Source organism: Erwinia sp. HDF1-3R, assembly GCF_039621855.1.
GTDB lineage: Bacteria > Pseudomonadota > Gammaproteobacteria > Enterobacterales > Enterobacteriaceae > Erwinia.
This window is the reverse complement of record NZ_CP155071.1, coordinates 57,672-171,821: the sequence shown is the minus strand read 5'-3', so window position 1 is coordinate 171,821 and position 114,150 is coordinate 57,672. Positions and strand designations below refer to the sequence as shown.

Sequence of the window (114,150 nt, the reverse complement as noted above, 5' to 3'; positions counted from 1 at the left end):
TTGTTCCGGATTATTAAAGAGCATAATACTTCGCAGCACACCATTGCCGGTACGCTCTGAAGTATTGTCAGAAAACTGCATGGTGGAGCTAAGCGGGATCGAACCGCTGACCTCCTGCGTGCAAGGCAGGCGCTCTCCCAGCTGAGCTATAGCCCCATACAGTTACTGCAGAGACCTTCCACTACCACTCAACGTGAGTTCACCTGTCGCTGTGAGGCGGCAAATGTTAATTTTTGCTCATGCAGGGCATGCGGATGGGAAGTTTACCTGAGGTAAACGACCGCGCGCATAACGCAGCATGAGTGAAAATTTGGTAGGCCTGAGTGGACTTGAACCACCGACCTCACCCTTATCAGGGGTGCGCTCTAACCACCTGAGCTACAAGCCTGTAGAGGTTTTTCTGCTCGTTACTTTTTCATCAGACAATCTGTTGTGGACACTACGCGGGAAGGTATCTTCAGGTAAGGAGGTGATCCAACCGCAGGTTCCCCTACGGTTACCTTGTTACGACTTCACCCCAGTCATGAATCACAAAGTGGTAAGCGCCCTCCCGAAGGTTAAGCTACCTACTTCTTTTGCAACCCACTCCCATGGTGTGACGGGCGGTGTGTACAAGGCCCGGGAACGTATTCACCGTGGCATTCTGATCCACGATTACTAGCGATTCCGACTTCACGGAGTCGAGTTGCAGACTCCGATCCGGACTACGACGCACTTTGTGAGGTCCGCTTGCTCTCGCGAGGTCGCTTCTCTTTGTATGCGCCATTGTAGCACGTGTGTAGCCCTGCTCGTAAGGGCCATGATGACTTGACGTCATCCCCACCTTCCTCCGGTTTATCACCGGCAGTCTCCTTTGAGTTCCCGACCGAATCGCTGGCAACAAAGGATAAGGGTTGCGCTCGTTGCGGGACTTAACCCAACATTTCACAACACGAGCTGACGACAGCCATGCAGCACCTGTCTCACGGTTCCCGAAGGCACTAAGGCATCTCTGCCAAATTCCGTGGATGTCAAGAGCAGGTAAGGTTCTTCGCGTTGCATCGAATTAAACCACATGCTCCACCGCTTGTGCGGGCCCCCGTCAATTCATTTGAGTTTTAACCTTGCGGCCGTACTCCCCAGGCGGTCGACTTAACGCGTTAGCTCCGGAAGCCACTCCTCAAGGGAACAACCTCCAAGTCGACATCGTTTACGGCGTGGACTACCAGGGTATCTAATCCTGTTTGCTCCCCACGCTTTCGCACCTGAGCGTCAGTCTTTGTCCAGGGGGCCGCCTTCGCCACCGGTATTCCTCCAGATCTCTACGCATTTCACCGCTACACCTGGAATTCTACCCCCCTCTACAAGACTCTAGCCTGCCAGTTTCGAATGCAGTTCCCGGGTTGAGCCCGGGGATTTCACATCCGACTTGACAGACCGCCTGCGTGCGCTTTACGCCCAGTAATTCCGATTAACGCTTGCACCCTCCGTATTACCGCGGCTGCTGGCACGGAGTTAGCCGGTGCTTCTTCTGCGGGTAACGTCAATGAGCGAGGTTATTAACCTCACCCCCTTCCTCCCCGCTGAAAGTACTTTACAACCCGAAGGCCTTCTTCATACACGCGGCATGGCTGCATCAGGCTTGCGCCCATTGTGCAATATTCCCCACTGCTGCCTCCCGTAGGAGTCTGGACCGTGTCTCAGTTCCAGTGTGGCTGGTCATCCTCTCAGACCAGCTAGGGATCGTCGCCTTGGTGAGCCATTACCTCACCAACAAGCTAATCCCATCTGGGCACATCCGATGGTGTGAGGCCCGAAGGTCCCCCACTTTGGTCCGTAGACGTTATGCGGTATTAGCTACCGTTTCCAGTAGTTATCCCCCTCCATCGGGCAGTTTCCCAGACATTACTCACCCGTCCGCCACTCGTCACCCAGAGAGCAAGCTCTCCTGTGCTACCGTTCGACTTGCATGTGTTAGGCCTGCCGCCAGCGTTCAATCTGAGCCATGATCAAACTCTTCAATTTAAAAGTTCGATTTGCTTCAACAAGTGAAGCGATGCTCAAGTGTAAAACGTCATAATGAATTTCATTATGTGTTCACTCTTAAGACTTGATATTTTTTGCGCCTTGCGGCGCTGATATCAATCCTGCGAGTGCCCACACAGATTGTCTGATAAATTGTTAAAGAGCAGTGCCACATAATCTCGTGTGGCGCGGGGTGCAGATATTACGCTTTCCCGCTGAAGAGTCAAGGAATTTCTCACTTTTCTCTTCCTGACCCGGTGACCGTTAAGCCGTTGTTCCGTGTCAGTGGAGGCGCATTATAGGGAGTTCCTGACGGGTGACAAGCCCTAAATGCAAAAAAGATTCTAACCGGCTGTTTTTTACCCATAATCCTCATTGAGAGAGAGTTTTTCGAGCTTTTCAAAGCCATATCGCTTTAAAACGGGCAATAACTGTACAGCACGGTCGGTAATTTCCAGACAAAAAGCAATATTGTCATCGGCAGACTTCGCCGCTGGCGATTCGTTTTCTAATAGCCAGGCCGTTCTGCGGGCAATGGCAGCACCGGAATTCACTAACCGGGTACCCTCGGGAAGAACCTGTTGCAGCTCTTCATTAAGCAAAGGAAAGTGCGTGCAGCCCAGTACGACCGTATCCGGCGGCTCTTTCATTCTCAGCCAGGGTTGCAGGATGCGCCGCACGTCATCCAGCGCTACAGGGTGACCGTGAAGTTTAGCTTCCGCCAGTTCAACCAGTTCGGCCGAGCCCAGCATCTCCGTTTTACACTCACTGGCGAAGCGCTCAACCAGTTCGTGTGTATAAGGGCGCTTAACGGTGCCGCGCGTAGCCAACAGGCCAACAACCCCGTTACGGGTGAGGCGAGCAGCAGGTTTGATAGCAGGAACAACGCCGACGACGGGGAACGCAAAGCGCTCGCGCAGGGCGGGCAGCGTGACGGTACTGGCTGAGTTACAGGCGATAACGGCCAGCGCGAGGGGATAACGTTTGGTGACTGCGCTAACGATTTCAACCACCCGCTCCACAATAAACGCCTCTGATTTTTCACCGTAGGGAAAAGCGACGTTATCGAAGACATATATATAGTGCAGATCCGGCAGCAGCTGTCGGATCTCATCGTAGACTGAAAGCCCCCCAACGCCGGAGTCAAAAACCAGCACGCTGGGACGCGGGTCAGAAGGTGTAGCTACCGCTGAGGTAATACTCTCTTCCCGGGGTTTGATAGCCATAGACTGTCTCGTAATCTTTATCAAACAGGTTGGCTATTCTACCACGAACGGTTAGCTGAGAGGTGACAGGATACGACGCAGCAAGATCCCACAGGCTGACGCCACCCAGCTTAACGGTACGGGGTGTGGTTGAAGCGTTATAGTCTTTGTCATAACGCTCTCCCAGATACTGATAGCTTACCGACCAGCCCACGTCATACAGTGTATAGTCCAGCTGATACTTCACCTGCTGCTTAGCACGGCGAGCAAGGATTTCATTCGTCGTACCGTTACGGGGGTCCACATAGTCGTAAGAGACGGAGTGACTGACCGGGCCGGTATCGAAAGAGGCCGTTGCCTCAATACCTTTGATCTTCGCCTTATTAATATTGTAATAGCGGAAAGTAGCTGGATCGCTGTCGATAAGACTGTCGATATCATTACGGTAGCCCGACAACCGCCAGTTCACCGGGCCGGCAAGGCCTTCAAAGCCCCCTTCCCACTGCTTACTTTCTTCCGGATTAAGATCGCGATTGCCGTAAATAGCGCTATAAACCTGACTCAGATTAGGCGCTTTGAAGGCTGTTCCGTATGAAGCGAAAACGCTGTAGCCCTCAATAAATTCCCATGAGGCGCTGCTCTGCCAGGTGTTATGCCAGCCAAACGTGTTGTTATCATCACCACGCACTGCCCCCTCCAGCGTCACGCTTCCCAGCTTCTGCTGAGTCGTGGCGTAAATACCGGTATTACGCTGCTGCTCTCCTTTACTCACGTAATTGGTATTCGGCTGTGAAATTTGCTGTTGCCAGTCCACGCCTGCGCTGACGGTGCCATTGCCCAGGGCCAGCGTATTGCCCCATTGCAGATTGTACTGCTCAACGTCATCCAGCGTCGCGGGATCAGCGTAACGGCCACGACGCGGATCGTAGTTATAGTCTTTCGTGTGGCCGTAGCTGGCGATAAGCTGGGTGGCGTAGCCGTCACGGTTGAAGCGCAGGCCGGTGTCCCAGGTCTGGTTATAAAGCTGGCGCGTATCGACCCGCGCACCCGGTACGCTATAGCTCAGGCTCCCGTCATAGGCCGTACGGTTATCAAAGCCATAGCCCCGAATAAACCCGCTGATTTCATCATCAAACTGATGCTCCACTGAGCCATACAGCGTTTTACTCATGAAGCCGTCGCGATCTTTCTGTGCCGGATCGCCGTAGATATCAGGATAGCCCGCGACAACGTCGTAGCCTTTGGTATAGGTATAGTTGCCGGCCAGGGTGATACGGGTGGCGCTGTCCAGCATCTGCTGGACAGACGCGTCGTAAGACTGATAGCCGTTAGAACCGATACCTTCGGTCAGCGAAGTCCCAGGCCTGTCGCGCAGGGTGATGATATTCACCACGCCGCCAATAGCATCGGAACCGTACACGGCCGATCGTGCGCCGCGGACGTATTCGATACGCTGTACCAGCGAAAGGGGAATTTGGCTGAGGTCGGAAGAACCGCTAATGCCCGCCTGATTCAGGCGAATACCGTCGATCAGCACCAGCACATGTCGGGATTCTGTGCCGCGAATAAACAGCGAACTTTGCTGGCCTAACCCCCCGCTTTGCGCAATATCCACCCCGGGTAAACGACGCATCACGTCAGCCACACTCTTCGCCTGCCAGCGATCAATCTCTTCTCGCGTGACGACAGAGGTCGGGGCTAAAACCGAAGATATGGGCTGGGCAAAGCGGCTCGCGGTGGTCACCAGCGTGCCCCCAGCCCCCTCTGCCACGCTATCCTGCGCCCAGAGATAAATCGCCGTGGCAACAACGGCCAACGGTATTGGCATTTTCTTTGTCATTAATGAAAAGAGATCCAAAAAATCATGAAGGTTGCCGCGTAAAATCCATCCCTTACGCGCGAGGATCGTTTGGCTATGGACCAGAATGCGCATCTTATGTTCAAAACTAGTCGAGATCCATGACTCACAAGCCTGAATTAGCAGCATGGCGCGCAATGCTGGACATTGAGTGGCGAATCCCTACAATCGCCGGGCAATAAAGCTCCATTAACTCAGGAAATACCATGACGCCCGAAAAGCTGCCGACAGAACACTATGATGCCCAACTTGAAGAGAAGGTCAGCCGTCTGAAGACGCTGATGACGCCTTTCACCGCTATGGATGTCGAAGTTTTTCGTTCGCCGGTCAGCCATTACAGGATGCGCGCGGAATTTCGTATCTGGCACGAGGGGGATGACCTTTATCACATCATTTTCGATCAGCAGACGCGCCAGCGCATTCGCGTAGATAGCTTTCCCGCCGCCAGCCAGATAATCAACGATCTGATGCCCAGGCTGATTGAAGCGCTGCGCGATAACAAAGTACTGCGCTATAAGCTGTTCCAGCTTGATTATCTGTCGACAATGAGCAACCAGATTGTCGTGTCGATGCTTTATCATCGTAAGCTAACCGACGAATGGCAGCAGGCCGCCGCTGAACTGCGTGACAGCCTGCGGTCAGAAGGCTTCGATCTGCAGCTGATAGGCCGTGCCACCCGAACAAAAATCTGTCTGGATCGTGATTTCGTCGATGAGTGTCTGCCGGTGGCCGGAAAGGATATTGTCTATCGGCAGGTTGAAAATAGCTTTACCCAGCCGAATGCCGCGATGAATATTCAGATGCTGGAATGGGCGCTGGAAGTCACAAAGAATGCCCGGGGTGATTTGCTGGAGCTGTATTGTGGTAACGGCAACTTTTCGCTGGCGCTGGCGCGTAACTTCAGGCGCGTGCTGGCAACAGAAATTGCAAAACCCTCCGTCGCTTCAGCACAGTACAACATTGCCGTGAACCAGATTGAAAACGTGCAGATTATACGCATGTCGGCTGAGGAATTTACCCAGGCCATGAAGGGTACGCGTGAATTCCGTCGGCTGGAGGGAATAGATCTGACGGGCTACGAATGCGAGACGATTTTTGTCGATCCCCCTCGCAGCGGCTTAGATGAGGATACGGTGAAAATGGTGCAGGCTTATCCACACATCCTCTATATTTCCTGCAATCCACAGACGCTTTGCGAAAATCTGGCCGTGCTGTCGAAAACGCATGAGGTGACGCGTCTGGCGCTGTTCGATCAGTTCCCCTACACCCACCATATGGAGTGTGGCGTACTGCTAACCGCGCGAAAAAATAACGCATCTGTAGAACGATAAGCGAAAGCCAGGCGTAATCTCATTGAGAGAGCGGCATTTATAATCTTTACGCCTGGTTCAAAAAATTATTTTTTCGTAAGGCCTCCACAAAAAAGATGGAAAGCCGGAAAGAGTGATAGTGTCGTCAGTCTTATATTACGTTTTACGTTGACTGCCCTTCTTTAAAATATATTCATTTTCCTCAAATAACCTGTAGCGGAGAAAGTATATAGGGTGAGACACCGTCCACAATGAGTAAAATCGCCACACTGCGCAGCAGAACGACATTACCATACCACCAGACTTTACCCTTATAAAAGTTGAGAAAGAGGAAAGCAGCACAGAACATGGCCGCGTAGTAGGGTAGCTGATTCAGGCAGTCTAAAAGGAAGATTCCCAGATAAACATAGCCCCGGGTGGGGATAGTATACTCCTCAAGAACGGTATAATATGAGATATAACCCTGGACTAACTAACTGACTATATGCCTCATCAAAAAACCAGCTGTATAAAAACATTATCGTTTCTCCAAGGGCGGAGGCGACAAGCAGGAATATCGTCAGGATACAGATAATACGTAACCCTGGGGTAAGCCGGGTAAAAGGAACTTCATCCTCATCCATCATTATTTTGCTCTCCATGCAAAATTAAGCTGTCAGACCTTTATTTCAGCGACATTGACTTTAGATTATAATGACCTGTAAAGTCCCGCACCGGATAAACAGCAAATAAATATCCGACAAACAGAAAGATATTATCTCTCTAACGATTTCGTTTGAGTCTTAACACAAGCCAGAATACCAGCGCAACCATCAGAACGGTTGGAATGAAGTTTGAACCAATAGCAGGATATTCTGCGCGAACGATAGCGCTGTAAAGCAGAATACCTAACAGAAAAAAACCGGCGGCAAGCGGTGGCATTCCGTCCGGCATGGATCGGTTCAAATAGCGATGGTGCAGGCACCAGGCGGACAGCCCCAGCGTAATAAGCGGGAAAATTGAGAACGGCACCAGGGAACTGAATAACACCGAAAACGTTCCGTTGATCGCAAGACCGCTGAGAAATGCCAGCAACAGCGTGCCTCTGTCCCGACCTGTAGGTAAACTCATATCACTCTCCTTAACCATGAGATTCAAGCGTCACCGCCAGCTTCTCCTGTTCACGTCGATACCAGTAATAAGCGCCCTTCGAAATCATTCGCAGCTGAAGCACCAGCCTCTCTTCAAGCTGACGGCGTTGTTCAATATCAATATCCAACGCCTCGGCTCCGGCGTTAAAGACTATAATCACCATTGCCTCGGCCTGCGCCTCGGTGAAACTGCGCGGCATACGGTTCTCGAGTTCGAGGTAGTCCGCCAGTTCGGCAATAAAATGCTGGATCTCGCGCGCAACAGCCGCGCGGAAGGCCGACGATGTGCCTGACCGTTCCCGTAAAAGCAGACGGAAAGCATTGGGATTATTACCGATGAATTCCATAAAGGTAGAGACGGACGTGCGGATCACGCTGCCGCCCTTGGCGATACGCTGACGCGCCTGACGCATTAGCTGGCGCAGCATCAGTCCACTCTCGTCGACCATGGTTAAGCCAAGCTCATCAACGTCACGAAAGTGACGATAGAATGAGGTAGGAGCAATACCCGCTTCCCGGGCAACCTCCCGCAGGCTGAGGCTGGCAAAGCTTCGCTCGGCGCTGAGCTGGCTAAATGCCGCCTCAATCAGCGAACGACGTGTTCGTTCTTTTTGCTGTGCTCTGACGCCCATATCTATGCCTGTTTTACCTGCCAGGCTGGCACTATAACAAAAATTTCAGCGTACAGTTGCATCAACTTTGTTATCGCCTGTTAACTCAACGCTTTGTCAAATGATGGCAAAATTAGCGGTTAGAATTGGGAAGTGGCCGTCAGGATGTTAGAATATCGTTGAAAAATTGTATAAAAATATAGGACGTATCAGTATGCAACAGTCTTATGATTATGATGCCATCGTTATTGGTTCAGGTCCCGGCGGCGAGGGTGCCGCGATGGGCCTGGTCAAACAGGGCGCAAAGATCGCAGTCATTGAGCGTTATCACAATATTGGCGGCGGCTGCACGCACTGGGGAACGATCCCCTCCAAGGCCCTGCGCCACGCCGTTAGCCGCATCATTGAGTTCAATCAAAACCCGCTTTACAGCGATCATACCCGCCTGCTTCGCTCTTCTTTTGCCGATATCCTGAATCACACAGAAAACGTGATAAGTCAGCAAACGCGTATGCGTCAGGGATTCTATGAGCGAAACCGCTGTGAGCTGTACCAGGGTGATGCACGCTTTCTTGATGCCAATACGATTGAAATTCAGACCCACGACGGTACGGTCGAACGCCTTACCGCAGAGAAATTTGTTATTGCCTGTGGCTCGCGACCTTATCACCCGGTCGACGTCGACTTTACCCATCCGCGCATTTACGACAGCGACTCTATCCTCAATCTGCACCATGAGCCGGGCCACGTCATTATTTATGGTGCCGGAGTCATAGGGTGTGAATACGCTTCAATCTTCCGTGGGTTGAACGTGAAGGTCGATCTGATCAATACCCGCGATCATCTGCTGGCCTTTCTCGATCAGGAGATTTCTGACTCGCTCTCTTATCACTTCTGGAACAATGGCGTGGTGATTCGCCACAACGAGGAGTTTGAGAAGATTGAGGGGACCAGCGATGGCGTGATTATGCACCTGAAGTCGGGCAAGAAAGTGAAGGCCGATTGCCTGCTGTACGCTAATGGCCGTACGGGTAACACCGATTCACTCTCCCTGGAAAATGTAGGCCTGGAAGCGGATGGGCGGGGCCTGCTAAAGGTCAACAGCATGTATCAGACCGCACAGCCGCATATTTACGCGGTGGGCGATGTCATTGGGTATCCAAGCCTCGCCTCAGCAGCCTACGATCAGGGACGTATTGCCGCACAGGCGCTGATTAAGGGTGAGGCCAACGCGCATCTGATTGAGGATATCCCAACGGGAATTTATACCATTCCTGAAATCAGCTCCGTGGGGAAAACCGAGCAGCAGCTCACGGCGCTGAAGGTGCCTTACGAGGTGGGTCGTGCGCAGTTTAAGCATCTGGCTCGCGCGCAAATTGTGGGGATGAACGTCGGGAGTTTGAAGATTCTCTTCCACCGCGAAACTAAAGAGATCCTTGGGATCCACTGCTTTGGTGAACGCGCGGCCGAGATTATTCATATCGGCCAGGCCATTATGGAGCAGAAGAACGGTGGCAACACGATAGAGTACTTCGTGAATACCACCTTTAACTACCCCACCATGGCTGAGGCATATCGCGTGGCGGCGTTAAACGGCCTAAACCGCCTGTTTTAACGCGCTGCCCAGGTAGCCCTGCATATGCGTACGGATCTCCTCTGCCAGCTGCTCATAGCGGCTGCGCAGCGGTGAACCCGGCCGATACACCAGCGCAATGGTGCGCTGCGGCTCCGGTTTGTAACAGGGCAGATAGCAGACGCCATCGCGCACGCGTTCTTTCGGCACGGCCAGTGCGGGCAGTAGCGTTATGCCGCTTCCTGCCGCGACCATGTTGCGCAGCGTTTCGAGGCTGGTCGCGCGAAAATGCGTATCTTCATCCGCCCCGGCCTGGAAACAAAAGCCCATTGCCTGGTCACGCAGGCAGTGCCCGTCTTCCAGCATCAGCAGCTTTTCACCCGCCAGATCGGACATTGGCACGCGATCGCGGTCATGCCACGGGTGGTCCTGGTAAATAGCCAGCTTCATGGGTTCATCGAACAGGGGCACTTCGATAAAGGCTTCAGACTCTTTCACCAGCGCCAGAATGGCACAATCCAGTTTACCGCTGTCGAGCTGCGCCAGCAGCTGCTGCGTCTGCGCTTCATGCAGATACATTTCAAGTTTAGGGAACGTTTTGTGCAGCGTAGGGATGATCTGCGGCAGCAGATAAGGGCCTACAGTTGGGATCAGTCCAATGTGCAGCGGCCCGGACATGGCATCGCCCTGCTGGCTTGCCATCTCCTTTAGCACCTTAACTTCCCGCAGTACGGTACGTGCCTGGTCCACCAGCAGCAATCCAGACTGAGTGAACAGGACTTTACGGCTGGTTCGCTCCAGAAGCATTACACCCAGCTCGTCCTCAAGCTTGCGGATTTGACCGCTGAGGGTGGGCTGACTCACGTGGCATGCATCCGCAGCACGACGAAAATGGCGGTGTTCCGCCAGCGCTACAAGGTATTCAAGATCGCGAATATTCATCTTATCCTCCGGGCCACGATAGTCCGTGGCGATAGATAGAATAGCAATCAACGATTATCCCTATCAAGCCTTAAAAGTAATAATGTCGCCCGTTCGAGATTTGAATCAATTTTACCCCCATTGATGAGGTAGTTTATGTTCGCAAGTCAGGAAGGTAAGTCAGTCCCACAGGTCACTTTCCACACACGCCAGGGCGACCAATGGGTCGACGTCACGACTGACGAGCTGTTTAAAGATAAAACTGTCATCGTGTTTTCACTGCCGGGTGCCTTTACCCCGACGTGCTCGTCAAGCCACTTGCCACGCTATAACGAGCTGTCAGACGTATTCAAAAAGCACGGCGTCGACAATATTCTGTGCGTTTCAGTCAACGACACCTTCGTGATGAATGCCTGGAAAGTCGATCAGCACGCAGAAAACATCACTTTTATTCCAGACGGTAACGGTGAGTTTACCCGCGGTATGGACCAGCTGGTTGAGAAAGCCGACCTGGGTTTCGGTCCTCGCTCATGGCGTTACTCAATGCTGGTGCGCAATGGCGTCGTTGAAAAAATGTTTATTGAGCCGAACAAGCCGGGCGACCCGTTCGAAGTGTCAGATGCGGACACCATGCTGCGTTATCTGGCACCGGAATTCAAAGTGCAGGAATCGGTATCGCTGTTCACCAAGCCAGGCTGCTCATTCTGCGCAAAAGCGAAGCAGATGCTGCTGGACCGCGGTATTCAGTATGAAGAAATCGTGCTGGGCCAGGATGCCACCACGGTCAGCCTGCGCGCGATGACCGGTCGGGCCACGGTGCCACAGGTCTTTATCGGTGGACGCCACATTGGTGGCAGCGACGATTTAGAAAAGTATATGCTGGGTCATTGATTCTGATCTAAGCCAATAAGCCTTAAATCGTACCGGCAGAAGCCGCGGTATCTTTACCGCGGCTCCCATAATTGAGCAGGTAGCCCCTTCGATATCGGCGATGGTGGCGCTCCCAGGCACGTCAGACATTTCACTTAACGTTAATGCACGTCGATCTTATCCCTTTTTAAATTCCCGGATTATGGGAAGGCGGAATCATTGCATTACGCCAGTATGCCGTCACCGGCTACAGAAAATAAGACGCCAGGCCGCTACCGCAGCCGATTTTTCGCATCAGTGATGGCGAGCGAAACCTGATGAGGTGAAACGCCCCCCTTCGCATTACGTTTATCAAGACAGGATTGCAGCGACAAAATCGGGTAAACATCCGCTGCAATGACGCTGCTGAATGCCTGGAGATCAGAAAGCGGCAGTGCCTCCAGCGCCACGCCCTGCGTGATGGCGACCACCACTACCTCGCCGACAATATGGTGCGCCTCGCGGAAAGGGACACCTTTTGCCACCAGGTAGTCCGCCAGTTCGGTGGCGTTGGCATAGCCCTGCTCGGCCGCTTCCTGACAGCGTGGACGCTTCACCTGAATGCCATCCAGCACCAGCGCGGCCATATGCAGGCAGTCTGACCAGGTATCCAGCGCGTCGAACAGCCCCTCTTTATCTTCCTGCATATCCTTGTTATAGGCCAGCGGCAACCCTTTCAGCGTCATGGTCATCGCCGTCAGCGCACCCTGCACGCGGCCACACTTACCCCGTATCAGCTCGAGTGCATCCGGGTTTTTCTTCTGCGGCATCAGGGAAGAGCCGGACGTCACTTTGTCTGACAGCTCAACAAAGCCGGACTCACCGGTATTGAAGAAGATGAGATCTTCAGCAAAGCGCGACAGGTGAACCATGCCGATGGAAGCGTCAGAGAGCAGTTCCAGCACGTGATCGCGGTCAGATACCGTATCCAGGCTGTTACGCGTGGCGGAGGCAAAGCCTAACCAACCGGCCAGCTGTTCACGGTCGATTTCGTAGGCCGTGCCCGCCAGCGCGCCACAGCCCAGCGGGCTGACGTCCAGACGCTTCAGGGTGTCCTGCAGGCGGCTCTCGTCACGCGCCAGCATCTCGACGTAGGCCAGACACCAGTGGGCAAAGGTGACGGGCTGCGCACGCTGAAGATGCGTGTAGCCGGGCATTACCGCGTCCTGATTAGCCTCAGCGGTGGTGAGCAGGGCCTGCTGGAGCTGTCGGGTCGCCATCAGCAGCTCATTCACCTGAGCTTTGCACCACAGCTTGAGATCGGTGGCAACCTGATCGTTGCGGCTGCGGCCCGTATGCAGTTTTTTACCCAGCGCCCCCACTTTGTCAATCAGGCGGCTTTCCACGTAGCTGTGAATATCTTCCGCATCACTTTCCAGGATCTGCTGCGGGTTAGCCCGCACCTCTTCCAGCAGCACGGTCAGTGCACTCTCCAGCTGCTGCTGCTCTTCCGACGTCAGAACATTGACCGTTACCAGCGCTTTGGACCAGGCAATGGATCCCACAATGTCCTGTTCTGCCAGACGATAGTCAAAGCGCAGCGAGTCGTTAAACAGCTTAAAGCGTTGATCCGCTGCCTGTGTAAACCGTCCACCCCAAAGTGCCATGTCAGTGCTCCCTTTAATTCGTTAAGTCGTTGTCACTGATGCCGGTAGGGGGAACGGACTTTATCCGTCCCCAATGCCTGTGCGTACCGGCAATCCGAATACCTATTTTTTTTCGTTCAGCGCGCGAATACGTGAAGAAAGTGAGAACAGCCGGATAAACCCACCCGCGTGACGATGGTCGTAGACCTCATCTTCGCCGAAGGTAGCAAACTCTTCAGAGTAGAGGCTATTGGCGGATTTCTTCTGAATCGCCGTCACCTGCCCCTTGTACAGCTGCAGGACTACTTCGCCATTTACCTCTTCCGCCAGTGCCTCAGCGGAGGCCTGGATAGACTTACGCAGCGGCGCAAACCAGCGGCCATCGTAAACCACGTAGGACATCTCAAGCCCCAGCTGCTCGCGCCACTTAAAGCTATCGCGATCTAATACCAGTTGCTCAACGGCGCGAAGCGCATTCACCATAATGGTGCCACCGGGCGTTTCATAGCAGCCGCGCGACTTAATGCCGACCAGACGGTTTTCTACGATATCAATACGGCCTACACCATGCTTAGCACCCAGCACGTTCAGCTTTTCCAGACACTTGTACGGGCTGAGTGCCTCGCCGTTAACCGCAACCACGCGCCCTTTCTCAACGGAAACGGTGACCTGCTCGGGCTGGTCCGGCGCTTCCAGCGGGTCGACTGTCCATACCCAGCAATCTTTATTTGGCGCGTTCCACGGGCTTTCCAATACGCCACCTTCGGTAGAGATGTGCCAGGCGTTCTCGTCACGGCTGTAGATCTTTTCCAGCGAGGCCGTGGTCGGAATGTTGCGCTCCTTCAGATAGTCCAGCAGCGCTTCACGGGAACGCAGGTTCCACTCGCGCCATGGCGCAACGACGGCAAGCTGGGGAGCCAGCGCGGTGTAGGTGGTTTCAAAGCGCACCTGGTCGTTGCCTTTACCGGTTGCGCCGTGACACAGCGCATCCGCACCCACTTTCAGCGCCAGCTCAACCTGGGCTTTGGCGATGATAGGTCTGGCCATTGAGGTGCCTAGCAGATAGGTACCTTCATACAGGGCGCCGGTCTGCAACACGGGGTAAACGTAGTCGCTGATAAAGGCTTCGCGCAGGTCAACCACGTGGCACTCAGAGGCACCCGACTGGATAGCCTTCTGCTCAACGCCTTCCAGATCGCCACGCTCCTGGCCGATATCCGCAACAAAGGCCACGACTTCACAGCCGCCATAGTTCTCTTTCAGCCATGGAATAATGGCAGAGGTATCCAGACCACCGGAGTAAGCCAGAACGATTTTTTTTATGCTCTTATCTTGCATTGTCTTTTCCTTGAACATTCTGTTAAGCGAGGATCCGGGTGCCAATTGACACGCCGTTAAAGAGGTTTTGCAGCTGTTCTGCATGACGCCAGCTGGCAATATCCACCGGACGCCCCAGCGTGCGGGCGGCATCCAGCGCGGCATTTACTTTGACGACCATGCCGTCGGTGATGATCCCCTGGGCGATCAGCGCTTCGGCCTTCGCCGCCGTCATCTCTTCAATACGCTGGCCTTTGCCGTCAAGAATACCGCTCACGTCAGACAGCAGGATCAGGTCCGCTCCCAGGGTCGCGGCCAGAGCCGTTGCCGCCTGGTCAGCGTTAACGTTCATTAGCTCACCCTGCTGGGTAATGCCGATGGAGCTGATAACCGGCAGATAACCCGCGGTCAGCAGCGTTGTAATGAGCTTAGGCGAACCGGGCGCCGCCTGCCCCACGTGGCCCAGCTGCGGGTCGAACTGTTCAACCTCCACGATACCGCCGTCGGCCAGGCAGAGGCCAACGGCGTCAATACCGTGTTTCTTCGACCAGGCCAGCAGGGTTTTATTTGCGGTGCCGGCCAGCGCACCGGTAATGATGTCGATCTGATCGGCAGGCGTGACGCGCAGCCCGTTTTTCTTTTGCACCGGCAGAGAGAGCTTTTTCATCAGCTCATCCACCAGACAGCCGCCACCGTGCACGATAAGCAACGGACGCTGATGCGATTCACGCCAGCTCACCAGCGCAGAGAAGAGTTTTTCCAGCGCTTCTTCACTGTCCAGCAGTACGCCACCGAGTTTGATAATAAGAGGATTCGTCATTTCGCTACTCGCTGATTAAATAAGTGACTCTGTTTCCGGGAAACCGAAACGAATATTCAGGCACTGCACCGCCTGGGAAGAGGCGCCTTTGAGCAGGTTATCCTCTGCCGCTACCACGATCAGATGCTCACCCTGCACGGCAAAACCGATATCACAGAACGGCAGCCCGGCGACCCCTTTAATAGACGGTACGCCTTTATCGTACAGCCGTACCAGCGGCTTATCGTGGTAGGCGTTATGAAACGCCTCAGCCACATCCTCAGCGCTGATGCCCGCTTTCAGACGGCAGGTAATGGTCGCCAGAATGCCGCGTGGGAAATTGCCCAGATGCGGGGTGAAGATCACCGGGATCCCAAGATGGGCGGTGATTTCAGGGTGATGACGATGATTGAACAGGCCATAGGGCTGCAGGCTGACTTCGCAGAAGCTGGTACTGACGGACGCTTTACGCCCGGCACCGCTGACGCCGCTGGTGGCATTGATCACTGGCCACTGGGCGTCGTTGAGCAGACCGGCTTCCACCAGCGGCTTCAACGCCAGCTGCGCCGCCGTCGGGTAGCAGCCCGGTACGGCGATCAGCTGGGCCTCTTTAATGCTGTTATGCTGCCACTCTGCCAGCCCATAGACGGCTTTATCCAGCCACGTCTGCTGCTGATGGGCAAAGCCGTAATAACGGCTGTAAAAGCTCTGATCGTTGACGCGGAAGGCACCCGAGAGATCGAACACCACGCAGCCCGCCGCCAGAAAGGCTGGCGCAAGGTCGTGGCTGACTTCATGGGCGGTGGCAAGAAAAACCACGTCGACCTTATCAGCAAACTCCTCTGGCCGGCTCATCGGCTGTAGCGGCAAATCGACGATGCCTTTCAGCTGTGGATGAAGCTCAGAAAGCAATTTTCCTGCGTCGGGGCTTTGCGCTGAAACCGCTAAAGCGGTTATGTTCACCTGGGGGTGACGGTTCAGATACGTCACCAGCTCAACGCCAGCATAGCCACTGGCACCCACAATCAACGTATTCAACATCAGACTGACACCTTTTCCTGGTCAGAAAATTCCGGGCTGCAGCGGCCTTCCACTGTATTCCCAGGCGATCGGCGCAGGACAGGGAAGATTAATCGGTTTCCATCCGCACGCCATTAATGTATTTTTATTCACTAATACTGCATGAATATTGATACTATCCTAACGCAAGGACTGTCAACAGTGAAGACAAAATTACCGCCTTTTATCGAGCTTTACCGCGAGTTGATTGCCACCCCCTCCATCAGCGCAACCGATATCGCCATCGATCAGAGTAATGAAACTTTAATCAGTTTGCTCGCGGGCTGGTTCCGGGATCTGGGCTTCAGCGTGGAGGTCCAGCCCGTTCCCGGTACGCGTCACAAATTCAATATGCTGGCAAAAACCGGCAGCGGCGCGGGCGGCCTGCTGTTAGCGGGCCATACCGACACCGTTCCCTTTGACGATGGCCGCTGGACCCGCGATCCCTTCACCCTGACCGAACACGACAATAAGCTGTACGGACTGGGAACCGCCGATATGAAAGGCTTCTTTGCTTTCATTTTAGATGCGCTGCGCGACATTGATCTCAACACGCTGGAAAAACCGCTCTATATCCTGGCGACGGCGGATGAAGAAACCACCATGGCTGGCGCGAAATACTTCTCGGAAACCACCGCGATCCGCCCTGACTGCGCAATTATCGGCGAGCCAACCTCGCTGAAGCCGGTGCGCGCCCACAAGGGCCATCTCTCCCAGGCGATTCGCATTCAGGGACAGTCAGGCCACTCGAGCGATCCCGCACGCGGCGTCAATGCGATTGAACTGATGCATGAGTCCATTACCCACCTGATGGGCCTGCGTAAGACGCTCAAGGCGCGCTACCATCATGACGGTTTCGCTATCCCCTATCCGACCATGAACTTTGGCCATATCAACGGCGGCGATGCGGCAAACCGTATCTGCGCCTGCTGCGAACTGCATATGGATATCCGCCCGCTGCCTGGCCTGTCGCTGAAGGAGCTTGACGGACTGCTCAATGAAGCCCTGGCACCCGTGAGCGAGCGCTGGCCTGGTCGGGTAACGGTAAGTGAACTGCACCCTCCTATTCCGGGATACGAATGCCCACGCGAGCATCAGCTGGTTCAGGTGGTGGAAAAACTGCTGGGGACGGAAACGGAAGTGGTCAACTACTGTACAGAAGCGCCGTTTATTCAGGAAATATGCCCGACGCTGGTTCTGGGGCCTGGCTCTATCAATCAGGCACATCAGCCGGATGAATATATTGATACCGCCTTTATCAAGCCAACCCGGGAGCTGATTGCTCAGGTAGTGCAGCATTTCTGCCATCCGCAATAAAACCCATAAATTCCTGTTATTTAGCCATCACAGGACATTTTTAAGTCAATTGACGAATGGCAGCGAACGTGGCTAGATAAACATCAACGTTATGCCGGCAACGGTGAAAGATAATGACAAAAACCAGAAGGGCGTCAGGGGTGATATGAACGAACAATATTCCGCAATGCGAAGTAATGTCAGTATGCTCGGCAAACTGCTCGGCGATACCATTAAGGATGCGCTGGGCGAAAACATCCTTGAACGGGTGGAAACTATCCGTAAGCTCTCAAAGTCATCACGTGCGGGCAATGATGCCCACCGCCAGGAGCTGCTTTCCACGCTGCAAAACCTCTCTAATGATGAATTGCTGCCCGTCGCCCGCGCCTTCAGTCAGTTTTTGAATTTAACCAACGTTGCCGAGCAATATCACACCATCTCCCCGCAGGGCGAAGGGGCTAATCACCCGGAGATGCTGGCAAAGGTCTTCGATCGCCTCAAACAGCAGCCCGACCTGACCGATGCCGCCATTCGTGAAGCCATAGAATCCCTGTCGCTGGAGCTGGTGCTTACCGCACATCCAACGGAAATTACCCGCCGCACCCTGATTCATAAGCTGGTGGAGGTCAACAGCTGTCTGAAACAGCTGGATCATAACGATTTATCCGATTATGACCGCGCACAGATTATGCGTCGTCTGCGCCAGCTGGTCGCGCAGGCCTGGCATACCGATGAGATCCGAAAATATCGTCCCTCCCCGGTGGATGAGGCGAAATGGGGCTTCGCGGTGGTCGAGAACAGCCTGTGGGAGGGCGTTCCCCACTTCCTGCGCGAGCTGAACGAACAGGTGGAAGCCTCCTTCGGCGTCAGGCTACCGGTGGACTTCGTTCCGGTGCAGTTTACCTCATGGATGGGCGGCGACCGCGACGGTAACCCTAACGTCACCGCAGATATTACCCGCCACGTGTTGCTACTCAGCCGCTGGAAAGCCACCGACCTGTTCCTGCGCGATATCGCAGTGCTGGTTTCTGAGCTGTCGATGTCCGAGTGCTCGCCGGAGGTCCGTACCCTGTGCGGCAATCCTGAGGCGCTTGAACCCTATCGCGAAATCATGAAAAAGCTGCGCGGCCAGCTGATGAGCACCCAGGAGTGGCTGGAACGGCGTCTGAAGGGTGAAGAGCCGCCGCGCCCTGCCGACCTGCTGATCGCCAACGAGCAGCTATGGGACCCGCTTTATACCTGCTATCAATCGCTCCAGGCATGCGGTATGGGTATTATCGCCAATGGACAGCTGCTGGATACGCTACGCCGCGTGAAATGTTTCGGCGTGCCGCTGGTGCGTATCGATATCCGTCAGGAAAGCACCCGCCACACCGAAGCGATTGCGGAAATCACCCGTTATCTGGGCCTGGGGGATTATGAAAGCTGGTCTGAGGCTGACAAGCAGGCCTTTTTGATCCGCGAGCTCAACTCCAAACGCCCGCTGCTGCCGCGTAACTGGGCGCCTGGCGACGAGACCCGCGAAGTGCTGGATACCTGCCGCGTCGCCGCCGAAGCGCCGAAAGGCTCTATTGCCGCCTACGTGATTTCGATGGCGAAAACGCCGTCTGACGTGCTGGCCGTCCATCTGCTGCTGAAAGAAGCGGGCATCCCGTTTGCAATGCCGGTAGCACCGCTGTTTGAAACGCTCGATGACCTGAATAATGCCAACGACGTGATGAGCCAGCTACTCAGCATCGACTGGTATCGCGGCTTTATTCAGGGCAGGCAGATGGTGATGATCGGTTACTCTGACTCGGCGAAAGATGCCGGTGTCATGGCGGCAAGCTGGGCGCAGTATCAGGCGCAGGATGCGCTGATCAAAACCTGTGAAAAAGCCGGTATTGCCCTGACGCTGTTCCACGGACGCGGCGGCACCATTGGCCGCGGCGGCGCTCCGGCTCACGCTGCGCTGCTCTCCCAGCCCCCTGGCAGCCTGAAAGGCGGCCTGCGCGTAACGGAACAGGGCGAAATGATTCGCTTTAAATACGGCCTGCCGGAAGTCACCATTAGCAGCCTTTCTCTCTATACCGGTGCCATTCTGGAGGCTAACCTGATGCCGCCGCCGGAGCCGGAGCCCAAATGGCGCGATATTATGGACCAGCTCTCCGCCGACTCCTGTTCCATGTATCGGGGCTATGTACGTCAAAATGAGGACTTCGTCCCCTACTTCCGCCAGGCTACCCCTGAGCAGGAACTGGGCAAGCTGCCGCTGGGCTCCCGTCCGGCGAAGCGCCGTCCTACCGGCGGCGTCGAATCACTCCGCGCGATCCCATGGATTTTTGCCTGGACGCAGAACCGCCTGATGCTGCCCGCCTGGCTGGGCGCAGGTGCTGCGTTACAGAAAGCGATGGAGGCCGGTAATCAGGATCAGCTGGAAGCGATGTGCCGCGACTGGCCGTTCTTCTCGACCCGGCTGGGAATGCTGGAGATGGTATTTTCTAAGGCTGACCTGTGGCTGGCGGAGTATTACGATCAGCGTCTGGTCACCGCATCGCTCTGGCCATTGGGTAAACAGCTGCGCGAACAGCTTGATGCCGATATTAAAACCATTCTCACCATTGCCAACGACGCGCACCTGATGGCCGACCAGCCGTGGATTGCTGAGTCGATTGCGCTGCGTAACGTCTATACCGATCCGCTTAATGTGCTACAGGCCGAGCTACTTCATCGTTCACGTCAGCAGGAAGAACTCGGTCAGGAACCGGATGCGCGCGTCGAGCAGGCGCTGATGGTGACCATTGCCGGCGTTGCGGCGGGAATGCGCAATACCGGTTAAAGCTTCAGACCGCTGCCAGCGCCGGGCGAACCCCGAGCGTATGGCAGATGGCGTAGCTCATTTCCGCACGATTCAGCGTGTAGAAATGGAAGTCTTTCACCCCTTCGTGGCTGAGGATTTTAACCATATCCATAGCCACGTTGGCACCGACCATTTTGCGCGTTTCGGGATCGTCATCCAGCCCTTCAAACATGCGGGTCATCCAGCCCGGCACGCGCACGTTGGTCATGGCCGCAAAACGCTGTAGCTGCTTAAAGTTCGAGACCGGCAGGATGCCCGGCACAATCTCCACGTCTATACCGGCTGCGGCGCAGCGATCGCGAAAGCGCAGATAGCTTTCCACATCAAAGAAAAACTGCGTGATGGCACTATTCGCACCGGCCTCTATTTTGCGCTTCAGGTTAATCAGATCCGCCTGCGCGCTTTTCGCTTCCGGGTGCACCTCCGGATAGGCCGCAACAGAAATATCGAAATCCCCCACCTCCCTGAGGAGCCCGACCAGATCGGCGCCGTACATTTCCGGCTTGCCGCCGCCGGGCGGAAGGTCGCCGCGCAGAGCGACGATATGACGAATGCCGTTATTCCAGTAATCCTCGGCGATGGCGCGCAGGTCGGCACGGCTTGCATCAACGCAGGTGAGATGCGGCGCGGCCTCCAGCCCGGTGCGGTCCTTAATCCCTTTGATAATGCTATGGGTACGGTCACGTTCACCGGAGTTTGCGCCGTAGGTCACGGACACAAACTTAGGTTTCAGGCTGCTCAGGCGATCGATTGAGCTCCACAACGTCTCTTCCATTTCACTGGTGCGCGGCGGGAAAAACTCAAAAGAGACGTTAATTTTCCCGTTTATCTCGGCCAGACTCTGGTTCAGCGCCTCGCGCTGATTGGCGTGGAAAAAGCTCATGGCTTACCTCTTCGATCGCTGCTGATGAATGAATCGCCCGGTTGAACATCCATACGTTTAGACGTCCAGACATTCAAATTGAATCAAACTGGCTATTTCGTCAACAGATAAAGGGATTTTGGCCGTGACAAATTCTCACCAAAATTGAGGAAAATTCACGTTGCGGAAAAAAGGCAGGAGCGCGTAAGGAGACGGCTGAAGGGACAGGAAAAACGGCGCTGAGCAAACAGAAATAAAACGGCTGAACAGGCCCGAGCCAGGTCGTAAACAGGCCCGAGCCAGGCTATAAAACAGGCCCGAGCCAGACCGTAAAACAGCCTGGATCCAGGTCGTAAACAGGCCCGAGCCAGGCTATAAAACAGGCCAGAGCCAGACAAAATGTCTGGCTCTGGACGTTTACAGCAGCTGCGCCAGCCTGTTGATATCGGACTGAATCGCACCGGCGGTCACGTCGCGTCCTGCACCCGGACCACGGATCACCAGCGGATTATCGCGATACCAGCGGCTTTCAATGGCGAAGACGTTATCGCAGGGCAGCAGCGAGGCGAGAGGATGATCGTCCCTGACGGCTTCCACGCCCACGCGGGCTTTACCGTTCGCGTCAAAGCGCGCCACATAGCGTAGCACCAGCCCCAGTTCCTGGGCAGCTTCAAGTCGCTGCTTCATCTGGTCGTTCAGCGCCTCGCCATTCTCAAAGAAATGGTCAACGGATTCATCCTCACAGCTTTTTGGCACCAGTGATTCGACGCGCACCTGATCGGGTTCGATGTCATATCCCGCTTCACGCGCCAGAATAACCAGCTTGCGCCTGACGTCCTGGCCTGACAGATCAACCCGGGGGTCGGGTTCGGTCAGCCCCTGCTGCCAGGCCTGATCGACCAGATCGGTAAAGGGCACCGTACCGTCATACTGCAGAAAAAGCCATGAGAGCGTGCCGGAGAAAATACCGCTGATGGAGAGAATGCTGTCGCCGCTCTCACGCAGGTCGCGCACGGTATGGTTAACGGGCAGGCCCGCGCCGACCGTGGCGTTGTACAGCCAGTGGCGGCCAGTTTTAGCAAACGCATCGCGTATCTGACGATAGCGGTCGCTGCTTGAGGCTCCGGCGACCTTATTGGCGCTGATAACGTGAAAGCCGTGGCTGGCAAAGTCCAGATACTGTTCGGCAAGCGGCTCGCTGGCGGTGACGTCCAGCACAACCAGATCGTCATACGGATGAGCGCGCATCCACAAAAACAGCGACTCCTCATCCTGCTCGACCGCTTCATCTTCGAAAAAGGCCAGCGCGCGGCGGGCATCCAGTCCGTCATAATTCAGCAGGCTACGGCGGCTATCTACCACACCGGCCAGCACAAACTCGAAGCCCGTGCGGGCCGACAGCGTCTCCTGCTCACGGCCAAACAGCTCCAGCCAGCGGGAGCCGATATTACCCTTGCCAAACAGCATCAGACCCACCTGCTTTTCAGCGCGGAAAAGCGACTGATGCAGACCGCGGATCAGATTTTCGGTGGGGCCGACGCGCAAGACCGCAACCAGGCTGATCCCCTCTTCCGACTGCCAGATAAACTCAACGGGCTGGTCCTTCAGCTCCTGCCAGAAGCGGTGGCTGTGCAGCGGATTACGACAAACGCCAGCCCCGACCAGCGCAACCAGCGCCATCCCCTCACGCAGCTGCAGGCGTCCCGGTATCGCGGCATCCTGTAAAAGTGCCAGGGCGCTGCTCACCACTTCAGACGTGTAGCAAAGCTGTATAAGATTGCGATCGGGATGAATACCCGTTGCCAGGGGACGAAGCTGCGCGCGTTTCAGCAGGTGATCGATCTCTTTATACTGCGAGGCAAAATCATGCTGTGGCGGGATCTGGAACTCAATCAGACACACGTCATCATGGCTGGTCACAATACGTGCGCCCGTACCTGAGGCCAGCACCCGCTCAATCCGCGTGGACCCCTGCTCTGGCTGATAGCTACAGCGCAATTGAAGGTCAATATCGCTGGCGGAAACGGGTTGCAGCGTGCGGGTATGCAGAACGGGTGCCGCCAGGCGCGCCAGTTCACTGGCTTCATCAAGCCGCAGCAGCGGCAGCAGGCAGGCATCCTTCACCTTACGCGGGTCAGCACTGTACACCCCGGCTACGTCGCTCCAGATGGTCACGCGTGAAACCCCAGCCAGTGCGCCGATTTGGGTCGCGGAATAGTCGCTGCCGTTACGGCCAAGCAGTACGGTTTCGCCTGCATCGTTGCGACTGATAAACCCGGTAATCACCAGCCTTTGATGCGGGTGCTGCGCCAGAAGCTGCTGCAATAGCGGCCATGATTTTCCCTCATCAACCTGCGGCTGAGCCGCGCGTTCGGCGCGAAGAAAATCACGGGCATCCAGCCAGTCGGCGTCAATATCGCGCTGGTTGAGAACGGCAGCCATCAAACGGGCAGACCAGATTTCACCGTGCCCGACGACTTCGGCATAAATCGCCTCGGTAATTTTTCCGTCAAGCAGCCCGGCAAGTTTTTCAAGATCGTGAATAAAATTGTTCAACAGCGGCTCGGCCTGCTCGGGAGGGAGCAACCCGTTTATCAGCTCACTCTGATAGCGACGCAGGGCCTGCTGTACCTGATGAGCAGAAAGTCGGTCGGTATGACTCAGCTTAAGCCAGCTGATTAGCTGATTGGTTGTACTGCCCGCGGCAGATACCACCATTACATCCCCGGCAGAGCCGTATTCAGCCATTATCCCGGCCACTCGCTGATAACACCTGGCGTCGGCGAGACTGCTGCCACCAAATTTGTGCAACTGGCGCGTGCCGGCTGCCACTGCTGACTGACTCATGCTTACCTCTTGGCCGCTATCTGGAAGGCATTATCCAAATCGGCGATTAAATCTTCGTGGTCTTCAATACCGACTGACACGCGGAGTAGCGTCTCAGAAATACCTGCTGCCGCACGAGCCTCAGCGGACATTCCTGCATGGGTCATGGTAGCGGTGTGGGAAATAAGGCTTTCCACGCCGCCCAGCGACTCTGCCAGGGTAAAGAGTTCTAGCGCTTTAAGGAAAGTACGCAGGGTATTCTCGTCGCCATCCAGCTCAAAACTTAACATAGCGCCAAAGCCTTTTTGCTGTTTTACCGCAATCTGATGGCCTGCGTTTTCCGGCAGTGATGGATGATACAACTTTTTAACCAGCGGTTGTTGTTTCAGATAGTCAATGATGGCCTGCGCATTACGCTGCGCCGCCGCCATGCGCGGTGCCAGCGTGCGTAACCCACGCAGCAGCAGATAGCTGTCAAAAGCCGCGCCGGTGACGCCAATATTGTTGGCCCACCAGGCCAGTTCAGTCACCAGGGCCGGATCTTTGGCAATCACCACGCCCGCGACAACATCGGAGTGGCCGTTTAAATATTTGGTACACGAGTGAAGGACCAGATCGGCGCCCAGCGCCAGCGGGTTTTGCAGTGCGGGGCTGAGGAAGGTGTTATCAACCACGCTGACGGCACCCGCCTCACGCGCCGCTTTTGCAATAGCGGCGATATCGACCACGCGCAGCAGCGGGTTGCTGGGGCTTTCTATCAGTACCAGCTTAGGTTTCTCTGCCAGAGCAGCCTCTAGCGCCACCTCGTCGTTCTGATCGACAAACTTCACGCGCCAGGCACCACGCTTACTCAGGCTGTCAAAAAGCCTGTAGCTGCCGCCGTAACAGTCGTGGGGGGCAATCAGCAGGTCGCCGGGTTTCAGGAAAACGGTACAAACCAGAAAAATGGCAGACATGCCGGTGTTAGTCATCACCGCCCCGGCTCCACCCTCCAGTTCGGCCAGCGCACGCTGAACCACGTCCCGCGTGGGATTACCGCGACGCGAATAGTCGTGGGCTCTTGGCTGATTGAAATCCGTAAAGTTATAGGTGCTGGAAAGATGGATGGGGGGGACAACGCAGCCATATTGCTCATCATCATTCAAACCGCTACGCACTGCGATGGTTGCCTGTTTACGCGTCATGGTGCATAAATTCCTGAAAGGAGAATAAGTAGAGTGCCTAGCATAACAGCGCATATTTAGACGTCAATACATCTGGACATCTAAATGTCTTTGCGTATAGATTGAGCAAAACGCCAATACCCGTTAAGATTATGTCGTTATAGCCTGCATAAAAATTGCTTTGTAGCAGTGTGGTGGGCACCAACTTCGGGCATAATTAGCCGAATTTCGGCACTTTCAAAAAATTTTAATGATGACTAAGGTACCCCATGGCTGAATGGAACGGCGAATATATCAGCCCTTACGCTGAACACGGTAAAAAGAGCGAGCAGGTAAAAAAAATAACGGTCTCAATACCGTTAAAAGTTCTGAAAATTCTGACCGATGAACGTACCCGCCGCCAGGTCAACAACTTGCGTCATGCCACTAACAGCGAGTTGCTGTGTGAAGCTTTCTTACATGCTTTCACCGGCCAGCCTTTACCGGATGATGTTGATCTTCGTAAGGAACGCAGTGATGAGATCCCGGAAGACGCGAAAGCGATCATGCGGGAAATGGGCGTTGATCCAGACACCTGGGAATACTAACCCAGCATTTACGCTCCCCTGCGACGCGGGCAGATCCTTTGTAAGAGGGATTTGCCTGCTCTTCTGATAACCCAGCCCGCTTACCTGTCCGCCGGATATCTCCTTAAAACACGTTCTTTTTTCCTCTGTCCTTAGGGTATCTGGGTCTTGGACGAACTTGTCGGTCAGAGTCGCGTTTAGCCACACCTGCAAGTTCACATCCGACTCAGAAGGATCGCGGATAATTCGGCACCTGCACCGCAGGTTATCTCTGCATTAAGTTATAATTGTAAAGCCGCGATGGCAAAATTAGTCGCTTCCACATTAATATTCAAGCCTGAAGGCATCTATTTTTGTCTTTATATGTACGACTCACCCATATTTCATCCTCATTATAAAATAGCCAAATATCACCTTAAGATGTAGATTAAATCTTAATTTCATTTAATATCATTTATGATTACGTTGATATTCACTTCAGCTTAACTCATAAATATATGGATCAATGTGATGAATGCATTTATATCAAAAACTTGTAGTTAATCACACGCGCAACCCTTTCTATAATTATAGAACACGCCCTGATAACGTAAAACCTCCCTCTCGGGGGGACCCAACCACTCTGTCTGAAAAAACCAAAACTTTTACTATTGCCTTAAGTTTTCGAAAAAAATAAGATCATGTTTAATAATGGATTGTTAGTTAGAAAAAATAATGGAACTTATGCTTTCTCTTCTACGTTATATTCATCTTTCATCCCTCTTTTTTATAATATCAGTGGGATCTGCGTCAGCAGATACTGGAATTTATCAGCAAGCAGGCATTGAAAAACAAATCAGTGATAAATCGATCAACCCAATAGAACAGGATAAAGCCAGGAGAGATGCCGTTGTACCTGAAACAAAATCGGCCCGTTCGGAAAAACAGAACCTCATCAGGGAGGTGATTACGTTCCCGACAGAGGAAAACTGTTTTAATATCAGTGTAATAAAGCTTACACAGGACGATAAAAGACTTAACATTGGCGAAGTTTCGTGGATAACACAGCAGGCCAAAGGGAAATGTCTCGGCATTGAGGGCGTTCGATTATTAGCGCGAACGCTGCAAAATGAAATCATTCGTATGGGGTATATCACTACCCGTATTAACCTTCCAGAACAGGACATTAATGAAGGAAAACTTCACTTCGAGATCCTCGCAGGAAAAGTGGGTGATATAAAGCTGGAAAAGGGAGGGGCGAACTTTATTAATCTCACAAGCACCCTGCCTTTTAGCACAGGATACATCCTCAGCCTGAGAGAACTGGAGCAGGGAAGCGCAAACCTACAGCGCGTCCCGGGTTCATCTGTAAAAATCAAACTGCTGCCTGGCGAGAATAAAGGCGAGAGCGATCTCTTTATTCAGCGGCTACAGGACAAATACTGGCAGATCGGCGCATGGGTGAATGATGCCGGCAGCGCAACCAGCGGCCGCTATCAGGGAGGGGCGACGCTCTACCTGAACAATATTACGTCATTAAGCGACATGCTCTATTTCTCTTATGGCCGCGATATTGATTTTAGTCATAAGGTTGAGGGGAATAATAATCGTTCGGTAGGCTATTCGGTGCCATGGGGTTTTTGGTGGCTGGACTTATATGCCAGCCAGAGCAGCTATCAGCAGCACGTGCAGGGGGACTGGGCTAGCTGGAGGTTAAATAACAAAAACCATTATCTCAGCGCGCAGCTGAACTACCTTATCTCCCAAACGGTTAGTCAAAAATATACCTTTGGACTGCAAATCTTCAATATGGGGGCACGCTACGCTTTTAATGAAATAGAACTGGAAAGCATGAATAAAAAAAATTCTGGCTGGAAAGCGATTTTAGAGAATCAGTACAAATTTAATAATACTGCGATCAACACCCGCCTGAGCTACCAGCATAAAATGCCCTGGTTCGGCAGTAGCAACACCCCGGACAGGCAGATTGATCTGATCGACAAGCAGGGAAGAATCGTAGGAATAGACCTTCAGTCATCGACCAACTTTATCCTCCAGGGGCATTACTTTAACTATTCCCCCCATTTTAATCTACAGCTCACACCAGACAGACTCTCAACGTTAGATCGCTTCGCTATAGGTAATCGCTGGACCGTACGCGGTTTTGATGGCGAGTTAAACCTACAGCAAAATCAGGGCTGGTACTGGCGCAACGATCTCAGCTGGATAATACCAGGCAGGGCTTTCCAGCCTTATGCAGGTTTAGACATTGGGCAGGGTATTGGCGGAGGAGAGCGTGCCAACTACTCAGGGAAAATGCTTGCCGGCGGCGTCGTTGGACTGCGTGGATGGCTATGGAATACCGGCTTCGATCTTTTTGCCGGTGTACCTCTGGCGCGTCCGGATGGCTTCCATACGGATTCACTCATGCTCGGCTTTTCACTGCAATGGAGGTATTAAATCACGCCCATATTAACAACAGTAAAATACGAAAACTATAGCGCGACTTATTAATATATCAGCACTCTTAATTAACGGACTAATAAAATGAAAAACTATAAATTTAAAACGATTTTTCTGGCCACCTCTCTCGCTCTCTTCGCACAATCAGTATGCGCAGACCCGGCCAGTTACGTACACACCAGCGGGGCTACCGTTGTGGACATCAACAATGCTGACAGCAATGGGCTTTCTCACAATATGTGGAAAGATTTCAATGTGAGCAATAAAGGCATGATTCTGAATAATAGTATGGTCGATCTGGTTCGGGAAAAGGGTAACATTGCTAAAAATGGTAACCTTACCTCATCAGCCAAAGTGATACTGAACGAAGTCATTTCAAAGAAATCGAGTGCCCTGAACGGATTTATTGAAGTGGGTGGTCTTAAAGCAGATGTGATTATTTCCAACCCTAACGGTATTATCTGCTCAGGCTGTAGCTTTATCAACACTAACCGCACCACGCTTACTACAGGCATCCCGGTGATGGACAGGGAGGGTGCATTATCCAGTTTTAAAGTCACCAAAGGTAATATCACCATTAACAAATCCATGACTGCAGATTATACGACATTACTCGCTGACTCGTTGAAAATTAATGGTAAAATAAAATCCAACTCCGTCCTCGCTATGGCAGGGAATTACATCTATAGTTCCGCCAACGGAAATCTGGAAGTCATGACTAAAGCGGCCTCAACAGGCATAGATGTAAGTGCGCTGGGCGGGATTACCGCAGGAACGATCTTCCTGGCCTCTACCAATACGGGCGCAGGCGTTAACAATAAGGGAACGTTGAATGCACAGGCACTCCAAATCAACAGCAATGGTAAAATTACCAACGCTGGCACAATAGAATCGGCTTCCGTCGCTATATTCAACAGCTCAGGCGATTTCACTAATGATGCACAAGGTAAGATAATTAGTCATGGGGATATAGCAGTAGCCTCAAGGACCGATATTACTAATCAGGGTTCCATAAGTTCGCAGTCTGGGACCATTGATATGAAAGCAGGTTCTTCATCGAGTGACAACTCACTGAGCGGGCTCATATCTAACCTCTTCACCTCATCTGGCAATATTACTAACAGCGGTACACTAAAAAGCGGGAAAAATATTCAGCTCTCGTCTACAAAGAATGTGAAGCTGAAAAAGGGAACGCTTGATGCGGGTAACCTTGTGTATATTGCGAGTGATAAAGTTAATAATGCGACCGCTATTAAGGGGACGCAAATAAATGTTATTTCAAACGCTTTTGAAAATACAGGCACAATGCAGGCTTCCGCAAAAATGGGCATTATCGGGCAGAACAGTATTGCTAATTATGGAACCCTTAAGGCTGACACGCTGGCGTTGAGCACCAGTGGATCGCTGGTGAATAACAAGTGTTCCCTGATCCCGTTCACCGGAAAAGGTACGCTTGCTGCAACTAATCTGATCATCAGGGCACCGAAGCTCACCAGTATTAATCAAATTGGTGGCAACATTCCTTCAGCAAACATCTCGTTTAATGCCCCGGCGACCACTGCCAGAAAGTAAGTCTTAACCAAAAAAAACACCCTGTCAGCAAACCGCCTGACAGGGTGTTAATGAGCGTTTAAAAAGCCTGGCGTTGCCAGGCTTTTTGTCGCATCCGAAACGGAAACCGTTTCGTTCAGATAGCTTATTTGCTACCAGGGATGCTGAAACGCTTGTTGAAGCGGTCAACACGACCACCGCTGGCAACGTCACGCTGCTTACCGGTGTAGAACGGGTGGCATTTACCACACACGTCCAGGTTCAGGTCGTGACCCACGGTTGAGCGGGTTTTGATTTCGTTACCGCAAGAGCATTTAGCAGTAACTTCAGCGTAATTTGGGTGAATACCTTTTTTCATGGGAAACCTCAGTTAAGGCCGTGTCGCTCTCCCGTGCCAGGATTACCCTGCACCGGCACCACACGAAGATTAAAAATTCAGGTGTTATGATACCAAAATGCCGTATCACGGCGGCGGACTATACAGAAATTAACCACCCGCTGCAATCGGATCCGCACATTTCGGAACACACAGTGTACACTATCCCGCTGATAATTTCATCCGGATGAATTCATGCCCGTTGTTCAGGTCGCGCTTCCCGTTCCCCTTGCCCGCAACTTTGATTACCTGTTGCCTTCACACCTGCCTGCGGCAGTGGTTGGCGGTCGCGTCAGCGTCCCCTTCGGCAAGCGGAAAGCCGTGGGCGTGGTGGTAGGGCTGAGCGAAACCAGCGATTTTCCTCTGGATCAGCTCAAAGCGGTCAACGAGGTGCTGGACGACGTTTCACTTTACCCGCCTTCGCTGTGGCATATCCTCCTGTGGGCGGCGGATTACTATCATTATCCGCTCGGTGAAGTGCTGTTTCATGCGATGCCCGTTTTGCTGCGTCAGGGGAAAATGGCCGCCGAGGCTCCGCTTTTCCAGTGGGTCATTAGCGAAACCGGCCGCGCAACGCCTCCGGAAGCGTTGAAACGCGCACCGAAGCAGCAGCAGGCCCTTTCCGCCCTGCGACAGCGAAGTCTTTACCGCCATGAAATCAGTCAGCATGACATTACCGATGCCACGCTACAGGCGCTGCGGGCAAAAGGTCTCTGCGATTTGCAATCGCTAACCCGCAAGCGGGAAGACTGGCGCAGCAGTTACGCGGTGATTGGTGAGCGGTTACGCCTTAATACCGAACAGGCTACGGCAGTGGGCGCTATACGTGGCGAAGATGACCATTTCGTTGCCTGGCTGCTGGCCGGGATCACCGGCTCGGGTAAAACTGAAGTCTACCTGAGCGTACTGGAAAACATCCTGGCAAGCGGTGCCCAGGCGCTGGTGCTGGTACCTGAAATTGGCCTGACGCCGCAAACGATCGCCCGCTTCCGCGAGCGCTTTAACGCGCCGGTGGACGTTCTCCACTCCGGCTTGAATGACAGTGAGCGGCTGGCGGTATGGCTGCGCGCCCGCAGCGGTGAGACGGCAATCGTGATCGGCACCCGATCTGCCCTGTTCACCCCGTTTGCCCGCCTCGGCGTTATCATCATTGATGAAGAGCACGACAGCTCCTACAAGCAGCAGGAAGGCTGGCGCTACCAGGCGCGCGATATGGCTGTCTTTCGCGCCCGACAGGAAGATATTCCCGTGGTGATGGGTTCCGCCACGCCGGCGCTGGAAACGCTACATAATGTGCAAATGGGCAAATATCGCCAGCTCAATCTCAGCAAGCGCGCGGGAAATGCCAGACAGGCGACGCAGCAGCTGTTGGACCTGAAAGGGGTCAGGCTGGAGGGTGGCCTGTCGCCGATGCTGATTAAGAAAATAGGTCAGCATCTCAGTGCCGATAACCAGGTGCTGCTGTTCCTGAACCGGCGGGGATTCTCACCTGCCATGCTCTGCCATGAATGCGGCTGGATTGCTGAATGTCAGCGCTGCGACCGCTACTACACGCTACATCAGCATCATCATCAGCTCCGCTGCCACCACTGTGACAGCCAGCGCCCCGTGCCTAATCAGTGTCCACAGTGCGGTTCAACGCAGTTGGTTCCCGTGGGGCTGGGTACAGAGCAGCTTGAGCATAACCTCACCGCTCGTTTTCCCGGCGTGCCGTTGTCCCGTATCGATCGCGACACCACCAGCCGCAAAGGCGCACTGGAACAGCACCTCGCCGACGTTCATCGCGGCGGCGCCCGTATTCTGGTCGGCACACAGATGCTGGCGAAAGGCCACCACTTCCCCGACGTCACGCTGGTTTCGCTGCTGGACGTGGATGGGGCACTGTTCTCAGCAGATTTTCGCTCTGCCGAGCGTTTCGCGCAGCTTTACACCCAGGTGGCCGGACGCGCCGGGCGCGCGGGCAAGCAGGGAGAGGTCGTTTTACAGACTCACCACCCCGAGCACCCTTTACTGCAAACGCTTCTGCATGAGGGCTACGATGCCTTTGCGCTTCGCGCCCTGACTGAACGCAAAACCGTCTTCCTGCCGCCGTTTACCAGCCATGCGCTGTTTCGGTCAGACGATCATGATAACCAGCAGTCCGCGCTATTTTTACAGCAGCTACGTAATCTTCTGGAAGCCAGTCCGTTAAAAGATGAGGCGTTCTGGGTGATGGGTCCGGTACCGGCGCTGCAACCCAAACGTGGCGGGCGCTATCGCTGGCAGCTTCTGCTGCAACACCCTTCCAGGGGGCTCCTGCAGCGGTTGATAAAGAGCACGCTCCCCCTGATCGGCACGCTACCCCAGGCGCGTAAAGTCAAATGGACGCTGGATATTGATCCAACGGAAGGTTGAAATACAGGCTGCTTTTCGTCTGCTTTGCGAGCAGGCTCGAAAAAAGCCATACAAGTCACATTTTTTATGCAAATTAAGTAACGACGCCCGCTAACATCTGTTAGAAATGTGGCAAGGGTCAGAGGGACTCATTAATATACCTTACAGGTCGGTGCGACCCGCGACAGGCCGACTCGGGCAAGGAGAATAGCGTTGGAACACACGAAAGAGGCAGCGGGGGCGACGATGAAGGATGTCGCTGAAAAAGCTGGCGTATCCACGGCGACGGTTTCGCGCGCCCTGATGAACCCTGAAAAAGTCTCTGCCGCCACGCGCCTGAAGGTTGAAGAGGCGGTGGTCGCCACGGGCTACTCCCCTCATACTATGGCCCGCAGCAGTAAGCGCAGTGAATCCCACACCATTCTGGTTATCGTGCCGGATATCTGTGACCCCTTTTTCAGCGAAATCATTCGCGGCGTGGAAGTGGTGGCAGCCGCCCAGGGCTATCTGGTGCTGATCGGCGACTGTGCGCATCAAAGCCAACAGGAGAAATCCTTTCTTAACCTGATGCTAACCCGTCAGATTGACGGGATGGTGCTGCTGGGTTCCCAGCTTCCCTTTGATATCAGCGTGGAGGAACAGCCTAACCTGCCGCCGATGGTGATGGCCAACGAGTTTGCGCCCGCGCGGGAACTGCCTACCGTACACATTGATAACCTGACGGCCGCCTTTGAAGCGGTCAGCCATCTGCTGAAGCTGGGGCACAGCCGCATTGCCTGTATCACCGGGCCTCAGGATATGCCGCTGTGCCAGTATCGGTTACAGGGCTATATTCAGGCGCTAAAGCGTAACGACATTGCTGTTGATCCCCACTATATTGTTCCGGGTGATTTCACCTTCGATGCAGGCAGCCGGGCAATGAAATATTTGATGGCACTGCCCAGGCGCCCTGACGCGATATTTTGCCACAGCGACATTATGGCGCTGGGTGCCATGTCCGAGGCAAAAATCATGGGGCTGCGCGTGCCTCAGGAGATCTCGCTAATTGGTTTTGATGATATCGAACTGTCCCGCTACAGCGACCCACAGCTCACAACGGTCGCACAGCCGCGCTTTAACATTGGCCGTGAAGCCATGAATCTGCTTCTTGCCCAGCTAAAGGGTAAGCCCGTTAACAGCGGCTCCAGGCTGCTGGATTTTGAGTTAAAAATACGGGGTAGTACCGCTCCCTCGTTAAGGGAGAAAGAATAATCTGGAAAAAACACATTATCCGCCTTTAATCAGCGATCGGCGGGCTCAAAACAGTATCGACGCTGGTCAAACTTGCGGCCCTTAAGTAACATGACGGGCTGATAGCCGGGCGCACCTGCAACGACTTCGCCCGACCACACCTTTTATTGAAAATTAGTGGAACGATAGTGGCACAAAAAGATTATGTAGGCCGCGGGCGTTCGACAGGGACGCGTCGCAAGAAGACCAACAGCCGTAACAGCCGTAGTAGTAAAAAGCGTAGTGGTGGTTCAGGCGTATCGAAGATAATGGTCGGACTTGCCGTCGCGGTACTGGTGACTTTTGCTGGCGGGCTCTGGTTTATCGCCCATCATAAAAAAGATGAAACGCCCATTATTCCCGACCGTAAAGCCGTGGGTAATGGCCTGCCGCCCAAGCCCGAGGAGCGCTGGCGCTATATCAAGGAGCTGGAGAATCGCCAGATGAGCGTTCCCACGCCTACCGAGCCTACCGCAGGAGGCGAAGTCCACTCTCAGACTCAGCTAACCGATGAGCAGCGTCAGCTACTGGAGCAGATGCAGGCCGATATGCGCCAGCAGCCCACGCAGCTGAATGAAGTACCATGGAATGAACAGACGCCTGCACAGCGCCAGCAAACGCTACAGCGGCAGCAGACGCAGTTGCAGCAGCAGTCGCGAATGCAGCAGGAGCAGCAAATTCAGCAGCAGCAGGCTCGCGCACAGCAGCAGATAAGAACGCAGCAGTCGCAGATCCAACAGCAGCAACAGATCCGCGCCCAGCAGCAGCAAAATCAGCAGCAGCCTCACACTCAGCAGCAGGTTCAGCAGCAGCAGACGCATATGTTACCGCAGTCTGCCCCGCATCATACCCAGCCCGCCGCGCCAGTAAGCCACGAGCCGACCCATCAGGCCCCGGTTCAGACGGCGCAGCAGCCAAAGGCAGAAACTAAGCCGAAAGAGGTTGAGAAAGCGAAAACTCAGCGCTGGATGGTACAGTGCGGATCGTTTAAAGGCAGCGATCAGGCCGAGTCTATCCGCGCGCAGCTCGCTTTTGAAGGTTTCGAGAGTCGCATTACCACCGGCGGCGGTTGGAATCGCGTGGTTATTGGCCCTTATAACAGCCGTTCAGGTGCTGACAGTACGCTGAAAAGCCTCCGCAGTTCAGGCCATACAAATTGTATCCCTCTCGCTCTGGGGGGTTGAAAGCGCTTAAAGCCACCCCATATCTGATTGCATCAATGCCCCGCAGTTGAGCTGCGGGGTGATCTTTTACTGCAACAAGGGGTCTGCCCGTGACAACAATTGTAAGTGTACGACGCAACGGCCAGGTAGTGATTGGCGGTGATGGCCAGGCTACTCTCGGCAACACCGTTATGAAAGGCAACGTCAAAAAAGTGCGCCGTCTTTATAATGATAAAGTCATTGCCGGTTTTGCTGGCGGTACCGCAGACGCCTTTACCCTGTTTGAACTCTTTGAACGCAAACTTGAACTGCATCAGGGTCATCTGGTGAAGGCGGCCGTGGAACTGGCCAAAGACTGGCGTACCGACAGAATGCTGCGCAAGCTGGAAGCGCTTCTGGCCGTGGCTGACGAGAATGCCTCGCTGATTATTACGGGTAACGGCGACGTCATTCAGCCCGAAAACGATTTGATTGCGATTGGTTCCGGCGGTCCTTATGCGCAGGCGGCGGCTCGCGCCCTGTTGGAAAACACCGACATCGGTGCGCGCGATATCGTTGAAAAAGCGCTGGGTATTGCAGGGGATATCTGCATCTATACCAACCACAATCACACCATCGAAGAATTAGCGTCTAAAGCGTAAGGACCCCCAACTATGTCTGAAATGACCCCACGCGAAATCGTCAGCGAACTGAACAGATTTATCATTGGCCAGGACGACGCTAAACGCGCTGTTGCCATCGCCCTGCGTAATCGCTGGCGCCGTATGCAGCTTAACGAAGAGCTGCGTCATGAAGTCACGCCCAAAAATATCCTGATGATTGGCCCGACTGGCGTCGGGAAAACGGAAATTGCCCGTCGTCTTGCTAAGCTGGCTAATGCGCCTTTCATCAAGGTCGAAGCGACCAAATTCACCGAAGTGGGCTATGTGGGTAAAGAGGTTGACTCGATTATCCGCGATCTGACCGATTCTGCGATCAAGATGGTGCGATCTCAGTCGATTGAGAAAAATCGCTATCGCGCGGAGGAGATGGCGGAAGAGCGCATCCTCGACGTGCTGATCCCCCCGGCGAAGAATAACTGGGGGCAGTCTGAATCGGCCGCTGAACCCTCTGCCGCACGCCAGTCTTTCCGTAAAAAACTGCGCGAAGGCGAGCTTGACGACAAAGAAATAGAAATTGATCTGGCGGCCTCTTCGGCGGGCGTGGAAATTATGGCCCCTCCAGGCATGGAGGAGATGACCAGCCAGCTACAGTCGATGTTCCAGAATATCGGCGGTCAGAAGCAGAAGCCGCGTAAGCTGAAAATCAAAGACGCCATGAAGCTGCTGGTGGAAGAAGAAGCCGCGAAGCTGGTCAATCCGGAAGAGCTGAAGCAGGAAGCGATTGACGCCGTTGAGCAGCATGGCATCGTATTTATTGATGAGATCGACAAGGTCTGTAAGCGCGGAGAAAGCTCCGGCCCGGACGTCTCACGCGAAGGGGTTCAGCGCGATCTGCTGCCGCTGGTCGAAGGCTGTACCGTCTCGACGAAGCACGGCATGGTGAAAACCGATCATATCCTCTTTATCGCGTCGGGTGCTTTCCAGGTAGCCAGCCCGTCGGATCTGATCCCTGAACTACAGGGCCGTCTGCCGATTCGCGTTGAGCTACAGGCGCTGACCACCCACGATTTTGAGCGGATCCTCACCGAGCCGAGCGCCTCCGTGACGGTGCAATATAAGGCACTGATGAATACTGAAGGTGTGGATATTCACTTCACCGATGACGGGATCAGCCGTATTGCTGCCGCGGCCTGGCAGGTTAACGAAACCGCCGAAAACATCGGCGCACGCCGTCTGCATACCGTGCTGGAACGTCTGATGGAGGATATCTCCTTTGAGGCAAGCGACCTTAACGGACAATCCTTTACCATTGATGCCGACTACGTTGGCAAGCACCTGGATGAGCTGGTGGCCGATGAAGATCTCAGCCGCTTTATTCTCTGAGAAGGGTTGATAGCAAACAGAGGGAGGCTCCGGCCTCCTTTTTTTATGGCTGGTACTGGCCGATACACCAGGGAAAAGCGCAGAAATAAGGGCAAGACAGGCGATATCCTTGATAAGGATTAAGTCCCGCGCGGCTGGCTGACGGTAAACTGAACACACTAACGACTCGTACCGTTCTGCCCAGCAGAGGTTTCCTCCTATGACGGAAAATATTCATCCGGCTCCTGGCTACAATCACGCGCATGCATGGCTGGAGAGCCTGCGTTTACGAACGTTACCGCTGGCGTGCGCCTCGATCATCACCGGTTCAGCCCTGGCATGGTGGCACGGGCAGTTTAATCTGTTGATTGCCTGCCTTGCCCTCCTCACCACCGCGCTGCTACAGATACTCTCTAATCTGGCGAACGACTATGGCGATGCCGTGAAGGGCAGCGACACGCCAGAGCGCATTGGGCCGCTGCGCGGTATGCAAAAAGGTGTGATAACCCCACGGCAGATGCGCAGGGCGCTGGCGATAACGGTGGGTATGACCATTATTGCAGGGGTCGCGCTGGTCGTGACATCCTGCCAGTCGGTGAGCGATATTCTGGGGTTTATCGTGCTGGGTGCGCTCGCCATCGTCGCGGCTATTGCCTATACGGTGGGTAAAAAACCCTATGGCTATCTGGGGCTTGGCGATGCTTCCGTGCTGATTTTCTTCGGCTGGCTGGGCGTTATCGGCAGCTATTACCTACAGGCACACAGCTTTCACAGCGTACTGTTTCTGCCCGCTACGGCCTGTGGCCTGCTGGCGGTCGCGGTGCTTAACGTCAATAATATGCGCGATATCGACACTGACCGTCAGCAGGGAAAATTTACCCTTGCGGTACGGCTGGGCGCCATTAACGCTCGCCGCTATCATGCCGTTCTGCTGGCTGGTGCCCTGCTGTGCTTCGCGCTGTTCAATATTATTTCCGCGCCCGGTGCGGCCGCATGGCTCTTTCTGCTCGCCGCACCGCTACTGTTCAGGCAGGCGCGGGCAATTATGACCCAGACGTCGGCCCTCGCCATGAGGCCTCAGCTTGAAAAAACGGTGAAAATGTCCCTGTTGATCAACGTGCTTTTCTCGCTGGGCCTGGCACTGAATTAACTGCGATGTGCCTGACCTGGCGCAATTTTTATCCACTGATGATTTTGCCAATGGCGGTGAGAAAGCGATATACTTACGCTCCCTGTGGCAAACAGACGAAACCCTTATGAAATATGATACTTCTGAACTCTGCGACATCTATCATGAAGATGTGAACGTCGTTGAACCGCTTTTCTCCAACTTCGGGGGTCGCTCCTCGTTTGGCGGGCAAATCATCACGGTAAAATGTTTCGAAGACAACGGGCTACTCTATGATTTGCTCGAGGAAAATGGCCGGGGTCGCGTATTGCTGGTAGACGGTGGCGGCTCGGTGCGCCGTGCCCTGGTAGACGCCGCGCTGGCGCGCCTGGCCCTACAGAATGAATGGGAAGGCATCGTGGTCTACGGTTCAGTTCGTCAGGTAGATGACCTTGAAGAGCTGGATATCGGCATTCAGGCTATTGCCGCCATCCCGGTAGGTGCGGCTGGCGAAGGTATCGGTGAAAGCGACATCCGCGTCAATTTCGGTGGTGTCACCTTCTTCTCGGGCGATCATCTTTATGCCGACAACACCGGTATCATCCTCTCCGAAGACCCGCTCGATATCGAGTGACCCTTTCGGGTTCTGACATACCCCGGACAGCAAAAAGGGTGCCTGTGGCACCCTTCTCTTTTTCAGGCCGTAACCTCAGACTTCTTCCATTTTGCCAAGCAGGGCGCGCAGACGCTCCTGCCAGACCAGCTGCTCTTCCTTAAGGTGCTGATTTTCCCGTACCAGCGAGTCGCTGTTGCCAGCTGCCTGCTGAACCTGCTGATTCAGGTTGTTATTCTGATCTTTTAACTCTTCAATTTCCATTTGCAGCAGGGTGATAGTATCAATCGCCTGCTGTACTTTCGCTTCCAGTTTCTCGAACACTTCAAATGACATTGTAAATGACCTCTCCTAATCGCAGGGCGTTGAAGTTGCCAGCCGCAGCTCATATGGTTAAGCCAGAATTCCCGCGGATAACAACGTTGTTCTGATTGTAAGTAGACAGGTCCGTCAAGTCCAGCAGCGAACCCGCGCAGGGCGAAGTATGTAACAATTTTCAGTCTATACCTGGCGTTAACAACATAAGCGACGTTTAAAGTAAGACGCTCGTTAACAAATTGCGAAAAAAAAACAGAATATCGCTATTGCAATAGTGCGCAGGGAAAGCAGGAACACGCGAAAACGCTCATTTTTTTGACCTGGAGCACAAGTTTTGATTTCGCTATTTCTCGTTTATGCGCGTTAACGATAAATTTACATCAGCCCTACATTAGATTTGGGTGCCTCAGGGAATGAGCAAAATAGAGCTGTACAACATTTAACCTCGCCTTCAGGAAATACCATTATGAGTCATTCAACAAGCACGCTCAAAGGACAGTGCATCGCAGAATTTCTTGGTGTGGCCACCATTATTTTCTTTGGTGCAGGCTGTGTCGCCGCCATGAAGCTTGCCGGTGCCAGTTTCGGCCAGTGGGAAATCAGTATCATCTGGGGTATCGCCGTTGCCATGGCGGTCTACCTGAGCGCCGCGATCTCCGGTGCGCACCTTAATCCGGCGGTCACTATCGCCCTCTGTCTGTTTGCCAACTTTGACCGTCGTAAGGTTGCACCCTACATTCTTGCGCAAATCGCTGGCGCCTTTTGCTCAGCGGCGCTGGTCTACGGCCTTTATTACAACCTGTTCCTGGACTTCGAGCAAACGCACCATATGGTGCGCGGCACGGTTGCCAGCCTCGACCTCGCAGGCATCTTTTCCACCTATCCAAACCCGCATATCAGCGTTGGCCAGGCTTTCCTTGTTGAAGCCGTGATTACCGCCGTGATGATGGCGCTGATTATGGCGCTGACCGACGATGGCAACGGCCTGCCTCGCGGCCCGATGGCGCCTTTACTGATTGGTCTGCTGATTGCGGTGATAGGCGGTGCGATGGGCCCACTGACCGGCTTCGCCCTGAACCCGGCTCGTGATTTCGGACCTAAACTCTTTGCCTGGCTGGCCGGCTGGGGTAACGTTGCCTTTACCGGCGGCCGCGATATTCCCTACTTCCTTGTGCCGATTTTCGGTCCGATTGTGGGTGCCATTATCGGTGCATTTGGCTATCGCTCGTTGATCGCCTGTAACCTGCCTGGGAAGGCGGTGGAAAAAAAACAAGATAAGCCGATAGCGCGTGCTGAGCAGCGTAAAGCGTAAGTTGTTAACCCTTTACACATCAGGAATGAATTATGACCACTGATAAAAAATATATTGTCGCCCTCGACCAGGGGACCACCAGCTCCCGCGCCGTTATTCTCGATCACGATGCCAATATTGTGGCGGTATCCCAGCGCGAGTTTCAGCAGATATACCCCAAACCGGGCTGGGTTGAACACGACCCGATGGATATCTGGGCGTCACAAAGCTCAACGCTGGTTGAAGTGCTGGCTCATGCCGATATTCGCTCCGATGAAATTGCCGCTATCGGCATCACTAACCAGCGTGAAACGGCTATTGTCTGGGATAAAGAGACCGGCAAGCCAATTTACAATGCTATTGTCTGGCAGGATCCCCGCACCGCGGACTATTGTGCAAAGCTAAAAAGAGAGGGGCTGGAAGAGTACATCCAGCACACCACCGGTCTGGTGATTAACCCCTACTTCTCGGGAACCAAGGTTAAGTGGATCCTCGATCACGTAGAGGGTTCGCGTGAGCGGGCGAAGCGCGGCGAGCTGCTGTTTGGTAACGTCGATGCCTGGCTGGTATGGAAAATGACGCAGGGACGGGTGCATATCACCGACTACACTAACGCTTCACGTACCATGATGTTCGATATTCACAAGCTGGAATGGGACCAGCGCATGCTGGACATCCTGGATATCCCCCGTGAAATGCTGCCTGAGGTGAAATCATCCTCGGAGGTTTATGGCCAGACCAATATCGGTGGTAAAGGCGGGACGCGTATTCCTATCGCCGGTATCGCCGGTGACCAGCAGGCCGCGCTCTACGGTCAGCTTTGCGTACAGCCGGGAATGGCTAAAAACACCTATGGCACCGGCTGCTTTATGCTGATGAATACCGGTACCGAAGCGGTTACCTCCACCCATGGCCTGCTGACGACCATCGCCTGCGGTCCACGTGGCGAGGTGAACTACGCGCTCGAAGGGGCCGTGTTTATCGGCGGTGCCTCCATTCAGTGGCTGCGCGATGAGATGAAACTCATTGGCGACGCAACCGACTCGGAATACTTTGCCACTAAGGTAAAAGACAGCAACGGCGTCTATATGGTGCCGGCCTTTACCGGTTTAGGCGCGCCCTACTGGGACCCCTATGCCCGCGGCGCGATTTTCGGCCTGACCCGTGGGGCGAATGCCAACCACATTATTCGCGCCACGCTGGAATCTATCGCTTACCAGACGCGTGACGTACTGGAAGCGATGCAGCAGGATGCCAACACTCGCCTGCAGTCCCTGCGGGTGGACGGCGGTGCCGTGGCGAACAACTTCCTGATGCAGTTCCAGTCCGATATCCTTGGCGCACGCGTTGAGCGGCCTGAAGTGCGGGAAGTCACCGCGCTGGGATCGGCCTATCTGGCTGGGCTGGCGGTCGGCTTCTGGAAGGATCTGGACGAGGTTCGCGCCAAGTCGGTTATTGAGCGCGAGTTCCGCCCCGGTATTGAAACCTCCGAGCGTAACTATCGCTACGCAGGCTGGAAAAAAGCCGTTGCCCGCGCCCAGGCGTGGGAAGACCAGGACGATTCATAACCCCCAGCCCGCCTCTGCTGCCCGCGATGACTGCAATCGCGGGTATTTCCCGCCTTTCCCCCGCCTGTGATAAACTTTTCGCCTCTTTTTCTTCCCGGGGCAAATCATGAAACGAGAACTCGCCATAGAATTTTCACGCGTAACCGAAGCAGCCGCGCTGGCAGGCTATAAATGGCTGGGACGCGGTGACAAAAATGCGGCCGATGGCGCAGCAGTTCATGCGATGCGTATCATGCTCAATAAGGTGAACATTGCGGGTGAAATCGTGATTGGCGAGGGGGAGATTGATGAAGCCCCGATGCTTTATATCGGCGAGAAGGTGGGCACCGGTCACGGTGATGCCGTCGATATCGCCGTCGATCCTATCGAAGGCACCCGCATGACGGCAATGGGCCAGGCCAATGCGCTGGCAGTGCTGGCCGTCGGGGATAAAGGCACCTTCCTTAACGCGCCCGATATGTATATGGAAAAGCTGATCGTCGGGCCGGGTGCAAAAGGCGTAATAGACCTTAACGCGCCGCTGGCAGAGAACCTTAATCGTGTAGCGCAGGCGCTGGGTAAACCGCTCAGCGCGCTGACCGTGACGATTCTGGCTAAGCCACGCCACGACGCGGTGGTTGCCTCTCTGCAAGAGCTTGGGGTTCGCGTATTCTCCATTCCCGACGGCGATGTTGCCGCGTCCATTCTTACCTGCCTGCCCGATAGCGAAGTTGACGTGCTGTACGGTATCGGCGGCGCACCGGAAGGCGTCGTATCCGCTGCGGTGATCCGCGCGATGGATGGGGACATGCAGGCGCGGCTACTGGCCCGCCACACCGTCAAGGGTGACACGCCGGAAAACCGTCGGATAGGTGAGCAGGAACTGGCGCGCTGTCGCGATATGGGCATTGAGGCTGGCAGGGTGCTACAGCTGGCTGAGATGGCGCGTAATGATAACGTGATCTTCTCCGCAACCGGTATCACCAGCGGTGACCTGCTGAAAGGCATTACCCGTCAGGGGAATATGGCAACCAGCGAAACGCTGCTGGTGCGCGGCAAATCCCGTACCATCCGGCGCATCCAGTCGATTCACTATCTGGATCGAAAAGATGAGAGCCTGCATCCGTACATCCTTTAGCCCCCTCGCCGCTTGCCAGGGGCGGACATCTGCCCGCCCCTGAACCATCATTGCGCTACGGCCTGACCTTCTGGCCTCCTGGAGAGCGGGAGCCAGCACAGCAGGATCAGCAGCGCCATGGCGAACATCAGCATGCCCAGGCTAAACTGGCCGTTCTGCGGCAGCAGGGCTGACAGCCACGCGGTCAGTCCCGACCCCAGATTCTGTAATCCTCCCAGTAGCGCACCTGCCGTCCCGGCCATATAGGGCCAGGGCTCCATGGCTCCGGTTGTCGCCAGCGGAAAGAGCATACCCGCACCAAAGAAAAACAGCGCGGCGGGCACCACCAGCGTCCAGATAGTCATAATGCCGAACCAGGCGGGGATCCACATCATCGCACCGGCAAGCAGACAGCTGTTAACCGCCCACCACATCAGCTGGGTAAAGGGGCGGTTGTCACGGCCTGCAAACCATGCGCCAAAAAATGCCGCGGGCAAAGGCACAATGAACAGCAGGCTGACCATCAGCGTATTCAGCCCTAGCACCCCGCCCATCAGTACGCCACAGCTGGCCTCGAACACGGCTATCCCACCCAGCGCGCCCATAAGCATGATCAGATAGCGGATAAAGGTGCCGTCAGCCAGCAAGGGACGATAGCGTGAAAAGAGCCTGCGCGTTTCAACCGGCAGCGGGCGCGTTTCCGGTAGCCAGCGCAGCATCGCGAAGCCCACAGCGATACAAAGCAGCAGCAGAAACGCAAAACAGGCATGCCAGCCCAGCCAGTGAGTCAGTACTGCTCCAATCACGGGCGCGACCAGCGGACTGACCAGAATGCCCATATTCAGCAGGCTGTTAGCATAACGTAGCGCACTGCCGGCGTAGAGATCGCGCGGCATCGTTCTGGCCATCACGCCCGCCACGCCGGTCCCCATTCCCTGAATGGCGCTGCCTGCTATCAGCATTGTCAGGTTTGCTGCCGTCAGCGCCACCAGCGTGCCCATAATAAAGATGCACAGACCTGCCAGAATCACCGGACGGCGACCAATTTTGTCAGAAAGCGGCCCGTACAGTAGCTGCGATCCGCCATAGGTCATCAGATAGCCCGCCATGACGCGCTGCACCGCGCCGTCACGCACATTAAACGCCTCCGCAATGTTGACCATCGCGGGGACATAAATTGTTTGTGCCATCTGACCGACGGCAACCAGCGCAATCAGCATGATCAGCAGCTGTCTGTTTTCAATTTTTTTCATTTTAGTCAGGACGATTATCGGAATAACCCAGTGTAAAAAGGGTATTCATCAGGATTAAGAAGGTATTGGCGTGGAAAATATCAGGATTTCATAATAAAGCGAGCGGAGTGGCGCAAATGGCTGGACGGCGGCTGTCAGTGAATCCGCGCGGAAGTGTAAAATAAACTGTACGTTATTACCCTTTGCGCCCCCTCTCGATTTGTCGATATGAGCTTTGCCAGCCGTTGCCACTGGAAAAATGGCCGCTCAGTAGCGAAGATATTGGCTAAAGGGCTAATGTGCCCCACACCGACTAAGGAGCTGTTTTATGGCCGAATGGGTAAACGCCAGTATCGAAAAGGTGACTGACTGGACAGATAGCTTATTCAGTATCACCGTGACCGCCCCCATCGACCCCTTTATCGCCGGTCAGTTTGCCAAACTGGCGCTGGAAATTGACGGCGAACGCGTTCAGCGCGCCTATTCCTTTGTGAATGCACCCAGCGATAAAAACCTGGAGTTTTATCTGGTAACGGTGCCTGAGGGCAAACTCAGTCCTCGTCTGCACGCGCTTGAGCCGGGTCAGGAGGTGATGATCACCAAAGAGTCAGCGGGTTTCTTTGTGGTGGATGAGATCCCGCCCTGCGAGACGCTGTGGATGCTGGCGACGGGAACCGCCCTTGGCCCCTATCTGTCAATATTGCAGGAAGGCCAGGGCCTGGAACGATTTAAAAATATCGTCCTGGTTCATGCCGTGCGCTATGCGCAGGACCTGAGCTATCTCCCGCTGATGCAGCAGCTTCAGCAACGCTACAGCGGCCAGCTACAGATACAGACCGTGGTCAGCCGCGAAGCGGTAGCGGGTTCGCTTACGGGTCGCGTACCGGCGCTGATTAATAACGGCGAGCTTGAGGCCGCCGTCGGCATTCAGATGGATGCTGAAAGTAGCCATATTATGCTGTGCGGTAACCCGCAAATGGTACGTGACACTCAGCAGCTGCTGAAAGATAGCCGGGATATGCGCAAGCATCTGAAGCGCAAGCCTGGCCATATTACCAGCGAACACTACTGGTAATTGGCCGTACGGCGTCCTCTGTAGTTAACCGGCAGCGCCGCTTTTCCGAAGCGGTTTGCGCCAGCGCTGCCGCGAAAGCCCCCCAGCTCCAGCGTCATGGTCACCAGGATCAGCGTCGGAATAAAGCGGCTCAGCACCCACTGCCCGCTGGCGGGCAGTGATTCCCAGTTTCCGGCCAGCAGCATCCAGGCCAGGATCAGCAACAGTCCCCAGTATCCCGGCTTATTGCGGTCATGCAGACGCTTAACCACCACCGCGCTGGTCGGCCACAGCAGGCATACCAGACAAAAGGCAGCGGTTTGCGAACTTAACCAGTTCCGGGCCGTCAGGGTAAACAGTAGCACCATCATCGCCAGCCAGAGCGCCAGCCAGATCCAGAAGTCCCGCCTTCCCAGCCTTCCCCGCCAGGAGAAACACCACGCTTGTAAGGTCATTTTTAATCCCCTGGAACAGCGTCAGGCTTTGACTTTGCCGACCATTGTCCGTTCTAATCTTGTCTGAATGAAAGGTTCAGGATGGACAACATGAATAAAGCGCTCATCACGAGCATTACACTTCTCGTTACGCTGGCGGCGCCTCCGCTTTGGGCTGATCCTGTGCCACAGGATCGTACCGAGCATATGCCGACTGCTCCCTATCTTATGGCGGGGGCGCCAACATTTGATTTTACTATCGGCCAGTTTCGGGAAAAGTATAATGCGATTAATCCAGCATTAACGATCCCGGAGTATCGGGCAATCGACAATCGCGGGGACAAAAGTAATTTGACCCGTGCCGCCAGCAAGATCAATGAAAATCTCTATAGCTCTACCGCCATTGAACAGGGCACTGGTAAGGTCAAAACCCTGCAAATTACCTGGCTGCCGGTGCCTGGCCCTGATGAGAAGGCGGCACGTGATAAAGCCCGCGCTTATATGGCCGCCCTGGCGCGCTTTTTTGAGCCCACGCTGACCGAAGCGCTGAGCCTGAAACGTCTGGATGACCTGCTAAACAGGGGTAAAGGATCGCGCTACTTTGAACAGAGCGAAGGGGCATTACGCTATGTCATTGCGGATAACGGTGATAAGGGGCTGACCTTTGCTATCGAGCCAATAAAACTGGCCATGACCCCCAACTGACGCGGGCAAAGATGACGAAAAGCAAAGCCTTTCATAGTTTTCATCTCTATACTGTCTGGCAGACAACGCTGCTCCGGCAGGGTAATTTAACGTATTTCGCGACGCGGAGGATATGATGCGACATCCATTAGTTATGGGTAACTGGAAACTGAACGGCAGCAAAACAGTGGTTAAAGAGCTGATTGCAGGCCTGCGAAACGAGCTGAGCAGCGTTGACGGTTGCGGTGTCGCTATCGCCCCGCCGGTGATGTATCTGGATCAGGCTAAACACGCCCTTTCTGGCAGCCAGATTGTGCTCGGCGCGCAGAACGTGGACGTTAACCTTTCCGGTGCTTTCACGGGTGAAGTCTCCGCGGACATGCTGAAAGACGTCGGTGCACAGTACATTATCATCGGTCACTCTGAGCGTCGTACCTACCATAAAGAGAGCGATGAGCTTATCGCGAAGAAGTTCGCCTTACTGAAAGCGGCAGGTCTGATCCCGGTATTGTGTATCGGCGAAACCGAAGCCGAAAATGAAGCAGGCAAAACCGAAGAAGTGTGCGCACGTCAGATTGACGCGGTGTTAAAAACCCAGGGTGCTGAAGCGTTCAACGGCGTGGTCATTGCCTACGAGCCAGTCTGGGCCATCGGTACGGGCAAATCTGCTACGCCTGCGCAGGCTCAGGCAGTACACAAATTTATCCGCGATCATATCGCGAAAGAAAACCATGCTGTAGCGGCCCAGGTCATCCTCCAGTACGGCGGCTCCGTAAATGATAAAAATGCGGCCGAGCTGTTTGCCCAGCCGGATATTGACGGCGCGCTGGTTGGCGGCGCATCGCTGAAGGCAGATGCCTTTGCGGCCATTGTGAAAGCAGCGGCAGCGGCGAAAAACGCCTGATAAACGTCCCCTGCTCCGGCCACGGAGCAGGGTGCCTGATTTTCTGACCCCCGGTTTTGTCTCACTGTTCAGCCTTTTTTCATGCTTTAGCCGCACATCCCTCTTCTGATCCCCAGGGTTACCCTGGTTTCCCGATGCGTTATCCGCACTCCCCTGGGCGCCTGCTGGCGGTCCACAAGGCCCACACTCTCAACGCCCATAAATGTTACTAATTTTGTTTGAATTTTCATTATCACTTTTAATCTTTAAACAATTTTTTAATTCCCTCGTAACAATGGTATATTTCCAGAGCATTAACTGCTTGTTAAATAATCCATTTTATTCATGTGGGTTTTATAAGACGTCCCCCCGGATCCAGCCAGATGACCAGACTGAACCGGGAAACAGCCCTGTATTACCTGCATAACATGTTGAAAATTCAGCATATGGAGATGTCGCATCATGCGGAAATCAGCACAACGCCAGTCCATTTGTCACACTGCCCCAGGCAAGTCAAATGCGACCTCTGATGAGAAAAATAGGGGCGACGTCGATGTATTAATGATTGGCGGCGGCATTATGAGCGCGACGCTGGGCACCTACCTCCAGCAGCTTGAGCCAAACTGGCGCATCGGCATGGTCGAGCGCCTGGATGACGTCGCGGAAGAGAGTTCAAATGGCTGGAATAATGCGGGCACGGGACATGCTGCGCTGGCTGAGATGAACTACACCCCGATGAACAGCGACGGTACGGTGGCTATCGGGAAGGCGGTCGAGATCAACGAGGCATTTCAGATCTCCCGACAGTTCTGGGCTTATCAGGTTCAGCAGGGCGTGCTGAGTCATCCCCGCAGCTTTATCACCAGCGTGCCTCATATGAGCTTCGTTTGGGGGGAGGAACACGTTAACTTTCTGAAAAAACGCTATGCCGCGCTGCAGAAAAATACGCTGTTTCGCGATATGGAATACTCGGAAAACCCTGAGCAGATCAAGAGATGGATCCCGTTGATTATGGAAGGGCGTGATGCGCATCAGCGCGTTGCCGCGACCCGCAGCGAGATGGGGACCGACGTTAACTTCGGTGAAATCACGCGCCAGCTGATTGCCTCGCTAAAGAAAAGCGCCGGATTTAGCCTGCAAAATCATCATGAGGTGCGTGATATCAAGCGTGACCGGGACGGAATGTGGCGTGTTACCCTGTCCGATCTGAAAAACAGCGGGCGTAAACAAACCCTTCGCGCCAGGTACATCTTTATCGGTGCGGGCGGGGCGGCGCTGACGCTGCTACAGGCCTCCGGCATTCCGGAAGCGAAAGATTATGCGGGCTTTCCGGTGGGCGGTGAATTCCTCGTCACCGATAATCAGGAGGTGGTGAACCGCCACCTGGCCAAAGTTTATGGTAAAGCCGAGGTGGGTGCGCCGCCGATGTCCGTGCCGCATCTGGATACCCGGACGCTGGACGGTAAACAGGTTCTGCTATTTGGCCCCTTTGCCTCATTTTCTACGCGGTATCTGAAGCAGGGTTCGCTGTGGGATATGTTTGGTTCAATGACCTCATCGAACGTTTTACCGATGGCGCAGGTTGGGCTGAATAACTTCAATCTGGTGAAATACCTGGTAGGCCAGGTGATGCTGACCGATGACGATCGGCACCGGGCGCTACAGGCCTATTTACCGCAGGCGAAAAAAGAGGACTGGCGTCGCGTAAAAGCGGGGCAGCGCGTGCAAATTATCAAAAAAGAGGCGGGTAAAGGCGGCGTACTTAAACTGGGTACCGAGGTGGTGACTTCGCAGGATGGCACGATTTCTGCCCTGCTGGGTGCATCGCCGGGCGCTTCAACGGCGGCGCATATTATGCTGGAGCTGATGAAAAAGGTCTTCGCAGAAAAGATGGCTACCCCGGCATGGCAGTCGACGCTGAAAACGATGATCCCGTCCCTCGGGCAGAGCCTGAACGGTAACGTCGCTGCAACGGAGAAGGTGCTGGCAGAAACCAGCCGGCTTCTTCAGCTGGCCTATACGCCACCCGTGGCGGCCAACGATGAAGCGCAGCAGGCCGGCTCGACGGCAATGGGTAAGTAATTCCCCGAAACGCCCGGTGGCAACATGTGCCCGCCGGGCAGCATAATCCCCCTCTTATCTGCCACACCCGACCTGTTTATGTCGTTACGCTCCCGTCCCCGCGCCCTTTCTCTGCATGCCCGACTCAGGCGTCTATGCTTTGATCTGATGCGCTAATGAGGAGGACATTAATGGATACGCCTTTACACCCGCCAGTCTCAGACCCTGATTTAACGCTTTTGGATCGCTACTGGCGCGCCGCTAACTACCTGTCGGTCGGGCAGATCTATCTGCTGGACAACCCGCTGTTGCGGCAGCCCCTGGAGGCAGGTCATATTAAGTCTCGCCTGCTGGGCCACTGGGGAACCACCCCCGGCCTGAATTTCATTTACGCTCACCTGAACCGAATTATCCGCCAGCGGGATACCGATCTGCTCTACATCTGCGGCCCGGGACACGGTGGCCCCGGCATGGTAGCGAACACCTGGCTGGAGGGGAGCTACAGCGAAATTTACCCTGATATCAGCCAGGATGCTGAAGGTATGCGTAAGCTATTCCGGCAGTTTTCGTTCCCCGGCGGCATTCCCAGCCATGCTGCGCCTGAAACGCCGGGATCGATTCATGAAGGGGGCGAACTGGGTTATTCACTGGTTCATGCTTTTGGTGCCGCCTTCGACAATCCCAATCTGATTGTCCCCTGCGTTATCGGCGACGGCGAGGCGGAAACCGGGCCGCTGGCCGCCAGCTGGCACGGCACGAAATTTCTTAATCCCGTACGTGACGGGGCTGTATTACCCATTCTGCATCTCAACGGATATAAAATCGCCAACCCCACAATTCTGGGCCGCACCGACGACGGCGATTTGGAGCAGCTTTTCAACGGTTACGGATATGAACCTCTGTTTGTGGTCGGCGATGATCCCCAGCTGATGCATCGTCAGATGGCCGACGTGTTGGATAAAGCCTTCGACCGCATTCAGCAGATTCAGCAGGCGGCACGCCGCGGTGAAGCACAGAAGCGCGTCCCCCGCTGGCCGATGATTATTTTGCGCAGCCCAAAAGGCTGGACCGGGCCAAAAACCGTGGACGGCAAAAAAGTAGAGGGGTTCTGGCGTGCGCACCAGGTGCCGGTGGCAGAATGTCGGGAAAATGAGGCGCACCGGGAGATCCTCCAGCAGTGGATGGCAGGCTATCATCCTGATGAGCTGTTCGACGACGCGGGCCGGTTGATGCCGGAGTTGCAGGCGCTGGCACCAACCGGGGATAAACGTATGGGTTCCACCCCTTATGCCAACGGTGGACGACTGCGCAACCTGTTGGAGGTGCCTGATATCCGTCAGTATGCGGTGGAGGTTAACAGGCCGGGCGAGACGCTGGCGCAGTCAACGGCGGTGCTGGCCAGCTACCTGAGCGAGATTTTTACCCGCAACCCGGAAAATTTCCGCCTGTTTGGCCCGGATGAAACGGCCTCTAACCGACTGGGTAAGGTGTTTGACGTGACGAATCGCAGCTGGATGGAGGCGATCCTTCCCTGGGACGAACAGCTGGCGCAGGATGGACGGGTCATGGAAATCCTCAGTGAACACCAGTGTCAGGGCTGGCTTGAAGGCTATTTGCTGACGGGCAGGCACGGCCTGTTTAACTGCTACGAAGCCTTTATTCACATTATCGACTCAATGTTTAACCAGCATGCGAAATGGCTAAAAGTTTCCCGTAAGCTGCCCTGGCGCAAACCGATCTCCTCGCTCAACTATCTGCTCTCATCCCACGTCTGGCGTCAGGACCACAATGGCTACAGCCATCAGGATCCGGGCTTTATGGACCATGTTGCCAATAAGAAGGCCGATATCGCCCGCATCTATCTGCCGCCGGATGCCAATACGCTGCTGTGGGTGGGGGATCACTGTCTGCGCACCTGGGACAGGATCAATGTGATCGTTGCCGGAAAGCAGCCTGAGCCTCAGTGGCTGACCATGGATGAGGCCATCAGACACTGTGAAAAAGGCATGGGTATCTGGCACTGGGCCGGTAATGAAACGGCGGAGGATCCTGCCGACGTCGTGATGGCCTGCGCAGGTGACGTTCCCACCCTCGAAACGCTTGCCGCCGTAGATTTGCTGCGCCAGTACCTTCCCGGCCTGCGCGTCAGAGTGGTGAATGTCGTGGATCTGCTGGCGATGCAGACGAAAGAGCAGCATCCGCACGGGCTGGATGAGCAGGAGTGGGAGACTATCTTCACCGCAGATAAGCCGGTGATTTTCGCCTTCCACGGTTATCCGGCGCTGATCCACCGCCTGACCTGGCAACGAAATAATCATCGTAATATTCATGTTCACGGCTTTAACGAGGAAGGCACCACCACCACGCCTTTCGATATGACGGTGTTAAACGAGCTGGATCGCTATCATCTGGCGCAAAACGCCATTCTGCGCGTGCCAGGATTGCAGGAAGAAGCGGGGAGCGTACTGGATGCGCTACAGGAAAAACTCGCGGCACACCATGCCTGGGTAAGGGAGTATGGCGAGGATATCCCGGAGGTGCACAACTGGAAGTGGCCTTCGCACGAAGATAAGGGCGGCGCGCCCGATTAATAACAGGGGCGGCGAATGTGCCGCCCCTGCTGATGCTCAGGGATGAATGACTTCGGTCAGCATCCACAGCGTGGTGATCACCAGCGACAGCCCCATAATGGTATTGAATAACCGCAGCTTCCACGCCACCTGTAAGTGTTTCCCCAGCCTGTCGCCCAGCGCGGCCCACACCAGAATACAGGGCAGATTCAGCGCCATAAACCCAATCATCACCGCCAGTATGCCGCTGTTGGCGGTATACATCAGGGCGACGTTCGTCGCCATCAGCCAGGCTTTGGGGTTGACCGCCTGAAAAAGCGCGCCGCCCAGTAGCGTCATCGGACGGGCCTTTTCGTGCAGTTCAGGAACCCCTGCGCGAAATATCTTCCATGACAGCCAGAACAGGTAAGCACACCCCATCAGCGTCAGTGGCATTCTGACAGTTCCCATCCACTGAAGGAGTCCCTCCAGCAGCAGCCCGGTGATCACCGTCTGGATTGCGCATCCGACCATAATGCCCAGCATCATCGGCAGGGTACGTCGTATGCCAAAATTGACGCCGGAGGTGGCGAGCAGAAGGTTATTAGGGCCTGGGGTAATCGACATCACGGTAACATAGCTGAAAAAGGAGGGATCGAGCATAGTGGCTATCCGACAGATGAATGAGATGACCATAATAAAAGCGGCACGCTAATGGTAACAGACTCACAATTACACTATTGTAATGAGTACAATCTGCAAATTATCCCATCTGTACCCCCTTAAGGGAGCGTTAACTGTGTCCATTATTGATATGCAGGAAAGTACGCTGTATCAGCAGCTGGCGCAGACGCTGGCGGAAGCGATCCACGTTGGCACCTATCCCCCTGGCAGCCGTCTGCCCGCTATTCGCCGCTGTGCCAGCAATCACCAGCTCAGCGTGAATACCGTATTGGCTGCCTACCGGATTCTGGAGGATCGCGGACTTATCGAAGCGCGTCCTCAGTCAGGCTATTACGTCCGTAGCGTACTACCGTCAGTAAAATCCTCGGGTGACCGCCAGGCACAGGTGCGCTCTCCCAGCAGTGAGAAACTGGATCTGATTGATGCCGTTTTTGCCGCGCAGAACCACCCGGACTACACCAACATCTCGCTCGCCTGCCCGCAAAACAGCGATTTTTTTCCTACGGCAAAAATCAGCCGCATCATGGCCTCGCTGCTACGTCGCGAACCGTCGCTGATTGGGCGCTACGCGCTGCCGCCCGGAAGCGAGCGCCTGAGGCGCGAAGTGGCACGCCGATCGATGGATCTGGGTATCCGCCTTACCCTGGAAGATATCACGCTGACGCATGGCTGCATGGAAGCCCTCCAGCTGGCATTACGAACGGTCACTCAGCCCGGCGACTGCGTGGGCATTGAAACCCCCACCTATTTTTATCTCTTTCCCCTGCTGGCCAGCCTGGGTCTGAGGGTCATCGAGATCCCCACTGACCCCCAGTTCGGCCTGTCGCTGGATGCACTGGAGCTGCTACTCCAGGAGCGGCGCATTCAGGCTATCGTCGCCATGCCGACCGTGCAAAACCCGCTGGGATGCAGCATGAAACTGGAGGAGAAAAAGCGTCTGGCGGAGATGGTCAACCGCTATCAGGTGCCGCTGATTGAGGACGGCCTTTACGGCGAACTGCAATTCTGCTGGCCGCTATCACCCGCGGTAAAAGCCTTCGATCGGGAGGGGTGGGTTCTCTACTGCACCAGCTTCACTAAAACGGTTGCACCCGATTTCCACGTTGGATGGATTGCCGCAGGACGCTTTACCGGAAAGCTGGCCCGGCTGAAATCGGTCTCTTCCCTGACGGAATCGCGCCTGCTTTCAGAAACGCTGGGCCATTTTCTGGAATCAGGTGGCTACGACCACCATCTGCGCACGCTGCGCCGCCGCTATGCCGCACAGCTTGATGAGGCTCGGAGCATCATCGCCCGGCACTTTCCCCAGGGAACGCGGGCAACGCTGCCCAGCGGCGGCTTTGTCTTCTGGGTTGAGCTGCCGGATAACGTCGATAGCGTGCAGCTGTTTCACCGGCTTCTACAGGAGAAAATATGCCTGACCCCCGGCGCGCTCTATACCCTTAGCGATCGCTGCAACAGTGCGCTGCGTCTCTCCTGCTGTTACCCATTTGATGAGCGCTACACCTATGCGTTGAAGCGGACCGGCGCGCTGGCCTGTGAAATGAGCGGCATTGCCCCACCGTAGCCGGCCTTACGCTAAGGCGTGCCGTTACGTCCCCATTTGGCATAGCCTTTTCGCTGAGTCAGCCGCCCATAATCCCCCTCCTGAATCGCCAGGATCGGACCATCAGGATTCTTCTTTCTGTATGCCGGGCCTGACGCCCAGCGTAATAAAATCTCATTTGACTGACCGGAGGACGAAAGATGGCATCCCAATTTACTGTTTTTAGATGGGTATTCCCCTGTTGTGCAGGCTAAGGGCATTATGATGGCAGTCTTGATTTTCTGAGGAGCCTGCCATGGACGATAAGTCCCTCTATGCCCATATCCTTAATCTGTCAGCCGCGTGACAGGTAAAATCTTTTTCTCTTGATTGAAAAATCTGGCTCAGTGACGTTGATTGTCGGCATTGCTGAGCACACTCCACTTACCTGTCCAACCTGTGGTAAACCTTGCCCCGTACATGATCACCAACGTCGTAAATGGCGTCACCTTGATGCGTGCTCTGAGAGATCATCAACTGGATGATATAAAAACGCTGTCGATGGACATGAATATGGCCTGTATCAGTGCAGCCCGCATCCATCAAAACCGCTCGGACGCCGGACTGAGAGGTTAAAGTTGCCCACCTGGTGACAAAGCGCCTTTACGGCATCCTGAATGCAATGAAAAACCGGGTATCGAATGGTAATGCGGAGTTCCTGAACAGTAAAATAGGGCTGCTCAGGATAAAGGCGCGCGGATATCGAAACAGAGAACGCTTCGAGGTGGCTGAAATGTTTCATTACGGCAGGCTAAATATGGCATTATGATATATGGATATTTTACTACATTACTGGGAAATAAGGCATGCCACAATTATTTGATTTCACAGTGGGATCTTGATAAGGATTTTTTGTTATACCCAGCTCTCTTAAAAGAGAACGCGCAAATACTAACTCTTTTGCTGATATTCTGGTATTTGCCTTGCTTCTGTTAGCAGGACGGATATCTTTCTGGCTGGAATGAGAAACATCATAATCGCCGATTCTTTGCTGCTTAACGCTAGTATATGTGTCTTTACATTCTCTGGGTATTGGGGGCTGGAAAGACAAGAAGAAAGTCCAGAACATGCTGGCATAATATTTTACCTTTTCAATCAAATCAGGTTGAGGTTGGGAGTATTGTTTTAAATCAAAATTCGGCTATCAAGGCAACACCTTATAGCATCCTGGCATATTAAGAACTATAAAAAAACGCTTTATCCTAAGCCACCATGATCGAAGAAGACCCTTTTATATTCAGTATAAATCAAAGGAACTATCTGGTCAGTACACCTGATGCCCTGAGTGTAGGCCACCGGATACCACAAAAAGGATGAAAAATGTCAATAATTCCTGCCTATTACAAAGATGGTGTACCTTACGATGCCTCTGGAAAAGTCATCACCACGGGTCCCGAAAATCACCCTGCTGAACCCCTCGTCACCGACCTCGGCGACGGCAAGTTCCAGTTCAAATCACAAACAAAAGCCTGCTATCTGAAGAACCTTAACGCACTCGGTTGGACATGGGTGATGGACAGGGGCGACGAGTATGGCGTGGCAATATGTTTTTGCACAAAGGCCGAGCAGAAAGTGGCCGTGACTTTGCTGACGGGGCAGCTTCCGGCGCCTGCCTACACGCAGGAGCAGGCTGATACCGCTGCGCTGATGCTGAGTGCTCCGGGGGCGATGCTGCTGAGCAGCGGGCAGTGGAGTATGCTTCTTTCGGTGGCCGGAGAGGGCGTGATGACGCTTGCCGGAGAGATTGGCGGCATGCTGACCTCAGCAGTCAGCCGCGCTGTAGCATTGCTGACCGCCAGTAGCCTGGGGCCGATGGCAGCTGCCGCTTCAGTTTTACTGTTCTCATCCCAGGCAGGAAAAGGCAGCGACCGTGTTCCGGGACGGGACACGGAAGCAATGTTTGCGCTAAATGCCAGGCTACTGGCCGGTCAGAGAAAAATCAATCCAGGCTCAGCGAGTATCAATCTGCCGGTACGGGGCGCGCTGATTGAACGCAACGGTGAAATGGTACTGGAGCTGCTGAAAACCGGGGATAATGTACCCGCCGCGGTGCCGGTGCTAAATGCGGTGCGCGATGCGGTGAGCGGGCTGGATATCATCAGACTTCCGGCAATGCCGGGCACACCGCCGCGAACTATCCTGATAAATCCTGTTCCGGAATCCGCAAAACCTTCGGATACGGGCAATTGGGGGCCGGTTCCGAACACACCGGTGCACACTGGCACGGATGTGAAACCGGTGGGTAATATCACCCTGTCACCGCCTGTAGGAAATACGCAGCATCTGCAGGACTTTATTTATTGGCGGCCAGATGCGTCCGGTACGGGCGTCGTGCCCATTTATGTCGTAATAAGCGGCCCCCGCGACAGGCCGGGTCGGGTCAGTGGGAAAGGTGAAAATGTCGGCACAGATTGGCTGAATAAAGCCGGGCAGGGGCCTGGCGCACCAATCCCAGGCCAGATAGCGGAGAGATTGCTGGGGCGAGAATTCAGCAGCTTTGATGCGTTCCGTAAGGCCTTCTGGCTGGAAGTAGGGAAAGATCCTGAGTTAAGTAAACAGTTCAAGGCAGGTAACTTGGGTAATATCCGGGCTGGCAAAGCACCCGCACCTAAAGAGAGTGAACAAAAGGGGCGGCGTGTTAAATATGAGTTACACCATGTAAAACCGATTAAAGATAATGGTGAGATATATAATATTGACAATATTCGTGTAACGACTCCGAAGTGTCATATTGAGAACCATAAAGGGAGTAAATAAGATGGAAAAGAAAACGTTATCTGACTACACCGAAGCCGAGTTTTTGGCTTTTGTGGAAAAAATAATTAACGTCCAGAATACGACAGAAGGAGAAGATATAAACAATATCCTGGAGTTTAAGCGGTTAAGCGAGCACCCTTCGGGATCTGACCTAATCTATTACCCTGATGATAGCAGGGAAGATAGTCCCGAAGGTATCGTAAAAGAGGTGAAGGAATGGCGTGCAGCTAACGGCAAACCGGGATTTAAACCAGGCTGACTCCGCCAGGGTTTCAAAAGTGCAGCCCTCACGTTAAGGCGTGCCGTTACGTCCCCATTTGGCATAGCCTTTTCGCTGAGTACTGAAGCTGCTGAAAACCGGGGATAATGTACCCGCCGCGGTGCCGGTGCTAAATGCGGTGCGCGATGCGGTGAGCGGGCTGGATATCATCAGACTTCCGGCAATGCCGGGCACACCGCCGCGAACTATCCTGATAAATCCTGTTCCGGAATCCGCAAAACCTTCGGATACGGGCAATTGGGGGCCGGTTCCGAACACACCGGTGCACACTGGCACGGATGTGAAACCGGTGGGTAATATCACCCTGTCACCGCCTGTAGGAAATACGCAGCATCTGCAGGACTTTATTTATTGGCGGCCAGATGCGTCCGGTACGGGCGTCGTGCCCATTTATGTCGTAATAAGTAGCCCCCGCGACAGGCCAGGCCGGGTCAGTGGGAAAGGTGAAAATGTCGGCACAGATTGGCTGAATAAAGCCGGGCAGGGGCCTGGCGCACCAATCCCAGGCCAGATAGCGGAGAGATTGCTGGGGCGAGAATTCAGCAGCTTTGATGCGTTCCGTAAGGCCTTCTGGCTGGAAGTAGGGAAAGATCCTGAGTTAAGTAAACAGTTTAATAAACAGAACCAGGTGAATATAAAAAGTAGTAAGTCTCCATTTGTAAAAAAATAGAGAGTGTGGGAGCAAGGAAACGGTTCGAGTTACATCATGTACAAAGCATTAAAGATAATGGAGCCGTGTACTTCATTGATAATATTCGCGTAACAACACCCAAACGCCATATAGAAATTCATAAAGGAGAAAAGTGAGATGCAAAAAAAAACGATTTCTGATTATACCGAAGCTGAATTTCAGGCATTTGTCCAAAAAATTTGCCGGGCAGAAGGAGCGACAGAAAAGGAAGATGATAAATTAGTCGCTGAATTTGAAAAACTATCTGAACACCCTTCGGGATCTGACCTAATCTATTACCCTGATGATAGCAGGGAAGATAGTCCCGAAGGTATCGTAAAAGAGGTGAAGGAATGGCGTGCAGCTAACGGCAAACCGGGATTTAAACCAGGCTGACTCCGCCAGGGTTTCAAAAGTGCAGCCCTCACGTTAAGGCGTGCCGTTACGTCCCCATTTGGCATAGCCTTTTCGCTGAGTCAGCCGCTCATAATAGGCCCTAACGGCGGGCAGTTCTGGGTGGTCTAACGGGGTTTCATACCAGCGGTTAACGGATAGCCCAACCGGTATGTCGGCCAGTGAAAATGCGCTGCCGGCCACCCAGGCCTGGGTACGTTCCAGCTGCTGATTCAGGATCCCCATGGTATGCGACCAGCCCTTACAGGCGGCGGCAAGCAAGCGCGCATCCTGATGTGCCGGAGAGTGACGAACCAGCGACATAAACGCGTATCGCCAGGCGGTATTGAGTTCGGTGGCCTGCCAGTCGATCCACTGGTCGACTGGCGCCCGCGCGCGGGGATCCTGCGGATAGATCCAGTCACCGCCCCGGCTGTTAGCCAGGTAGCGAATTATGGCGTTGGACTCCCACATAATGAAATCCCCGTCCTGAATCACCGGGATCAGCCCATTAGGATTCATCTTTCTGAATGCCGGGTCCTGAAGCGACTTAAAACCGTCGCCCCACTCCTCGCGATTAAAAGCGATATCCAGCTCATCGCAAACCCACAGCACCTTTCTGACGTTAATCGATGAGGCGCGCCCCAGTATTTTCAACATAGTGTGATACTCCCAGGTTATGACTTCCCAAAGAACTTCTACTATGGCGCAAACCGGGGCATTTAACCAAATCAGGTCGTAAGGTGACTTTGCTGTATCAGAGAAACATGCCGCCGGAAGCTTCAATACGCTGTCCGTTGATCCAGCCACTTTCGTCGCTCAGAATTTGTGCTATTGCATTGCCAATATCATCCGGCAGTCCTACCCTGCCCAGAGCCGTCTGTGCCGCGATAAAGGCGTTAACCTCAGGATTATCACGTACCCTGCCGCCGCCGAAATCCGTTTCAATCGCCCCGGGGGCCAGGATATTCACAGTAATGCCGCGTGCGCCCAGCTCTTTCGCCTGATAGCGGGTCAGGACCTCCATGGCACCTTTAACTGCCGCGTAGGCGCTGGAACCTGGCTGACTGAAACGGGCCAGGCCGCTGGAGATATTCAAAATACGTCCGCCGTCCGTAATAAGCGGCAGTAGCTTCTGCGTGAGAAAAAATGGGCCTTTGAAATGGACGTTAACCATCTCATCGAACTGCGCTTCGCTGGTTTCAACAAAGGCTACATGCAGGCCCGTTCCGGCGTTGTTGATTAAATAATCAAAGGTTTCGCGCTGCCACACCTCGCTGAGTTTATTTTGTACACTCTCTGCGAAGTCGTCGAAGCGACTGCTGTCGGCCACATCCAGCTGGATAGCCGCTGCACGCCCACCCAGCGCGGTGATTTCATCCACCACCCGCTGTGCGTCCTGTTCACCGCTCCGCCAGGTCAGGATGATATCAACACCCTTTTTAGCGAGTTTTAAGGCAGAATTTCTACCTAATCCCCGGCTTCCGCCGGTAATCAGTGCGATTTTAGCGTTCATTTTCTTCTCCGGTTCATTTGTCATGGACATTTGCAGGATATTATGTAAATCCTGAACTATAAATAATCTCAAATGCGCTTTACTGTTTCACAGAAAATAACAATCGGCATATCCTATGGACAAAATTCACACAATGCGGGCTTTTGTCAGAGTAGCAGAGCTTCGCAGCTTTACCCGCGCCGCAGAGAGTCTGGGCGTACCGAAAGGCAGCCTTTCACGACAGCTACAGGCGCTGGAGAATACCCTTGGCACCCGTCTTCTGCACCGCACCACGCGGCGGGTGCAGCTGACTCAGGATGGCCTGGTCTACTTCGATCGCTGTCAGGAGGTTCTGGCCACGCTGGAAGAGATGGATGGGCTATTTCAGAACGATCCCGCGACCCTGAGCGGTCGCCTGCGAGTGGATATGCCCGTCAACCTGGCCAGCGACTATGTTCTGCCCCGGCTCCCGGAATTTCTTCAGCAGTATCCCGCCATTGAGCTGGAACTGAGCAGCAATGATCGTCGGGTTGACGTGATTCGCGAGGGGTTTGACTGTGTGGTGCGCGTCGGCTCGCTGGAAGACTCCGGACTGATCGCCCGCCCGCTGGGCGCGCTGACCCTGATCAACTGCGCCAGCCCCGACTACCTGGCGCGATTTGGTACGCCGCAGACGCTGGAAGAACTATCCCAACATGCCATGGTGCATTACGGCCAGCAGTTGGGCACGCAGATCCCAGGCTTTGAGTTTTTTGACGGCGAAAGCAGCCGGTTTATCAAAACGGGCGGGGCGCTGACGGTCAACAGCACGGTAACCTACCGTGCCGCCTGCCTGAACGGACTGGGCATTATCCAGGCACCCGAATGCGCCATGCGGTCAGCGGTGAAAGCGAAGAAGCTGGTAGAAATTCTGCCGTATTACCGCGCAAAGCCGATGCCGATTTCGCTGCTGTATCCGCATCGACGTCACCTGGCGCGTCGGGTGCACGTCTTTATGGAGTGGCTGACGCGGACAATGAAAAACTACGTTAGCTGATCGACCGTCTATAATTTCATACAGATAACTCACTTTTAAGGGCTACAGAAGAACATTTCATGAAGGAAAATCACTCATCAGAGCGTCAGCATGACGAAGAAAAGCCGCTGATCAACATCAAAACCGGCAACGCGACCGTTGATCACTCCATTACGCGCGTGTCGCGCTTTGTCAGCTGGTTTCAGGCCATTCCAGCCGTCGCACACTTCTTAAGAGCCGGGGAACGCTTTAACGACCGATTGGGCAGCCAGTTTGGCGCGGCAATCACCTACTTTTCGTTCCTTTCCCTGATCCCTATTTTGATGGTCTCTTTTGCCGCCATCGGATTCGTGCTCGCGTCCAACCAGGATCTGCTTACCCAGCTTATTAATAAAATTGTGAGTAATATCAGCGACGCCACCCTGGCATCGACCCTGCAAAATACGGTTAACACCGCCGTCCAGCAGCGCACTACCGTCGGCCTGACGGGATTACTGATCGCCCTCTATTCCGGGATTAGCTGGATGGGGAACCTGCGTGAAGCGATTCTGGCCCAGTCGAGAGACGTCTGGGAGCGTAACAAACAGGATAAAGAGAAAATCTGGTTCAAATACACGCGTGACTTTATCTCCCTGATGGGTCTGGTGGTCGCGCTGATTATCACCCTGTCCCTCACCTCCATTGCCGGTTCGGCACAGGAAGCCATCGTGCATGCGCTGGGACTGGATGGGATCGACTGGCTTCGTCCGGCCATGACGCTGATAGCGCTTTCCATTTCAATCATGGCTAACTATCTGCTCTTTTTGTGGATTTTCTGGATTTTGCCCCGCCATAAACCACGCAAAAAGGCGCTGTTTCGCGGTACGCTTTTAGCCGCGATAGGTTTTGAAGTGATTAAATTTATTATGACCCTGACGCTGCCTAAGCTGGCGTCCTCCCCGTCAGGTGCCGCCTTTGGTTCCGTTCTGGGGCTGATGGCGTTTTTCTACTTCTTTGCCCGACTGACGCTGTTCTGCGCGGCGTGGATAGCCACGGCGAAGTATAAGGATGATGAGCCGGTCGGGACGAAACCGGTTAAGCCGTAATGAACCTGCGCTGGGGGTGCTTGTAGCCCCAGCGTTGAGCCTGTAGTGACTGACAACCGATTTCAGGATTACGACTTAACAGCGCCCCGGGGATGCAGTATCTGGCAGCTGTGATCCTGTAGCTCCTCGGCAGAGGCCCGATTCAATACCAGCAGATTACGCTTAACCACCAGCAACGCGCGACGCCCATCCGATAGCGCCGCCACGGCGATGCTGTATTTACCCATTTCTTCCCGTGCACCCGGCAGGTCGGCCGCAAGGCGAATAAAGGGGCTGGTTCTCTTGAATTCGTCCCGCGTGACGGTACGTACCTGATAATCATGCCCCACCAGCTGTAGCGACTGCCAGCGGGGAGTCAGCGTGGCATCCAGCGCGTTCAGCTTCTGTCGGATATCCGGCCTCAGACAGGAAATATGAATGTGAAGCTGATTTTGCGTTCTGCCCGTGGGGGAATTAATGCTGAGCGCGATAGCGCTGTCATCGACGTGTGCGCCGTAGCGCTCGTCCATAAAGTGGCGGGAGTGCCAGGCTTCAGCAAAAAAATTGGGGGTCGCGGGGTTGAGCAGCTCAGGACTTTCGATACCGGCGATTTTTTTGGTTGGAAGAAGTAAAAATTGCAGCGGGCCATTGCGATCTTTTAGTACCACAAAGCCATTATGTACATCCACCTGTCGGCAGGGTGTGGGATCGTTATTTTCCAGCTCTCCGGGCACGCATTTCTGGCTGACAATTGCCCAAAGCACGGCAGAATTATGCTTATATTTAAATGCAATAGAGGCGAAACCAGCCGTCGCAACTACCCCTGCTACTACAACGCCTGTCAGGAGTCGCTTTCGCCCCTTCATGATCTAAACCTCTGATTATCGCCTGTTCATAATGTAAACGAACAGGCGACAAAGATCATGTTAAATAATTCACCTACTTAACTATTTTTCTTTCAACGCTTCATAGCTTGATCGTAAGTGCCGCCATCGGCGAAGTGAGTCTTCTGAGCAGCCGCCCAGCCGCCGAATTTTGCATCGTCAATGGTGAAGAGTTTCACCGGTGCGAACTTATCAGCATACTTTTTCGCCACGGCGGGATCGCGTGGACGATAGTAATTTTGCGCAGCGATTTCCTGACCTTCAGGCGAATAGAGGTATTTCAGATAATCTTCGGCGACCTTACGGGTGCCGCGCTCGTCCACCACTTTATCAACGACGGAAACCGTGGGTTCTGCAAGAATAGACTCGCCGGGGGTCACGATTTCAAACTGGTCTTTGCCCAGTTTATTCACGGCCAGGTAAGCTTCGTTTTCCCACGCGATCAGCACGTCACCAATGCCGCGTTCAACGAAAGTATTGGTGGCACCGCGCGCACCGGAATCCTGCACCTCAACGTTTTTAAACAGTGCTCTGATGTAGTCCTGGGCTTTTGCCTTGTCACCGTTGTTATGATCTAACGCCCAGCCCCAGGCCGCCAGATAGTTCCAGCGCGCCCCGCCGGACGTTTTAGGGTTAGGGGTAATCACCGAGACGCCAGGTTTGGTTAAATCCTGCCAGTCGTGGATTTTCTTAGGATTGCCTTTGCGCACCAGGAAAACGATGGTGGAGGTATAGGGAGCGGAGTTATCGGGCAGGCGCTTGATCCAGTTTTTATCAATACGGCCACGATCGGCGATGGCATCCACATCGGAAGCCAGCGCCAGGGTCACGACGTCGGCACGAATACCATTAATCACAGAGGTCGCCTGCTTGCCTGAGCCGCCGTGCGACTGACGGATCACCACGTTGTCGCCGGTTTCCTGCTTATAGTGCGCGCTAAAGGCTTTATTATACTGTTCGTATAATTCACGCGTTGGATCATAGGAAACGTTCAGCAGCTGGATATCTTTCGCCAGCACGCTGGTCGAGGCCAGCAGCAGGGTAAACCCAATACTCCACTTATTCATTCTATGCTCTCCCAAAGGTTTTATCGCAGAGAGCGTGACACAAAGCACAGGTTGAATTAAAGAATTAAAATGAAGCCTTAATAACTGGATGGAATATGGCTCTGCATAAAAAAGGCGCTGTCGATCAGCGCCTTGATTTATCTCAGTAAAGTTTTTTCGCCGTTTCCAGCCAGTCGCCCTTGAAGGGACGCTTCATATTTTCAATCGCATCAATAATATCGTGATGGACCATCTTCTCATTCTGAATACCGACGCAGCGTCCACCGTAGCCCTGTAACAGCAGTTCGATAGAGTAAGCGCCCATGCGCGAAGCGAGAATACGGTCATAGGCGACCGGCGCACCACCACGCTGAATATGTCCCAGCACCGTTGAGCGTGTTTCACGCTTCGTTTCAGACTCGATGTATTTCGCCAGTTCGTCGATATCGCAGATATGCTCGGTGATCGCCACAATGGCATGCTTTTTCCCTTTAGCGATACCGGCTTTAATCTCTTCTACCAGCTCTTCACGCGTATAGGGAATTTCCGGCAGCACGATAAACTCGCAGCCGCCGGCAATGGCCGCCGCCAGGGTCAGGTCGCCACAGTAGCGGCCCATCACTTCGACAATAGAGATACGCTGGTGAGACGATGAGGTATCGCGCAGGCGGTCAATCGCCTCCACCACCGTTTCGAGCGCGGTGAAGTAGCCGATGGTATAGTCGGTGCCCGCCACATCGTTATCAATGGTGCCCGGCAAGCCAATGCAGGGGAATCCCATTTCGGTCAGACGCTTAGCCCCCATATAAGAGCCATCGCCCCCGATAACCACCAGCGCGTCAATCCCGCGTTTTTTCATATTTTCGATAGCGACAGTCCGCACGGACTCTTCACGGAACTCAGGGAAACGCGCTGAGCCAAGAAAGGTGCCGCCGCGGTTAATCATGTCGGATACGCTGTAGCGGTCCAGATTGACCATACGATCTTCATACAAGCCCAGGTAGCCATCATAAATCCCCGCTACTTCCAGTCCTTCACTCAGGGCAGCGCGCACAACGCCCCGGATGGCCGCGTTCATACCCGGCGCATCTCCGCCACTTGTCAGTACACCGATTTTTTTGATCATGACAACCTCTGAACTTGTTAATGCAAATTTTTAAACTCTTAACGCCGGGATGACTCGACGAACGCGGGCGTATCTGCCAACTGATAATCGCCATAGTATATCAAAGCCTGTGAGCTGAATTGATTCAGGTCAGTCATCGTCCCGCTAATTTTTTTGAGCGGCGTCACGTTTTGGCGGTTAAGAGGGCTAAGTAATTTATTTAACACAAGAATCATCGTTCACTGCTGCTTCTGTCTGATGAAGGCACTGCCGAACAGGGATCCTGATGAATAATGACGTCAGAACCCGGGAATTTTTTTAACAGCGCCTGTTCAACCTGATCGGCGACCCGGTGTGCCTCATATAACGGCAGATTGTCGTCCATCTCAAGATGGAGCTGTATAAAACGGGTCGGCCCCGACTGTCGGGTACGAATATCATGCGCCCCACTCACCCCGGGCCAGCGGGAGGCAATATCAACAATCGCCTGGCGATCCTCATCGGGCAGTGCACGGTCAAGCAACGCCTGGACCGCTTCATAGCCCATCCGTAATGCACTATAAAGGATCCACACGCCTATCCCGAGGGCAAAAAGCGCATCGGCGCGCTTAAAACCATACCAGCTCAGGCCCAGCGCCAGCAGAATGGCACCGTTCATTACCACATCAGACTGGTAGTGAAGCATATCGGCACGAATCGCCAGGCTGCGGGTTCGCCGCACAACCCATCGCTGGAACGTAACCAGCACCAGCGTAGACACCAGTGCAACCAGCGTCACCACGATCCCTACCAGCGGGGCGCGCATGTCGTTTGGCGAAGCAAGATGTTGTAAACCCGTCAGAAAAAGAAACAGCGCGGATCCTGAGATAAACATACTTTGCGCCAGCGCGGCCAGTGACTCTGCTTTGCCATGTCCAAACGTGTGTTCAGCATCAGCAGGTTGTAGGGAGTAGCGGACAACGAAGAGGTTAGTAAGCGAGGCGGCAATATCCACCAGCGAGTCGACCAGGGCAGCCAGCAGGCTTACCGATCCGGTGTACCACCAGGCAAAAATCTTCACCAACAGCAGAATCGAAGCCAGTGAAGTTGCCGCCAGCGCAGCAGAGTTTACCAGCCGGGCGTAGTGATGTTCCATGCCTTACTCCGTTCAGGTTAGTGGCGTAAGTATACTGGATCCTGAGCAAAAAAAAGCCCCGCCAGTAATAGCGGGGCTGAGATCGGCCGGTTAATTGCGCGTTTCCGGGCGTTACGGGATGCCGTTAATTCTCCCTGATGCCAGGCTTTCGGCGGAGTTTCCTTTGGCGTCGACGGCATGCATATCAGCCCCTTTTTCACGCAGCGCCTGGAGCAGTGACTGTCGCTGAAACAGCGAAGCATACATTGCCGCGGTCTGACCGGCATTGTTACGCATATCGGGCTGGCAATGGGCGTCGATCAAACGGCGCGCCACCTTTAGTTCACCCTTAAAGATGGCCCCCATCAGCGCACTGTTGCCGCGCCGATCGCGCTGGCAGGGGTCGGCACCGCCATCAATCAACATTTTTACCGTATCATCATGGCCGTGATAGGCCGCAAGGATAATGGCGGTGTACCCTTTTTCATCGGCCGCATTGAGATTGTATTTCGCCTCAACGAGCGTTTTGATCAGGGTGTTATCTCCGCGTCGTGCCGCATCCCAAAGATAATTATTCAGCTCTGCTCTTACCTGACGATCATCGGTTTGCGTCGTTGCCGCTTTAGCCGTCACGGACAGCAGCAAAAATGCTATCAGCCATAGCTGGACGCTTAATGCTTTCATTTCGCGATCTCCTTCAGGGCTTCTCCTGCCCGGGCAGGTTTAACCGGGCAGGGGAAAAGACGCTGTCAGTCAGATAATTTATCCGCCAGCTTCTGCACCGTGGCTAAATCACCTTTAGCGACCGTTGTCAGACGGGTACCGTACTCTTTGTCTGCCTTGTAGAAATAGGAAAGCATGATGTTTTTGCTCTCCGTATCGGTGATCGCCAGCGCGCTGCCCAGGCTGGCGATCAGGTCGTCCCGATCTTTTTTGCTGTAAGAGCGGTAGAGATCGCCGGTCTGCTTAAAGTTCTGCTCGCGCTGGATCTTAGTCTGCTGCGTGGTGCCTTCCACCGGCAGCTGACTGTAGCGCGCAGAGGAGAGTTCCTCACGCGGGTAAAGTCGGCTGGGCTGGTAATTAACGCCCTTATCCTGAGTGTGGCCGGCGTTAAGGCTGCCATCCTGACTGCCGTTATTCACCGGCGTCCGGGCCTGGTTGATGGGCAGGCTAAAACCGTTCGCGCCGATGCGGTACATCTGCGTGTCGGCATAGGCAAAGAGTCTGCCCTGCAACAGTTTATCCTCTGACGCTTCGATACCTGGCACCAGGTTGGACGGCGCCATCGCTACCTGCTCCGTTTGCTGGAAGACGTTATCGGGGTTTTTGTTCAACACCAGTTGACCAATTTTACGTTCGGGCACGTCAGGCCAGATCTTGGTGGCGTCGAGAGGATCGAAGTCAAACTTCTTCAGATCCTCAGGCTTCAGCACCTGGATATAGAGATCCCACCTGGGAAAATCACCGCGATTAATGGCTGATACCAGATCGTGTGTCAGGTGGCTGTAATCTTTACCCTGTACCGCCTCAACCTGTTTCGGGTCGAGATTTTTGATGCCCTGTAGCGTTTTCCAGTGGAATTTAACGTAGTGGATTTCACCCTTCGCATTCACGAATTTGTAGGCATGAACGCTGTTCCCGTCCATGTTGCGGAAAGAGGCTGGCGTTCCTTCATTGGAATAGAGCTCCGTTAGCGTACGGGTTGCTTCGGGAACGTGGGAGAAGAAATCAAAACGACGTGAATCATCATCAAGGTTGGTGCGTGGATCGGGCTTGAACGCATGGACCATATCGGGGAATTTAATCGCATCGCGTATAAAGAACGTCGGGAAGTTGTTGCCAACCAGGTCCCAGTTCCCCTCTTTGGTATAAAACTTAGTGGCGAAGCCATGCGGGTCGCGCAGCGTTTCGGGCGAATGGTTGCCGTGAACCACACTGGAAAAACGGACAAACACCGGAGTCTGTTCACCTTTAGTAAATACCGCAGCCGTGGTCAGGTCAGAAATATCTGCCGTTGCGCTAAATTCACCAAAGGCCCCGGTTCCCCGGGCATGGACGACACGTTCAGGAATACGCTCGCGGTCGAAACGCTGTAATTTTTGCAGCAGCTGAACGTCCTGTAATAATACCGGCCCGGATGCTCCCGCGGTTTGTGAATTTTGATTGTCACCTACTGGCGCACCGTTATCCCGCGTCAGAGTCTCTGCCATCGCGGCGGAGCTTACCAGCAGCGAAGAAATCACCACGCAGAGTGCCTTACGCTGGCTACAAAAACCTGAATTACTCTTTCGTCTCATCATCTCTTCCTCATCATATTGTCGCTAACCCGCAAAGTTACCGTGGGAAATGACTTTAACCTTCATAGCGTTGAATGATGAGGGTCGCACCGCTATTGAATTAATAGGCTGGGGCTTATAACTCAAATTAGTACCACTCAAAAAGACAGTCAGGTCGCGCTTTAACGCAGTTAGAAGCCTGTTACATGATGTGAAAATTCATTACCAATATGCGATCTCGATCACACTTACGCGGTTTTCAGCATTATGGAAGAGAAAATGGGGATGACAGGCGGTTTTATCGCCAGGGTATTACCGGTTGGTAATGAAGGGTGATGTTCTTCCCGCTGGGCGGTGGATCATCATTATGAAAAAGTTGTCTACGCTCTTGATATTCAGCGCTTCTTACAGCCTTACGCATTGACCGCATCAACCAGTGCCCACGTGTAACCTGCAAACCCGGACTTTTCAGCCAGCGCCCCCACCGTAGACACAGCCGGAATGTCCTGCCCCAGCTCGACCAATAATTCAATATGGCCTGTGATGGCCTCTTTTGCTTTTGCTATCGCTTCGTCCAGGGTATCGCCTGCGGAAAAACAGCCTGGTAAATCAGGCACTGTCACGCCATAAGCGTGCTGGTCGTCGCCTGGCTCGATCGCAATTGGATAAAACATATTTAAGCCTCTTCGAGAAAGCGGGGTTAAATGCCCGCCTGTTTTCTGATTCTTTTACCGTACCAACCGGTAAATCTTTTTTAGGATGAGGTATCGTCACCAACCCCGGCTTTGAACTCAAGCAGCTCCACGTAAGAATATTTTTACGCTCAAAGGGCTCTCAACTGTTCGATATCATTAGAGTTTTTATTGAATTAAAAGGAATGGATAAAAAAAACCCCCTCATCATGAGGGGGAAGACAGGGATGGTGTCTATGGCAAGGAAAACAGGGGTACTATGATACTGGTTACTGCGTTTGATGCGGGTTACTACGTTACTGATTACTCTTACTACGGGTACTGATACTGATACTGACGATAAAGCTTACTACGGGTAAAACTCACTCTGGGGAAGGTACAACGCATGCACCCAGGGTGTTACTCACTTCATTTACTGCTTACAGCATGCAACGATGAAGATGGCTGCATGTCCGTTAGCTGGCGCATTTGGTTCATACGCTGCTGATGTTTCTGGTTTAAAACGCCCTGCTGGCCTGGGGTTAACAGGTGATACATCTGGTTGCGCACTCTCGCCATATCAACCTGCCGCGCGACTTCCGCCTGCGCAATACTGTCCAGCTTTGCCTTATAGGCCGTTTCATCAAATTTTTCTGCAATAATCAGTTCGTGCAGCTGCTCTAAATCGTTAATACTTATGGGAGAACGTTCGTGACGCGCCTGCTGCATTAAATCCCGCATCTGCTGGCGTTGCTGCTCTGTAAGATTGATGCCATCAAACATGTGAGTCTGCGGAACTTGCGTCATACTACGTGGCGCCGCGTCTTCCTGATGCATCCCGTCAGTCGTCGTCACATCTGCAGCCCACGCGGCGGAGAAGCTGAGTATCAGCGCCGGAACCGCAACGACGGCGGTAACATTGCGCATCGTTAACTCCCAGATTGGTTTGCCTGTCTCGATTCGATAAAATTCAGTCTACGGGGCCAGCTGCAAACATGCGTCAGAGGTTGTAAAACTAAGTAAAGTCATGGAATGACTGCATTCGTTCACGGTATTTTGCCTGCGGAGGGCAATAAAAATGAATAAGATCCTGTTAGTTGACGATGACCGCGAATTGACTTCGCTGCTGAAAGAATTACTTGAGATGGAAGGGTTCGAGGTGGTGGTCGCCGGTGATGGCGAACAGGCACTGGCCCTGTTGGATAACTCTATCGATCTGCTTTTGCTTGATGTGATGATGCCACGGAAAAACGGCATTGATACCCTTAAAGAGCTGCGCCAGCAGCACCAGACGCCGGTCATTATGCTAACCGCACGCGGTAGCGAGCTTGACCGCGTTCTGGGGCTGGAACTTGGCGCGGATGACTATCTTCCTAAGCCCTTTAACGATCGGGAACTGGTGGCCCGTATACGTGCAATCCTGCGCCGTTCCGTCTGGAGCGAACAGCAACAGCAGCACGACAGCAGCTCCCCGACGCTGGAAGTTGACCACCTGCGCCTGAATCCAGGCCGCCAGGAGGCCCGCTTCGACAGCGAGGCGCTCGACCTGACCGGAACAGAGTTCACCCTGCTCTATTTACTGGCACAGCATCTGGGGCAGGTGGTTTCCCGTGAGCACCTGAGCCAGGAGGTTTTGGGTAAACGCCTCACCCCGTTTGACCGCGCGATTGATATGCATATCTCTAACCTGCGCAGGAAGCTGCCGGACCGCAAAGATGGTCACCCCTGGTTCAAAACCCTGCGTGGCCGCGGTTATCTGATGGTTTCCGCGACATGATCTCAAGCCTGACTACCCGTATCTTCGCCATTTTCTGGCTGACGCTGGCGCTGGTGTTGATGCTGGTATTAATGGTGCCCAAGCTTGATACCCGTCAGATGACCCCGCTGCTCGACAGTGAGCAGCGGCAGGGAACCATGATTGAGCAGCACGTCGAGGCGGAGCTGATGCAGGATCCCCCTAACGATCTGATGTGGTGGAGAAGGCTGTTTCGCGCGACGGACAAGTGGGCACCGCCCGGACAGCGGCTGCTGCTGGTTACCAGCGAAGGGCGGGTGATCGGCGCGCAGCATAACGAAATGCAGGTTATCCGTAATTTTATCGGCCAGTCCGATAATGCAAACCGTCCGCAGAAGAAAAAATATGGTCGGGTGGAGATGGTTGGTCCCTTCACCGTCCGCGACGGTGAGGATAGCTACCAGCTCTACCTGATCCGTCCCGCTGGCAGCTCACAGCTGGACTTTATCAACCTGCTGTTTGACCGTCCCCTGCTGCTGTTGATGGTGACGATGTTAATCAGCACACCGCTACTGCTCTGGCTGGCCTGGAGCCTGGCGAAACCCGCACGTAAGCTGAAACATGCGGCCGATGATGTCGCCGCCGGTAATCTGCGTCAACGCCCTGAGCTGGAGGCGGGCCCGCAGGAGTTCCTGGCGGCCGGTGCCAGTTTTAACCAGATGGTCAGCGCGCTGGAAAGGATGATGACCGGGCAGCAGCGTCTGCTGTCGGATATTTCGCATGAGCTTAGGACGCCGCTTACCCGTTTACAGCTGGGTACTGCGCTGATGCGCCGTCGGCAGGGAGAGAGCAAAGAGCTACAGCGTATTGAAATGGAAGCCCAGCGACTGGACGGCATGATCAACGATCTGCTGGTGTTATCCCGTACTCAGCATAAAAATGCGCTGGTCAGCGAGGCGATGAAGGCTAACCATCTTTGGGCTGGCGTACTGGATGATGCCAAATTTGAAGCCGAACAGATGGGGAAAACGCTTGAGGTACCTTATCCCCCGGGTCCCTGGCCTCTGTATGGCAATCCGAACGCACTGGAAAGCGCTCTGGAGAATATTGTACGTAACGCGCTGCGCTACTCTCACTCCAAAATCTGTGTGGGTTTTTCCGTTGATAAACAGGGAATTACCGTTAACGTGGACGATGATGGCCCGGGCGTTAGCGAGGGCGACCGCGAGCAGATTTTCAGGCCCTTCTACCGTACTGACGAGGCGCGCGACAGGGAGTCAGGCGGAACGGGACTGGGGCTGGCGATTGTTGACACGGCTATCCAGCAGCATCGTGGTTGGGTTAAGGCCGATGACAGCCCGTTAGGCGGCCTGCGCCTTACCCTCTGGCTGCCGCTTTATAGCAGCAAAACCTGATCGTCCCGGAATAATTTGCTATGCTTCGGCCCTCGTTTAATGGGGCCGAAGCCGATGCTGAATATCGTTTTATTTGAACCTGAGATCCCGCCCAATACGGGCAATATTATCCGGCTTTGTGCTAACACCGGCTTCCGCCTGCATCTGATTGAACCTCTGGGCTTCGCCTGGGATGACAAGCGTTTACGTCGCGCTGGTCTGGACTACCATGAATTCACCGCAGTGAAACGTCACGGCAGCTATGCGGCTTTTCTGGCCGCTGAAGCTCCCGCGCGCCTGTTTGCACTGACCACCAAAGGTACTCCAGCGCACAGTGCGGTCAGCTATCAGGCGGGCGACTATCTGCTTTTCGGCCCCGAAACGCGCGGCCTGCCCGCTGATATCCTCGATGCGCTACCGGCCCAGCAAAAGATCCGTATCCCTATGCAGCCCGACAGCCGCAGCATGAACCTTTCAAACGCTGTATCGGTAGTCGTGTATGAGGCCTGGCGGCAGCTGGACTACTGCGGTGCCGTGATTAAAGCATAGGGGATGGGGGATGGGCGCATGAACTATGCAGTGCCCTGATGCAGGGAATGCCGTCAGCAACTTCAAAATCGGGCACCTGCTGCGTCAGATGCCGTCACTAACTTCAAGACCGGCTACCTGCTGCATCAGATGCCGTCGCCGAATTCAAAGCCCGGCACCATACCGTTGAAGTGCTGATCCATCTCCATCGACGGCTTGTCACTGCTGGGTTTACCCACGATACGCGCAGGCACGCCAGCGGCTGTGGTGTGGGGGGGCACAGGCTGCAGGACGACCGAACCGGCACCGATTTTGGCTCCGCGCCCCACTTCGATATTACCAAGAATTTTTGCACCCGCCCCTATCATCACCCCTTCACGGATTTTGGGATGACGATCGCCGCTGGTTTTACCCGTCCCGCCTAGCGTAACGGACTGCAGAATCGACACATCATCTTCGATTACCGCCGTCTCCCCGACAACAATGCCCGTTGCATGGTCCAGCATGATACCGCGCCCTATTTTCGCCGCAGGATGGATATCTACAGCGAAAGAAACGGAGACCTCATTTTGCAGGTAAATGGCCAGTGCCCGCCGCCCCTGATTCCATAACCAGTGTCCGATACGGTAGGCCTGGAGAGCATGGAAGCCTTTGAGGTAAAGCAGCGGCGTGGAGTATTTATCAATCGCCGGATCGCGCTGGCGCACCGCCCGTATATCGCAGGCAGCGGACTGAATCATCGAGGGATCCTGCTTGTAGCCTTCCTGCACGATTTCACGGATGGCCATCGCAGGCATAATCGGATTTGCCAGCTTGTTAGCCAGCATATAGCTCAGCGCACTGCCGAGATCGTCGTGCTTTAGCAGCGTAGCGTGATAAAAGCTGGCCAGCATTGGTTCGCATTCGGCCAGCGCCCGCGCTTCTGCTCTGATAAAGTCCCACACCTGTTCAGGTTCTGCGCTCGGCATTGCTCTCTCCCCATCGAATATAACGTCCGGCAGGACGTTAATGCGCTGAGCTTCCCTTTTCAGCTGGACTGTTCTCATCCTTCCTTGTTCGCCCTAGCAGACTTAATGCTGCCTCGCGCGCACTCTTTTCACAATACAGTACCTGATAAATTTGCTCAGTTATTGGCATTTCCACGCCACAGCGCGCGGCCAGCGCCTTTACTTCTTTTGTATTTCGGAATCCTTCTACCACCTGACCGATGGTATTTTGCGCTGTCTCCACATCACCACCCTGCCCGAGCATCATGCCAAAGCGACGGTTACGTGACTGATTATCGGTGCAGGTGAGAACTAAATCGCCCAGCCCGGCCATGCCCATAAAGGTGGTGGGATCGGCGCCCAGCGCCGTTCCCAGGCGGGTCATTTCGGCCAGTCCACGCGTAATCAGCGCCGTACGCGCATTCGCACCAAAGCCAATGCCGTCTGAGATCCCCGCACCGATGGCAATCACGTTTTTCACCGCCCCACCAAGCTGAACCCCGATAAAATCCGGGTTGTTATAGACGCGAAAGCTTTTACCACAGTGCAGCAGGCGTTGCAGATCGTCAGCAAATTCCGCCTCCGTTGCCGCTAGCGCAATGGCCGTGGGCAAGCCAGCTGCCAGCTCTTTAGCGAAGGTTGGCCCGGAAATGACCGCCAGAGGTACCTCGTCACCCACTATTTCCCGTGCGACATCCTGTAGCAGCCTGCCGGTCTCTTTTTCGAGACCTTTGGTCGCCCAGACAATGCGGGAATCTGTGCGAAGGTGGGGTTTGATTTGCTTAAGGACATCGCCAAATACGTGGCTTGGGACCACCACCAGCAGATCGCGGCTGGCCGCAATCGCTGCGGCTAAATCACTTTCAAGGCTGAGGGTGTCGGGAAAAGGGACGTCAGGCAGGAAGGCCGCATTGCAGCGATCGGCCTGAAGCTGTGCCTGATGCGCGGCGTTATGGCCCCACATCACTACCGGGTGGCCATTACGGGCCAGGGTAATGGCTAAAGCGGTGCCGTACGAACCGGCACCGATAACGCTCATAGAAGCATTTGCTTGAGGCATTATGCGTCCTGCTGAGGAGCGGCACCTTCATTTGACTGCTGCAGGTAGTTCATAAACAGCGCATCAAAGTTGACCGGTGCAAGGTTAAGCTGCGGGAACGTACCGCGGGAAACCAGGCTGGTGATGCATTCGCGCGCATACGGGAATAGAATGTTAGGGCAGTAGGCGCCAAGGCAGTGAGCCATCTGGTTACCATCAATACCGGAGATAGAGAAAATACCCGCCTGCTGCACTTCACACAGAAACGCCGACTCTTCACCCACAGTTGCCGTCACGGTAACGCGCAGCACGACTTCGTAAACGTCGTCAGCCAGCTGGCTGGAAGCGGTATCCAGGTCCAGCTTTACGTCTGGCTCCCACTCTTTCTGGAAAACCTGTGGCGCGTTTGGCGCTTCAAAAGAAATATCCTTGGTATAAATACGCTGGATCTGGAATGACATCTCGGTGTTGTTTTGTTCTGACATGGTACGTGATCCTATGGGTTAATAATCCGTTATTGCGCCACTCGCCCGTCTTACTTTATCAGCGGGTCGAGGCCGTGGCGGCCATCGAGCGCAAACAGGTCGTCGCAGCCGCCGATGTGCTGCGCATCAATGAAAATCTGTGGAACGGTGGTACGACCGCTACGTTTGATCATCTCTTCGCGCTTATCGGCATCCCCATCAATGGCAATTTCCTGATAATTCACGCCCTTCTGGCTTAACAGCGCTTTAGCGCGATGGCAGAAAGGACAGGTTGCTTTGGTGTAGATCTCTACGTTCGCCATACCACTCTCCAAATATTATTTACCGCGAACCAGCGGCAGGTTTTCACCACTCCAGCCGGAAACGCCATCTTTCAATACGAAAACCCGTTCAAAACCCGCTGCATTGAGCTGAGAAGCCGGCTCGGCCGCAGTGGTGCCATTGGCACAGACGACAATAATCGGCTGCGCTTTATGTTTTTCCAGTTCGCCAAAGCTGCCTTTTTTGATATCGGCCGCCAGGATGTTAATTGCGTTAGAAATATGGCCTTTACGGTAGTCATCGCGAGAACGGACATCAATGACAACGGCTTCTTCTTTATTGATTAATCGGGTTGCTTCACCACGGCTAACTGTTTTTACCTTGGAGAACATGCCCTTAACGGTGGTCACGATCACCAAAACCAGCAGGACAACCCACGCCAGACTCAGAATGGTATGGCTGCCTGCGAACTGCATAATATCTTGCATGAGGGGTAACAACTCCCGAAAGGGTTAATAAGCGAAAACAAGGCTTCTGAGTATACCTGCCAGTGCTGCCATGTACAGACGTGAAGCCCTCAGAGTTACGTTTTCTGGACCAGATCCTCAAAATAATTTACCTCAGCTGCAAATCCCTGACGCGGCTTTTGCCCGATGCAATCTTAGGCGGTTAAAAGTCAGCCAGTTCCCTCCCCCCTTCCCCGGAGGAACGTGCCTTATCGCGCGCTATCCTTCACTCCGCTGTTACCGTCAGAAACGCAAATCCCGCCACAGATAGCTGGTAAGCTGCTGTTCATCGTGGAATAATCCTCCTCCTATGAGGGAAAAAGCGACAGTTTCAGTTCAACGAACCCAGGTTAACGGATCGGCCACAGGCGTTCTGCTACGATCTCGCGTGTTCACCCTGTCAGCCTGCGTGCTCTGCGCTGGCTTTTTTCTGCTGCCCGCTCCCGGCAGGGCAGCGGATGATAACAAATCGCAACTTTCCAGCCTGCAGCAGGACATCGCTAAAAAAGAGAAAAGCGTTCAGCAGCAAAAGCAGCAGCGCGGCAAACTGCTCGATCAGCTGCAAAGTCAGGAAAAAATCATTGCTCAGGCCAGCCGACAGCTGCGCGAAACGCAGATAATCCTCACTGGCTTAAATAAAGAGATCGCCGATCTGTCGGCGTCCATCAGCAAGCTCCAGGCACAGCAGGATGCGCAGGAGAAACTGCTGGCGGAGCAGCTGGATGCGGCGTTTCGTCAGGGCCAGCACGGCGGCGTACAGCTGATACTCAGCGGCGAAGAGAGCCAGCGGAGCGAACGCATTCTGGCCTATTTCAGCTACCTGAATGATGCGCGCCAGAAGTCCATCGACGATCTGAAAAAAACCCGCAGCCAGCTCTCTGCGCAGAAAGCCTCGCGGGTGGATAAACTCGCCCGGCAGAAATCCCTGCTGGCTGAGCAGCAGTCTCAGCATCAGAAGCTGGAAGGCGCCCGCGTGGCACGTAAGAAAACGCTGACCACGCTGGAATCCTCGCTGGAAAAAGACCAGGCCCAGCTGGTTGAGATGCGTCAGAATGAGAGCCGCCTGCGCGATAAAATCGCGAAAGCCGAACAGGAAGCGCGGGCACGGGCAGAACGCGAAGCGAAAGAGGCTCAGCGCGTTCGCCAGCGTGAGGCGCAGGCTAAGAGCAAGGGCAGAACCTATAAACCTACCGAAAGCGAACGCGCACTGGTCTCCCGCACCGGAGGCCTCGGGCGGCCTGCGGGTCAGGCGCTATGGCCGGTACGGGGTTCCATTGAGCATCGCTTCGGTGAACAGCTGCAGGGTGAACTGCGCTGGAAGGGGCTGGTCATTAACGCACCGGAAGGCACCGAGGTCAAAGCGATCGCCGATGGCCGCGTGCTGATGGCCGACTGGCTCCAGGGTTATGGGCTGGTCGTGGTGGTTGAACACGGCAAAGGCGACATGAGCCTGTATGGTTATAACCAGAGCGCGCTGGTCAGCGTTGGCGCCCAGGTTAAAGCCGGGCAGCCTATTGCGCTGGTAGGTACCAGCGGTGGGCGCGGCACCCCTTCACTCTATTTTGAAATCCGCCGCCAGGGACAGGCTGTTAATCCACTCCCGTGGTTAGGAAGATAACTTTTGGTACGTCTGCACAAACTTAGCGGCATGCTGGCAGGCCTGTTGATGGCCTGCCCGGTTCACGCCGGCAAACTCTCAATTGTCATTGATGATTTCGGCTACCGCCCCGCGCAGGAAAACCAGGTGCTGCAGATGCCGCCTGCCATTTCCGTTGCTGTCCTGCCTGATGCGCCGGGTGCGCGCGTCATGGCCACGAAGGCGCACCAGCGCGGCCATGAGGTGCTGATCCATCTGCCGATGGCACCGCTGAGCAAGCAGCCGCTGGAAAAAAACACCCTGCGTCCGGATATGTCCAGCGCCGAAATCGAGCGCATTATTCGTGCGGCGGTCGCCAGCGTACCCTATGCGGTCGGCCTTAATAATCATATGGGCAGCGCGATGACCTCCAGCCTGCCTGCGATGCAAAAAGTTATGCAGGTTTTGAACAACTACAATTTTTACTTTCTCGATAGCATGACCATTGGCAACAGCCAGTCTGTACCCGCGGCTGCGGGCACGCGTGTGAAAGTCATTAAGCGTCGCGTTTTCCTCGACGACACGCAGAATGAAGCGGATATTCGCAAACAGTTCCTCCGCGCCGTGCATCTGGCACAGCGCGACGGTTCAGCCATTGCGATTGGTCATCCGCATCCCACCACGGTGAAAGTGCTGTTGCAAATGCTGCCCACGCTCCCTGCGGACATTACCCTGGTGCGTCCGAGTCAGCTGCTGAATGAACCCCAGTCGGTCGGCCACCGACCGCTGCCGCTGCCCGCGAAGCCAACGCCGCCGCGTAATCCGTTCCGTGGCGTGAAAACCTGCCCGGTGACCCCACAGCCCGTTCCGGCAATTCTCGCCCTGAACGTGGTGGCAGACAGCATCGCTGAGAGTCAGGCTATGCGCTACATCAAAACGAACTTTTCCGGATTGAGCCTTCAGCTCGGAAAGACCCCTTAATATCTCGGCGGCTTAGCGGTCTGACTGCCCGCTAAGCCTGACTGACCGATGCGGAAGCCGTACGATGGTAGAACAGCGTAAAAAAATTCTGCTGCTGGATACCGGCAACGAATGGGGGGGCGGCACCAACAGCATGCTGGAGCTGCTAAAACGTATTGATCGCAGCCAGTTCGATCTTCACTGCTGCTTCTACCACAACTATTCCCGGGGGAAAGGCGATTCGATTGAGCAGGTGCTAACTGCGCTCGGCATCCCCATCCTGTTTATTCCCCAGCGGAAACAGCCCCGCTGGGCCAAGCTCGGCAAAGAGCTGCTGCGTTCGCTGGTCTTTTTCAATCGAAAACTGCGCCTGCGGGCCACGCAGCGCGTCGACGCCGTCTGGCGCATCCGGCCTAATGCCCGGCAAATCCGCCAGCGGCTGACCGACGGTCATTTCGACCTGCTCTATATGAACAATCAGCCGGGATCGAACCTGGAGGGTTATCTCGCGGCAGAAGGGCTGCCGGTGACGGTTGTGCAGCACTGCCGCATCGAGCCGGTGTTAAACCGCGAGCTGGTAGAGCGGGTGAATCACCGCGTGGACGCGATCATCGCCGTTTCCAACGGCGTGCGCCAGGTACTGCTGGATAACGGCGTAATGCCGCAGAAGTGCTTTACGGTATTCAACGCGATAGATATCTGGCAGCCGCTGCCCGTCCGCGCGGCGATGCGCAGTCAGCTCCTGCAAATCAGTGATGACACGTTTGTATTTGGCAGCATCGGCTCACTGATCCCACGCAAATCGAATCACCATATTTTGAGCGCGCTGGAGAAATTTTCCGCCGCCTTTCCCGCCGCCCGCTGGCGGATGGTTATACTGGGCGAAGGCCCTGAACTGTCGAAACTTCAGCAGCAGGCGGAGCAGGCCGGTATTGCCGATCGGGTTGTATTTACCGGCTTTCGCAGCAATGCGCTGGAGTATCTCGCCGCACTGGACGTCTTTATTCTGGCATCAAAAAGCGAAGGTCTGCCACGGGTGGTACTGGAAGCCATGCTGCTGAACACGGCGGTGATCGGCTCCCGCGTCACCGGCACCGCTGAGCTGATTGAGCACGACAAAACCGGCCTGCTTTTTGAGTATGGTGATGTCCAGACCCTGTTTGAAGAGATGAAAATGCTCTATCTGGACGCGGAAAAGCGCAGCTTTCTACTGCATCAGGCCAATGCAAGCGTAAAGCAACACTATGCTATTGAGCACTACGTCTCCGGCGTAGAAACTATTTTAAAAAATGCGGCCCATGGAAACTCTTCGCATGTTTGAATTCTTAAAACCCCATTTCCGACAGATTCGCGCACGTCACAATATTCCCTATCAGCAATCAGAGGTGCAGGGTGCCATACCGGTCACCTCGGTGGTGATCCCCTGCACGGGCGTGGACTTCATTGAAGAAGCTAAACTGAGCGCGCTGTTTTCCGCCCGCTTTGCGCCGGACGCACAGGAGATTGTGATTGTCAGCGACAGACCGGCTGAAGAGTTCGGCGAGCTGCCGGCAAAGACGCGCGTCGTCACGCTGGATGTGCCTTTTCGCGAAGAGACCTACCGCTATAAGCAGATTTACCGCAGTCGTCTGATCAAACTTCAGGCGCCTCTACAGGCCAGAACGGAGGGGGTTTTGATGATCGATTCAGATCTCAACCTGCTAAAAATGCCTGAAATTAATATGCTTGATGGCCATATTTACTCCAGCTTTCGTCAGGGGAAAATGATCGCCAAGCTGATGAACACGCCGGAGGCGCGTCGTCCGGCCTATTATCGTCACAGCGTCCGTCCGTTTATTGTCGATCACGTTAACGGGGCTTTCCTGGCGGCGACGCGGCAGACATGGAAACGGATCTGCCCGCTCTGGCTGACGCTGTTTCAGGATACCTGGGAGCTGATGGACGATTCCCAGCCGCCAACCGATCAGCTGCCGCTTGCCGCCCTGCTGGACTTGCTGGATCTGAAAACGGTGAATCTGGGCGACTGGATGAACTGGCCGGTATCAAAGAAAATTGGTGGGACGACGGCTGCCATTCCCAAAGAAGTGATTGGCGCCCACGGCGGTTTTCCACTTTCCGAATGGCAAAAATACCTTGATTCATCGGATGCCCTGGTGAGTTTTAAGGGGCAGGATTACACGCGCAAGGTTCGCTATCTGACCGATGCGGAAAAACAGCAGTAGCGCTTGCTTAAAGCAAACGCATACCGTTACGGAGTCATCTGGCTGTCTGCCGGGTGATGAGATGTTATGATATTCGGCATTAGCGTGTGAAACCTCCTGTTTCACCCCATTTTTTAAGGTTATAGCTTATGATTATCGTCACCGGCGGTGCGGGCTTTATCGGTAGCAACATCATCAAAGCGCTGAATGACAAAGGCCACACTGACATTCTCGTGGTAGACAATCTGAAGGATGGCACTAAGTTTGCCAACCTGGTGGATCTGAATATTGCTGACTACATGGACAAGGAAGATTTCCTGATTAGCATTCTGGCTGATGAGGATTTTGGCGATGTGGAGGCCGTTTTCCATGAAGGCGCATGCTCCTCGACCACCGAGTGGGACGGCAAGTACATGATGGAAAACAACTATCAGTACTCCAAGGAGCTTTTACACTACTGCCTTGAGCATCAGATCCCCTTCCTTTATGCCTCATCGGCTGCCACCTACGGCGGACGCAATGATAACTTCATTGAAGCGCGTGAATTTGAAGAGCCGCTTAACGTCTACGGCTACTCGAAAATGCTGTTCGATCACTACGTGCGCCAGATCCTTCCGGAAGCTGGCTCGCAGGTATGCGGTTTCCGCTACTTCAACGTCTACGGACCGCGCGAAGGCCACAAGGGCAGCATGGCCAGCGTGGCCTTCCATCTTAATACCCAGCTGAACAACGGCGAAAATCCCAAACTGTTCGAGGGTAGCGACGGCTTTAAGCGCGACTTTATCTACGTTGAAGACGTGGCCTCGGTCAATCTGTGGTTCTGGGAAAACGGCGTATCCGGTATCTATAACTGTGGCACGGGTCGCGCTGAGTCCTTCCAGGAAGTGGCCGACGCGGCGCTCAATTTCCACCAGCAGGGTGAGATCGAGTACATCCCTTTCCCGGAAAAACTCAAGGGTCGCTATCAGGCCTATACGCTGGCCGATCTGACCAAACTTCGCGCGGCTGGCTATGACAAGCCGTTCAAAACCGTCGCCGAAGGCGTGAACGACTATATGGCATGGCTGAACCGCAACGCGTAACAGGGTAATTCCGGCGATGAAAATTCTGGTAATCGGCCCTTCCTGGGTCGGCGATATGATGATGTCGCAAAGTCTCTATCGTACGCTGAAGGCCGCTCATCCCGATGCCGTGATTGACGTCATGGCACCGGCGTGGTGCCGACCTTTACTGTCGCGTATGCCAGAGGTCAACGACGCGCTGGCGATGCCGCTCGGTCACGGTGCCCTGGCGCTGGGCGAGCGCCGCCGCCTGGGCAGGACGCTACGTGACAAAGGATACGATCGCGCCTACGTGCTGCCCAATTCGTTCAAGTCCGCGCTGGTGCCCTTTTTTGCCGCGATTAAAAAGCGTATCGGGTGGCGCGGGGAGATGCGCTATGGATTGCTGAACGACCTGCGGGTGCTTGAGAAAACCGCATTCCCGCTAATGGTGGAACGCTACGTCGCGCTGGCATATGACTCATCACGGATAAGCCGCGCTGCCGATCTCCCCCAGCCGCTGCTGTGGCCTGCCCTGCAGGTCAGCGAAGCGGAAAAACGGGCGACGGCAGCAGAGTTTGGCCTGCGGCCTGAGCGCCCCGTGATTGGCTTCTGTCCCGGTGCAGAATTTGGTCCGGCCAAGCGCTGGCCTCATTATCACTACGCCGCGCTGGCGCAAAAGCTGATTGATCGTGGCTTTCAAATCGCGCTGTTTGGCTCAGCCAAAGACAGAGAAACCGGGGAAGAGATCCTCCAGACGCTGCAACCGCACTCTCGCGGGAATTGCAGCAATCTGGCCGGCAGCACGCAGCTTGAGCAGGCGGTGATCCTGCTGGCTCACTGCCGCGCCGTGGTCAGTAATGATTCCGGTCTGATGCATATCGCCGCCGCGCTGGACCGTCCGCTGGTGGCACTATATGGCCCCAGCAGCCCGGATTTTACGCCGCCGCTGTCACATAAGGCGCGCGTCATTCGCCTGATTACCGGTTACCACAAAGTGCGTAAGGGCGATGCTGAGCAGGGCTACCATCAGAGCCTGATCGACATCACGCCTGAGCGGGTTATCTCCGAACTTGATACCCTGCTGGCGGAAAACCAGGAGAGCGAATGCAGGTCCTGATTGTTAAAACGTCATCAATGGGCGACGTACTGCATACGTTGCCTGCGCTGACCGATGCGATGAACGCCATTCCGGGGATCCGCTTTGACTGGGTGGTGGAAGAGGGCTTTGCTCAAATCCCGGCGTGGCATCCCGCCGTTGACCGGGTGATCCCGGTGGCGATCCGCCGCTGGCGCAAGCACTGGTTTGGCAGCGAGGTCCGTGAAGAACGCTTTCTCTTCAAGCGCGAAGTACAGTCACGCCAGTATGACCGCGTAATCGATGCCCAGGGGTTGATCAAAAGTGCCGCGCTGGTAACCCGCATCGCGAAAGGTGAAAAGCATGGCCATGACAGTCGCAGCGCCAGAGAGCCTTTTGCCAGCTGGTGGTTTGATAAACGCCACGAAATCGACAAGCAGCAGCACGCCGTGCAGCGTACGCGTGAGCTATTCGCGAAAAGCCTTGGCTACCCGTTACCCGAGGGACCGGGAGATTACGCCATAGCCGATCACTTCCTCAGCAGCCCACCGCCTGATGCCGGGCAATACCTGGTCTTTCTGCATGCCACTACGCGCGATGCAAAACACTGGCCAGAGGCCCACTGGCGCACGCTGGCTGGCCTGCTGAAAGAGAGCGGAATGCGCATCAAACTGCCCTGGGGCGCCGAGCATGAACACCAGCGGGCGCAGCGGATAGCGGCTGACTTTGATTATGTTGAGGTGCTGCCAAAGCTGACGCTTGAACAGGTCGCGCGTACGCTGGCTGGCGCCAGGGCGGTTGTGTCAGTCGATACCGGACTCAGCCATCTTACCGCCGCGCTGGCCTGCCCCAATCTCACTCTGTATGGCCCCACCGATCCCGGCTTGATTGGCGGCTACGGCCAAAACCAGTTTGTGCTGCGACCCGCGAGCGGAAACAATATGGCGGATATTTCCCCTCAGCAGGTGGAAGAACAGCTGCTGCCGCTTATCCATTCCGGAGCGCCTCACCGCGAATACTGATGAACACACCCTGTCAGCTTAGCATTCTGATCGCAGCGCACAATTGCGAGCCCTATCTGGCGAATACGCTGGACACGATTTTTGCCTCCCTGGGCACGGCCCAGCAGCGCGCCGAGATTATCATCATCAATGACGCCTCCACCGATGCCACCCAGAGCATTATTGATGACTATGCCGCTCGTTACTCGCAGATCCGTACCGACCGGACAGCGTTCCGCAACGTCGGCAAAGTGCGAAATCACGCGGTAAGCCTGGCGCGCGGCGAATACATTCTGATGGTAGACAGCGATGATTCGCTGCTTGCGGGCGCGCTACAGGAGCGGCTTACCCTGCTGCAACAGCGCGCGCCAGATATTTTGCTGAGTAAAATCATTGAGGTGCGGGGCGACGACTCGCTCCCGTCATGGCAGCCTGACGAGCCCATCGAGCTTAACCGGGACCAGTCTATTGAACGCTTCCTTGTTCATCGTGATTACCAGGCACATTTTATCGGGCAGTTTTTTTCCCGTCGCCTGTTTCAGCAGCACGCCTTTCCGGACTTCATCTGCTACGAAGACACCTGGCTCTTCCCCTTAATGCTGACTCTCAGCACCAGAACGCTCTACAGCCGGGCGGGATTTTACCTCTACCGCAAACATGCGCACAGCCTCTCTTCAGACGTTAACGCCGAAAAAATTCGCTGCCTGATTGCCGCCACGCAAAATATGGACCGGGTACTGCCTCACGCCTTTCAGCACCTGATTACCTGCCACTGGTTGGATATCGCCAACCGCTATCATACCCAGCTTCAGAACACGCCGCAGGGAGAGACTGTCAGGACGCGGATCCGTCAGGTGAGTCTGTTGCGGTTTTTGCTGAACGGAAAAATCAGGCTGAGTTACAAAAGGAAGATGCTGGCCGTGCGCAGGCGGGGCTGGTAAGCCCCACCTGGAGAGTTAATCGCTGTGCGTTATCCGTGGCCGGGTCAGCGCATTCCACATCTCACACACGACCAACATCAGCGCGACGCATACCGTCAGTTCCCGACTTATAAACACCACATCAGTCAGACCGCTGACAATTACGCCGAGCATCACCGCCAGCAGCAGTGAGTTTTGCGAGCGCAGAGCGTAAACCACCAGCGACAGATAAAACATCAGCAGCACCACCGCGCCCTGAATCCCCTGCAGGCTGGCAGTATCCAGCACCTCGTTATGCAGATGCACCTTCTCGTACAGCATCGACACGCTGTCCTTGTGATAGGTGTCGACATACCGCTGAAAACAGGCGGTGCGATCTTCAGACTTCATTCCCAACGGATGGGCGCTCAGGCACCACCAGCCAACCTGCCACATCGCCAGTCGGGTAGTGAGAGAGCCGTTTTCGTTGCCGTTTGACTGATTATAAAGGGTGTATTCCTGGAAGGTGGTATCCAGCTTCGGCTTAATGATCGGCTTATAGCTCAGCGCGACCAGGACGCCAACGGCAACCAGTATCGCCAGCAGCGACTTTAACCCAAAATGACGAAACTGCAGCACGCCCACCACCAGGATGATTAACGGATAAGCCGCCATCATATTGCGCGTACCGGTTTGCATCAGTACAAACCAGGAGAGCAGGAAAATGGCCAGGCAGCAGAGCATGCTGCCCGGCGAATGCTTTTCGGAAGCCAGCAGAAACAGCACCACCATAGAGAGCATCGCATAGCCATATGCAGAGATAGTGGCGCGATCGAGCGCAAATTCTACCCGGTGCATGTCGCTGAAATACTGCCAGAAGCCATACGCGGTCGCGGCGGCGAATGCCGTTAGCAGGCCATACTTAATGCAGAGGATGCTTTTCGCCCGGAAATGCTGCATCTGTGAAAAGAGCCAGTAGCCCGTCACGCAGACCAGCAGCAGGCGTTTCCCGGCGTTCATATAGTCGTTATAGGTGGTGTAATCCGGGCCGCCATAATACTCCCAGTAAAACCAAATCAGCTTGCTGGCACCGAGTATCGCCAGCATCGCCAGAAACCACAGTCGCGAGCGGTCAACGTCTTTCCGGTTAAACAGGATACCGGCGAGAGAGAAATAGAAAGACCAATAAAACAGGACCTTGGCTGCCTTGATATCAATAAAGGTCAGCATGATCGATAGCATTGCGCTGACCAGCGTCAGAAAATAAAAAACTGTGCGAAGCTGTTCCGTATTACGTCTGATTAGCATAGTGATTCTCAGGTCGGGACTGGATGCCATGCGGCTCATTATTGTGGTTTTGTTTGCGCAAATTCTGCGAGAGTCATTCCCTGGGTCCGATGGTGCAACCAGCTGAACAGCGTCTCCAGATCGTCATACAATCGATCAATATCACCCTCGTTCTTAAAGGTTGGGCTGCCGTCTGGCATAAACTCCGACGAATGCAGCATAAATTCAACGTAGTCCGCACCTTGCGCCAGGGTCTTTTCCGCCACCGCGATCATCTGCTGCGCATTGCCTCCGGTCGGGCGCAGCCAGTAGACTGAGGGGCTGCGTTGCTTACCGCGAAGTTTGTCATAGCCCTGCTTAAAGCTGTTCATTAACCCCGAATGTTTATAGTACGTGGTCATGGGAACTTCCAGCAGCGGTGAGTTGCCGGGCCGCGAAATATCATTGATATCAAGATAATAAGCATCACGCGGGAAGTGGGTATAATCGGTACCACCCTGCCCCTGCGGGGCACCTGGCGAGAAGGTCCAGTTCACGCGTGGGGTCACCGAACAGTCAACGCGGTATCCCAGTTCGATCAGCAGCCGGGCATACGCTTCGTTAAACGCCCAGCGGCCTGCGCGGTGGCTCAGCATTTTTGTCTGAAACGTCTCTTCCAGCAGGTCGGTCATATAGACGACTTTGCTGCGCATTTCCTCAGCGGGATATTCGATCAGATAAGGCTGAAAACGCCAGTCATCATCGGTCAATGGACTGACGGGCGGGCTGTTCCACGCATGTAAGTGCATACCCACCTCCCCCTGACCACGGGCAATCACATCGCGGGCGAAATCGATATAGACGGGGTCGATGGCCATTTCATAGTTGGTCAGCCAGGTCGGCTTGAAGGCATACTTCTCGCTAATTTGCTGGAATCGGGCAAGATATTGCGCGTTTTTGGTCGTAACGTTCCCGGAACGATTACGCCATAAATTATCGCCTTCAGTATCGATAGTAATAATAAATGCTGGTTTCTTCATGCAGATTGCAGGCTCCGTAGTGACCTTGCGGCTATGTTACGCAGCAGCAATGAGAACCGCAAAGAGATTTGCTGAGCTGGCTCACAGCCGGACAGGATTCCAGGTAGCGCTATCTTTATTATTTTTCTAAGATAGCCTCTACATCTAAAGCTCACTCTTTATAAGCAAGGACGCACTGACAGCGCTAAAACAGGGTTCAGGCCAGTATTAATGCGGTGGGTATGGCGCCACATCGCAGCTATCTTCTCTTTTTAAGGGTAAAAATTTGTCCAAGCGCATTTTGATGATCATTGATGGCCTGCCGGGCGGGGGAGCCGAGAAGGTGGTTCTGACGCTTTCAAAAGGGCTGATTGAGCGCGGGCATCGGGTTTCGCTGTTTTCACTGCGTACCGTGTGCGACTACAGCATTCCTGAGGGGCTTGATTATCAGGTGATAAAAGATCGCTGCAAAAAGCCCTGGCGCAAGCTGACTGAGCTTAACCGCCGTGCCGCAGGGCTCGATCGTGCCATCAGCGAAGCGGAGAAAACGGGCGGTGCTTTCGATCTGGTTGTCTCGCATCTGCATAAAACCGATCGTATCGTCAGCCGCTCCAGGGTGCTGGATGCCGATAAAACCTGGTTCTGCCTGCACGGGGTCTTCTCCGCCTCTTACCTGGGTCACCGCAAAGGTTTCTCACGCTGGTTAAAGGAGCGTAAAACCCGCTGCGTCTATCAAAACCGCAACCTGATTGGCGTATCACAGTATGTGATGGACGATCTCAAAAGTGCTTTTTTGGTAAGACCGAAGCGCGAGCGTGTGATATCTAATCCCTTTGACTTTGACGTCATTGAGCAGCTGTCGCTACAGCCCTGTAGCATGGAAGGAAAAGAGTACCTCATCCACGTTGGACGTTTTCACCAGACTAAACGCCATGACCGTCTGCTGCGGGCCTATGCCCAAAGTGGCCTCTCTGCCCCACTGCTGCTGATTGGTCAGGGGAACCCTGAAATTACCGCAAAAATCAAAGGGCTGGTCACTGAACTGGGGATTGAAGACAGGGTTATCTTCAAAGGCTTTATGGATAATCCTTACCCCTATATACGCCAGGCAAAAATTTTAGTCGTCAGTTCAGATAGCGAAGGTTTTGGCAACGTCCTGGTTGAAGCGCTGATTTGTCACAGTCCGGTGGTCAGTACCCGCTGTCCTGGCGGTCCGATAAGCATCCTGACCGGCGATCTTGCTCGCGGCCTTGCTGATATGAGTGAAGCGTCGCTGGCCGCGACGCTCAGGGAAGTTTGGTTCAACCCTCCCGCGGTGACTGCGCTGGACCTGCAGGCTTACACTATTGAAACAGTTTGCCAACAGTACCTTGATTTAATTAACCCAGACTAACAACACGCTGGCAGAAGCTTCCCTAAAACTCATTTAAAATGATGATACTGCCACCCGAAAGCGACTCCTGTTTATCCGGGATGAAGAGAACAATTTGTTTATTCAATACCTAAGGTTTTGGCCCATGATAACGCTCACACGCAGGAACGGCTATCTGAACTCTTATTACCAGATTCCAGCGATGGGGCACGCCTGTATCCCTCTGCACGCAGGGACAGGCAGCGGTACATTCAGGGAGTTGGGAGCGTGAATTATGTTCTGCTCTTTATCCTGCTTCTTCCTTTGAAGCTGGCCTTAAAGCTGGTGCAAAAGAAGACGGCACGTAATCTGGTTATCCAGACGGCGAAGATTGGCGATTTCGTCAATATTACGCCGCTGCTAAGCCATCTGAAGCACAGTGATGCCCTGCTGAGCCGTTCTGTCGCGCCGCTGGCGCGGCATGATGCCACGCTGGATGAGATTTTTTATATCGAAGAACATAAAAGCAGCACGCTGAGTAAGCTTAAGCTCGCCTTCATGCTGATGAATCGCTATGAAAATATCTATCTGTTACAGCCTAACAACGCCAATCTGTTTTTTGCCGCCTGCTGCAACGCGGGTAATAAGCAGTTTTTGTCGATGTACCGTCGGAAGTGGTATCAGCAGCTATTTTATCTGACCGCCAGCGGCACGGTTGAGCATACAAAAACCACGCTGACCCTGGAAAACTACCTTAAGCTGGCTGACCGCTCTCTGACGCGTGCGAGCTATCCTAAGCATGCCACACTGCCGCTGCTGAAGCCGCAGAATACGCCCGAGGAGATTTTCCGCACGGATCGGATAAAGATTGGTATCAGCATTTCGGCTGGGAATCAGGCGAAAACGATCCCTCCGGCCATCTGGAAGCGTCTTTTTGAGCGACTGAGCGATCTGCCCTGCCTGTTTTATGTTTTCGGCTCGCCTGAAGAACTTCCCCGGCTGAACGCGCTCTATGAGGCGATCGATAACGCCGATAACATCGTGAATCTGATTGGTAAAGTGTCACTGGAAGGCCTTCCGTGGGCAATCAGCAACATGGATTGTTATGTCGCGTCCGATTCAGGCAATGTTTACATCGCAGATTCGCAAAACGTGCCGGTTATTCTGATTTACGGCCCCTGCTGCGTCGAAGAGCAGCGGCCGCTGGGTGACGTTTTACTGATTGGTCCAAACCATATTTCACCCTCGTCTTTTGTGTTTCATGCGCTGTATGCATTTAACCACCCCGTCGAGCAGCTTTTTGAGCTTGATCCGCGAAAGCTTGATGATATTTATCATTTTATCAGTGCCAGAAGCCCCCTCCTGGCCCAGGAAAAGAAGACGTTACCCTGAGTATGAATCCGCATTCTGAAGCCCCAGCCCCGCGCCTGAGCGTAATAATCCCGATGTATAACGCAGGAGAGAGTTTTCAGGCCTTTATGTCGTCCCTGCTGGCTCAAACCCTGGAAGACCTGGAGGTGATCATCGTTAATGACGGCTCCACGGATCGGTCTGCGGAACTGGCCCATCGCTATGCCGCAGACTATCCACACGTTCAGGTGATCGACCGTGAAAACGGCGGTGTATCAAGAGCCAGAAATGACGGCCTTGCCGCTGCGCGTGGAAAATATGTCACTTTCCCGGATGCCGACGATACGCTCTCACCTGAGATGTACAGCACCCTGGTCAGCATGGCAGAACGGGACGACCTGGATGTCGCACAGTGTAATGCCGAGCGGGTGTTCTGGGGAGGAAGTGAAGCCCGCCCGCTTATCCCTCTCGAGCGGTTGGGGTCGACGGAAGTCCTTAGCGGCCCGGCATGGCTCAGCAGGGCGCTGGCCAGTAATCGTTACCTGCATGTCGTCTGGCTGGGCATTTACCGCCGTTCGCTGATTGAGCAGCTCAACCTGCGCTTTGAACCCGGTCTGCACCATCAGGACATTCCCTGGACGACCGAGCTGATGATGAACGTTCAGCGGGTGCGCTATATCGATACCGTCCTGTACCGTTATTATGTTCATGACCAGTCGATCAGTAATCAGACGCGCACCGGCCAGCGTAATGTCGAGTATCAAAAACATTACATGAAAATTGCGCGGATGCTGGAAGAGATTAACCAGCGCTACCGGCGCAAAGTAAAAATTTACCCCGAGTTTCATCGGCAGGTGACAAAAGAGGCGCTCAGCGTCTGTCACTCTGTGCGCCGTGAGCCGGAAGAAGCGGCTCGCCAGGCAATAATAGCGGACCTTTTTGCTACCGGTACGCCTGGCCGTATGCTGCGGAACGCGCGGGGTATTCGACAGTGGTATCAACTGCTGCTCTGGCTTTGCCGAATTTACCGCTGGCGTCAGCGATAGCGTCGTGCCGCGCTGGCTTTCCCCCTCGCGGCGTTTGCCTTACAATCGGCTCACTTCCTTTTGAGATTTCATGAGTATGCCAACGCCTCAAACGATCCCTGACGCCTTTGTGCCGCAAAATATACTGCTGATCAAGCTGCGTCACCATGGTGATATGCTGCTCACCACGCCGGTTATTCAGGCGCTTCATCAGCGCTATCCCCATGCCAACATTGATGTGCTGCTTTATAAAGAAACCCTGCCCATGCTCAAGGCGCACCCGCTGCTCCGCCATCTGCATTTTATTGACCGCAACTGGAAGAAAGAGGGTGGCGTAAAGCATATTTCTCATGAAATCGGACTGATTAAGACGCTCCGGCAGTGTCGTTACGATCTGGTCATCAACCTTGCCGACCAGTGGCGCAGTGCGATTATTACCCGAATGACAGGCGCAAAAGTCAGGATTGGCTTTGATTATAAAAAACGGCGTAACGCCCTCTGGCGGCATTCCCATACCCATCTGGTCTCCACCGACCGCCATGCGCAGCTGCACACCGTCGAACAAAACCTGGCGGCGCTGGCTCCACTGGGGATCGCCCCTGAAGGCTGGTCGGCGGCGATGCATTACAGCGAGGCGGACTGGCAGAAAACGCGGAGCACGCTTCTCGCATATCAGCCGGTGGAAAGGCCCTATATCGTGATTCAGCCGACTTCGCGCTGGACCTATAAGTGCTGGGAAGACGATAAGGTCGCCGGACTGGTCGATGCCCTTAGCGATGACAGCAGCGACATCATTCTTACTGCGGCCCCGGACAAAAACGAGCTGGCGATGATCGAACATATTCTTTCGCTTTGCCACGGCCGCCGGGTTATTTCGCTGGCAGGCCAGCTGTCGCTGTCGCAGCTGGCAGCCCTGATCGACCATGCCAGACTGTTTATCGGCGTGGACTCAGCGCCGATGCATATGGCTGCGGCGCTGAATACGCCGTGCATTGCGCTGTTTGGCCCTACCAAGCTCACCCAGTGGCGCCCCTGGGGAAACAATAATCGGGTCATCTGGGCGGGAGACTATGCGCCCCTGCCGTCGCCTGACAGTATTGATACCAAAACGAAACTCCGCTACCTCTCCGCGATACCACTTGATGAAGTTGTCGCTGCCGCAAGGAAATATCTGGATGAATAAAGTCAGACTGGCAATCGTTCGGCAGAAGTATCGCCCCGACGGCGGCGCCGAACGTTTTATCGCCCGCGCGCTGGAAGCACTGGACGACAGCAGCCTTGAACTGAATATCATCACGCGCGACTGGCAGGGAGAACCCCGACCAGACTGGCACCTGCATATCTGCAATCCTAAAAAGTGGGGCCGCATCTCGCGCGAGCGGGGCTTTGCCGAGGCGGCTCGGGCCTGCTGGCAGCGCGAGCAGTTTGATATCGTACAGAGCCACGAGCGCATCAGTGGCTGTGATATTTTTCGCGCGGGCGATGGCGTACACCGCGTATGGCTTGCGCAGCGTGCCAGAATCGTTTCACCGTTCCAGCGTCTGCTAACCCAGGCCAGTGCTTATCATCGTTACGTTATGGCCGCCGAGGAGGCGATGTTCCGTTCGCCCTCGCTGAAGAAAATCATCTGTAATTCGCAGATGGTGAAAAACGATATCATGCGCTGTTTTCAGGTGCCGGAGGAGAAATTTGCGGTTATCTATAACGCTATCGACGCGCAGCGTTTCCAACCCGCCACCCGCGAACAGCGTCAGCAAATGCGCGAAAAACTGGGTCTGCCGGAGCATGCCAGGGTCTTTATCTACGTTGGATCGGGCTTTGAACGAAAGGGTTTAAAAGCCTGTATCGAAGCGCTTGCGCCGACTGACGCCCATCTGCTGGTGATCGGACAGGACAAACATCAGCCTCGTTACGCTGCGCTCGCTCAGCGTCTGAACTGTGCGGATCGCATCCATTTTGCCGGCGTGCAGCATGAGGTGATCCCCTTCTATCATGCCGCCGACGCGCTCATGCTGCCAACGCTGTACGATCCTTTTCCCAACGTCATTCTGGAAGCGATGGCCTGCGGCCTGCCCGTAATCACCAGCTTCACCTGCGGCGGTGCAGAGTTTATTGTTGAGGGTCAGCAGGGATTCGTTTGCGATGCGCTGGATGTTCCGGCACTGACCCGGGCCGCAAACGCAATACCGCTGCGAACGGCAGACAGCCGCATGGGTGATGCAGCGCGTGAACGGGTGCTACCCTGCTCGCCTCAGCAGCTGGCGGGCCAGCTTAATGCGCTCTATCAACAAGTGCTGCAACAGCGCTGATGAAGTTGTGTGAGCGGGAGCAACTTATCTGCTAACATGCCCTATTACTTATCTTTTTTGATACTCTCTGGCGTGGGTCGCTGCGCACATTGTAAATACTGTGATGACAACACTCTATACCGTCCTGCTCTATCTCATTCAGCCCCTAATCTGGCTTCGCCTCTGGCTGCGTGGCCGTAAAGCCCCTGCTTACCGCAGGCGCTGGGCCGAACGCTACGGTTATTGTGAAGGTAAAGTGCTGCCAGACGGCATTTTACTGCACTCGGTTTCCGTCGGCGAAACGCTGGCCGCCGTGCCTCTGGTCAGAGCCTTACGTCATCGCTACCCTTCGATGCCGATCACGGTTACCACCATGACTCCGACCGGCTCGGAACGCGCCGCCTCTGCGTTTGGTACCGATGTCCACCACGTCTATCTGCCCTACGATCTGCCTGGATCGATGAACCGCTTTCTGGATAATACCCGCCCCCGGCTGGTCATTATCATGGAAACCGAGCTGTGGCCGAATATGATCTCCCTGCTGCACGCCCGCAAAATACCGCTGGTGATCGCCAATGCCAGGCTCTCCGAACGGTCGGCAAAGGGCTATAAAAAGCTGGGCAAATTTATGCAGCAGCTGCTGCAAAAAATTACGCTGATTGCGGCGCAGAACCAGGAAGATGGCGATCGCTTTGTCAGCCTGGGGCTTAAACGCGCTCAGCTGACGGTAACCGGCAGCCTGAAGTTTGATATCTCCGTTACGCCGGAGCTGGCTGCCCGGGCGATCACACTTCGCCGCCAGTGGGCGCCTCGCCGTCCGGTCTGGATAGCGACCAGTACGCATGAGGGTGAAGAGAGTATTATTCTGGATGCGCACCGCAAGCTGCTGGCCCGCTTCCCTAATTTGCTGTTAATTCTGGTGCCCCGCCACCCCGAGCGCTTCTCAACTGCCCGCGAACTGACGCAGAAGGCAGGTTTAAGCTATACCCTGCGCAGCAGCGGCGAGATCCCCTCCGGCAGTACGCAGGTCGTGATTGGCGACACCATGGGCGAGCTGATGCTGCTTTACGGCATCGCCGATCTGGCCTTTGTTGGCGGTAGCCTGGTTGAGCGGGGCGGTCATAATCCTCTGGAAGCCGCCGCACATGCGCTGCCGGTGCTGATGGGTCCACATATCTTTAACTTTAAGGATATCTGCGCCAGACTGCAAAATGCTGACGGCATGATAACCGTTACCGATGCTGACTCGCTGGATAAAGAGATTACTACGCTGCTGACCGATGAGGATTATCGTCTGTACTATGGTCGACATGCCGTGGAGGTGCTTCACCAGAATCAGGGAGCGCTGCAGCGTCTGCTACAGTTACTCGAACCCTATTTACCACAGCGGAATCACTAAATGTCCGATCGCCAGGCTCTTTCAGTGGTATTGATCGCCAGGGACGCCGCCGGGCTACTGCCGGAGTGTCTGGAATCCGTTAGCTGGGCCGATGAGATTATCGTTCTTGATTCGGGCAGCAGTGATGACACACCGCAGATCGCCGCCAGGCACGGTGCCCGGGTATTCCAATCAGGTGAGTGGCACGGCTATGGGAAACAGCGCCAGCTGGCGCAGCGCTACGCCAGTCACGCCATGATTCTGATGATCGATACCGATGAGCGCATTACGCCGACTTTGCGTGAAGCTATCGAATCCGTTTTGCAGCAGCCCGCTTCGGCGACGGCCATTTATAGCCTGGGCAGAAGAAACCTTTTTCTGGGGCGCTTTATGCGCCACAGCGGCTGGTATCCCGATCGGGTGACGCGCCTGTATCCCGCCAGCTATCAGTACAATGATAATCAGGTACATGAATCGCTGGATACCCGGGGGCAGAAGGTCATCCCGCTTAAGGGCGATCTGCTGCATTTAACCTGTCGTGATTTCTCTGCCTTCCAGTGGAAGCAATTTGCGTATGCAGAAGCCTGGGCAAAACAGCGTCACCAGCAGGGTAAACGCTGCGGCTTTATGTCGATTTTTACCCATACTCTGGGCGCATTCCTGAAAACGCTGCTGCTTCGTGCCGGTTTCCTGGATGGCAAACAGGGCTGGCTGCTGGCGATGGTCAACGCACAGTACACCTTCAATAAATACGCGGCGCTGTGGGCGCTGAATAACTCTTCTCACGCTTCCAGCAAGGGTGGCCTATGAGCAGCATAAAAGCGATTTACCCTGGCACCTTCGATCCGATGACTAACGGCCACCTCGACATTGTGACGCGCGCCGCCCGAATGTTTGACAGCGTTATCCTGGCCATTGCCGTCAGCCCGCATAAAAAGACGCTGTTTTCGCTTGAGGAGCGGGTCGCACTGGCACAGGAGGTGGTGGCACATCTACCGAATGTCGACGTGGTGGGATTCAGCGATCTGATGGCGAACTTTGCCCGCGACCGCCAGGCGCACGTGCTTATTCGTGGGCTGCGCGCCGTATCTGATTTTGAATATGAAATGCAGCTGGCGCGGATGAACCGGCATTTGCTATCAACGCTGGAGAGCGTGTTTATGATGCCGGCTGAAGAGTACTCTTTTATCTCTTCCACTCTGGTTAAAGAGGTCGCGCGGCACAAAGGCGACGTCAGTGCATTTCTTCCTGCACCCGTTTTAGCCGCGCTGCTGGCAAAGCTTTAACCGGCTAAACCGCCGCGAACAGGTTATTTCTGGCAGGTTGGGCAGTAAAACGTGCTGCGCTGGGCGTGCTTCGTACCCTTAACGGGCGTACCACATACCCGACAGGGCTCGCCCGCCCGCCCATAGACCTGAAGCTGCTGGGCAAAATAGCCGGGCTTGCCATCGGTCTGCAAAAAATCACGCAGCGTTGTTCCCCCCTGCTCAATGGAACGCAGCAGCACGGCCTTGATGGTGCTGACCAACAGGTCGGCTTCATCCGCAGTTAGCGACATCGCCTGACGATCGGGGTGAATACCGGCGGCGAACAGGGATTCGCTGGCATAGATATTGCCTACCCCCACCACCAGCTTATTGTCCATCAGCCAGGGTTTAACCGGCGTACGCTTGCCGCGCGACTTATCAAACAGATAGCCTGAGGAAAAATCTTCACTGAGCGGCTCCGGGCCAAGATGAGCCAGCACGTTGCTGGCGGTAAGATCGCTGCTCCAGAGCCACGCGCCAAAGCGCCTCGGGTCGGTATAGCGCAATATCCTGCCATTGCTCATCACCAGGTCTACGTGGTCATGTTTAGCCGGTGGCAACTCTTCGGACAGCACCCGCAGACTACCGGACATTCCCAAATGGATAATAATCCAGCCATGGGGCAGCTCCAGCAGCAAGTACTTGGCCCGCCGCTGTACGCTCAACACAGGTTGATCGCTAAGCCGATGGATCTCTTCAGAGACGGGCCAGCGCAGCCGCCCATTGCGCACAATAGCGTGAAGAATGGTGGCACCCACCAGATGGGGTTCGATACCCCGTCGACTGGTTTCTACCTCAGGTAACTCCGGCATGGCCTCGCCTCCCGTGCTGCGTTGATGGTTGACCGTCTCACAAAAACAAAAAACCCCGCCGGGGCGGGGTTTTTCACTATCCACTAAAACCAATTACTTGATTTTAGCTTCTTTATAGATCACGTGCTGGCGGACGACTGGATCGAATTTCTTCAGTTCCAGTTTTTCCGGCTTAGTACGCTTGTTCTTCGTGGTGGTATAGAAGTGACCTGTACCAGCAGAAGAAACCAGCTTGATCTTCTCACGAATACCTTTAGCCATGTTTCAGTTCCTTACCTTAGTACTTCTCACCGCGGGTACGCAGATCGGCCAGAACCGTCTCAATACCCTTTTTATCAATTACGCGCATGCCTTTGGCAGAAACACGTAGTGTAACGAAGCGCTTTTCGCTCTCAACCCAAAAACGGTGAGAGTGCAGGTTCGGCAGGAAACGGCGTTTCGTCGCGTTCATTGCGTGGGAACGGTTGTTACCCGTCACCGGACGCTTGCCAGTTACTTGGCAGACTCGTGACATGTCTATTCTCCAAAAATCAAATCAGCTCGAGCTTTAAAAAAAAGGTTTTGGCCGCCTCGTCAGGCTCATAGCCCATCCAGGCGAGTTCAATGCGAACCCGCTGAGCAGGCCCAAATGCCAAACCCGAGATTCTCAAAGGTGGCGTAGTATACGCCCTGCGGCGGCGCTGCTCAAGTCCCGAACAGATAAAGATCCCTGCGGATCGTGCAAAATTACTGCATTTGAACGTTAAACGGACGCCGGACGGCCTCTTCGCCGCGGGCAGGACAGCATTTCTCCAGGCTATAACCACCCTTTTTCAGCAAATGAAACGTATTCGCCGCGCCCGATCACCATATGGTCCAGAACCCGAATATTGAAAAGCTGACAGGCGATGACCACCTGCTGGGTCACATCCCGATCGGCCGGGCTGGGGCGCGATACGCCAGACGGGTGATTGTGGGCAAGAATTAATGCGGCCGCATTCAGCCTGAGCGCATCACGCACGATTTCCCTGGGATGCACTTCAACGCTGTTGAACGTACCCGCAAACATTTCACTGGCCTCAATAACCCGGTGCTGATTATCAAAGAAAATCACCATGAAGATTTCCCGCTCACGGTGCGCCAGCGTACTGTGAAGGTAATTAAGCAGATCGCTGGAGCTGGTGACGCTATGATGGTCGAGCGCATCGTTGCAGGTAAAAAAGCGGCGGGCCAGCTCTGCAATTGCATTGAGCTGCGCATACTTAGCCGTTCCTACGCCCTTTATATGTTGAAACGCCTTTTTTTCAGCCGTAAGCAAACGATAAAGCGAGCCGAATTCCTCAAGAAGCTGCGAGGCCAGGGACATAACGTGTACCCCTTCCACCCCCGTTCTTAAAAAAATAGCCAGTAATTCAGTATCCGTTAACTCTGCCGCCCCGCCCTGCAACAATTTTTCTCTGGGTGGAACACTCTGCCATTGCTTTTCCATCTGCATCCCTCCTTCCTGTGCCGCCAAAATCATGGCATTATATACAGTACTTTCCAACCTCCCTGGCGCATTTTATCGAGCTGTCTCACAGCAATAGTGCCTCTGCAAAAAGGACGGTGGATGGGATTGTGATAAAATACGCAAATTCTGGCGCTATGCAGTGCGCTAATCTGACTCAACAGGGCGGACGTCAGTATGATGGGATTAACGGGCAAGCACATTGTTCTGGGCATAAGTGGGGGGATTGCCGCCTACAAAACGCCGGAGCTGGTCAGGCGGCTTCGCGATCGCGGCGCCCAGGTTCGGGTGGTTGTCACCGAGGCGGCAAAAGCCTTTGTGACCCCGCTCAGCCTGCAGGCGGTGTCAGGATATCCGGTTTCCGACGATCTGCTCGACCCCGCCGCTGAGGCAGCAATGGGGCATATTGAGCTGGGAAAATGGGCCGATCTGGTCATTCTTGCACCCGCCACCGCCGATTTGATTGCCCGCCTGGCGGCCGGGATGGCAAACGACCTGCTGAGCACGGTGTGTCTCGCTACGGCAGCGCCCATTGCGGTTGTTCCGGCGATGAACCAGCAGATGTACCGCGCCCTGCCTACTCAGCATAACCTGCAGGTGCTCGCCGCTCGGGGCCTGCCAATTTGGGGGCCAGAGAGCGGCAGCCAGGCCTGCGGTGACGTTGGCCCAGGCCGCATGTTAGATCCGCTGGCGATTGTAGAAGAAGCCGTTCACTGGGCTTCTGACGTCGTCGATCTGCAACATCTCAATATTATGCTGACGGCGGGGCCAACCCGTGAGGATCTTGATCCAGTGCGGTTCATAACTAACCACAGCTCGGGTAAGATGGGCTTCGCTATTGCAGCGGCGGCAGCGAAACGAGGCGCAAACGTCACGTTAATCGCCGGTCCTGTTGCGCTGGATACCCCACAGCAGGTGACGCGCATTGATGTGAATACCGCCCTGGAGATGCAGAAGGCCGTCATGGATCGCGCTGCCGGACAGCATATTTTTATCGCGACGGCGGCGGTTGCCGATTACCGTGCGGCTGAGGTCGCCGTGGAAAAAATCAAAAAGCAGGGTGATGAAATTACCCTCAAAATGATAAAAAACCCTGATATCGTTGCAGGCGTTGCGGCCATGCAGGACAACCGCCCCTTTGTAGTAGGATTTGCCGCTGAAACCCACAATGTGGAAGAATACGCCCGACAAAAACGAGTAAGCAAAAACCTGGATGTCATCTGCGCCAACGATGTATCGAAGGCCGGGCAAGGTTTCAACAGTGATAACAACGCTCTACACCTTTTCTGGCAGGGAGGCGATAAAGCCTTACCGCTTAGCGATAAGTCGCGCCTTAGCCAACAGTTACTGGACGAGATAGTCAGCCGTTATGATGAAAAAAATCGACGTTAAAATAATCGACCCGCGAGTCGGTAAAGATTTCCCACTGCCAACCTATGCCACATCCGGCTCAGCGGGCCTTGACCTGCGCGCCTGTCTTGATGAGGCCATCCAGCTGGCGCCGGGGGCTACCACCCTGGTGCCAACGGGTCTGGCTATTCACATTGGCGATCCTCAACTGGCGGCGGTCATTTTACCCCGCTCTGGTCTCGGCCATAAACATGGCGTGGTGCTGGGTAACCTGGTGGGGTTAATTGACTCCGATTACCAGGGACAGCTAATGGTTTCCGTATGGAACCGCGGACAGAATGCTTTTACCATCGAACCGGGCGAACGCATCGCTCAGATGGTATTCGTTCCGGTCGTACAGGCTGAATTTAATCTGGTAGAAGATTTCGATGCCAGCATTCGTGGCGAAGGTGGCTTTGGCCATTCAGGACGTCAGTAGCATCGCCTCATCCGCTCCTATAGCGATTAACTTGTCTTTATTCCACCGTGAGCATGTTGCTCACGGATGTTGCGTGGCAATTTGCCGTTCAAGGTGATATTTCAGGGGTCTTACAGGACATGGCAGAAAAAAAGAGTGCGAAAAGGAATCGTCGCGAGGAAATACTGCAGGCTCTGGCGCAGATGCTGGAATCCAGTGATGGTAGCCAGCGTATAACTACCGCTAAACTCGCCGCGAACGTTGGCGTTTCTGAAGCGGCACTTTACCGGCATTTTCCCAGCAAAACCCGGATGTTTGACAGCCTGATCGAGTTTATCGAAGACAGCCTGATTACGCGCATCAATCTGATACTCAAGGACGAAAAAGAGACGCTGCCGCGGCTGCGTCTGATAATCCAGCTGATTCTGGGCTTTGGTGAGCGTAATCCAGGTTTAACCCGTATCCTGACCGGTCATGCACTGATGTTTGAACAGGATCGACTGCAAAGCCGCATCAATCAGCTGTTTGAACGCATTGAGGTTCAGCTACGCCAGGTACTGCGCGAGAAGGTAATGCGTGAAGGGGAAGGTTTTATAACGGACGAGAACCTGCTGGCAAGCCAGCTGCTGGCCTTCTGTGAAGGTATGCTGTCCCGCTTTGTGCGCTCCGGTTTCCGCTACCGGCCCACGGTTGACTTCGATACCCGCTGGCCACTGCTCGCCTCGCAGCTGGTGTAGGCTTTTACGGGCCAGCATCGCTGGCCCGTAAAATCAGATACCGTATTCTTTACGGTAGGCGCGTACCGCCACCAGGTGGTCGGCCAGCTCGGGCTTCTCTTCCAGGTAAGTAATCAGCTCTTTTAGCGTGATAATCGAAATCACCTTACAGCCGTAGTCGCGTTCCACTTCCTGGATAGCCGACTCACTGCCGCGCCCGCGCTCCTGGCGGTCGAGAGAGATTAACACTCCGGCCAGCGTAGCCTGGTGAGCCGCAATAATTTCCATGGATTCACGAATCGCGGTTCCCGCAGTGATCACATCATCGACCAGCATAATTCGCCCCTGTAGCGGGCTACCGACCAGCAGTCCTCCCTCGCCATGATCCTTTGCTTCTTTACGGTTAAAGCAGTAGGGAACATCGCGGTCATGGTGATCGGCCAGGGCGACTGCCGTCGTGGTGGCTATCGGGATCCCTTTATAAGCGGGGCCAAAGACCAGGTCGAAATCAATACCGGAGTCAATCAGGGCCTGCGCGTAAAAACGCCCCAGCAGGGCAAGGTCGCGACCGGTATTAAACAGGCCCGCATTGAAGAAATAGGGGCTTTTACGCCCTGATTTCAGCGTGAATTCACCAAACTTCAGCACCTGCTTGTTGATGGCGAATTCGATAAATTGGCGCTGCCAGGCTTTCATGTCTCGATCCTCACATAGTCATAAAAAAGGCGACCCTGTGGCCGCCTGAAATATCAGTCTGTTAGCGCGGCTTTCTGCGCCTGAATAAGGGTGTCAATACCGCCCCGGGCCAGTGCGAGCAGCGTTAACAGCTCCTCATGAGTGAAGGGCTCACCCTCTGCGGTGCCCTGCACCTCAATCATGCGGCCATCTTCAGTCATCACCACATTCATATCGGTTTCAGCAGCGGAGTCCTCTACGTATTCCAAATCACAGAGCGCTTCACCCTTCACGATCCCTACGGATACCGCCGCCACCATGCCTTTCATCGGGTTGGCTTTGAGTTTACCAATGGCCACCAGATGGTTAAGCGCATCCGCCAGCGCAACGCAGGCGCCGGTAATTGATGCGGTACGCGTGCCGCCATCCGCCTGCAACACATCACAGTCGAGGGTGACGGTAAACTCGCCCAGCGCCTTAAGATCCAGTGCGGCGCGAAGGGAGCGCGCGATCAGTCGCTGAATTTCAAGCGTACGACCACCCTGCTTACCTTTGGCGGCTTCACGCGCGTTGCGACTGTGCGTCGCGCGTGGCAGCATGCCGTACTCGGCGGTCACCCAACCCTGTCCCTGACCTTTCAGGAAACGGGGTACACCCTCATCAATAGTGGCAGTACACAAAACTTTAGTATCACCGAATTCGACCAGAACAGAGCCTTCTGCATGTTTGGTATAATGACGGGTCAGTGTGACGGGACGCACCTGCTGTGCGCTTCGGCCTGCTGGACGCATGGTTTCTCTCCGGCTAGCAAAACATGATTGGCTGCGCATTATACGGATTTCACCCTCCGTTGCCTATGGCGATGGGCGCCAGGGTGGGTTTTCTCTGCCGCCCAGCAAAGGTTGCCTCGTTTTTTACCTGAGAAACAGGCTGCTCAGCCTGTTTCTCTTCATAATGCGAGCCTTCTCGTACGATGGGTGAAAAACGCCTGAAAGTGTGGCTAAATGCAGCCCATCTCTCTTCCTGCATGCTGGAACGCGTTTTTATGGCTCAAGTCTTACACTTTATTCTGGCCCTGGCCGTTATCTTTCTGCTGGCGTTACTTTTTAGTCACGACAGAAGGCAAATCCGGCCGCGCATCATTATTCAGTTAATTGTGATTGAAGCCGCGCTGGCGTACTTTTTCCTTCATGCCGCCAGTGGCCTGACCATCGTCACGGCCGTCTCCGGATTTTTTGAAACGCTGCTTAAATTTGCGGGCCAGGGTTCAGAATTTGTTTTTGGCGGGATGAGCAGTCAGGGCATGGCCTTTATCTTCCTCGGCGTACTCTGCCCGATCATATTTATCTCAGCGCTGATTGGTATTCTTCAGCATTTACGCATTCTGCCGATCCTGATCAGGCTGGTGGGGACCCTGCTCTCAAAGATCAACGGCATGGGTAAGCTGGAGTCGTTTAATGCGGTCAGTACGCTGATCCTCGGCCAGTCAGAAAACTTCATCGCCTATAAGGGTATTCTCGCGGACATTTCATCCCGCCGTATGTACTCCATGGCGGCCACGGCCATGTCGACCGTATCGCTGTCGATTGTCGGTGCCTATATGTCGATGATCGATCCGCGCTACGTGGTCGCCGCGCTGATACTGAACATGTTTAGCACTTTTATTATTCTGTCGATTCTGAACCCGACGCCACAGAATGACGAGCCAGAGATCAGGCTGGAGAAGCTGCACGAAGACCAGAGTTTTTTCGAAATGCTCGGCGAGTATATTCTTGCCGGATTTAAGGTCGCGATGATTATTATGGCGATGCTGATTGGCTTTATTGCGCTGATCGCCGCGGTGAACGCGATGTTCTCTGCGCTGTTTGGCATCAGCTTTCAGCAGATCCTGGGCTACGTTTTTTATCCGTTTGCGTGGCTGATTGGCATTCCTGCCCCGGATGCGCTGCGGGCAGCCAGTATTATGGCGACCAAGCTGGTCGCTAACGAGTTCGTGGCGATGATCGACCTTAAGAATATCGCTGCCACACTCACGCCGCGCGGTCTTGGCATCCTCTCGGTCTTTCTGGTCTCCTTTGCCAACTTTGCGTCAATCGGCATCGTCGCCGGTGCCATCAAGGGCCTGAACGAAAAACAGGGCAACGTGGTGTCCCGCTTTGGCCTGAAGCTGGTATATGGCTCTACCCTGGTCAGCCTGCTTTCAGCCGCCTTTGCCGGGCTGGTGCTGTAAACGGCCTTCCCCGGCGCTGCTACCGCGCCGGGGGACGCATCAGAATGATACGCAGGCTGGGACATCCACTCGCATTACCGACTCCTGCTGGAAGCGCTGCCTGTAGCGGGCGCGGAGCGCTTCAACATCCTGACTGCTCTGCTGCCCTGGCGTATAAATCAGCATTAACGCCTTGCTCTGTTCACGAGCAACCTGTCCATCCTCGCCCAGCCACTGCCCCCGTGCATCAAATACCGTCAGACCGTCTTTAAAGCGCGGCGTCACGTCAGCGTCAATAAATGACTGCCACTCCGCAGCGGTTACCGCCGGTCCATGCGGACGATTCATACCAAAGTAGAGGGTCGTCTGCACCATGCCATGCCCCACCGTGCAGGATTGAGCTGGCACAGGCTGATGGGCAGGCGACATACACCCACTTAACGCAAAAATTGACAGCATTGCCAGGGGCATTAATTTCATAATCTACCTCAGTGTAATTATTTCAGTTTAACCTGCGACGTCTGCCGCACGCCCCACGACGCCTGATGCCTGATGCCTGATGCCTGATGCCTGATGCCTGATGCCTGATGCAGAGCATATTAATTAACCTGAAATAAATTGCCAGATGATCGCGCTCATTTACCGTTGTTTGACTGAATGCCTGTTAAGGCATCCTCTGCGCCGCTATAATCCCCGTAACTTTTTCTGAACACGGGTACGCAACATGATCCGCAGCATGACCGCTTACGCACGGCGTGAAACCAAAGGCGAATGGGGCAGCGCAGCCTGGGAACTTCGTTCCGTTAACCAGCGCTATCTGGAAACCTATATCCGCCTCCCGGAGCAGTTCCGCGGGCTGGAGCCAGTTATCCGCGAACGCATCCGTAACCGCCTGACGCGCGGTAAAATTGAGTGCAATCTGCGCTTTGATGCAGACCCGAGCGCCCAAAGCTCGCTGGTATTAAATGAAAAGCTGGCCATTCAGCTGGTGCAGGCGGCTAACTGGGTAAAGATGCAGAGTGACGAGGGTGAAATTAATCCGGTCGACATTCTGCGCTGGCCCGGCGTGATGTCAGCTGAGGAACAGGATCTTGATACCATTTCCGCAGAGCTGCTGAAGGCGCTGGAGATCGCGCTGGACGACTTTATCACCTCGCGCGAAACCGAAGGTGCCGCACTGAAATCCCTGATTGAGCAGCGCCTGGCAGGCGTCAGCGCTGAAGTCACCAAAGTGCGCGCGCAGATGCCAGACGTACTGAAGTGGCAGCGTGAGCGCCTGGTCACCAAACTGGAAGAAGCCCAGGTCCAGCTGGACAGTAACCGCGTAGAGCAGGAGCTGATTATGCTGGCCCAGCGCGTTGACGTGGCGGAAGAGCTGGACCGGCTGGAAGCCCATGTAAAAGAAACCTACAACATTCTGAAGAAGAAAGAAGCCGTAGGCCGTCGCCTCGACTTTATGATGCAGGAGTTCAACCGCGAGTCCAATACGCTCGCTTCCAAATCGATTAATGCCGAGGTCACCACCTCTGCCATTGAGCTTAAGGTTCTAATCGAGCAGATGCGTGAGCAGATTCAGAATATCGAATAACGTTGCATACTGTTGCACTCAGTAGCAAGAAACCATTGCAGCCCGCTAAATGCGGGCTTTTTTATTTTTATGCTATTGCATACGGTTGCATAACAACGCGGATAAAGGATGTACCCAGACGTATTTATGCGATCCAATTTGGGTCCACCCCTATTCAGCATACAGGCGGCACTACCGCGAAGCTGTAGATATTCAGATGAGGGCATGGTATTGAGGCCTGAGAGAAGCAGGAACGCAAAGCTGACGCACTGGCCGTACCCATTTAGCGGCACTTTGCGTTGATCCGATTGTTACCGAACGCTGCCTGAATCACCGTATCAAGGGCGTGGAAGGTATCTAAAACCGCCGCCAGTATTTTGATGAACGCCGGGCAGGCTGGCGCTGTGGGATGCGTTTGTGATGTTGTTCACCGATCCGCTGCAAGTGCTTGATTACCTGAAAGGCGAAATTAAAGGGTTGCTGGATCCCCTGCTGTGGGACGGCGCAGGCGATACCATATTTAATTCCCTCACCAGCACAGGATATGACATATGGCGGTCAGGTGCAGTTACAGGCAGCGGCCAGCAATCCGGTTGCCTCCATGACCAGCAACGCTATCAGCAATTCCTCCTGGCAGGTTTCGCAGCGTACAGACGTGTGGATCGGAACTATTGAGTTCCAGACGCAGGCCACCTATGCAAAAGGACAACATTTACACTCTGACCTTTCACCGCGTATTATTCCCTGTGAAGACCACCACGGATGATCACACAAGGAATGTAAACTAATGGCCGCATTACAGTTTCCCAGTACCCTATTCAAAACCCAAAAGTGGATGGACGACTACAGCGCCAGTGATATGCGCTGCGGCGATCTGACCGAAGCACAGTTAAAATCCCATTACCGACTGGATTACATCTCTGACCGGGTTGATCCTTACACCCTGACCCGGCGTTCTTCAATGGATCGTCCTCAGTCCATGTTCTGCTGTAATCTGCGCAGCCAGGGTGAAAAGATTACCCGCCAGCAGTGTGCCATAATCCTGTTTGATGAGTTCCGACAGTTATCTCGCAAATTTTCTCTTTATGGGCCGTACAGCCACCTGATCGAAAAGATGATCACTCACATGCAGAACGGTAACGGTACGCCCTTTCGTGATGTGTCTTTGGACCGGGCGTTAAAGGAGCATATTATCAGGGATAACTCGCAGGGAAATAGTACACGTGCGTTATTGCAGAAAGCGTTTGAAGACAATATAGACTGGGAAAATAACATTTTTCCATCTATTGAAAAGGCAAAGCTATATGAAGCCATATCTGGTGGTAAATTGCCTAAATTCGACAGATTCCAGGATAATTTCAATGGAATGGGTATTACCGTTCATGATACCTGGGCAACGCATATCAACATAAAATCACTGCATATCGATAATGGCCGTTTCCGGGCAGTGGTGCATTACAAAGTTCAGGACCATTTTGGTCTGGATAATGATGATATTCTGAAAAAAAAATTTAGCCAGTTCCATTTATTCCGTATCTGGTTTGTTCTTCAGCGATACAATCACTTTGGCTTCAAGCCATTCATGACCAATATGGAAGCTACCGTCGAAATTACAGGAACCCGTAAATGAAAGTGAACAATAAGAAAGCCATTCTTCTGCTCTTTCTGGCGGTCTGCGTACTACCTGGCTACTGGCTTTGGTTGTCTCTGCGCCCAGTGGAGATTGTCGCTGTTCATCACAGAAGTAGCGGGTTTAGTGATGTTCTGGTTACCAGGTTCCCGTTGACAGATAAAGAAAAAATCAACTGGTGGTTAAAAAATAAGGATATGTTGAATGATAAATATGGCATTCCAAAATCTTATTCAAATGGTTACTTTTATGTAACCTTCTGGGTGTTTGGTGAAGGATATAAGGAGGAAGGGAAATATGACAGACTTTGCTTTATTGATATGAAGCCGCCAGTAAATTGCATTGAAAAAGATAGGGTTTTTTCAATTAGTTCCAGTAAGAACAGAGGCATTATATTTACAGTAAATGATGGCGAATATCGCATGGAAAAAGATGGGAAAATAATAAAACTTAAAGACAAATAATGCCCGCCCTCGCGTAAAGACAGCATCATCCCTTCCTCCACGGCTTTCACCAGCTATGCGGAAGTAGCAAAATACTCAGGAGGCTGTCACGACGTGGCTGCAACATCCGCTACCAGCCTGGACAGATGTGTCTTTGCATCATAAATATTCAGCTTCTGCATAGATCCCCCTGTGGATTACGACAATAATCTTAAAGCACCCGAGCCAGCTTCATAAGCCCCCCGGATTTTTATTGTAGGCTTACCGCCGCCTTCCGGCTAAAATGCCCCCTGTTTTTTTATGGATTACTTTGAGGCTCACCATGCAAACTCTTCCTCCCTGCCCTAAGTGCCAGTCAGAATACACCTGGCAGGATGGCACCATGCTCAACTGCCCGGAGTGCGGGCACGTCTGGTCTGAAACCGCAGATGCGGCGGTTGAAGACACACTGATCGTTAAAGACGCTAACGGCAATCTGCTTGCCGATGGCGATAGCGTCACCGTGATCAAAGACCTGAAGGTTAAAGGCAGCTCGACGCCGCTAAAAATCGGCACCCGGGTCAAAAGCATCCGTCTGGTAGAAGGCGATCATAATATCGACTGCAAGATCGATGGTTTTGGTCCGATGAAGCTTAAATCAGAGTTCGTGAAGAAAAACTGATTCGGCGGGTCGGCACGGTTTTATCTCGTAGAGATTGATGCACTATGCCGTTAACATGCGCTGGCGGGGCTTCCACCAGCGCATGTTTTATATGTTGCGACTTTGCGAGTGACCCCAGCCAGCAAATTTACGCGGATATCAAAATCTTCCGCTCCCCTGTAATCAGAAAGCCGCAAGATCCATGTAATATTTTTAAAATTCCAGTCGTCAAACTACTGCCGATCCTTCATGCTTGCTGCCGGTTATTCAGGAGCTGGCTATGTTACTTACTGTTCTCTATATCATCGGCATCACGGCAGAAGCGATGACCGGCGCGCTGGCGGCAGGCCGTCGTCAGATGGATATGTTCGGCGTGATTATTATCGCCTCGGTTACCGCCATTGGCGGCGGCTCCGTCAGAGATATGCTGCTGGGGCACTATCCGCTTGGCTGGGTAAAACATCCTGAATATATCATTATTGTCGCTGCCGCAGCGGTAGTGACTACCCAGCTTGCCCACCTGATGCCCCACCTGCGCAAGGTTTTCCTGGTGCTGGATGCGCTCGGCCTGGTGGTATTTTCCATTATCGGAGCCAAAGTGGCCTTAGATATGGGCCATGCGCCAATTATTGCCGCGATATGTGCCGTTGTTACCGGAGTGTTTGGCGGCGTGCTGCGCGATATGTTTTGCAACCGCATCCCCCTGGTGTTTCAGAAAGAGCTTTACGCCGGTATCGCCTTTGCATCAGGCTGGCTCTATATCCTGTTGTTGAAGACGCCCCTGTCACACGAAACGACCATCACCGTTACCCTATTGTTTGGCTTTATTGCCCGCCTGCTGGCGCTGCGCTTTAAGCTCGGCCTACCCGTCTTTAACTACCATGATGCGGAGCACTGATCCGTGCCGGAATATTCTGCTCTAAAAAGGCGATCAGTGGCTGCACCTGTGGCGCGGTTAAAAAGGCCATAATCTGACGCGCGAGCGTCTGTCCCACTCCCGGTAGCTGCTCCATGCTGATTCGCCCCGCGCCAGTATGGTCTGCCAGCTGTCGTCCTCCATGGCGTTCAGCGCCCTTTCTGGAACAGGTACGCCCAGCGCCCTCACCCATCGCTTAAAGGGCATCCGCTTACTCAACGTGAACTGGTAGTAGAGTTGACGGGCCCGTGGCTGAGTAATCCCTTTTATCTCACTTAGCTGCTCCGGCGTCAGCAACAGCCATGAGAAGAGATGCTCCGGGTGAGCTGCCTGCATCAATTTCTGCCAGCTACTACGGTTTATGCCCTGCATATCAAGTCCATTACGGCTACTCAGCCAGACCAGTCGGGCAAGAAATTGCCCGCGGCAGGCAGGGGTTAGCGTGAAACAGCTAAGGGAATGGTAGCTTTCCGGGTCTGGGGTCGCAGGGGGATCGCGCTGACTCACGCGCCACACGACGTCATCCAGACGTGGAATACCCTGGCCCGCCAGGCTGATTGAAACCCGATCGCCCGGCACGATATCCGCGGACTGCCACTGTTTAAGCGATCCCAGAGTGACGCGGCGAACCTGTTTATCGTCCAGCACAACAGGATCCAGATTGAGCACTACGCTGATTTTCCCGGTTCGCCCAATCGTAAAATCAACGGATTTCACATCGGTCGTGACCCGTACGGGATCGTACTTCCATGCAACCGCCCAGTCACCGTTGCCGGGGAGCCAATATTGCCCGGCAGCGGGCGGGCTGTGGACGACCACGCCATCGGTGACAAAAGGCAGTGGCTGAGAAAACCAGCGCGTGCGCCAGCCCTCAACGTCACCGGCATTACTGACCGGCTGGCTCCAGCTGGCCGCCAGCGTAAAACCGGCCTCGCTCAGTTTCGCTACTCTCTCCTGCATGGTGGCGGGGCCATCAGGCCAGCCCCAGATAAATACCCCCACCCTGCTAAGCACCTCTGACGCGCTGGTTCGACGCATTGCTCCTGCTACGAGGGCGCGCGCATTGACTCCCCCCTGACTGGCCTGTTGATGACCGTTCATCAACAGGAACAGTTCACCCTGTAGCGTAAGCGAGCCTGAAAAATCAGGTATACGCTGTGGAATAGCAGGGATCAGCGCGGCTTTCGCCGTCCAGTCTTCGCCGCGCAGGCCATCTCCCCGGCTAATTAATCTTACAAGCCTGCTCTGATGGTAGTGAAGGGTCACCGCCACACCATCCACTTTAGGCTGCACCCAGAGGTCGGTTTTCCCCACCATCCAGCGTGCCACTGCCTGCTTATCAGCCAGTTTACGGACGCCCGCATGCGCAACGGGATGGAGCATTTTACCGCCCTGCGCCAGCTGGGGCTGGCGGAGATCGCTCTGCGGGACAAAGCAGCGCTGCCAGGCCTGATAGGTCTGGAGCAGTGCATCGTAGCGTTCATCCCCGACGGCGCTGACCCCCTTTCGGTAATAGGTATCATCCCATTCGCTCAGCTGCTTTTCTAACGCTGTCATTTCGCTCGCCGCGCGGGCGGGTGTCCACACCGGGCACTGGGCCTGAAGAGTCGAACAGCACAGTGCCAGCAACAGTAATAAGATCCGCATCCTGCCTTCTCCTTTTTGTTCTGTGCGAATTAAAACGCAGGATAAGCGGCCTGACGACGGGAAAGGAGAAGGAGTGGAAAGCAGTACCAGAAATATTTCATCAGGGATGAAAAATTACCGCCAGGCTGCGAACGGCTATACATTTATAGAGAAAAAGCACGGCGGTACGCCTGAAACGCTGCATCAAGTGCCCCAGCCGTGTATACTGTGCAGGAAGTAGACTCCGCTTTATTGGCATATCAAAGATAATCATGGCTCAAGGCACTCTTTTTATTGTTTCTGCTCCCAGCGGCGCGGGTAAATCCAGTCTCATTCATGCCCTGCTAAAAACGCAGCCGCTGTATGACACTCAGGTTTCTGTCTCCCATACTACGCGGGGAGAGCGTCCCGGTGAGCACCACGGTGAACATTACTATTTCATCTCGCATGACGAATTCCGCAGTATGATTCAGGAAGGCGCCTTCCTTGAGCATGCTGAAGTGTTTGGGAACTATTACGGCACGTCGCGCAAGGCCATCGAGCAGGTGTTATCCACCGGCGTGGACGTTTTCCTTGATATTGACTGGCAGGGTGCGCAGCAGATTCGTGAGAAAATGCCCCAGGCCCGCACAATTTTTGTGCTGCCGCCGTCAAAGGATGAACTGGACCGCCGGCTGCGCGGACGCGGTCAGGATAGCGAAGAGGTTATCAGCCGCCGTATGGCGCAGGCCGTGGCTGAGATGAGCCATTTTGCGGAGTATGATTACCTTATTGTTAATGATGATTTCGATCTGGCTTTATCCGACCTGAAAACCATCATTCGCGCTGAGCGACTGCGTATGGGACGTCAAAAATCCCGACATGACGCGTTAATCAGCAAACTATTGGCAGACTGAGGACAACTCAGTATGATGCCCAGTCATTTCTTCTCCCGTGGAGTATCACAATTATGGCACGCGTAACCGTACAGGACGCAGTAGAAAAAATTGGTAACCGTTTTGACCTCGTTCTGGTCGCTGCACGCCGTGCGCGTCAGATGCAGGTAGGTGGTAAAGATCCACTGGTTCCTGAAGAAAACGATAAGTCTACCGTTATCGCCCTGCGTGAAATCGAAGAAGGCCTGATCACCAACCAGATTCTGGACGTGCGCGATCGTCAGGAACAGCAGGATCAGGAAGCCGCTGAGCTGCAGGCTGTTACTGCTATCGCTGAAGGTCGTCGTTAATTACCAGCCTGAAGGCCGCCCTTGTACCTGTTTGAAAGTCTCAATCAGCTGATTGAAAAATACTTGCCTGAGGACCAGATTAAGCGCCTCAAGCAAGCCTACCTTGTCGCACGTGATGCCCACGAGGGACAGTCTCGCTCCAGCGGTGAGCCTTATATCACCCATCCGGTTGCCGTAGCCTGCATCCTTGCTGAAATGAAGCTCGACCATGAAACGCTTATGGCCGCGCTTCTTCACGATGTGATCGAAGACACGCCCGCCACCTACCAGGATATGGAACAGCTGTTTGGTAAAAGCGTTGCCGAACTGGTAGAGGGGGTGTCGAAACTCGACAAGCTGAAATTCCGCGATAAGAAAGAGGCCCAGGCCGAAAACTTTCGCAAGATGATTATGGCGATGGTGCAGGATATTCGCGTCATCCTGATCAAGCTGGCTGACCGTACGCATAATATGCGCACCCTCGGCTCGCTGCGCCCGGATAAACGCCGGCGCATAGCCCGCGAAACGCTGGAAATTTACAGCCCGCTGGCCCACCGCCTGGGTATCCACCACCTGAAAACCGAGCTTGAAGAGCTGGGTTTTGAAGCGCTCTACCCTAACCGCTATCGCGTGATTAAAGAAGTGGTCAAAGCCGCTCGCGGTAACCGTAAGGAGATGATTCAAAAAATCCTTTCGGAAATTGACGGCCGTCTGCAGGAAGCCGGTGTCCCCTGTCGCGTCAGCGGCAGGGAGAAGCACCTTTACTCCATCTACTGCAAGATGCACCTCAAAGAGCAGCGTTTCCACTCGATCATGGATATTTATGCCTTCCGGGTGATCGTCAGTGATGTGGATACCTGCTATCGGGTTCTCGGTCAGATGCACAGCCTGTATAAGCCCCGTCCGGGCCGGGTGAAGGATTATATCGCTATTCCCAAGGCTAACGGATACCAGTCGCTGCACACCTCAATGATCGGGCCGCACGGCGTGCCGGTAGAGGTGCAGATCCGCACGGAAGATATGGATCAGATGGCAGAGATGGGTGTCGCGGCTCACTGGGCTTATAAAGAGCAGGGCGAAAGCAGCACCACGGCACAGATCCGCGCTCAGCGCTGGTTACAGAGCCTGCTGGAGCTTCAGCAGAGTGCCGGAAGCTCCTTTGAATTTATTGAAAGCGTCAAATCCGACCTGTTCCCGGACGAAATATACGTATTCACGCCGGAAGGCCGCATTGTTGAACTGCCGGCCGGTGCCACGCCGGTGGATTTTGCCTATGCCGTGCATACCGATATCGGCCATGCCTGCGTTGGCACACGCGTCGATCGCCAGCCTTATCCGCTGTCACAGCCACTGAGCAGCGGTCAGACCGTCGAAATTATTACCGCGCCGGGCGCCCGCCCGAATGCGGCCTGGCTAAATTTTGTCGTCAGCTCGAAAGCACGGGCGAAAATCCGTCAGCTGCTGAAAAACCTCAAGCGTGATGATTCGGTCAGCCTGGGGCGTCGTCTGCTTAATCACGCACTGGGCGGAAGCCGCAAGCTGGCTGAAATCCCGCCTGGCAACCTGGAGCACGAGCTGGAACGTATGAAGCTGGCCACCCTGGACGATCTGCTGGCAGAGATTGGTCTGGGTAACGCCATGAGCGTGGTGGTGGCGAAAAATCTTCAGCAGAGTGACAATCCACTACCGACCAGTCAGCGCACTTCCTCCAGCTCCCGCAGCAAGCTCCCCATTAAGGGCGCGGATGGCGTGCTGATTACCTTTGCCAAGTGCTGCCGCCCTATTCCTGGCGATCCGATCGTTGCCCACGTCAGTCCGGGTAAAGGCCTGGTGGTGCACCATGAGTCCTGCCGTAATATCCGTGGCTATCAAAAAGAGCCCGAGAAATATATGGCGGTTGAGTGGGACAAAGTCACGACCGATCATGAGTTTATGGCCGAAATTAAGGTGGAAATGTTTAATCATCAGGGGGCGCTTGCCAACCTGACCGCCGCCATTAATACCGCAGGCTCCAATATCCAGAGCATGAATACGGAAGAGAAAGATGGTCGGGTCTACAGCGCCTTTATCCGTCTGACGGCCCGGGATCGCGTTCATCTGGCAAATATTATGCGCAAAATCCGCGTAATGCCGGATGTGATTAAAGTCCACCGTAACCGGAACTAGCGCATGAATGCTCAACGCTACGCCCGTATTCTGGAGATGTTGGCCGCACGCCAACATGACCTGACCGTCTGCATGGAGCAGGTCCATAAGCCTCATAACGTCTCTGCGGTGATCCGCACGGCGGACGCGGTGGGCGTGCATGAGGTTCATGCCGTATGGCCGGGCAGCCGCATGCGAACCATGGTCTCCTCTGCGGCAGGCAGCAACAGCTGGGTGCAGGTGAAAACGCACCCTACCATCGCGGACGCGGTTTGCCATCTTAAAAGTCAGGATATGCAGATCCTGGCGACCCATCTGTCTGATAAGGCCGTCGACTTTCGCGAAATCGATTACACCCGACCAACCTGCATTTTGATGGGCCAGGAAAAAACCGGTATTACCCGTCAGGCGCTGGAACTGGCTGACCAGGAGATCATTATCCCAATGGTTGGCATGGTGCAGTCCCTTAACGTTTCCGTAGCCTCTGCACTTATCCTCTATGAAGCACAGCGCCAGTGTCAGAACGCCGGCATGTATCAGCGCCAGGCCAGCACCCTGCCGTTCAGCGAGCAGCAGCGGCTGCTGTTTGAGGGCGGTTATCCCGTGCTGGCCCGTGTCGCTAAGCACAAAGGTTTGCCCTACCCGCAGATCAACGATCGGGGCGAGGTGGTAGCCGATGCTCAATGGTGGGCAACGATG

At 54.3% G+C, this 114,150-nt stretch carries 105 protein-coding genes, 2 tRNA genes, 1 rRNA gene and 5 pseudogenes (1 of these 113 cut by a window edge); 67 read left to right on the top strand and 46 right to left on the bottom strand.

Translation table 11 applies throughout. From position 1 onward, the window contains the following. Positions 1-80: 80 nt before the first annotated feature. The 5 genes from AAGR22_RS00805 to btuB form a co-directional block, all read right to left on the bottom strand. Positions 81-156 (bottom strand) — tRNA-Ala (locus tag AAGR22_RS00805). Between the two features lie 155 nt (positions 157-311). Continuing rightward, positions 312-388: transfer RNA gene (locus tag AAGR22_RS00800), tRNA-Ile, on the bottom strand. Between the two features lie 74 nt (positions 389-462). After that, positions 463-2,004: ribosomal RNA gene (locus tag AAGR22_RS00795) — 16S ribosomal RNA — on the bottom strand. Between the two features lie 359 nt (positions 2,005-2,363). Next, positions 2,364-3,230 (bottom strand): glutamate racemase, encoded by an 867-nt coding sequence (gene murI / locus AAGR22_RS00790; protein ID WP_345829752.1) that lies wholly within the window; start codon positions 3,228-3,230, stop codon positions 2,364-2,366. Then, on the bottom strand, positions 3,175-5,049 hold the full coding sequence (gene btuB / locus AAGR22_RS00785; RefSeq protein WP_345829750.1) for a TonB-dependent vitamin B12 receptor BtuB: 1,875 nt from the start codon (positions 5,047-5,049) through the stop codon (positions 3,175-3,177). Before btuB ends, murI begins: the two co-directional genes overlap by 56 nt. Before the next feature lie 224 nt (positions 5,050-5,273). Between btuB and trmA the strand changes: the two genes are divergently transcribed. After that, the gene (gene trmA / locus AAGR22_RS00780) at positions 5,274-6,398 is read left to right on the top strand and encodes a tRNA (uridine(54)-C5)-methyltransferase TrmA (RefSeq protein WP_345829748.1); all 1,125 of its coding nucleotides are present in this window, start codon (positions 5,274-5,276) and stop codon (positions 6,396-6,398) included. Between the two features lie 741 nt (positions 6,399-7,139). Here the strand turns inward: trmA and AAGR22_RS00775 are convergent. Together AAGR22_RS00775 and fabR are read right to left on the bottom strand one after the other, a co-directional pair. Next, positions 7,140-7,487, bottom strand: a complete 348-nt coding sequence (locus AAGR22_RS00775) for a YijD family membrane protein (protein WP_067709439.1) — start codon at positions 7,485-7,487, stop codon at positions 7,140-7,142. 10 nt (positions 7,488-7,497) lie between these two features. Continuing rightward, positions 7,498-8,139: an HTH-type transcriptional repressor FabR gene (gene fabR / locus AAGR22_RS00770; RefSeq protein WP_067709437.1), complete on the bottom strand. Its 642-nt coding sequence runs from the start codon at positions 8,137-8,139 to the stop codon at positions 7,498-7,500. A gap of 193 nt (positions 8,140-8,332) precedes the next feature. On the opposite strand from fabR, the gene sthA reads away from it, so the two are divergent. Next, positions 8,333-9,733, top strand: a complete 1,401-nt coding sequence (sthA, locus tag AAGR22_RS00765; RefSeq protein ID WP_067709468.1) for a Si-specific NAD(P)(+) transhydrogenase — start codon at positions 8,333-8,335, stop codon at positions 9,731-9,733. On the opposite strand, the gene oxyR is transcribed toward sthA, so the two are convergent. Further along, on the bottom strand, positions 9,716-10,633 hold the full coding sequence (oxyR, locus tag AAGR22_RS00760; protein WP_067709435.1) for a DNA-binding transcriptional regulator OxyR: 918 nt from the start codon (positions 10,631-10,633) through the stop codon (positions 9,716-9,718). The two genes, sthA and oxyR, sit on opposite strands and share 18 nt — an antisense overlap. A 135-nt stretch (positions 10,634-10,768) precedes the next feature. Here oxyR and AAGR22_RS00755 point away from each other — a divergent pair, with 135 nt between their 5' ends. Further along, on the top strand, positions 10,769-11,503 hold the full coding sequence (locus tag AAGR22_RS00755; protein ID WP_345829746.1) for a glutathione peroxidase: 735 nt from the start codon (positions 10,769-10,771) through the stop codon (positions 11,501-11,503). Between the two features lie 251 nt (positions 11,504-11,754). On the opposite strand, the gene argH is transcribed toward AAGR22_RS00755, so the two are convergent. The 4 genes from argH to argC form a co-directional block, all read right to left on the bottom strand. Then, positions 11,755-13,128 (bottom strand): argininosuccinate lyase, encoded by a 1,374-nt coding sequence (argH, locus tag AAGR22_RS00750; protein WP_345829745.1) that lies wholly within the window; start codon positions 13,126-13,128, stop codon positions 11,755-11,757. A 102-nt stretch (positions 13,129-13,230) separates the two neighbouring features. Then, positions 13,231-14,445 carry an argininosuccinate synthase gene (locus AAGR22_RS00745; protein WP_345829744.1) on the bottom strand — a complete coding sequence of 405 codons (1,215 nt, stop codon included), beginning with the start codon at positions 14,443-14,445 and terminating at the stop codon, positions 13,231-13,233. A gap of 22 nt (positions 14,446-14,467) precedes the next feature. Next, positions 14,468-15,244, bottom strand: coding sequence for an acetylglutamate kinase (gene argB, locus AAGR22_RS00740; RefSeq protein ID WP_345829743.1), 777 nt, complete (start codon positions 15,242-15,244; stop codon positions 14,468-14,470). Between the two features lie 15 nt (positions 15,245-15,259). Continuing rightward, positions 15,260-16,264, bottom strand: a complete 1,005-nt coding sequence (gene argC / locus AAGR22_RS00735) for an N-acetyl-gamma-glutamyl-phosphate reductase (protein WP_345829742.1) — start codon at positions 16,262-16,264, stop codon at positions 15,260-15,262. Between the two features lie 180 nt (positions 16,265-16,444). On the opposite strand from argC, the gene argE reads away from it, so the two are divergent. Both argE and ppc read left to right on the top strand, forming a co-directional pair. Continuing rightward, positions 16,445-17,599 (top strand): acetylornithine deacetylase, encoded by a 1,155-nt coding sequence (argE, locus tag AAGR22_RS00730; protein ID WP_067709424.1) that lies wholly within the window; start codon positions 16,445-16,447, stop codon positions 17,597-17,599. A 145-nt stretch (positions 17,600-17,744) separates the two neighbouring features. Next, positions 17,745-20,396 carry a phosphoenolpyruvate carboxylase gene (gene ppc, locus AAGR22_RS00725; RefSeq protein WP_067709465.1) on the top strand — a complete coding sequence of 884 codons (2,652 nt, stop codon included), beginning with the start codon at positions 17,745-17,747 and terminating at the stop codon, positions 20,394-20,396. 4 nt (positions 20,397-20,400) lie between these two features. Here ppc and metF read toward each other — a convergent pair whose 3' ends face one another. The 3 genes from metF to metB form a co-directional block, all read right to left on the bottom strand. Further along, a complete protein-coding gene (gene metF, locus AAGR22_RS00720) occupies positions 20,401-21,300 on the bottom strand; it encodes a methylenetetrahydrofolate reductase (RefSeq protein ID WP_067709421.1) in 900 nt (299 codons plus the stop codon). Between the two features lie 396 nt (positions 21,301-21,696). Next, positions 21,697-24,126 carry a bifunctional aspartate kinase/homoserine dehydrogenase II gene (locus tag AAGR22_RS00715; RefSeq protein WP_345829737.1) on the bottom strand — a complete coding sequence of 810 codons (2,430 nt, stop codon included), beginning with the start codon at positions 24,124-24,126 and terminating at the stop codon, positions 21,697-21,699. Positions 24,127-24,128: 2 nt separating this feature from the next. After that, the gene (gene metB, locus AAGR22_RS00710; protein ID WP_345829735.1) at positions 24,129-25,289 is read right to left on the bottom strand and encodes a cystathionine gamma-synthase; all 1,161 of its coding nucleotides are present in this window, start codon (positions 25,287-25,289) and stop codon (positions 24,129-24,131) included. 248 nt (positions 25,290-25,537) lie between these two features. Here metB and metJ point away from each other — a divergent pair, with 248 nt between their 5' ends. The 3 genes from metJ to AAGR22_RS00695 all read left to right on the top strand — a co-directional run bounded on the left by metJ (position 25,538) and on the right by AAGR22_RS00695 (position 29,848). Continuing rightward, positions 25,538-25,855 (top strand): met regulon transcriptional regulator MetJ, encoded by a 318-nt coding sequence (gene metJ / locus AAGR22_RS00705; protein WP_067709414.1) that lies wholly within the window; start codon positions 25,538-25,540, stop codon positions 25,853-25,855. Between the two features lie 693 nt (positions 25,856-26,548). Further along, positions 26,549-28,273 carry a ShlB/FhaC/HecB family hemolysin secretion/activation protein gene (locus AAGR22_RS00700; RefSeq protein ID WP_345829732.1) on the top strand — a complete coding sequence of 575 codons (1,725 nt, stop codon included), beginning with the start codon at positions 26,549-26,551 and terminating at the stop codon, positions 28,271-28,273. Between the two features lie 87 nt (positions 28,274-28,360). Beyond that, positions 28,361-29,848 (top strand): filamentous hemagglutinin N-terminal domain-containing protein, encoded by a 1,488-nt coding sequence (locus AAGR22_RS00695; RefSeq protein WP_345829730.1) that lies wholly within the window; start codon positions 28,361-28,363, stop codon positions 29,846-29,848. Between the two features lie 124 nt (positions 29,849-29,972). Here the strand turns inward: AAGR22_RS00695 and rpmE are convergent, their stop codons facing one another. After that, a complete protein-coding gene (gene rpmE, locus AAGR22_RS00690; RefSeq protein ID WP_024966154.1) occupies positions 29,973-30,185 on the bottom strand; it encodes a 50S ribosomal protein L31 in 213 nt (70 codons plus the stop codon). 213 nt (positions 30,186-30,398) lie between these two features. On the opposite strand from rpmE, the gene priA reads away from it, so the two are divergent. From priA to rraA, 7 genes are all read left to right on the top strand, one after another. Further along, complete coding sequence (gene priA / locus AAGR22_RS00685; protein ID WP_067709410.1) at positions 30,399-32,597, top strand: primosomal protein N'; 2,199 nt, start codon at positions 30,399-30,401, stop codon at positions 32,595-32,597. 192 nt (positions 32,598-32,789) lie between these two features. Continuing rightward, positions 32,790-33,827, top strand: a complete 1,038-nt coding sequence (gene cytR / locus AAGR22_RS00680; protein ID WP_067709408.1) for a DNA-binding transcriptional regulator CytR — start codon at positions 32,790-32,792, stop codon at positions 33,825-33,827. A gap of 167 nt (positions 33,828-33,994) precedes the next feature. Continuing rightward, on the top strand, positions 33,995-35,029 hold the full coding sequence (gene ftsN, locus AAGR22_RS00675) for a cell division protein FtsN (RefSeq protein WP_345829712.1): 1,035 nt from the start codon (positions 33,995-33,997) through the stop codon (positions 35,027-35,029). A gap of 89 nt (positions 35,030-35,118) precedes the next feature. Next, the gene (hslV, locus tag AAGR22_RS00670; protein ID WP_067709404.1) at positions 35,119-35,649 is read left to right on the top strand and encodes an ATP-dependent protease subunit HslV; all 531 of its coding nucleotides are present in this window, start codon (positions 35,119-35,121) and stop codon (positions 35,647-35,649) included. A 12-nt stretch (positions 35,650-35,661) separates the two neighbouring features. Further along, complete coding sequence (hslU, locus tag AAGR22_RS00665) at positions 35,662-36,993, top strand: HslU--HslV peptidase ATPase subunit (protein ID WP_067709402.1); 1,332 nt, start codon at positions 35,662-35,664, stop codon at positions 36,991-36,993. A gap of 199 nt (positions 36,994-37,192) precedes the next feature. Continuing rightward, entirely contained in the window at positions 37,193-38,122 is a 930-nt protein-coding gene (locus tag AAGR22_RS00660; protein WP_345829708.1) for a 1,4-dihydroxy-2-naphthoate polyprenyltransferase, read from the top strand. A 106-nt stretch (positions 38,123-38,228) separates the two neighbouring features. Continuing rightward, complete coding sequence (gene rraA, locus AAGR22_RS00655; protein WP_067709461.1) at positions 38,229-38,714, top strand: ribonuclease E activity regulator RraA; 486 nt, start codon at positions 38,229-38,231, stop codon at positions 38,712-38,714. A 75-nt stretch (positions 38,715-38,789) separates the two neighbouring features. Here rraA and zapB read toward each other — a convergent pair whose 3' ends face one another. Next, the gene (gene zapB / locus AAGR22_RS00650) at positions 38,790-39,029 is read right to left on the bottom strand and encodes a cell division protein ZapB (RefSeq protein ID WP_067709398.1); all 240 of its coding nucleotides are present in this window, start codon (positions 39,027-39,029) and stop codon (positions 38,790-38,792) included. 448 nt (positions 39,030-39,477) lie between these two features. On the opposite strand from zapB, the gene AAGR22_RS00645 reads away from it, so the two are divergent. From AAGR22_RS00645 to glpX, 3 genes are all read left to right on the top strand, one after another. Further along, positions 39,478-40,323 carry an MIP/aquaporin family protein gene (locus AAGR22_RS00645; protein WP_067709396.1) on the top strand — a complete coding sequence of 282 codons (846 nt, stop codon included), beginning with the start codon at positions 39,478-39,480 and terminating at the stop codon, positions 40,321-40,323. A 32-nt stretch (positions 40,324-40,355) separates the two neighbouring features. Beyond that, a complete protein-coding gene (gene glpK / locus AAGR22_RS00640) occupies positions 40,356-41,870 on the top strand; it encodes a glycerol kinase GlpK (protein WP_067709393.1) in 1,515 nt (504 codons plus the stop codon). A gap of 106 nt (positions 41,871-41,976) precedes the next feature. Further along, entirely contained in the window at positions 41,977-42,987 is a 1,011-nt protein-coding gene (glpX, locus tag AAGR22_RS00635; protein WP_345829703.1) for a class II fructose-bisphosphatase, read from the top strand. A gap of 47 nt (positions 42,988-43,034) precedes the next feature. Here glpX and emrD read toward each other — a convergent pair whose 3' ends face one another. Beyond that, a complete protein-coding gene (gene emrD / locus AAGR22_RS00630; RefSeq protein WP_067709388.1) occupies positions 43,035-44,219 on the bottom strand; it encodes a multidrug efflux MFS transporter EmrD in 1,185 nt (394 codons plus the stop codon). 307 nt (positions 44,220-44,526) lie between these two features. On the opposite strand from emrD, the gene fpr reads away from it, so the two are divergent. Next, the gene (fpr, locus tag AAGR22_RS00625; protein WP_067709386.1) at positions 44,527-45,273 is read left to right on the top strand and encodes a ferredoxin--NADP(+) reductase; all 747 of its coding nucleotides are present in this window, start codon (positions 44,527-44,529) and stop codon (positions 45,271-45,273) included. Here fpr and AAGR22_RS00620 read toward each other — a convergent pair. Continuing rightward, positions 45,264-45,707: a DUF805 domain-containing protein gene (locus tag AAGR22_RS00620; RefSeq protein ID WP_067709384.1), complete on the bottom strand. Its 444-nt coding sequence runs from the start codon at positions 45,705-45,707 to the stop codon at positions 45,264-45,266. The two genes, fpr and AAGR22_RS00620, sit on opposite strands and share 10 nt — an antisense overlap. 81 nt (positions 45,708-45,788) lie before the next feature. Here AAGR22_RS00620 and AAGR22_RS00615 point away from each other — a divergent pair, with 81 nt between their 5' ends. The 4 genes from AAGR22_RS00615 (at position 45,789) to AAGR22_RS00600 (ending at position 51,905) form a co-directional block, all read left to right on the top strand. Continuing rightward, complete coding sequence (locus tag AAGR22_RS00615) at positions 45,789-46,391, top strand: DUF1454 family protein (RefSeq protein WP_067709382.1); 603 nt, start codon at positions 45,789-45,791, stop codon at positions 46,389-46,391. Between the two features lie 115 nt (positions 46,392-46,506). Beyond that, the gene (tpiA, locus tag AAGR22_RS00610; protein ID WP_067709380.1) at positions 46,507-47,274 is read left to right on the top strand and encodes a triose-phosphate isomerase; all 768 of its coding nucleotides are present in this window, start codon (positions 46,507-46,509) and stop codon (positions 47,272-47,274) included. Positions 47,275-47,814: 540 nt separating this feature from the next. Continuing rightward, positions 47,815-49,335 carry a malate dehydrogenase (quinone) gene (gene mqo, locus AAGR22_RS00605; RefSeq protein WP_345831523.1) on the top strand — a complete coding sequence of 507 codons (1,521 nt, stop codon included), beginning with the start codon at positions 47,815-47,817 and terminating at the stop codon, positions 49,333-49,335. A gap of 170 nt (positions 49,336-49,505) precedes the next feature. After that, the gene (locus tag AAGR22_RS00600) at positions 49,506-51,905 is read left to right on the top strand and encodes a phosphoketolase family protein (RefSeq protein ID WP_345829700.1); all 2,400 of its coding nucleotides are present in this window, start codon (positions 49,506-49,508) and stop codon (positions 51,903-51,905) included. Positions 51,906-51,941: 36 nt separating this feature from the next. Here the strand turns inward: AAGR22_RS00600 and AAGR22_RS00595 are convergent, their stop codons facing one another. Continuing rightward, positions 51,942-52,526, bottom strand: a complete 585-nt coding sequence (locus tag AAGR22_RS00595; protein WP_067709373.1) for a LysE family translocator — start codon at positions 52,524-52,526, stop codon at positions 51,942-51,944. A gap of 151 nt (positions 52,527-52,677) precedes the next feature. Between AAGR22_RS00595 and AAGR22_RS00590 the strand changes: the two genes are divergently transcribed. The 5 genes and pseudogenes from AAGR22_RS00590 to AAGR22_RS00570 all read left to right on the top strand — a co-directional run bounded on the left by AAGR22_RS00590 (position 52,678) and on the right by AAGR22_RS00570 (position 57,148). Further along, complete coding sequence (locus tag AAGR22_RS00590) at positions 52,678-54,114, top strand: PLP-dependent aminotransferase family protein (protein ID WP_067709459.1); 1,437 nt, start codon at positions 52,678-52,680, stop codon at positions 54,112-54,114. Between the two features lie 274 nt (positions 54,115-54,388). Further along, positions 54,389-54,593, top strand: a pseudogene (locus tag AAGR22_RS00585) (ISL3 family transposase); the annotation flags it as partial. 134 nt (positions 54,594-54,727) lie between these two features. Next, positions 54,728-54,901: pseudogene (locus tag AAGR22_RS00580) on the top strand (transposase); the annotation flags it as partial. A 551-nt stretch (positions 54,902-55,452) separates the two neighbouring features. Next, entirely contained in the window at positions 55,453-56,889 is a 1,437-nt protein-coding gene (locus AAGR22_RS00575; RefSeq protein WP_345829697.1) for an S-type pyocin domain-containing protein, read from the top strand. A gap of 1 nt (position 56,890) precedes the next feature. Next, a complete protein-coding gene (locus AAGR22_RS00570; protein WP_345829695.1) occupies positions 56,891-57,148 on the top strand; it encodes a bacteriocin immunity protein in 258 nt (85 codons plus the stop codon). Positions 57,149-57,181: 33 nt separating this feature from the next. On the opposite strand, the gene AAGR22_RS00565 is transcribed toward AAGR22_RS00570, so the two are convergent. Beyond that, complete coding sequence (locus AAGR22_RS00565; protein ID WP_345831645.1) at positions 57,182-57,319, bottom strand: hypothetical protein; 138 nt, start codon at positions 57,317-57,319, stop codon at positions 57,182-57,184. On the opposite strand from AAGR22_RS00565, the gene AAGR22_RS00560 reads away from it, so the two are divergent. Genes AAGR22_RS00560 through AAGR22_RS00550 form a run of 3 tightly spaced genes read left to right on the top strand, consistent with a single transcriptional unit; the run spans position 57,270 to position 58,235 of the window. Further along, positions 57,270-57,839 carry an S-type pyocin domain-containing protein gene (locus AAGR22_RS00560; protein ID WP_345829693.1) on the top strand — a complete coding sequence of 190 codons (570 nt, stop codon included), beginning with the start codon at positions 57,270-57,272 and terminating at the stop codon, positions 57,837-57,839. The two genes, AAGR22_RS00565 and AAGR22_RS00560, sit on opposite strands and share 50 nt — an antisense overlap. 5 nt (positions 57,840-57,844) lie before the next feature. Further along, entirely contained in the window at positions 57,845-57,976 is a 132-nt protein-coding gene (locus AAGR22_RS00555; protein ID WP_345829691.1) for a hypothetical protein, read from the top strand. Position 57,977: 1 nt separating this feature from the next. Further along, entirely contained in the window at positions 57,978-58,235 is a 258-nt protein-coding gene (locus AAGR22_RS00550; protein WP_345829689.1) for a bacteriocin immunity protein, read from the top strand. A 33-nt stretch (positions 58,236-58,268) separates the two neighbouring features. Here AAGR22_RS00550 and AAGR22_RS00545 read toward each other — a convergent pair whose 3' ends face one another. Together AAGR22_RS00545 and AAGR22_RS00540 are read right to left on the bottom strand one after the other, a co-directional pair. Next, positions 58,269-58,892 carry a glutathione S-transferase gene (locus tag AAGR22_RS00545; RefSeq protein ID WP_067709364.1) on the bottom strand — a complete coding sequence of 208 codons (624 nt, stop codon included), beginning with the start codon at positions 58,890-58,892 and terminating at the stop codon, positions 58,269-58,271. A 97-nt stretch (positions 58,893-58,989) separates the two neighbouring features. Further along, positions 58,990-59,748 (bottom strand): SDR family oxidoreductase, encoded by a 759-nt coding sequence (locus AAGR22_RS00540; RefSeq protein WP_345829686.1) that lies wholly within the window; start codon positions 59,746-59,748, stop codon positions 58,990-58,992. A gap of 115 nt (positions 59,749-59,863) precedes the next feature. On the opposite strand from AAGR22_RS00540, the gene AAGR22_RS00535 reads away from it, so the two are divergent. Then, the gene (locus AAGR22_RS00535) at positions 59,864-60,763 is read left to right on the top strand and encodes a LysR family transcriptional regulator (protein WP_345829684.1); all 900 of its coding nucleotides are present in this window, start codon (positions 59,864-59,866) and stop codon (positions 60,761-60,763) included. A gap of 59 nt (positions 60,764-60,822) precedes the next feature. Beyond that, complete coding sequence (gene yhjD / locus AAGR22_RS00530) at positions 60,823-61,827, top strand: inner membrane protein YhjD (RefSeq protein WP_067709358.1); 1,005 nt, start codon at positions 60,823-60,825, stop codon at positions 61,825-61,827. 68 nt (positions 61,828-61,895) lie between these two features. Here the strand turns inward: yhjD and AAGR22_RS00525 are convergent, their stop codons facing one another. The 8 genes and pseudogenes from AAGR22_RS00525 to cpxP form a co-directional block, all read right to left on the bottom strand. Next, positions 61,896-62,672: a CDP-diacylglycerol diphosphatase gene (locus AAGR22_RS00525; protein WP_067709356.1), complete on the bottom strand. Its 777-nt coding sequence runs from the start codon at positions 62,670-62,672 to the stop codon at positions 61,896-61,898. Positions 62,673-62,764: 92 nt separating this feature from the next. After that, complete coding sequence (locus tag AAGR22_RS00520) at positions 62,765-63,757, bottom strand: sulfate ABC transporter substrate-binding protein (RefSeq protein ID WP_067709354.1); 993 nt, start codon at positions 63,755-63,757, stop codon at positions 62,765-62,767. A gap of 142 nt (positions 63,758-63,899) precedes the next feature. Beyond that, positions 63,900-64,862, bottom strand: a complete 963-nt coding sequence (gene pfkA / locus AAGR22_RS00515; protein ID WP_067709351.1) for a 6-phosphofructokinase — start codon at positions 64,860-64,862, stop codon at positions 63,900-63,902. 211 nt (positions 64,863-65,073) lie between these two features. Continuing rightward, positions 65,074-65,976: a CDF family cation-efflux transporter FieF gene (gene fieF, locus AAGR22_RS00510; protein WP_345829679.1), complete on the bottom strand. Its 903-nt coding sequence runs from the start codon at positions 65,974-65,976 to the stop codon at positions 65,074-65,076. Between the two features lie 111 nt (positions 65,977-66,087). Then, positions 66,088-66,639, bottom strand: a complete 552-nt coding sequence (locus tag AAGR22_RS00505; RefSeq protein ID WP_067709346.1) for an ankyrin repeat domain-containing protein — start codon at positions 66,637-66,639, stop codon at positions 66,088-66,090. Between the two features lie 65 nt (positions 66,640-66,704). Beyond that, complete coding sequence (katB, locus tag AAGR22_RS00500) at positions 66,705-68,165, bottom strand: catalase KatB (RefSeq protein ID WP_345831522.1); 1,461 nt, start codon at positions 68,163-68,165, stop codon at positions 66,705-66,707. A 494-nt stretch (positions 68,166-68,659) separates the two neighbouring features. Next, a pseudogene (locus AAGR22_RS00495) lies at positions 68,660-68,905 on the bottom strand (type II toxin-antitoxin system HicB family antitoxin); the annotation flags it as partial. Between the two features lie 426 nt (positions 68,906-69,331). After that, positions 69,332-69,829, bottom strand: coding sequence for a cell-envelope stress modulator CpxP (gene cpxP / locus AAGR22_RS00490; protein ID WP_345829675.1), 498 nt, complete (start codon positions 69,827-69,829; stop codon positions 69,332-69,334). A gap of 151 nt (positions 69,830-69,980) precedes the next feature. On the opposite strand from cpxP, the gene cpxR reads away from it, so the two are divergent. The 3 genes from cpxR to trmL are packed head-to-tail and all read left to right on the top strand — an operon-like array spanning position 69,981 to position 72,580. Then, positions 69,981-70,679 carry an envelope stress response regulator transcription factor CpxR gene (cpxR, locus tag AAGR22_RS00485; protein WP_067709339.1) on the top strand — a complete coding sequence of 233 codons (699 nt, stop codon included), beginning with the start codon at positions 69,981-69,983 and terminating at the stop codon, positions 70,677-70,679. Further along, positions 70,676-72,052, top strand: a complete 1,377-nt coding sequence (gene cpxA / locus AAGR22_RS00480) for an envelope stress sensor histidine kinase CpxA (RefSeq protein WP_067709337.1) — start codon at positions 70,676-70,678, stop codon at positions 72,050-72,052. The genes cpxR and cpxA overlap by 4 nt, the downstream gene beginning before the upstream one ends. Before the next feature lie 54 nt (positions 72,053-72,106). Continuing rightward, the gene (gene trmL, locus AAGR22_RS00475) at positions 72,107-72,580 is read left to right on the top strand and encodes a tRNA (uridine(34)/cytosine(34)/5-carboxymethylaminomethyluridine(34)-2'-O)-methyltransferase TrmL (protein WP_345829672.1); all 474 of its coding nucleotides are present in this window, start codon (positions 72,107-72,109) and stop codon (positions 72,578-72,580) included. 125 nt (positions 72,581-72,705) lie between these two features. On the opposite strand, the gene cysE is transcribed toward trmL, so the two are convergent. The 5 genes from cysE to AAGR22_RS00450 are packed head-to-tail and all read right to left on the bottom strand — an operon-like array spanning position 72,706 to position 75,818. Beyond that, positions 72,706-73,527 (bottom strand): serine O-acetyltransferase, encoded by an 822-nt coding sequence (gene cysE / locus AAGR22_RS00470; RefSeq protein WP_345829670.1) that lies wholly within the window; start codon positions 73,525-73,527, stop codon positions 72,706-72,708. A 37-nt stretch (positions 73,528-73,564) separates the two neighbouring features. Beyond that, positions 73,565-74,605, bottom strand: a complete 1,041-nt coding sequence (gene gpsA / locus AAGR22_RS00465; RefSeq protein ID WP_067709335.1) for an NAD(P)H-dependent glycerol-3-phosphate dehydrogenase — start codon at positions 74,603-74,605, stop codon at positions 73,565-73,567. Then, positions 74,605-75,069 carry a protein-export chaperone SecB gene (secB, locus tag AAGR22_RS00460; RefSeq protein WP_067709333.1) on the bottom strand — a complete coding sequence of 155 codons (465 nt, stop codon included), beginning with the start codon at positions 75,067-75,069 and terminating at the stop codon, positions 74,605-74,607. The genes gpsA and secB overlap by 1 nt, the downstream gene beginning before the upstream one ends. Before the next feature lie 50 nt (positions 75,070-75,119). Beyond that, a complete protein-coding gene (grxC, locus tag AAGR22_RS00455; protein WP_067709331.1) occupies positions 75,120-75,371 on the bottom strand; it encodes a glutaredoxin 3 in 252 nt (83 codons plus the stop codon). Positions 75,372-75,386: 15 nt separating this feature from the next. After that, complete coding sequence (locus tag AAGR22_RS00450; RefSeq protein ID WP_067709328.1) at positions 75,387-75,818, bottom strand: rhodanese-like domain-containing protein; 432 nt, start codon at positions 75,816-75,818, stop codon at positions 75,387-75,389. Between the two features lie 328 nt (positions 75,819-76,146). Between AAGR22_RS00450 and envC the strand changes: the two genes are divergently transcribed. The 8 genes from envC to AAGR22_RS00410 all read left to right on the top strand — a co-directional run bounded on the left by envC (position 76,147) and on the right by AAGR22_RS00410 (position 84,633). Continuing rightward, on the top strand, positions 76,147-77,454 hold the full coding sequence (envC, locus tag AAGR22_RS00445) for a murein hydrolase activator EnvC (RefSeq protein WP_067709325.1): 1,308 nt from the start codon (positions 76,147-76,149) through the stop codon (positions 77,452-77,454). A gap of 3 nt (positions 77,455-77,457) precedes the next feature. Next, positions 77,458-78,393 carry a divergent polysaccharide deacetylase family protein gene (locus tag AAGR22_RS00440; RefSeq protein WP_345829666.1) on the top strand — a complete coding sequence of 312 codons (936 nt, stop codon included), beginning with the start codon at positions 77,458-77,460 and terminating at the stop codon, positions 78,391-78,393. 64 nt (positions 78,394-78,457) lie between these two features. After that, complete coding sequence (locus AAGR22_RS00435) at positions 78,458-79,693, top strand: glycosyltransferase (protein ID WP_345829664.1); 1,236 nt, start codon at positions 78,458-78,460, stop codon at positions 79,691-79,693. Beyond that, complete coding sequence (locus AAGR22_RS00430; RefSeq protein WP_345829662.1) at positions 79,686-80,594, top strand: hypothetical protein; 909 nt, start codon at positions 79,686-79,688, stop codon at positions 80,592-80,594. Before AAGR22_RS00435 ends, AAGR22_RS00430 begins: the two co-directional genes overlap by 8 nt. Before the next feature lie 128 nt (positions 80,595-80,722). Beyond that, complete coding sequence (gene rfaD / locus AAGR22_RS00425) at positions 80,723-81,655, top strand: ADP-glyceromanno-heptose 6-epimerase (RefSeq protein WP_067709315.1); 933 nt, start codon at positions 80,723-80,725, stop codon at positions 81,653-81,655. A 16-nt stretch (positions 81,656-81,671) separates the two neighbouring features. Next, positions 81,672-82,733 carry an ADP-heptose--LPS heptosyltransferase RfaF gene (rfaF, locus tag AAGR22_RS00420; protein WP_345829660.1) on the top strand — a complete coding sequence of 354 codons (1,062 nt, stop codon included), beginning with the start codon at positions 81,672-81,674 and terminating at the stop codon, positions 82,731-82,733. Beyond that, complete coding sequence (gene rfaC / locus AAGR22_RS00415; RefSeq protein ID WP_345829658.1) at positions 82,721-83,713, top strand: lipopolysaccharide heptosyltransferase RfaC; 993 nt, start codon at positions 82,721-82,723, stop codon at positions 83,711-83,713. The genes rfaF and rfaC overlap by 13 nt, the downstream gene beginning before the upstream one ends. After that, positions 83,713-84,633, top strand: coding sequence for a glycosyltransferase family 2 protein (locus tag AAGR22_RS00410; RefSeq protein WP_067709308.1), 921 nt, complete (start codon positions 83,713-83,715; stop codon positions 84,631-84,633). The genes rfaC and AAGR22_RS00410 overlap by 1 nt, the downstream gene beginning before the upstream one ends. A 15-nt stretch (positions 84,634-84,648) precedes the next feature. On the opposite strand, the gene AAGR22_RS00405 is transcribed toward AAGR22_RS00410, so the two are convergent. Both AAGR22_RS00405 and AAGR22_RS00400 read right to left on the bottom strand, forming a co-directional pair. After that, positions 84,649-85,899 carry an O-antigen ligase family protein gene (locus AAGR22_RS00405; RefSeq protein WP_345829656.1) on the bottom strand — a complete coding sequence of 417 codons (1,251 nt, stop codon included), beginning with the start codon at positions 85,897-85,899 and terminating at the stop codon, positions 84,649-84,651. A 38-nt stretch (positions 85,900-85,937) separates the two neighbouring features. Next, entirely contained in the window at positions 85,938-86,897 is a 960-nt protein-coding gene (locus AAGR22_RS00400; RefSeq protein WP_345829654.1) for a deacetylase, read from the bottom strand. A 283-nt stretch (positions 86,898-87,180) separates the two neighbouring features. Between AAGR22_RS00400 and AAGR22_RS00395 the strand changes: the two genes are divergently transcribed. The 8 genes from AAGR22_RS00395 (at position 87,181) to coaD (ending at position 95,554) form a co-directional block, all read left to right on the top strand. Further along, the gene (locus AAGR22_RS00395) at positions 87,181-88,269 is read left to right on the top strand and encodes a glycosyltransferase (protein WP_345831521.1); all 1,089 of its coding nucleotides are present in this window, start codon (positions 87,181-87,183) and stop codon (positions 88,267-88,269) included. A gap of 246 nt (positions 88,270-88,515) precedes the next feature. Continuing rightward, on the top strand, positions 88,516-89,619 hold the full coding sequence (locus AAGR22_RS00390; RefSeq protein ID WP_345829652.1) for a glycosyltransferase family 9 protein: 1,104 nt from the start codon (positions 88,516-88,518) through the stop codon (positions 89,617-89,619). Between the two features lie 2 nt (positions 89,620-89,621). After that, entirely contained in the window at positions 89,622-90,623 is a 1,002-nt protein-coding gene (locus AAGR22_RS00385; protein WP_073981046.1) for a glycosyltransferase, read from the top strand. Between the two features lie 76 nt (positions 90,624-90,699). Further along, complete coding sequence (rfaQ, locus tag AAGR22_RS00380) at positions 90,700-91,785, top strand: putative lipopolysaccharide heptosyltransferase III (RefSeq protein ID WP_345829649.1); 1,086 nt, start codon at positions 90,700-90,702, stop codon at positions 91,783-91,785. Next, positions 91,778-92,911 carry a glycosyltransferase family 4 protein gene (locus AAGR22_RS00375; RefSeq protein ID WP_067709296.1) on the top strand — a complete coding sequence of 378 codons (1,134 nt, stop codon included), beginning with the start codon at positions 91,778-91,780 and terminating at the stop codon, positions 92,909-92,911. Before rfaQ ends, AAGR22_RS00375 begins: the two co-directional genes overlap by 8 nt. A 103-nt stretch (positions 92,912-93,014) precedes the next feature. Further along, entirely contained in the window at positions 93,015-94,289 is a 1,275-nt protein-coding gene (gene waaA, locus AAGR22_RS00370) for a lipid IV(A) 3-deoxy-D-manno-octulosonic acid transferase (protein WP_067709293.1), read from the top strand. Continuing rightward, positions 94,290-95,078, top strand: a complete 789-nt coding sequence (locus AAGR22_RS00365; RefSeq protein WP_067709291.1) for a glycosyltransferase family 2 protein — start codon at positions 94,290-94,292, stop codon at positions 95,076-95,078. Continuing rightward, positions 95,075-95,554, top strand: a complete 480-nt coding sequence (coaD, locus tag AAGR22_RS00360) for a pantetheine-phosphate adenylyltransferase (protein WP_067709289.1) — start codon at positions 95,075-95,077, stop codon at positions 95,552-95,554. The genes AAGR22_RS00365 and coaD overlap by 4 nt, the downstream gene beginning before the upstream one ends. A 23-nt stretch (positions 95,555-95,577) precedes the next feature. Here coaD and mutM read toward each other — a convergent pair whose 3' ends face one another. The 4 genes from mutM to radC all read right to left on the bottom strand — a co-directional run bounded on the left by mutM (position 95,578) and on the right by radC (position 97,855). Continuing rightward, positions 95,578-96,387, bottom strand: coding sequence for a bifunctional DNA-formamidopyrimidine glycosylase/DNA-(apurinic or apyrimidinic site) lyase (gene mutM, locus AAGR22_RS00355; protein WP_067709287.1), 810 nt, complete (start codon positions 96,385-96,387; stop codon positions 95,578-95,580). A 93-nt stretch (positions 96,388-96,480) separates the two neighbouring features. Further along, a complete protein-coding gene (gene rpmG, locus AAGR22_RS00350; RefSeq protein WP_001051798.1) occupies positions 96,481-96,648 on the bottom strand; it encodes a 50S ribosomal protein L33 in 168 nt (55 codons plus the stop codon). Between the two features lie 16 nt (positions 96,649-96,664). Further along, on the bottom strand, positions 96,665-96,901 hold the full coding sequence (gene rpmB / locus AAGR22_RS00345; RefSeq protein WP_004154798.1) for a 50S ribosomal protein L28: 237 nt from the start codon (positions 96,899-96,901) through the stop codon (positions 96,665-96,667). Between the two features lie 282 nt (positions 96,902-97,183). After that, the gene (gene radC, locus AAGR22_RS00340) at positions 97,184-97,855 is read right to left on the bottom strand and encodes a DNA repair protein RadC (RefSeq protein ID WP_345829644.1); all 672 of its coding nucleotides are present in this window, start codon (positions 97,853-97,855) and stop codon (positions 97,184-97,186) included. A gap of 195 nt (positions 97,856-98,050) precedes the next feature. Here radC and coaBC point away from each other — a divergent pair, with 195 nt between their 5' ends. The 3 genes from coaBC to slmA all read left to right on the top strand — a co-directional run bounded on the left by coaBC (position 98,051) and on the right by slmA (position 100,417). Next, a complete protein-coding gene (coaBC, locus tag AAGR22_RS00335; RefSeq protein WP_345829642.1) occupies positions 98,051-99,265 on the top strand; it encodes a bifunctional phosphopantothenoylcysteine decarboxylase/phosphopantothenate--cysteine ligase CoaBC in 1,215 nt (404 codons plus the stop codon). Then, positions 99,243-99,701: a dUTP diphosphatase gene (dut, locus tag AAGR22_RS00330; RefSeq protein WP_067709282.1), complete on the top strand. Its 459-nt coding sequence runs from the start codon at positions 99,243-99,245 to the stop codon at positions 99,699-99,701. Before coaBC ends, dut begins: the two co-directional genes overlap by 23 nt. 119 nt (positions 99,702-99,820) lie before the next feature. Then, positions 99,821-100,417: a nucleoid occlusion factor SlmA gene (slmA, locus tag AAGR22_RS00325; RefSeq protein ID WP_067709280.1), complete on the top strand. Its 597-nt coding sequence runs from the start codon at positions 99,821-99,823 to the stop codon at positions 100,415-100,417. Between the two features lie 33 nt (positions 100,418-100,450). Here the strand turns inward: slmA and pyrE are convergent, their stop codons facing one another. Beyond that, positions 100,451-101,092 (bottom strand): orotate phosphoribosyltransferase, encoded by a 642-nt coding sequence (pyrE, locus tag AAGR22_RS00320; RefSeq protein WP_067709278.1) that lies wholly within the window; start codon positions 101,090-101,092, stop codon positions 100,451-100,453. 53 nt (positions 101,093-101,145) lie between these two features. Further along, complete coding sequence (gene rph / locus AAGR22_RS00315; RefSeq protein WP_067709276.1) at positions 101,146-101,862, bottom strand: ribonuclease PH; 717 nt, start codon at positions 101,860-101,862, stop codon at positions 101,146-101,148. A 254-nt stretch (positions 101,863-102,116) separates the two neighbouring features. On the opposite strand from rph, the gene AAGR22_RS00310 reads away from it, so the two are divergent. Next, positions 102,117-103,301: a nucleoside transporter C-terminal domain-containing protein gene (locus AAGR22_RS00310; RefSeq protein ID WP_067709451.1), complete on the top strand. Its 1,185-nt coding sequence runs from the start codon at positions 102,117-102,119 to the stop codon at positions 103,299-103,301. Between the two features lie 39 nt (positions 103,302-103,340). On the opposite strand, the gene AAGR22_RS00305 is transcribed toward AAGR22_RS00310, so the two are convergent. After that, the gene (locus AAGR22_RS00305; RefSeq protein WP_345829636.1) at positions 103,341-103,760 is read right to left on the bottom strand and encodes a DUF3574 domain-containing protein; all 420 of its coding nucleotides are present in this window, start codon (positions 103,758-103,760) and stop codon (positions 103,341-103,343) included. 244 nt (positions 103,761-104,004) lie between these two features. Between AAGR22_RS00305 and AAGR22_RS00300 the strand changes: the two genes are divergently transcribed. The 7 genes and pseudogenes from AAGR22_RS00300 (at position 104,005) to AAGR22_RS00270 (ending at position 108,458) form a co-directional block, all read left to right on the top strand. Further along, positions 104,005-104,868 carry a YicC/YloC family endoribonuclease gene (locus AAGR22_RS00300; protein WP_345829634.1) on the top strand — a complete coding sequence of 288 codons (864 nt, stop codon included), beginning with the start codon at positions 104,005-104,007 and terminating at the stop codon, positions 104,866-104,868. Positions 104,869-105,112: 244 nt separating this feature from the next. Then, a pseudogene (locus tag AAGR22_RS00295) lies at positions 105,113-105,205 on the top strand (integrase); the annotation flags it as partial. A gap of 59 nt (positions 105,206-105,264) precedes the next feature. Beyond that, entirely contained in the window at positions 105,265-105,522 is a 258-nt protein-coding gene (locus AAGR22_RS00290; protein WP_345829632.1) for a hypothetical protein, read from the top strand. Positions 105,523-105,634: 112 nt separating this feature from the next. Beyond that, complete coding sequence (locus AAGR22_RS00285; protein ID WP_345829629.1) at positions 105,635-106,477, top strand: YPO3983 family protein; 843 nt, start codon at positions 105,635-105,637, stop codon at positions 106,475-106,477. Further along, positions 106,474-106,941, top strand: a complete 468-nt coding sequence (locus tag AAGR22_RS00280) for a DUF943 family protein (protein ID WP_345829627.1) — start codon at positions 106,474-106,476, stop codon at positions 106,939-106,941. Before AAGR22_RS00285 ends, AAGR22_RS00280 begins: the two co-directional genes overlap by 4 nt. Before the next feature lie 301 nt (positions 106,942-107,242). After that, positions 107,243-107,581: a zinc ribbon domain-containing protein YjdM gene (locus AAGR22_RS00275; protein WP_345829626.1), complete on the top strand. Its 339-nt coding sequence runs from the start codon at positions 107,243-107,245 to the stop codon at positions 107,579-107,581. A gap of 259 nt (positions 107,582-107,840) precedes the next feature. Beyond that, positions 107,841-108,458, top strand: coding sequence for a trimeric intracellular cation channel family protein (locus tag AAGR22_RS00270; protein WP_067709245.1), 618 nt, complete (start codon positions 107,841-107,843; stop codon positions 108,456-108,458). On the opposite strand, the pseudogene ligB reads toward AAGR22_RS00270, so the two are convergent. Further along, positions 108,423-110,123 (bottom strand): annotated as a pseudogene (gene ligB, locus AAGR22_RS00265) (NAD-dependent DNA ligase LigB). The gene AAGR22_RS00270 and the pseudogene ligB overlap by 36 nt on opposite strands. A 251-nt stretch (positions 110,124-110,374) precedes the next feature. On the opposite strand from ligB, the gene gmk reads away from it, so the two are divergent. The 4 genes in view from gmk to trmH are tightly spaced (at most 53 nt apart) and all read left to right on the top strand, a layout consistent with a single transcriptional unit that may run on beyond the window. Next, the gene (gmk, locus tag AAGR22_RS00260) at positions 110,375-110,998 is read left to right on the top strand and encodes a guanylate kinase (RefSeq protein ID WP_067709241.1); all 624 of its coding nucleotides are present in this window, start codon (positions 110,375-110,377) and stop codon (positions 110,996-110,998) included. A gap of 53 nt (positions 110,999-111,051) precedes the next feature. Further along, complete coding sequence (gene rpoZ / locus AAGR22_RS00255) at positions 111,052-111,327, top strand: DNA-directed RNA polymerase subunit omega (RefSeq protein ID WP_067709239.1); 276 nt, start codon at positions 111,052-111,054, stop codon at positions 111,325-111,327. 21 nt (positions 111,328-111,348) lie between these two features. Then, positions 111,349-113,472 carry a bifunctional GTP diphosphokinase/guanosine-3',5'-bis pyrophosphate 3'-pyrophosphohydrolase gene (spoT, locus tag AAGR22_RS00250; protein WP_067709236.1) on the top strand — a complete coding sequence of 708 codons (2,124 nt, stop codon included), beginning with the start codon at positions 111,349-111,351 and terminating at the stop codon, positions 113,470-113,472. A 3-nt stretch (positions 113,473-113,475) separates the two neighbouring features. Continuing rightward, positions 113,476-114,150 carry the 5' portion of a tRNA (guanosine(18)-2'-O)-methyltransferase TrmH gene (trmH, locus tag AAGR22_RS00245; protein WP_345829624.1) on the top strand. It continues 24 nt past the right edge of the window, so 675 of the gene's 699 nt are visible here — the first part of the coding sequence; its start codon is at positions 113,476-113,478; the stop codon falls past the right edge of the window.

What these genes read in the sequence shown, in the direction of transcription:
- rfaC (WP_345829658.1), top strand. Translation starts at nt 82,721, where the DNA reads ATGCAGGTCCTGATTGTTAAAACGTCATCAATGGGCGACGTACTGCAT.
- AAGR22_RS00385 (WP_073981046.1), top strand. Translation starts at nt 89,622, where the DNA reads ATGAATCCGCATTCTGAAGCCCCAGCCCCGCGCCTGAGCGTAATAATC.
- radC (WP_345829644.1), bottom strand. Translation starts at nt 97,855, where the DNA reads ATGGAAAAGCAATGGCAGAGTGTTCCACCCAGAGAAAAATTGTTGCAG.
- AAGR22_RS00540 (WP_345829686.1), bottom strand. Translation starts at nt 59,748, where the DNA reads ATGAACGCTAAAATCGCACTGATTACCGGCGGAAGCCGGGGATTAGGT.
- dut (WP_067709282.1), top strand. Translation starts at nt 99,243, where the DNA reads ATGATGAAAAAAATCGACGTTAAAATAATCGACCCGCGAGTCGGTAAA.
- AAGR22_RS00410 (WP_067709308.1), top strand. Translation starts at nt 83,713, where the DNA reads ATGAACACACCCTGTCAGCTTAGCATTCTGATCGCAGCGCACAATTGC.
- AAGR22_RS00405 (WP_345829656.1), bottom strand. Translation starts at nt 85,899, where the DNA reads ATGCTAATCAGACGTAATACGGAACAGCTTCGCACAGTTTTTTATTTT.
- fieF (WP_345829679.1), bottom strand. Translation starts at nt 65,976, where the DNA reads ATGGAACATCACTACGCCCGGCTGGTAAACTCTGCTGCGCTGGCGGCA.
- envC (WP_067709325.1), top strand. Translation starts at nt 76,147, where the DNA reads ATGAGGGAAAAAGCGACAGTTTCAGTTCAACGAACCCAGGTTAACGGA.
- AAGR22_RS00615 (WP_067709382.1), top strand. Translation starts at nt 45,789, where the DNA reads ATGGACAACATGAATAAAGCGCTCATCACGAGCATTACACTTCTCGTT.
- AAGR22_RS00755 (WP_345829746.1), top strand. Translation starts at nt 10,769, where the DNA reads ATGTTCGCAAGTCAGGAAGGTAAGTCAGTCCCACAGGTCACTTTCCAC.
- trmA (WP_345829748.1), top strand. Translation starts at nt 5,274, where the DNA reads ATGACGCCCGAAAAGCTGCCGACAGAACACTATGATGCCCAACTTGAA.
- zapB (WP_067709398.1), bottom strand. Translation starts at nt 39,029, where the DNA reads ATGTCATTTGAAGTGTTCGAGAAACTGGAAGCGAAAGTACAGCAGGCG.
- AAGR22_RS00550 (WP_345829689.1), top strand. Translation starts at nt 57,978, where the DNA reads ATGCAAAAAAAAACGATTTCTGATTATACCGAAGCTGAATTTCAGGCA.
- glpX (WP_345829703.1), top strand. Translation starts at nt 41,977, where the DNA reads ATGAAACGAGAACTCGCCATAGAATTTTCACGCGTAACCGAAGCAGCC.
- AAGR22_RS00620 (WP_067709384.1), bottom strand. Translation starts at nt 45,707, where the DNA reads ATGACCTTACAAGCGTGGTGTTTCTCCTGGCGGGGAAGGCTGGGAAGG.
- rfaF (WP_345829660.1), top strand. Translation starts at nt 81,672, where the DNA reads ATGAAAATTCTGGTAATCGGCCCTTCCTGGGTCGGCGATATGATGATG.
- AAGR22_RS00305 (WP_345829636.1), bottom strand. Translation starts at nt 103,760, where the DNA reads ATGAAATTAATGCCCCTGGCAATGCTGTCAATTTTTGCGTTAAGTGGG.
- mqo (WP_345831523.1), top strand. Translation starts at nt 47,815, where the DNA reads ATGATTGGCGGCGGCATTATGAGCGCGACGCTGGGCACCTACCTCCAG.
- rph (WP_067709276.1), bottom strand. Translation starts at nt 101,862, where the DNA reads ATGCGTCCAGCAGGCCGAAGCGCACAGCAGGTGCGTCCCGTCACACTG.
- AAGR22_RS00365 (WP_067709291.1), top strand. Translation starts at nt 94,290, where the DNA reads ATGTCCGATCGCCAGGCTCTTTCAGTGGTATTGATCGCCAGGGACGCC.
- fabR (WP_067709437.1), bottom strand. Translation starts at nt 8,139, where the DNA reads ATGGGCGTCAGAGCACAGCAAAAAGAACGAACACGTCGTTCGCTGATT.
- cysE (WP_345829670.1), bottom strand. Translation starts at nt 73,527, where the DNA reads ATGCCGAGCGCAGAACCTGAACAGGTGTGGGACTTTATCAGAGCAGAA.
- AAGR22_RS00535 (WP_345829684.1), top strand. Translation starts at nt 59,864, where the DNA reads ATGGACAAAATTCACACAATGCGGGCTTTTGTCAGAGTAGCAGAGCTT.
- pyrE (WP_067709278.1), bottom strand. Translation starts at nt 101,092, where the DNA reads ATGAAAGCCTGGCAGCGCCAATTTATCGAATTCGCCATCAACAAGCAG.
- AAGR22_RS00645 (WP_067709396.1), top strand. Translation starts at nt 39,478, where the DNA reads ATGAGTCATTCAACAAGCACGCTCAAAGGACAGTGCATCGCAGAATTT.
- AAGR22_RS00575 (WP_345829697.1), top strand. Translation starts at nt 55,453, where the DNA reads ATGTCAATAATTCCTGCCTATTACAAAGATGGTGTACCTTACGATGCC.
- AAGR22_RS00565 (WP_345831645.1), bottom strand. Translation starts at nt 57,319, where the DNA reads ATGATATCCAGCCCGCTCACCGCATCGCGCACCGCATTTAGCACCGGC.
- AAGR22_RS00520 (WP_067709354.1), bottom strand. Translation starts at nt 63,757, where the DNA reads ATGAATAAGTGGAGTATTGGGTTTACCCTGCTGCTGGCCTCGACCAGC.
- rpmE (WP_024966154.1), bottom strand. Translation starts at nt 30,185, where the DNA reads ATGAAAAAAGGTATTCACCCAAATTACGCTGAAGTTACTGCTAAATGC.
- argC (WP_345829742.1), bottom strand. Translation starts at nt 16,264, where the DNA reads ATGTTGAATACGTTGATTGTGGGTGCCAGTGGCTATGCTGGCGTTGAG.
- grxC (WP_067709331.1), bottom strand. Translation starts at nt 75,371, where the DNA reads ATGGCGAACGTAGAGATCTACACCAAAGCAACCTGTCCTTTCTGCCAT.
- metF (WP_067709421.1), bottom strand. Translation starts at nt 21,300, where the DNA reads ATGAGCTTTTTCCACGCCAATCAGCGCGAGGCGCTGAACCAGAGTCTG.
- AAGR22_RS00280 (WP_345829627.1), top strand. Translation starts at nt 106,474, where the DNA reads ATGAAAGTGAACAATAAGAAAGCCATTCTTCTGCTCTTTCTGGCGGTC.
- AAGR22_RS00435 (WP_345829664.1), top strand. Translation starts at nt 78,458, where the DNA reads ATGGTAGAACAGCGTAAAAAAATTCTGCTGCTGGATACCGGCAACGAA.
- trmL (WP_345829672.1), top strand. Translation starts at nt 72,107, where the DNA reads ATGCTGAATATCGTTTTATTTGAACCTGAGATCCCGCCCAATACGGGC.
- AAGR22_RS00525 (WP_067709356.1), bottom strand. Translation starts at nt 62,672, where the DNA reads ATGAAGGGGCGAAAGCGACTCCTGACAGGCGTTGTAGTAGCAGGGGTA.
- cpxP (WP_345829675.1), bottom strand. Translation starts at nt 69,829, where the DNA reads ATGCGCAATGTTACCGCCGTCGTTGCGGTTCCGGCGCTGATACTCAGC.
- AAGR22_RS00600 (WP_345829700.1), top strand. Translation starts at nt 49,506, where the DNA reads ATGGATACGCCTTTACACCCGCCAGTCTCAGACCCTGATTTAACGCTT.
- waaA (WP_067709293.1), top strand. Translation starts at nt 93,015, where the DNA reads ATGACAACACTCTATACCGTCCTGCTCTATCTCATTCAGCCCCTAATC.
- AAGR22_RS00590 (WP_067709459.1), top strand. Translation starts at nt 52,678, where the DNA reads ATGCAGGAAAGTACGCTGTATCAGCAGCTGGCGCAGACGCTGGCGGAA.
- tpiA (WP_067709380.1), top strand. Translation starts at nt 46,507, where the DNA reads ATGCGACATCCATTAGTTATGGGTAACTGGAAACTGAACGGCAGCAAA.
- rpmG (WP_001051798.1), bottom strand. Translation starts at nt 96,648, where the DNA reads ATGGCTAAAGGTATTCGTGAGAAGATCAAGCTGGTTTCTTCTGCTGGT.
- gmk (WP_067709241.1), top strand. Translation starts at nt 110,375, where the DNA reads ATGGCTCAAGGCACTCTTTTTATTGTTTCTGCTCCCAGCGGCGCGGGT.
- rfaD (WP_067709315.1), top strand. Translation starts at nt 80,723, where the DNA reads ATGATTATCGTCACCGGCGGTGCGGGCTTTATCGGTAGCAACATCATC.
- argH (WP_345829745.1), bottom strand. Translation starts at nt 13,128, where the DNA reads ATGGCACTTTGGGGTGGACGGTTTACACAGGCAGCGGATCAACGCTTT.
- AAGR22_RS00395 (WP_345831521.1), top strand. Translation starts at nt 87,181, where the DNA reads ATGATCATTGATGGCCTGCCGGGCGGGGGAGCCGAGAAGGTGGTTCTG.
- AAGR22_RS00300 (WP_345829634.1), top strand. Translation starts at nt 104,005, where the DNA reads ATGATCCGCAGCATGACCGCTTACGCACGGCGTGAAACCAAAGGCGAA.
- rfaQ (WP_345829649.1), top strand. Translation starts at nt 90,700, where the DNA reads ATGCCAACGCCTCAAACGATCCCTGACGCCTTTGTGCCGCAAAATATA.
- AAGR22_RS00695 (WP_345829730.1), top strand. Translation starts at nt 28,361, where the DNA reads ATGAAAAACTATAAATTTAAAACGATTTTTCTGGCCACCTCTCTCGCT.
- argB (WP_345829743.1), bottom strand. Translation starts at nt 15,244, where the DNA reads ATGACGAATCCTCTTATTATCAAACTCGGTGGCGTACTGCTGGACAGT.
- sthA (WP_067709468.1), top strand. Translation starts at nt 8,333, where the DNA reads ATGCAACAGTCTTATGATTATGATGCCATCGTTATTGGTTCAGGTCCC.
- emrD (WP_067709388.1), bottom strand. Translation starts at nt 44,219, where the DNA reads ATGAAAAAAATTGAAAACAGACAGCTGCTGATCATGCTGATTGCGCTG.
- metJ (WP_067709414.1), top strand. Translation starts at nt 25,538, where the DNA reads ATGGCTGAATGGAACGGCGAATATATCAGCCCTTACGCTGAACACGGT.
- slmA (WP_067709280.1), top strand. Translation starts at nt 99,821, where the DNA reads ATGGCAGAAAAAAAGAGTGCGAAAAGGAATCGTCGCGAGGAAATACTG.
- AAGR22_RS00275 (WP_345829626.1), top strand. Translation starts at nt 107,243, where the DNA reads ATGCAAACTCTTCCTCCCTGCCCTAAGTGCCAGTCAGAATACACCTGG.
- AAGR22_RS00545 (WP_067709364.1), bottom strand. Translation starts at nt 58,892, where the DNA reads ATGTTGAAAATACTGGGGCGCGCCTCATCGATTAACGTCAGAAAGGTG.
- ppc (WP_067709465.1), top strand. Translation starts at nt 17,745, where the DNA reads ATGAACGAACAATATTCCGCAATGCGAAGTAATGTCAGTATGCTCGGC.
- metB (WP_345829735.1), bottom strand. Translation starts at nt 25,289, where the DNA reads ATGACGCGTAAACAGGCAACCATCGCAGTGCGTAGCGGTTTGAATGAT.
- AAGR22_RS00595 (WP_067709373.1), bottom strand. Translation starts at nt 52,526, where the DNA reads ATGCTCGATCCCTCCTTTTTCAGCTATGTTACCGTGATGTCGATTACC.
- AAGR22_RS00745 (WP_345829744.1), bottom strand. Translation starts at nt 14,445, where the DNA reads ATGCAAGATAAGAGCATAAAAAAAATCGTTCTGGCTTACTCCGGTGGT.
- AAGR22_RS00505 (WP_067709346.1), bottom strand. Translation starts at nt 66,639, where the DNA reads ATGAAAGCATTAAGCGTCCAGCTATGGCTGATAGCATTTTTGCTGCTG.
- AAGR22_RS00660 (WP_345829708.1), top strand. Translation starts at nt 37,193, where the DNA reads ATGACGGAAAATATTCATCCGGCTCCTGGCTACAATCACGCGCATGCA.
- cpxA (WP_067709337.1), top strand. Translation starts at nt 70,676, where the DNA reads ATGATCTCAAGCCTGACTACCCGTATCTTCGCCATTTTCTGGCTGACG.
- AAGR22_RS00700 (WP_345829732.1), top strand. Translation starts at nt 26,549, where the DNA reads ATGGAACTTATGCTTTCTCTTCTACGTTATATTCATCTTTCATCCCTC.
- glpK (WP_067709393.1), top strand. Translation starts at nt 40,356, where the DNA reads ATGACCACTGATAAAAAATATATTGTCGCCCTCGACCAGGGGACCACC.
- secB (WP_067709333.1), bottom strand. Translation starts at nt 75,069, where the DNA reads ATGTCAGAACAAAACAACACCGAGATGTCATTCCAGATCCAGCGTATT.
- hslU (WP_067709402.1), top strand. Translation starts at nt 35,662, where the DNA reads ATGTCTGAAATGACCCCACGCGAAATCGTCAGCGAACTGAACAGATTT.
- rpoZ (WP_067709239.1), top strand. Translation starts at nt 111,052, where the DNA reads ATGGCACGCGTAACCGTACAGGACGCAGTAGAAAAAATTGGTAACCGT.
- mutM (WP_067709287.1), bottom strand. Translation starts at nt 96,387, where the DNA reads ATGCCGGAGTTACCTGAGGTAGAAACCAGTCGACGGGGTATCGAACCC.
- AAGR22_RS00430 (WP_345829662.1), top strand. Translation starts at nt 79,686, where the DNA reads ATGTTTGAATTCTTAAAACCCCATTTCCGACAGATTCGCGCACGTCAC.
- AAGR22_RS00310 (WP_067709451.1), top strand. Translation starts at nt 102,117, where the DNA reads ATGGCTCAAGTCTTACACTTTATTCTGGCCCTGGCCGTTATCTTTCTG.
- fpr (WP_067709386.1), top strand. Translation starts at nt 44,527, where the DNA reads ATGGCCGAATGGGTAAACGCCAGTATCGAAAAGGTGACTGACTGGACA.
- coaBC (WP_345829642.1), top strand. Translation starts at nt 98,051, where the DNA reads ATGATGGGATTAACGGGCAAGCACATTGTTCTGGGCATAAGTGGGGGG.
- gpsA (WP_067709335.1), bottom strand. Translation starts at nt 74,605, where the DNA reads ATGCCTCAAGCAAATGCTTCTATGAGCGTTATCGGTGCCGGTTCGTAC.
- katB (WP_345831522.1), bottom strand. Translation starts at nt 68,165, where the DNA reads ATGGCAGAGACTCTGACGCGGGATAACGGTGCGCCAGTAGGTGACAAT.
- AAGR22_RS00450 (WP_067709328.1), bottom strand. Translation starts at nt 75,818, where the DNA reads ATGCAAGATATTATGCAGTTCGCAGGCAGCCATACCATTCTGAGTCTG.
- AAGR22_RS00375 (WP_067709296.1), top strand. Translation starts at nt 91,778, where the DNA reads ATGAATAAAGTCAGACTGGCAATCGTTCGGCAGAAGTATCGCCCCGAC.
- rraA (WP_067709461.1), top strand. Translation starts at nt 38,229, where the DNA reads ATGAAATATGATACTTCTGAACTCTGCGACATCTATCATGAAGATGTG.
- AAGR22_RS00285 (WP_345829629.1), top strand. Translation starts at nt 105,635, where the DNA reads ATGGCCGCATTACAGTTTCCCAGTACCCTATTCAAAACCCAAAAGTGG.
- AAGR22_RS00715 (WP_345829737.1), bottom strand. Translation starts at nt 24,126, where the DNA reads ATGAGTCAGTCAGCAGTGGCAGCCGGCACGCGCCAGTTGCACAAATTT.
- yhjD (WP_067709358.1), top strand. Translation starts at nt 60,823, where the DNA reads ATGAAGGAAAATCACTCATCAGAGCGTCAGCATGACGAAGAAAAGCCG.
- oxyR (WP_067709435.1), bottom strand. Translation starts at nt 10,633, where the DNA reads ATGAATATTCGCGATCTTGAATACCTTGTAGCGCTGGCGGAACACCGC.
- rpmB (WP_004154798.1), bottom strand. Translation starts at nt 96,901, where the DNA reads ATGTCACGAGTCTGCCAAGTAACTGGCAAGCGTCCGGTGACGGGTAAC.
- AAGR22_RS00775 (WP_067709439.1), bottom strand. Translation starts at nt 7,487, where the DNA reads ATGAGTTTACCTACAGGTCGGGACAGAGGCACGCTGTTGCTGGCATTT.
- AAGR22_RS00400 (WP_345829654.1), bottom strand. Translation starts at nt 86,897, where the DNA reads ATGAAGAAACCAGCATTTATTATTACTATCGATACTGAAGGCGATAAT.
- AAGR22_RS00270 (WP_067709245.1), top strand. Translation starts at nt 107,841, where the DNA reads ATGTTACTTACTGTTCTCTATATCATCGGCATCACGGCAGAAGCGATG.
- btuB (WP_345829750.1), bottom strand. Translation starts at nt 5,049, where the DNA reads ATGACAAAGAAAATGCCAATACCGTTGGCCGTTGTTGCCACGGCGATT.
- pfkA (WP_067709351.1), bottom strand. Translation starts at nt 64,862, where the DNA reads ATGATCAAAAAAATCGGTGTACTGACAAGTGGCGGAGATGCGCCGGGT.
- murI (WP_345829752.1), bottom strand. Translation starts at nt 3,230, where the DNA reads ATGGCTATCAAACCCCGGGAAGAGAGTATTACCTCAGCGGTAGCTACA.
- cpxR (WP_067709339.1), top strand. Translation starts at nt 69,981, where the DNA reads ATGAATAAGATCCTGTTAGTTGACGATGACCGCGAATTGACTTCGCTG.
- coaD (WP_067709289.1), top strand. Translation starts at nt 95,075, where the DNA reads ATGAGCAGCATAAAAGCGATTTACCCTGGCACCTTCGATCCGATGACT.
- priA (WP_067709410.1), top strand. Translation starts at nt 30,399, where the DNA reads ATGCCCGTTGTTCAGGTCGCGCTTCCCGTTCCCCTTGCCCGCAACTTT.
- AAGR22_RS00570 (WP_345829695.1), top strand. Translation starts at nt 56,891, where the DNA reads ATGGAAAAGAAAACGTTATCTGACTACACCGAAGCCGAGTTTTTGGCT.